We start from the raw sequence: 115,343 nt of genomic DNA, 5'->3' as shown, positions 1-115,343 counted from the left end.
TACAACTCTGGCTTTGGGGATCGCTAACATGAGGAAACACAACGTCCTCATTCGGCGTTTGGATGCGGTAGAAACCCTGGGTTCCGTCCAGACAATCTGCATGGATAAAACTGGAACAATCACCGCTAACCGGATGACAGTTGTAGAACTGTGTACAGATAACAAGTGTATCCAAGCATCTGCTGACGAATTGCTTTTCGGTAACGAAGCGGTTAATCCCTATGAAAACGAACAGCTTCTCAAGCTGATTCATGTCTTAACGCTGTGCAATGAAAGCGAAGTTGAAAAAGAGGGTGATGAGTACACCGTCAGGGGTTCCGCAACAGAAAATGCTCTAATTGATGTTGCGATTAAAGGAGGAGTGAATATCCCCAGTCTGCGAGCAAATTATCCGCGACTGAAAATTAATCACCGTTCCCAAGAACGCAATTACATGGCGACACTACACGCCACCCCAGACGAACAGCAAAAACTGATCGCAGTTAAAGGTAGTCCGTCAGAAGTTCTGAGTCTGTGCAATTGGCAAATTCAGAACGGAGAAAAAGTTCCCCTCACCGAAGCAGACAGACAAGTCATTGAAAACGACAACGATGATATGGCTGGTAAGGCGCTACGGGTATTGGGAGTTGCTTATCAACTTGATGAAACCGAAAAAATCCATACTCACGATTTAATCTGGCTAGGATTGATCGGTATGATCGATCCAATTAGAAATGGCGTCCAAGGATTGATGGGAGGTTTCCATCAAGCGGGGATCGATACAGTAATGATTACTGGCGATCAAAGCCCAACAGCTTACGCCATTGGCAAAGAACTGAATCTCAGCAAAGGCGAACAACTGCAAATTCTCGACTCTACTCACCTGAACAACCTCGAACCAGAGGTAATGAAAGGATTATGCGATCGCGTCCATGTTTTCGCCAGAATTAGCCCTGCCAACAAATTGCAAGTTGTGCAAGCATTGCAGAGTAGCGGCAAAGTAGTGGCAATGACAGGCGATGGTATTAACGACGCCCCGGCGTTGAAAGCGGCTGACGTTGGGATCGCCATGGGACATACTGGTACAGATGTTGCTCGTGAAGTTGCAGACGTCATCCTGGAAGACGATAATCTGGAAACCATGATTATTGCTGTCAGTCACGGACGGACAATCTACAACAACATCCGCAAATCTGTCCACTACCTGCTGTCCACTAACGCCAGCGAAATCATGGTGATGTTAGCAGCAACCACAGCTGGTATTGGTCATCCTCTGACGGCTATACAACTCTTGTGGGTGAACTTGGTATCAGACATCTTCCCAGCTTTAGCCTTGGCAATGGAAGCACCAGAACCGGATGTGTTGCTCACACCACCCCGTGATCCCAAGGAATCAATAATTAGAACTTCAGACTTTGGTAGAATCCTGCTGGAATCAGCAGCATTGTCTGCTAGCACCTTAGCAGCCTACTGGTATGGGATCAGCCGTTATGGTTTCGGCCCGCAAGCCAGCACCATCGGGTTCATGAGTTTGACAATGGCTCAACTGTTACATACATTTACCTGCCGTTCCCAAACTCACACCATCTTCAGCAAGCAAAAACTACCACCTAACAAATACTTAAATATGGCGATCGGTGGCTCCTTAGCCCTCCAGATTGTAGCTGCGATCGTACCTGGACTCAAAGGTCTGCTGCAAATCTCGCCGATCAACCTTGTTGATACTGCGGTGATCGGTAGTAGTGCTGTATTGCCATTCCTATTCAATGAGGGTAGAAAGGAAATAGCGACTAGATATTTGCGAGGAGATCACAACTACCCACGTCTGCTTTCTGGTAGTAAAGATGACTCTGCTACTAGTCATGTCTTAGAAGCAGCAGAACAACAAGAAGTTGAGTTACAAACTGTTGCTGTTGTTGTCTCTTAATTAGGATAATCAATAGCGCATTTAGTAGAGGTACGGTAATGCCGTACCTTTCCGTTTAAGATTAATTCTTTGAGTCTGGTTTTATGTAAGAATTTAGGGTTGATTTGAAACGCACAGGGACGCAAAGGGAAGCGCAGAGGAACGCAGAGTTTTGGTTATGAAAAAAGACTTCATGTTTAGTTCTGAATCTGTTACGGAGGGACACCCGGATAAACTTTGTGATCAAATTAGCGATGCAATTGTTGATAAGTTCCTGCAAAAAGATCCTTATTCTCATGTAATTGCAGAATGTGCAGTCGCAACGGCGCTGGTGTTTATTGCTGCGAGATTTGAATCGGATGCAGTTGTAGATTTTACGAAAATAGCTAGAAAGGTAATTGAGCAAGTTGGTTATGATGAGCCTGACTTTAATGCGAAAACTTGCAGTATTGTCACTAGTGTGAAGGAATTGCAGTCTAACAACTACCGTTATTGGGATGCGAAGAAATTATCAGATGATGAAATGGAGTTGATTCCTGCTACGGATCAGGTGACAGTATTTGGTTTTGCTTGTACTCAAACTCCTGCTTTGATCCCACTTCCGATATGGTTGGCGCACCAATTAGCTAGGCGACTAACGACTGTACGACACGAGAAAATACTTCCTTATATTGCACCGGATGGTAAAACTCAAGTCGGGATTGAATATCGCGATCGCAAACCCTATAGAATCCACAGTATCTCAATTCTGGCCAGTAAAAAGCCTAGTTCTACATCAGATATTGCTGATGAGAAGATACTCCAGCAAGAAGTAAAAGAGATGATCATTGATCATGTGTTTGCACAAGCCGAATATCAGCCTGATGAAAAGACGAGAATATTTATTGACTTTGACCAACCTTTTGCCATTGGCGGCCCATCTGTACATTCGGGGTTAACTGGTAGAAAGAATGCAATTGATACCTACGGAGAATATTCTCGCCACAGTGGTGCTGCTTTAAGTGGTAAAGATCCCACCCGAATAGATAGGGTTGGTGCTTATGCTGCACGTTATGCGGCGAAGAATGTTGTCGCAGCAGGTTTGGCTGAAGAATGTGAAGTGCAGCTAACTTATTCTATAGGACTGGCTAGACCTGTTAGTATTCAGGTAGAAACCTTTGGTACAGGTAAAATTTCTGATGAAGAAATTACGGTACTTTTGGAAAGGAATTTTGATTTTCGGTTGGCGGGAATTATCAAGAAATTTAATTTACGGTTGTTGAGTGCGATCGCCAAAGAGGGATTTTATCGCAAACTAGCTGTCTATGGTCATGTTGGTAGGATGGATCTGGGAAATGTGCCGTGGGAAGAGACAGATATGATTACGGCTTTACTAGGATGAAATCGTTAATTTGTAGCAGATTTCAGTTGACACTCCCGTGCCTGAAGGCGACGGGATTCTTGCTTCATCCAGCCAACTTGTCTAGAGGAGTTTCCCCACCTAGATAGAGGTCGTTCTGTCCACAAGCTTTAGATTCCGTATGCCCTACGGTACTTTTTAATCCTCTGTTCAAAATCATAATCGCTGCATTATGGTCACGGTGCATGACTGTTCCGCACTCATTGCATTTGTGGGTACGAGTAGACAACGATTTTTTAACTCGTGTTCCACAAACTGAACAATCTTGACTGGTGTAGTGTGGCGCTATTGCTATTGCCCAAGTATCAAAAACTTTGGCGTAGTAGTCCACCCAGTCAGTGAACAATGACCATGATGCATCACTGATAGATTTAGCTAAGTGGTGGTTCTTCACCATATTCTTTACCTGCAAGTCCTCATAGACTACCAAGTCGTTTGACTGGACTAGAGTTCTTGCTGTCTTAACAGCAAAATCTTTCCTCTGTCTACTTACCTTGAGGTGTTTTTTAGCTAACTTCTTAACAGCTTTACGACGATTAGATGAGCCTTTTTTACTCTTTGAAACTTGACGTTGTTTACGTTTTAAAGATTTCTCGGACTTTCGCAGAAGTCTAGGATTCTCTACTGTCCTACCTTCAGAATCAGTGTAGAAAAATTCTAAACCTACATCAATTCCTACTTGATTCCCATTGTGTTGATGAAGTTCAGTGCGTTCAACGTCAACACAAAATTGGCAATAATAACCATCAGCACGTTTGACTATTCTGATACGTTTGATTTGTTTGATAGAGTAGAAACTCAAGTCACGAGTACCAACAAGTTTTAACTTCCCAATATTAAAACCATCACTAAATATGATGTATCTTCTATCATTAGAAAGTTTCCATCCTGACGTTTTGTACTCTACAGAATGCCCACGCTTTTTGAATCGTGGAAATCCTTTTTTACCGGATTTTTTAGCCTTGCAATTATCATAAAAACGAGCTATTGCAAACCATGCTCTATCGGCAGAAGCTTGACGCGCCATTGAGTTAAGATTGTTGGCAAAATCAAATTCTTTAGCTAAAACAGCACAAAGTTTTTGTAGGTCATTCTTACCAACATCTTTGTTATCCATCCAATGTCTTAGAGCCTTGTTACGGATAAACAAAGCCGTTCTAATAGCTTCATCTATTGAATTGTACTGACTTTGTTTACCTTTTAACTTAGCTTCTAAAACTAACATCGTTTCGACCTGTTGACGATGAATACATGTTAGCATAATTGTGTTCATATATGCAACCCAATTATGAAAGAGATAAGATTAAGTGTCAGAGTTCCCTACCATGAAATGATGATTTTAGAAAAATATGCAGAAAAAACAAAACGAACCAAGACTGATTTGGTTCGTGAGTGGATACGTTCATTAGAAAAGAAAGACTGCACCTAAAGGTGCAAACGCATTCATCCCATGCCTAAAGGACGGGATGCGTCGCTGTGCGACTGTCCCTCATGGGCTTTCTGCTCTGATCACTGTAAATAAGGCACAAATTTTAAGAACAAAGCCATATACCAAGAGACTTTCAACCCTGTTAAGAGTTCCCTGTTCCCTGTTCCCTGCTATATGTTGTGAACTTGGTGGTTAACTGCATACAGTGTAGGTAGTTCACGCCACCAAATCTACCCCGCTCTCTGTGTCTACCTCACTCTGCATAAGAATTGTAGAGGGTGAAGTACCAGAGATTTATACACATGTTATTTTTGCATAATGTTATGATGAGATTATCGAGAATTATTTTCGGCTATGTGAATGAAATTTATATCTAAACAAACGCCTCTCCGAATCTAAATCTCTACATGTTTTGATTCAGGAGATTTTTTATGTCAATTTATGTTAGTAATCTATCTGATGAAGTTGAAGAAAATGACCTCAAAGTGATTTTTTCTAAATATGGATATGTTAAGAAAATTCAAGTATCTTTGAATCAAAAAACTGGTGAGAAGAGGGGTTTTGCGGTTATCGAAATGGCTACAAGCGCTGAGGAAGCATCAGCAATTCGAGCTTTGAGAGGTATTGAGTTGATGGGATATAGCCTCAAAGTTAATAGAGCCATGACTGAGTACAGCATTTGAGAAATGTGTGTGGAGTGACTAAACAATATTCGTGTGTTAGTGAAATAGGTAAAAGGCTTAATGTAGAATCTCATAAGCGTAAATCAATATTCTATGTTAGGGTTAAAGCATCGAGAATTATTTTCGGCTATGTGATTGACCACAATTAGCACCTCTCCGAATCTAAATCTCTACACCCTATTAGATGTTGGAGATTCTTATGTCAATCTATGTCGGTAATCTCTCTGAAGAGGTTCAGGAAGATGACCTCAAACAAATATTTTCAGAATATGGATCTGTAATTAAAGTTCGCTTGCCTACATGTCGGCAAAGTGGTGAGAGGAGAGGATTTGCTTTTGTAGAAATGAAAACAGATGCTGAAGAAGCAGCAGCAATTTACTCACTCTTAGGCACTGAATACATGGGTCGTAATCTCAGAGTTAATAAAGCTATTACGAAGGTAGACAAAAGATCATCGTCTCATTTGTAAGCTATTTATTGCATGAGAAGAATTTGATATTTAGTTCAGATGAGCATGTTTACCTGTTGCTGGTAAATCTGACTCTTGCGATCGCATGGTTTAATTTCTAAACCCCATTAATGATAAATTGTACTTAATTTAACTACTTCTATACTCTCATGAGGTTTAAATGAATTTTGAAATGCCTCTAGTTGTTTCACCTAGCTTTGCTCGTTTTGTAGCTTTAGAAATGGAGCCAAATTCATTAAGGAAAAAAGACATAATTAAATGTCTAAAAGCTTTGGGAATCAAAAATCCAGAGCTTTTAAACCTTAAATGGAAAGAAGAATTGTGGAGTTTGCTACAAACAAGCGCAAAATTGCTGCCTATGTCTCTAGTTAAGCCTGCGATCTTGAAATATCAATTGCAAGCCCATGATAGTAACTGAATCTTCTCAGGAATTTCTTAAGGGTTATCCATGAAGGAATTGCGCTTGCGGAGCAGTTTTAGTTTATCGCTCAACTATCTAATCCGTATATTTCTATTGGGCATATTCACATGATTTAATGTAGCTTACTTGTCCAGATAAATAGCCTAATAGAAGATTTACACTCCGCGTTTGCTTTAGAAAAAATGGTGAGCTTGTGGCAACAGTAAATTATAAACTAACAGGAAAATATCTCCCACCTCAGATATTTATTTTAGGAATATGTTTTGTTCCTGGAGTAACTGAAGTTAGCAGCGAACAGTTAACTGAAATACGGCAATTTATCAAGAGTGATCGTTTGCTTCAGCATTATTTGGAGCAAAAAATTTTGATTATCCAAGAGTGAATTTCTCACCCATTAAACTTGCTTCGCTTGAGCCTAACCTGTTGCTGGCCATACCACAAAAGGTTTACCCCCATACTAGATATGATGCAAGGGAAAACCCAGTACTAGGAACGGTGGTCTTAGTAATCGATGAAATTAAACCTAAATAAAAGTTGAGGCATTGCTTGATCATGGGTTTTAAGTACAAATGGAAAAATGGCTCTGCACCTTCCCGTGACAAGGCAGCACGCAGCAAGTATCTACTGGAAGAAGGGCAGTTTAACAACCAACAAGACCGAAATATAGCAGAACAAGAAGCTCGCAAACACTTGGGTGTACCAACGCGAATTCCAGACGATGATCGCTCTATACTGGGGTATTCGCAAGACTGGTAAGAATCACATAGCTAAATCGCCCCTCCAGAATGAGAGGACTTATATTAGTCACACCACTAACCCTTTTATATAGATAAGGCGAGTGATGTGACTAAATTTTTGTGTTGCGATCGCCTACTCATAAATAATCTTCGCAAATATAAGTTAGAAGCATAGATAAATTATGTTAGATATGGCAGAAAGGCACTTACTAAAAGTGTTACCTCCGCAGCCACCTTTCATGCACAAAAACCAACATAACTATGAACCTACTAATAATGACATATGATGGAGATCAATTGAACTATCTTAATTGCACTTCTCGAATTCATGTAATGTAGCGATCGCATTCGATGAATCAAGCTATTATCAAGCAAAATTTCACCTCTCGTATGGAGGCGGTGCAGTCGGCTATTATTCCTGTAGTTGGCGAATTGATTAACAACAATCCAGGAACAATTTCTTTAGGACAAGGTGTAGTTGCTTACACGCCACCACCAGAAGCCATTGAATTTTTAGCAAATTTTTTAGCGGAACCAACGAATCATCTCTACAAAGCTGTAGAAGGAATTCCCCCGTTACTAACAGTAATTGCAGCCAAATTACAAACTTTTAATAGTATCAAAATCAATACAGACAATTGTATTGTTGTGACTGCTGGTAGCAACATGGCATTTATGAACGCCATTATTGCTATTACTAATCTAGGGGATGAAATTATTCTGAATACTCCCTACTATTTCAATCATGAAATGGCAATTACAATGGCGGGTTGTCATCCAGTATTAGTAGAAACCGATGAAAATTATCAACTGCGTCCCGATGCGATCGCCCAAGCTATCACCTCAAAAACAAAAGCTGTAGTGACAATTTCCCCAAATAATCCAACTGGGGTTGTATATAGCCAAGCAGCCTTGCAAGAAGTAAATCAAATTTGTCGCGATTCCGGTATCTACCACATCAGCGATGAAGCGTATGAATACTTTACTTATAACGGAGTAAAACACACTTCTCCGGCTGCATTTCCTGATAGTAGTGAATATACTATTTCTCTATATAGCCTTTCCAAAGCTTATGGTTTTGCTAGCTGGCGTATCGGTTATATGGTGATCCCCAAACACCTACTTGTCGCTGTTAAAAAAGTCCAGGATACAAACTTGATTTGTCCACCTGTGGTTTCCCAGTATGCAGCCTTGGGTGCTTTGCAGACAAAACCAGATTATTTGAGAAATAATATTCAAGCGATCGCTCAAGTGCGAGAATTAGTAATTGATTCTCTCCAAACTTTAGAAGGGCTATGCAAAATTGCTCCTGCTGAGGGTGCTTTCTATTTCTTTCTCAAAGTTAATACCGAAATAGATACCTTTGAATTAGTTAAAAGATTAATTCAGGAACATCAAATTGCAGTCATCCCTGGAACTACTTTTGGTATGAATCAAGGATGTTACCTGCGTGTTGCTTACGGTGCATTGCAAAAAGAGACAGCCAAAGAGGGGATAGAAAGATTAGTTAGAGGTTTAAAAAAGATTGTAAAGACTTAAAGTTTGGGTAATTAACCACTAAGACACATAGAGGTGTAGACGCAGAGCGCCTACCCGTAAGGGTAGACACAAAGAATTAGTTTCTTGGAGTCTTGGAGTCTTGGTGGTTAGTTATTCTAATGTTAATATGAGTCTTGCGAATATTTTTCAACAGTAGTTAATACCAATTTGAAAAAAGAATGCGACAAATAGACCATCTGTAGAGACGCGTAGACGCTCGTAAGAGCGGCTTCTCGTAAGAGTATTATCGCGTCTTTACCAAGGATATGTTGCAATCATTAATTGAATTGGTATAATTTTAAATTAAAAATCTACAAAGATGCCAATTATTAGTAAATTCATTGAAGTAGAAACTCATCAAGGAATTAATATTCATAATATCACTCCTCAAATTGAGGCATTGATTTCCTCAACTCCAATTAACAATGGTCAAGTCTTAGTATTTTCCCGACATACGACAACGGCTTTGGCTATCAATGAATATGAAGAAAGATTATTAACAGATATCAAAGTATTTCTAGAAAAAATAGCACCAGAATCAGATCGCTATTTACATAATGACTTGCATTTGAGAAAAAATATTCCACCAGATGAACCAATGAATGCTCATTCTCATCTGATGGCAATGATGTTGAATAATAGTGAGATAATTCCTATTGTTGATGGCAAGTTAGCTTTAGGAACGTATCAATCTGTTTTATTTTTTGAATTGGATGGTCCACGTAAAAGAACTGTATTTTGTCAAATTTCAGGAGAGTAAAAATTACTTACTTTGCCATGATTGAATCAAAGTATTAAAATCATTCAATAATCGATTCAATTCATCAAACGCTTCTGTTTGATGGCGAACATGGGCATCAATAAATAAACCAATTATATCCGCCATTAATAACCGCAATGCTTCTGGACTTTGAGTAGTTGGAAAGTCAAGAAATGCTCTACCTGTGGTGAAGTCGAAAGGATCAGCAATGATAAAATGATTTGCTCCCTCTAGAAACACCAAATAGCTATCATTTCGTCCCCCACTAATTGCTTCTTGGAATGTACGCATCACAGCAGTGGTTGCATCACCTGAAGTGATCCCATAGCGATCGCTACTATTTGCAATCACTCCATCACGAGTTCCCCCAATCAATAACATCGGTAGAGAATCCGGTAAAGGCAAAATCGTACCCGGTTTGTATCCCATGATTGTCCCTCCCATAGAATGGGCAGCATAAGCAAAAGATGCTGCGACCTGTGGGAAAAAACTAGGATTAGCATTTTCGATCGCTACCGTGCCACCTGCGGAGTGTCCACCCAAAATCACCCGTTCTAAGTCAAGCATTCCAGCTAGGATTCCCTCTGCTTGTAACTGTTCGAGTTTCGCCAGCAATGTCGGTAAAGCAGAAGCAGTGGGAACAGTACCATAAATTCCAGGTTTCCACGCAGTCATATCCACTCCTGGAGTCATGCTTACTACTCCTGGAAAATCTTCTGCAACCCAGTTAAATGTAACCACCACCAGTCCACGTTCAACCAGTTTCACTGCTAACCATTGATATATATAGGCTTCACAGTTAAACCCGTTAAAAAAAATTACCACTGGAAAGGGGGCTTTTTGGCGATCGACAGGCACAATTCCCAGGTTATTTTCTGTATGGCTACCTGACATCTGTGCTGGATACAAGATTTTGAGATAAATCGTATCGTAAGGAGGCTTAACACTTTCGACTTTTGCTGTTTGAAAGAAAGCACGCACAGTCATGTCACAGAGTATCTTACGCTACTAATATCAAATCATAACTGCCAAGTAGAATTTTCTCAAATCAATCCAGATGAAATTTTTCAAACTCTGGTTGTCCAAACAACATATTTGCATCTATTGCTGACAAAACTTTATTGTTAGTAGCATCAGAATTTAAACAACGGCAAACTAAGAGTGCCACATCTGCACGATTAATCATACCAGCAATACCTGGATTTTCGGTGAAAACTCCATTCCCAGTTGCAGGTTCAGACAAGAACAGGCGATCGCCTACAGTAAAAGTATTACAGTAAGTAGCTTTTGTATCGTAGAAAAGTGCTGAAAATGCAGCAACACGATATCTTAAGAAGTGGAAAATAGTATAATAGATACCTATGTCTGCTAAAGATGTCTTTCATGAGGTTGTGAAAATAGCTTTACAAAAGGATGGTTGGCAGATAACTCATGACCCGCTTTTATTTAACGTGGGTGGTGTAAAAATGTCGATTGATTTAGCAGCATAAAAACTGATAGCCGCAGAAAGAGAAAATGAAAAAATTGCTGTTGAAGTCAAGAGTTTTCTAGAAAAATCTTCTGCGATTTCAGAATTTCACACCGCATTGGGACAATTTATCAATTACAGAGGTGCATTAAGGCGAAGAGAACCAGAGCGCATTTTATATTTAGCAGTACCTTTGACTACTTATAGAACATTTTTTCAACTTGATTTCCCCCAGGAAATGGTGGAAGAAAATCGAGTGAAAATGATTGTTTATGATGTTGAGAGTGAGGTGATTTTTGAATGGAAAAAATAGTAAGGTATCGTCAGATCGTACAACAGATGCTTTCAGAATATGGTCAGCAAAAACCTGCTTATGGCAATATTGAAGTTGAAACCATTTTTGACACCGAACGTGACCATTATCAAATAGTTTATTTAGGCTGGGAAGGACAGGATTGGGTACACAGTTGTATATTACACATTGATATTAAAGGTGGTAAAATTTGGCTGCAATGGAATGGTACGGAAGATGATATTGCAGCTGATTTGGTGAATGCTGGAGTTCCAAAGGAAGATATTGTTTTAGGATTTCAGTCACCATTTATGCGGCAGTTTACGGAATATGCTGTGGGTTAATGTAGAAGTGTAAATATAATTAGTTGTAATCAAGTGCGATCGCATTACCAAAAGCTCTCCTTAATTTAGCAGCTAGAGTGCTAGCACAATACGCAATAACACTAATCAAATTTGTGATCATAGTGGCATCTTAAAAGTACGGGATTATGTCGCCAACCATAACGATTAAATCTTTAAAGTCAGAAGATTTCACAGACCACCGATCGCCTTCTGTTACCCAACGTCAAGCCGATTGTTTACAACATTCCCGATTCTTTTACTAAAAATTGAGTAAATAAAGGAAATATAAATAAATTTAACATTAGTTAAAATTAACCCCATTGATACTTTACACATAGTTTATTGGTCTGAGTAAATATATATATCCAAAGATTGATTAAATTTGGAAATTACTTTCTCTGAAGACAGTATGAATTGTTAAGTCATATTACAATAGTTTCAAAAATATTTAGAAATTGTCAAAAAGTCAAACCTGGTTCTAACGTAGAACCTAAAGGAGATACTAGAGGCAAATAAAATGATAAATAACATTCAAAAGTATAGATTTGTCTGTACTCTTACCTTCGGTGATATTTACGGTCAAATCATTGTTTGGTTGATTACGATCACCATTAGTTTGGCATCAGCCTTAGCACTAATGGGTGCAAGACGACCAGTTTATGCTTTAGCTGCGGTTGGGCTTGTTGTTTTGTTGTCTTTGCCTTTCTTGCTTTTTGCTTTTGTCACTACTTTGTTAAATCATATAGAATTGTCTCCTGTAGAAGCAGGAACAAAAATGCAACCAATCTCTGGTAATGTTTCGCAGCAAAAACCTGTAGAAGCAACCAGTTAATAAATTTTAGATTTTAGTTTTTAGATTTAAGTCTGGATATTGGGCATAAATTCCCTGTCGATTGGCGGGGAATTTTTTTTGCAGATGCAATTCATCGCGTTCTTAAAATGGAAAAGTGGCTTTTTTTACAGTTTTTTTTACAGTTGGGAACTAAATATGCTGGAACATGATGTAATTATTATCGGTGGTGGCTTGGCGGGATGTCGCGCCGCAGTGGAAATAGCTAGAAAAAATCCCAGTTTGAATGTTGCTATAGTTGCTAAAACCCACCCTATTCGTTCTCACTCGGTTGCTGCTCAAGGTGGGATTGCGGCGACGCTCAAAAATGTTGACTCATCTGATACTTGGGAAGCACACGCTTTTGATACAGTTAAGGGTTCTGACTACTTGGCAGATCAAGATGCTGTCGAAATTCTGACTCGTGAAGCACCGGATGTAGTAATTGATTTAGAACACATGGGTGTGTTGTTTTCCCGCTTGAGTGATGGACGCATTGCTCAACGTGCTTTTGGTGGACATTCCCACAATCGTACTTGCTACGCTGCTGATAAGACTGGTCATGCGATTTTGCATGAATTGGTAAATAATTTGCGGCGCTATGGTGTGCAAGTTTATGAAGAGTGGTATGTGATGCGCTTGATTTTGGAAGAAAATCAGGCCAAGGGAGTGGTGATGTATCACATATTAGATGGACATATCGAGGTGATCCGCGCCAAAGCAATCATGTTTGCCACGGGTGGTTATGGACGGGTATATAATACTACTTCTAATGATTACGCTTCCACGGGCGATGGTTTAGCAATGACCGCACTTGCTGGTTTACCTTTGGAAGATATGGAATTTGTACAGTTTCATCCTACAGGATTGTATCCAGTCGGGGTGTTGATTTCGGAGGCGGTACGTGGTGAGGGAGCGTATTTGATCAACAGCGAGGGAGAAAGGTTTATGGCTAGATATGCTCCTAGTCGCATGGAACTTGCTCCCCGTGATATTACCTCACGCGCGATCGCTTACGAAATTCGGGCTGGTCGTGGTATTCATCCTGATGGAAGTGCTGGTGGTTCCTTTGTTTATCTTGACTTGCGCCACATGGGTAGGGAAAAAATCATGAGCCGTATTCCTTTCTGTTGGGAAGAAGCTCATCGTTTAGTGGGTGTGGATGCGGTAACTCAACCTATGCCCGTACGTCCGACCATCCATTATTGTATGGGTGGTATCCCTGTTAACACCGATGGTCGAGTCCGCAGTAGCGGGGATCATTTCGTCGAAGGTTTCTTTGCTGCTGGTGAAACTGCTTGTGTTTCTGTGCATGGTGCTAATCGTCTTGGTAGCAATTCTTTACTAGAATGCGTAGTTTATGGACGCAGAACTGGGGCTGCGATCGCAGAATACATACAAAATCGCAAGTTACCGGAGATCAATGAACAACGCTACCTCCGCGAAGCCAAACAACAAATTCAGGCTTTACTAGATCAGTCAGGAAAGTACCGGATTAACCAAATTCGTCAGACATTTCAGGACACAATGACTCAATTTTGCGGTGTCTTTCGCACCGCAGATTTAATGAGTGAAGGTCTACAAAAATTACAACAATTGCAACAACAATATTCGCAGATATACTTAGATGATCAAGGTAGCTGTTGGAATACAGAAATTATTGAAGCTTTAGAACTACAAAGTTTGATGGTTGTCGGACAAATGATTTTGGCCTCAGCGCTCAATCGCCAAGAAAGCCGTGGCGCTCACTTCCGTGAAGATTATTCCCAACGAGATGACCAGAATTTCCTCAAACACACAATGGCTTATTATTCACCAGCAGGAATTGATATTCAGTATCGTCCAGTGACAATTACCATGTTTGAGCCACAGGAGCGGAAGTATTAAAAGGGATTGGGGATTGGGGATTGGGGATCGGGGATCGGGGATCGGGGATCGGGGATTGGGGATCGGGGATTGGGGATCGGGGATTGGGGATTGGGGATTGGGAAGAGACTTGTTAAATAATTCTCCCCACACTCCTGTGTCTCCCGTGTCTCCCGTGTCTCCCGTGTCTCCCGTGTCTCCCGTGTCTCCCTTGTCTCCCTTGTCTCCCTTGTCTCCCTTGTCCCCGATCCCCGATCCCAACATAAAAAGTATCATTTATGACAATTTAATAATGCTTTAATCTTAAATAATGCCGAAATGGCAACATCACCTGGTAACGTTTAGTTATTGTCAGGAAATAAGTCAAACGAATTGAGTTTTATTTGAGATTGTGAATCAGTAAAGTCAGAGTACAAGCAAAAGTTTGTCAAAAGCATTACCCGTAAATTAGCAATCTCAAATCATCACGGTCATCTACTAAATTCTATGTATTCAGGAGTAAGTGAGTAGATAAATCAATAGTTGGGTAATGCCAGATTACGCTGTTGGATAGCACAAAAGCTCATTGCGTACAAAAATCAACATAAATAAAAGCTAAATGGCGTAATAGCCATTGATAAATCCAATATTTCACTGCAAATCGTCGATTAAGGTGCGATATGTGGTTTTTTAGTGGTTGACTTGTGCTAAATATGAGTTAATCTTATAGCGGATTGTTTTAACTGATCATCTACCCTGACAGAAACGTATAAAGATAATATTTAATTTGACAATTCTGTCTGAAATTTGATGTTTGCAAATTGAATATTTTGATACGGCGACACAAGCCGTAATGTACTACCTTAAGCTAGGTAGGTTTGTAACGACTTAAAAGTTTTTGTCTGGGAATTGTAATGAATAGTTTACAATACCAGTGGATGGGAAAATCTAAAGAAAATATAAAAGGGATCACATGACTGTGGTGTTAGGAGGAAATTAGTGTTTCTAAGACTAGCGCAACAACATCGGCAATTCGTTCAAGACCTAGTAATGAATCTGCAAGCTTTGGCAATTGTTCTAGAGCGACGTGGATATCCAGCGTCTTGTTACACATGCGGCGACCAGATGAACAGTGCTTCATTTATGGTTAGCTTGGGAGAAAACCACCTGATTCGGTTTTTGGTATCTGATTACGGGATTACTTGGACAGAAATGCGCGATGATCGCGAACTCATGAAGCTAGAGGGTGCTGAGGCAGTTAACCAATTACAGGAACTAGCCAACATCGTCAAAGTCCCTACCCAGGCTTCTGTAACCAATAAAACCCTGGCTAAACGTTACTAATTAAAACTGTCACTGCTCAGGTAGTACGGACAAAGTCGTAATCGAAAAAAATGACATATAGGGAACCAGGAGCTACTTTAAAGTCAATAGCCCAGGTCAATAGTCTACAAACTATTAACAATTGGCTATTGGCTAAGACAACAGTATCCCATTAGTCAAGTTAGCATCTAAAAATAGACAGAAAACTTGCAACTAAATGTTTTGAAAATTTACTGTTGCCTGCTTGTACGAGTTCCAACGTTATTATTTATTACAATCCGTTTCCGATCAAAATAAAGGGCGCCCAATAGTAGGGATGACTAAGGCTACCCGAAACAGATGCTGATAGATTCTCACTTCTGCTTTGCTCCTGACCCAAATTAGACGAATTTCCTGTGATTAGCGCTATTTGTGCTTGTCGTAAAGCTTGAGCTTTTGTTAATTTTCCTGAAGATAGTAGAGCATAAAAAGCACTCATCAACGCCTGCGTACCGCCATCATCTACAGCCCAGAGTGAAGCAATGGCTGATCTCGCACCAGTTTTTTGCATCTGATAACCAAAACCTAAAATTTCCTCACCGTTACCTAATTTGCCCCCTAGACCTGTCTCGCAGGCACTCAGCACTACTAAATCTACTCGCGGTAGTGACCAAGTGCCAACATCTTTGAGGGTAGCCCGTTCACCGTTCCCAAATAAAATAAAAGAATCTTCTGGTTTGCCTACAACAAATGCCGCATGGGTTGCCATATGGACAATTGTAAAATCATCCATTTGTGGCACAGTCATTTTTGGGTTAAAGGCATCATTTAAAACTTTCTTGGTTCCTGGGATTATGGTCGCCAGATTTTCTATTTCTTTGGCTGCAAAAGGCAATCCAGAAAAAGTTTCTTGTCGATTAGCAACTTTGACTTCATAACTGCCTTTAGTAAATGCTGCTGCCAAAATACGTATATTTGATGAGGGCTGTGTGTTAAAGTTTGTCAAACTGGCAGCAGTGATGTGATTGATACTATAGCGCTCCACTAACCATTGTTTGCCATCAAATAAAGCCGCTAAAGGAATGTAACGTAACTGCCCATCTGGTGCGTAAACTATAGTTTTGGTAGCTGCTTGGGTAAGTTCTTTTTCTATGGGTTTGATCAGCCAATCATACAATTGACGTGCAGGTTTTTTGACATCTAAACTAGGGTTTTCTAAGGCTTTGCGAAAGCTGAGAATTGTTTGCTGGAGGTCTGCTTTTTTCACAGCAACCGTACGATGAATTGGTGGTGAATCAGGAGTTACTAATACCAATTCCAAACTATTTTCTAATACTAGAGGATATAAGATTACAGATTTATCTGGTAGTCGTGCTAAATTATCACGAATTTCATTGAGACTTTCCAAATCTAGATTTTGCCGCCTAGCTGTGCGGCTAATTTGTTCTACCTGTGTTTTGACATCTGAACTATTGATAAAATTGTTGAACTCATCCAAAATTTGCTGTTGATTTTCTACTATTTGTTGGATGCGTTGTTTTTGTTGTGGCGATCGCAACTCTTGCGGAATCTGACGTAATTTCGTCAGTTCTTTACCTAGTACAACTGCACTATCAAGGGTTTGATCTAGTTTTTGCTTAATTGGTTTTTCGGCTGGTGTGATCTCAATCCCTTTAGCAGTTCTTTGATTACCTTCGACATTGTGGAGATATTCTTCCAATTCTTCGATTTTTATTAAGTCCAGAATACGTTGTCCTTCTTCAGTGCGATCGCTTTGCAGTAATCCTTCACCTAAAGCTTGGTATGTCTGGCGAACAGTGAGATTATAAGCATCTAACTGTTCGCCAGAAAAAGCTGCTGGATTCAAGCGGACTTTTTCGCGATTGTTGACACAATGCTTGTAAAAGAACATCGCTAACTCAGGTTGATTCTGGATAGCTAGTAAGTATCCTAAATTACTGTAGGTTTTCCCAAAAGCAATATGAGCCTGTCCAGGATTTTTCTCATTAATACTAAGTTCTTTATTGATAGCTAAAGCTTGCAAATAAGCATTAAATGCTTGGGAAAATTTATTTTGTTGTTGGTAAACTCTGCCAATATTATTGAAAGTAATTGCTTCCAGCGACTTTTGCTGAATATTTCTGCTAATCTCTAAAGCTGTTTGTAATTTCCGCAACGCATCTTGAAAACGCTTTTGTTGAGATAGTTTGATTGCCTCTTGATTAAGTTGCTTAATCTGAGCAGAACGACTAGTATTCTGGAGTGAAAATTTAGTTATTTCAGCATATTTATTTTGTATACTTGTATTTGCTGTTACCGGGATATTTTCTGAAAGTAACATTCCTGAACCTAGAGAAAACACCAAGCCAGCAGAAAAAATATTTGAATATGTTTTCCGAGGGTGCATAAAAACCCTCCCAGTATTGGTTTGCTTTTGACTCAAGGAAAATAGTTGCATAAAGCTACTATTGTTTATGCTATTTCAAAAAGTGGACAAACTCTGAGAAATCCTAAGAAAATTTAAGATGTCTGAAGAAAAAACAAACTTACCCCAACTACCTACAACTGCGATAGACAGTCCTACAAGTCAGACACTTGAGTATTGGTTTGAATATCCCGTAAGAGTACAGCCTCATCACACCGACTATTTAGGCGTGGTGTGGCACGGTACTTATATAGCGTGGATGGAAGAAGCACGGGTAGAATGCTTACGTTCCATCGGTGTACAATACGCGGACTTGGTGGCTTTAGGTTGCGATTTGCCAGTAGTAGAACTTTCGCTACGCTACCACCGTTCGATTCAGCTGGGTATGGTAGCAGTAGTCAAAACACGCATGACAGAAGTCACCAGTGTCCGCATCAATTGGGATTACGTGATTGAATCTCCAGATAGACAAGAATTGTATGTTACAGGTCAAGTCACATTAGTAGCCCTAGACCGAGAAAGAGGTAAAATCATGCGTCAACTACCTGCCAACGTTCAAGATGCGTTGGCAAAAATCTCAGCTTCATTGAAAAAATGATTGCTGGTCAATGGGCATTGGGGGCATTGGGCATGAATCAGTTAACAGTTAACAGTTACCAGTTTAATTTGATAACTGATAACTGATAACTGAGAAGTTGTCCCCCTTGTCCCCGATCCCCGATCCCTCACTACTTACCTATCTGTGGTAACTTCTGGGGAATTTGCACTATATAATTCCATATCTCTTGAGGCCCAATACCATAGCCAACCTGTAGCAAAACGACGATCGCAGCAATGATAAAAGCGGTTTTCACGGTCGTTTTGACTACTTTAATTAAGATTGTGAATATTAACCAAGCGACAATTAGGGCTATAAGCATAATCATCAATCCCAAAATCTCGCCTTGACTGTCAACAAGATGATGTTAGAAAAGGCGATTTAATTTAAAATTAAATTGTGGTGGTAAACTCTGTTTGAAGAATGCTAATAAATCTCAATTATGTGGTTATAAAGATATTTTTTGATAACCACAAAGGACAGCAATTATTTAAAATCAATATTAGGTTTTATGTTTATTTTTCCTGAATATTAGTACACAAAATAGTAACACAAATCATCTGATTTTTTATAATAATTTTTATAAAAAAATATAAAATATTTTTGCTTCCATTTAAAATAATTAATTTATGAAAACTTCAGCGTTCAGCCTTATACTGAACGCTAATTAATTGAAGTATTTTATTTTTTATCTAAGGGAAATTATTTTGGGGTGAGATTCCAAATTTTTAGTGGCAGTCAAAACTTCTTGTCTAGCCCATTGGTCGGCAGCCAAAATGTCATCTAAAGTGGGATTTGAACGGTTTTCAGATGAGAAGCGATCGCATACCCATTCGATGTACCGAGCGATATCTAAATAACTAATTTTTTCTGACAAAAATAAAGCTACGGCTTGTTCATTTGCTGCATTCAAAACAGCCGGCATCGAACCACCAGCCTTACCAGCAGCATAAGCCAACTGCATACAAGGATACTTCTTGTGGTCTGGTTCCCGGAAGGTTAAATTACCAGCTTTTACCATATCTAATCTTTCCCAGTCGGTGTAAATGCGTTCGGGCCAAGATAAAGCATATAGCAAAGGTAAACGCATATCAGGCCAGCCCAATTGAGCTAACACAGAAGTATCCTGAAGTTCTATTAAAGAGTGAATAATACTTTGGGGATGGATGACAATTTCAATGTCTTGATAATCTAAACCAAACAAAAAATGAGCTTCAATTACTTCTAATCCCTTATTCATCAAAGTGGCAGAATCCACAGTGATTTTCCGGCCCATCGACCAATTAGGATGTTTAAGGGCATCAGCAACAGTCACTTCTGCTAATTTTTCTGTAGGCCAATCCCGGAAAGCACCACCGGAAGCTGTAAGTATAATCTTACGCAATCCATCTTGCGGTACACCCTGCAAGCATTGAAATATCGCCGAATGTTCCGAATCTGCTGGTAATAATTTTATCCCATGTTTCTCAATTAAAGGTAGAACAACAGGGCCACCAGCAATCAAAGTTTCTTTATTAGCTAAAGCGATATCTTTACCAGCTTCAATTGCTGCAATCGTCGGTAATAATCCTGCACAGCCAACAATACCCGTAACCACAGTTTGAGCATCACCATAGCGTGCAACTTCTACGATCCCTGCATCACCAGCCAAGAGAATTGGTTGGGGATCAAGATCAGCGATCGCTTCCTTGAGTGCTGATAATTTTTCCTCTGCATAAATCGCTGCTATACTCGGTCGAAATTGTCGAATTTGAGCAGCTAACAATTCCACATTATTCCCAGCCGCTAAACCAACAATCCGAAACTTATCCGGATTATTAGCGACAATATCTAAAGTCTGAGTACCGATAGAGCCAGTAGAACCAAGAAGAGTTATTGTTTTCACAATTATTTAGGGATCAACAGACAACTCCAATCTTAAATTGCTTCGTACTCTTGGGGATAGGGGACAAAACAAGTCAAAAGTCAAAAGTCAAAAGTCAAAAGTCAAAAGTCAAAAGTCAAAATTAAGAACTTGTTGCTTAATCCCCGATCCCCGTACTCTGCGAGAAGCCGCTTACGCGTCTACGTGTAGTGTCTCCTTTGGAGAATCCCTTATTCCCGATTCTTTTATGTCTTATATCAGAAAATACCTGTTAAAAAATGATGTACTCTTTCCCATAACAATCTGGGTTTCCAGCAGGCTGGTGATTTGGAGTGCTATGTTATTGCTTGCTCCTTTGTTGGATGCACCATCAGGAGGAAAAGCAGCTGTTTTTGGCTGGGGGGTTTTTGATGCTTGGGATAGCATCCATTACCGCAATATCACTACCTCTGGTTATGAATACCTGGATGATGGCAAAGGACACAATATAGCTTTTTTTCCCTTATTTCCTCTGATTGTGCGGGGAATGATGAATTTTGGCTTGTCGTTTGAAGTTGCAGGGGTGATAGTCAACAATATTGCTTTTTTAGCTACACTTTACTGTGTATATTTTTGGGTAAAGGAATTTCACAGTACACAGGGCGCACGTTGGGCAATTGCTGTACTAGCATGGTGTCCACCATCGTTATTTACAGCAGTAATTTATACTGAGGGATTGTATTTATTTTTGAGTACAGCAGCTTTACGGGCTTTTGACAAGAATCAGTATGGTTGGAGTGGCTTTTGGGGAGCAATGGCAACAGCGACACGTCCCACAGGATTAGCACTGATCCCGGCTTTTTTAATTACTGCTTGGAAACAAAAGCGATCGCCTGTTGCTTATCTTGCTGGTTTAGCTACTGCTGCGGGAATATTGCTATTTAGCCTGTATTGTGATATCGAATTTGACGATCCTTTGGCATTTATTCACGCCCAAAAAGGCTGGCGTTCTTCTTTGGGATTTGATTGGCAGGGTTGGTGGAAAATGCTGATGCAAATTACAATCGGCACAGCTAATTGGAAATACGGCTGGATTAAAGATCCCCTGCATCCGCTATTATTTACTGCAATCGTTTTGATTGGTTTTTTGATTTGGCGCGATCGCAAACGCTTGGGTGCAGCAAAAGTAGATTATGGTTTTGCAGTTTTATTTTTACTTTTATGGATACTCGTAGGCGATCCTCTGCTTAACACTTTGGCGGTTTTAGGTGGTGCTTACTTGTTATGGCATTTACGCAGACAATTAACTTTGATCACAGTAATTTATGGTTTCTGTGGTTTGGGACTAATTTTTGCCTCTGGCGGAACTTGGTCATTGAATCGCATTGTCTACGGAATAGTTTCATTCAGCATCGCCCTTGGTGTGTTGTTATCTCGCTATCCTCGCTACGGATACTTAACCTTATGCTTTTTCACGATTTTACTTGCCAGTTTCTCCGTCCGATTTGCCCAGGAACTTTGGGTTGGGTGAAGGGGATTGGGGACAAAACAAGTCAAAAGTCAAAAGTCAAAAGTCAAAATTAAGAACTTGTTGCCCAATGCCCAATGCCCAATAAATATTGTACAGACGCGATGAATCGCGTCTCCTTTATAACTTGCGCTAGTGTCTTATTATTATTTGGGTGTAGCAGTTTACGACACGAACTGTTTCATTCTGCGGCTTGGGATTTAGGAATTTTCGATCAAGCCGTCTACTTAATTAGCCAAGGACAGTCCCCTATTTCCTCATTCTTGGGGTTTCACATTCTTGGGGATCATGCGGCGACAATTTTATATCCATTGGCTTTACTTTATAAAATCTATCCTAGTGTTTACTGGTTGTTGTTTGTACAGGCAACTGCCTTAGCATCAGGTGCGCTGCTAACTAATTCTATGGCGCGTCAAGCTGGACTAACGGCGCGACAAGTAATCGCAGTGACAATAGTTTATCTATTGTATCCATTGGTATTTAATATTAATCTGTATGATTTTCACCCCGAAGTCATAGCCTTACCTGCACTCTTAGGAGCAATTTTAGCTGCCCGTTTGGCAAAATTTGGCTGGTTTTGTTTCAGTATCTTCCTTGCATTGGGATGTAAAGCAGTATTGTCTCTCACAGTTGCAGCCATGGGAGTCTGGCTACTGGTATTTGAAAAAAGGCGGTTGTATGGTGCGATCGCCATACTTAGTGGAATTATTTGGTTTGCGATCGCCACCAAAGCCATCATCCCTTTTTTTGGTGGTGAAGCAGCCTCAGTCACTCGCCACATCTCACGCTATAGCTACCTGGGAAATTCTTTTGTTGAAATCGCTCAAAATTTACTCTTCAATCCCAACTTAGTACTAGCAAAAATTTTCTCTCTCAATACTTTAGAGTATTTAGCTTTACTTTTTGCACCAGTGATCTGGGGAATTTCGCCTCGACATTTGCTACCTTTAATTGCTGCTATTCCCACACTGATGTTGAATATTCTCGCGAATGCTAGTCAACAAAGAAACTTAGTACATCAGTATTCTTTACCAATCCTACCTTTTTTGTTAGTGGTCGTAATTCAAACCCTGGCTACTGGAAAAGGATGGATACAAAGACCAAGAACAATTATCCTTTGGTCTTTAGTAGCTTTTTTTGCATTAGCTAAATACGGATATTTTTGGACAATTTATCTGGACTCATTCGATACTTGGCAAGCTACACGACAAGCGATCGCCCAAGTTAAAACCCAAGGAGGTGTTTATACCACTGCCGAAATTGCCTCTCATTTAAGCGATCGTCCACTCATTGAGTTTACAGATGCAAATTCCCCACCAGCAGAGATAACGAAATTTGAATATATACTCTTAAATACCCGTCATCCCGGTTGGCTCAGTAATCGCGATTTTGCCATGAAGTTAGTCAATCAGCTCAAAAATACTCAACAGTTTCAACTCAACTACCAGCAAGACGACGTTTATTTATTTGTGAAAAACTCTTCTGCTAGAGATAAAAAGCTTAATTGAAACTTAAATGTCTCTATTTCTGTCTTTTTTCCAGAAAATCGTAAAATAATTAGATTAAGAAAAGATTAACAATATTTTTTACTTGTAACGAGGAGTGAAAAAACAACTTTTTCAGTTTGGTATTATCGGTTGGATGACTGGGATCAGCGCCTTAGTGTTGTTTGCGTGCAGCAGCATCAGACATACACTGTTTCAGTCAGGAGTTCTGGATTTAGGAATTTACGACCAGGTTGTTTACTTAATCAGCCAAGGACAACCGCCTATTTCCTCTTTTCTAGGCTTTCATCACATGGGGAACCATGCAGCTTTTTCAGTCTATCCATTGGCTTTACTTTACAAGATTTATCCCAGCGCCTACTGGTTGTTAGCTGTACAAGCTGTATCCCTCGCTTTAGGTGCTGTACCGACTTATTATCTTGCCTTACAAGCAGGACTGAAGCAAAGCCAAGCAGTAGCAATGACAGCAGTTTATCTACTGTATCCATTGATTTTTAATGTCAATATCTTTGAATTTCACCCAGAAGTAATGTCTATTCCCGTATTTCTGGGTGTTGTTTTGGCAGCACGGTTAGGTAAGGTATTGTGGTTTTGTCTTGGTACTATTTTTATTTTGGGTTGTAAAGCCGTCTTATCGCTGACGGTAGCGGCGATGGGTTTCTGGCTGCTGGTGTTTGAACGGCGGCGTTTTTGCGGTACATTTGCTCTGATTGCTGGTATCAGTTGGTTTTTAATTTCTAGCCAAGTAATTATTCCCCTATTTAGTAATAATGAAGCAGCAGCAGTAGAACGTTACAGCTATTTAGGTGATTCTGTTTTCGCAATTGCTAGTAATATTTTCCTCAAACCAAATATCATTTTTGGTAAAGTATTTTCACTAGATACACTGGAATATTTAGGATTGTTAGTTGCACCTGTAATTTGGGGACTTACACCGCGATATTTAACTCCTTTGGTAAGTGCGATTCCAGCATTAGCTTTAAATATTCTTTCTGAAAAATCAGCCCAACGTGACTTAATTCATCAATATTCTTTACCGATACTGCCATTTTTAATTTTGGCTGTAATTGCTAGTCTTGCTGCTGATCAAGGATGGCTGCGTTCCAAAAAGAAAATAATTTTGTGGGCAATATTAGGTTTCATGGTATTAGGAAAATACGGCTATTTTTGGTCACGATATCTGAGAACAGTTGATAATTGGCAAGCAACAAATCAAGCGATCGCTCAAGTTCAGACAAAAGGCCCTGTTTTAACTACCCACAGCATCGCCCCACATTTAAGTCACCGTCCGATGATTCAATTTGTAGATGATATTAGCGGCCCACCCGCAGACTTAAATCCATTTGAGTATATATTGCTGAACGTGCGCCACCCAGATGGTACGCGCAATCCAGAATTTGCCGCAAATCTAGTAAATCAACTGAAAAATTATCAATTATTTCAACTAGTCTACCAGCGCGATGACGTGTATTTATTTGTCAAGAGAACTCAATAAATAATTTAGTGATTATTTATTACTTAATACTTAATACTTAACTTTTATTTAGTAATCATAAATCCTGATTGAAAATTTCCTTACCTCCTTCTTTGCGTACTTTGCGTACTTTGTGCTAGCCTGCCGCAAGTCGCTAAAGCGTCTACGTTCTTAAAAAGTATTTTTCACAAATCAAACAGGATATCTATAGGAGGGGTTTAGTAATACCAATTTGAAAAAAGAATGCGACAAATAGACCATCTGTAAAGACGCGTAGACGCTCGTAAGAGCGGCTTCTCGTAAGAGTATTATCGCGTCTTTACCAAGGATATGTTGCAATCATTAATTGAATTGGTATAACAATCTGTGTTAAGTTTTATCAATAATAAAATTATTCATGCCCGCCCTTAATAACTATGCCAAACTTGCGATTTATATGAACATTACCAAAATAAAAAACATTTTATTTCAATTTTCAATAATATCACTAGTAATTATTTTAGTAATTGCAATTAGGTTTGAACCAATCACACAAACATTTCAATTTGACTATGATGAAGGCTTTAATTTAATGAAAGCATTTTTGTACTCAAAGGGTTTTTCTCTCTATAGTCAAATTTGGAATGATCAACCACCCCTCTTTACTATTATTTTATCAAATTGGCTGAAACTATTTGGTAATTCTATCTTTGCTGCACGCTTACTGACACTTATATTTTCAGCGATATTAATCTGGTGTTTTTATCAAATAATATTCCTGGAATTAGGTAAGTTTGCAGCTTTAATAGGGACAATATTATTATTTACCTCTTGGTTATATATTCGCTTAAGTATTTCGGTAATGATTGGCATTCCATCCTTATCTTTAGCGATGCTATCTGTTTATTTGTTAAAAATATATAAATATAAAAAAAATAACTTATATTTGATATTATCTGCTGGATGCTTTGCGTTATCTTTGCAAGCTAAATTCTTTACTGTATTTTTAATTCCTTTAATATTATTCGATTTGTTAGCCTCTGATAGCAAAATTCAGGAAATTCAAAAAAATAGAATAGTCTTGTTTAAGAATATAAGTTTATGGTTGATTGTTCTAGGATCAGTTTATATCTTATTCGGAGTCTTTTATCAACAATTTGATAACCAAGAACAATTAATTTTTACCCATCTCAAACAACCAGAGAATTTAGACATTGAAAATTTTAATAATCTGAAATATCTCAGCTACATGATTCATCAAGATTATGATTATATTTTTCTTGCTTTTATCGGGATCTGGTCAATTATATCTCAAAAAAATAAAAATGGATTACTGCCATTTTCCTGGTTAGTTACTGCCATATTGATTTTGCTCAATCATCAACCACTTTGGTATCACTATTATCCCTTACTTGCTATCCCGATTTGTTGGCTAGCTGCTTATGGGGTGGCTTTATTATATGATTTATTTTTGCAGAGTTTACATAAAGATTTCCAAGCGATTAATATTAATTTCCAAAAAATACTTCTACCTTTTTCTTTAGTCGTAATCTTCATTAGTTTAGTAATTACAACTCCTCCAAATCCTCATGGGAGTGTACCCAGGAATTTAGAATTAATGCGAATGGTTGAAAAATACAAAGATTTTACAAACTGGGTATTTACAGATAATCCTATGTATGCTTTTTACAATGATTTAATCGTCCCGCCGGAAATTGCTGTTATGTCTTATAAAAGAATAAATTCTGGAGATTTGACGTTTGCCAAAATGCTTGGCATATTAAAAAAATATCGCCCAGAGCAAATTATATTAACCCGATGGACTATTCAAATTAAGAATGATAAAAACATTATGGATTATATCAATGCTCATTATTCCAAAACTTATGCAAATACAGCTAAAACCGAAGAACAGTATATTTTGAAATAACTTAATGTCTTTGTTTAATTTTATTTTTTGGAAAAATTGTTAACAACAATACTATATATGCAACAACAAATGCTTAGGCTAATAAAAATAGTACTTCGATCTTGACTACTGAATAGTAACTGCAAATATTTTAATCATTTCAGTTTGCTTTCAGTAAGTTATTGATTTTGGTGGAGGAGTGAAATGCATAAAATATTACCAACAGACATTTGGTTTACAGCCATAAGCATAAACATTTACCGAGGAGTTTAAACAACCAATGCTTATGGCTCAAGTTCAGATATTTATCAAAAAAAGTATATGGGAAAGTGATTTCCTTTTTCCCGCAACAATTTGGTTACTCAGTCGATTATTTATTTGGGCTGCGATGTTGCTAATCGCACCAAATCTACCCAAACCTGTAGAAGGAATTTTACCCAGCTTTGGTTTGGGAGTATTTGACGGTTGGGATAGCCTACATTACCGTGCCATTGCTACTTCTGGATATGAATTTATTAATGATGGGCGTCAACACAACGTTGCTTTTTTTCCATTGTTTCCCCTAATGGTTCGCGGTGTTATGGATCTGGGTTTACCTTTTCAAGTGGCTGGGTTATTAGTAAATAACATCGCATTTTTAGCAGCACTTTACTGTGTATACTTTTGGGTTTGCGAACATCATGGAACAAGTAAAGCTAGATGGACAACTACTGTGTTAGCCTGGTGTCCTCTCTCATTATTTGGAACAGTAATTTATACCGAAGGACTATATCTGTTTTTAAGTGCAGCTGCTTTGCGTGCTTTTGATCGTCATCAATATCGTTGGACTGCTTTGTGGGGTGCAATGGCGACTGCGACACGTCCTACAGGTATAGCATTAATCCCAGCCTTCTTAATCGCAGCTTGGAAAGAGCGTCGTCCAAGAGCCGCCTACTTAGCAGCTGCTGCTACAGCTATAGGGCTGCTTGTATTTAGTCTATATTGTGCAATTGATTTTGGTGATGCGATCGCCTTTATTAATGCTCAAAAAGGATGGCGTCCCTCTTTTGGATTTGATGGCCAAGGTTGGTGGAAGATGCTGTCAGAAATCGCACTAGGTAGACTAGATACACAGCAAAGCTGGATTCACAGATTATTACATCCACTCTTGTTTAGTATCATAGTTAGCAGTGGTTGTCTGTTGTGGCGGCATCAACAAAAGTTGAGTTCAGTTACGAAGATTTACGGCTTTTATGCTGTGGTTACATTTTCTCTCATACTAGTTAATGATCGATATATCACTAACTTACTCAACGCGGTCATGGTTTTGGGAGGTGCTTATATTTTATGGCACTTACGTAAAGAATTGACCTCGGTTACTGTTTTTTACGGCTTTTGTGGTATCGCTTTACTACTAGCTTCTGGTGGTACGATATCATTGAGCCGTCTAGCTTATGGCATTGTACCCTTGAGCGTTGCTTTCGGTGTTTTTTTGGAGCGTTATCCCCGTCAAGCATACCTGATTCTAGGCTGGTTTTCTGTTTTGCTAGCCAGAGTTGCTATTGGCTTTGCTCAGGATCGTTGGGTAGGTTAATGCCATTTTGGATTTTGGATTACTCTGTCGAGTAGACACTCCCTGTCTACTTGCAGAAGTCGCTAACGCGCCTACCAAAGGTAGCCGCACTTCATGCGTCTATAGATTTTGCAAAAAGTTTGTAGACGCTTTGCGGCTACCTTTGGAAGCCACTCCGTGTCTACCCGAAGGGTGCGCCAGAAGCCGGCGCTCAAAGCTTTTCAAGACGGATTGGGAAACTCTTTCGTGCATAAGAGTTCTGTAACTCCATCTGTTGCATTCTTTTTTAAATTGGTATAAAGGAAACAACACAGTCAGAGACGGTTATCAGGCGTGACGCTTTGCACCCAACTCTGACTAGCTCCAAAATCAAATGTTATGAAGAGACAAAGAGGAATAAATTTTATTGGTTGCAGAAATTAGATAAATGATTTTCTAGAGTTTCCTAACACAGTAGATTTAAGTAATAAGGTAAAACTTTATTTGTTCCTGTATAAAATAGTTAAATAAATGATTATAGAAATTAAGTTTTAAAGGTGTCAAAAAAAGAAACTATTTTGACTGATGTACGTCTTAGCTAGTTTATGTAAATTTGACTGCTAGATTTGACCAAAAAATTAATATTTTTTTTCAATGTAAAAATATTACCTATAAGTAGAATATACTTTAGATAAAAAATAAAATCTATACTTTAAATATTAAAAACAACGAAATATTAACAACAGTAAATATATTCAATTACAAGCATTGGCCTTCCAAAGCTAAATCATATAGGATTCAGTTAGACCTCTACAATATCTCTGTTTGATATTTGATTTCCTGTTGATCTGGATGATTTTCTAGGACTAGCAGAAAATAGCAGAGTATCTAAAAATAATTTGAAAAATTGTGTTATAAATTACCGTCAGAAAGGTGGCTGATGGTTAAATTATTGAAGGAGCTATGACGTGGAAAATAATAAGTCTGTTGTCTGGCCGCAAGGAATATTGATTTCACTAATTGCCTTGTGCGGCAGCTTGAGCCTTGGTTTGATTATGCCTATTAACCAGAGTACTTCTGAAATTCAGACGCAATCTACTATAAATACTATAAATGATACAGGGGTCAAAACAGGGACTCAAAAACGCCTAAAACAATTCAAGACTGTCATGCTAGCAAGTTGGCAACAACAGGCAACATTAAAAGGCATTTCCTACACTATACCATCGCGCTTTCAAGGGGTAATAATTAATCAGGCAAAACTTCCCCCAAATGATAAAGTTATAGCTCTGACCTTTGATGATGGACCTTGGCCTAGTTACACTGCACAAGTATTAAATGTTCTGAGAGAAAATAATATTAAGGCCACATTCTTTGTAGTTGGACAAAATCTGAAAAATTATCCTAATTTAGCTAAACAAGTTGTAGCAGAAGGTCATGTCATTGGCAATCACACTTGGCATCACTGGTATCACTTTTTTAATCAGCAAGCAGCAGCCTTTGAAATTGACCATACATCAGAATTAATATCTCAAGTTACAGGTGCGAAAACTACTTTATTTCGTCCTCCTGGTGGAATACTGCACAATGGTTTAGCGAGTTATGCAAAAAACAATAAGTATACAGTAGTAATGTGGTCGGCTGATTCTGTAGATTACAATCGCCCCAATGCTTCGACATTAACGAGTAGAGTTCTAAAACAGGCCAAGCCGGGTGGTATTGTATTAATGCACGACGGGGGTGGCAATCGTTCTCATACTGTAGCAGCTTTACCACAAATTATTAGTAAATTAAAACAACAAGGTTATCGCTTTGTTACTATCCCAGAATTATTACAATTACAAGATAAAAACTATAAGTTAATTGCAAATACAAAAAAACAAATGCCTCAATAATAAGTAAGTAGAAGTTTGCGTAAAATAATAGCGTATTTAAATACAGAGGTTTGCGGAGTAACCAACAGACACGCAGAGTCCTTCCATAATTGTAGAGGAAAAACTCTGCGTGACTCTGCGTTTAAAAATATATTATTGTTCACCAAAAAATAAGAAAGGCGCAATATTTTGCGCCTTTCCTGTTAAACTAAACTGGACTCAACTGCTTTTGTTGTTGAGGATTAGCTTCTGGTCCTTCGGCTTCAGAAGGTGGAACTAATTGCCAGAATTTCGGTAAGAATTCTTCCCAGTTTTCGAGAATCATTTTTGCTTTTGGTGATTTGGTGCGATGCAGATGAGCTGTGATTAATTCTTTGAGTTGCTTTTCACCTGCTCCTGTCATCACTCGCTGAATTTTCACAATTTCCCGGTTAACTAATTCTGAGAACCTACCATCTTCATCCAAGAAGTAACCTAGTCCACCAGTCATACCAGCGCCAACGTTACGTCCGACTTTACCAAGCACAACAACCACCCCACCAGTCATGTATTCGCAGCAGTGATCACCTGCTCCCTCTATAACTGCTGTTCCCTTGGAATTACGGACAGCAAAACGTTCTCCAGCCAAACCGTTAGCAAACAACATCCCCCCAGTAGCACCGTAGAGACAGGTATTGCCAATAATCACGTTTTGTGATAATTCGTAGTTAGCTGTTGTCGGTGGTTTGATGATAATTTCACCACCATTCATTCCTTTACCTACGTAGTCGTTGGCTTCTCCTTCCAGAGTCAAAGTCATTCCAGGTAAGTTGAAAGCACCAAAGCTTTGTCCGACGCTACCTTGGAAGTTGAGGTGAATCTGGCCCCTAAAGCCATCGTCGCCGTATTGGGAGGCGATCGCTCCCGCTAGACGTGTACCAACGGTTCTGTCAGTATTCACAACAGCTAATGTCTTCGTAACTACACCATGATTACTAATTGCAGCTTGAATGTCGGGATCAGCAAGTAATTGATCATCCAAAACATCGCCGTTGCAGTGAACTTTCTCATGCACTAACCAGCTACGGTCGGTTTTGGTATCTGGTAGCCGTAATAAGCAGTCAAGGTTGAGTGTTTGTGTCTTGTTAATATGCACATCTTGGCGCGCTTTCAACAAATCAGCACGTCCAACTATATCTAATAGTGAACGATAACCAAGTCGTGCTAGTAAGCTGCGGACTTCTTCGGCGATAAAGTAGAAGAAGTTAACGACGTGTTCTGGGATACCTGTAAACCGCTTCCGTAGTTCTTCTCTTTGAGAAGCAACACCCACAGGACAGTTATTTGTGTGACAGATACGAGCCATGATACAACCTTCGGCAATCATGGCGATCGAACCGAAGCCAAATTCTTCTGCTCCCATCAACGCACCCATGATTACGTCCCAACCACTCTTGATCCCACCGTCTACACGCAGAATCACGCGATCGCGCAAACTATTTTCCATTAGCACACGATGCACTTCTGTCAATCCGAGTTCCCACGGAGAGCCTGCGTGTTTAATAGAACTTAGTGGTGAAGCGCCTGTACCACCATCATGACCGGAAACCTGGATAATATCAGCGTTAGCTTTCGCGACACCCGCCGCGATTGTGCCAATCCCAATTTCTGCAACTAGCTTCACCGACACTTGGGCTTGCGGGTTGATTTGGTGCAGGTCAAAAATTAACTGCGCTAGGTCTTCAATCGAATAAATATCGTGGTGTGGTGGTGGTGAAATCAAGGTAACACCAGGCTTCGAGCGCCGCAGCATCGCAATGTAGGGGCTGACTTTCTTTCCTGGTAATTGTCCACCTTCCCCTGGTTTAGCACCTTGAGCAATTTTGATTTCAATTTGTTTGGCGCTCATCAGGTACTGTGGTGTGACACCAAAACGTCCTGATGCTACTTGCTTGATGGCGCTGGAAGCGGTATCACCGTTGCGTAATCCTTTCAGGTGAGCCAAAGTCGGCGAATGACCAGCAGCATCGACATCATCTAAGACTGTGAACCGGACTGGATCTTCTCCACCTTCTCCAGAATTAGATTTACCACCGATGCGATTCATGGCGATCGCTAAAGTTTCATGAGCTTCTCGCGACAAAGCTCCCAAGGACATACCACCGGTACAAAAGCGCTGGACAATTTCGCTAACTGGCTCTACTTCTTCTATAGAAATCGGAGTGCGATCGCTCTGCATGTCGAGCAAGTCCCGCAGTGCAGTTAACGGTCTTTGTTGCAGATACTTCTTATAAACTTCGTAGTGGTCGTAGTTCTTGCCATCAACAGCCTTGTGTAACGCTTTCGCCAATTCGGGGCTATTCATGTGGTATTCACCACCGGGACGATAATTGACAAAACCAAGGTTTTGTAATTTCTTAGTCTGAAGTTCCGGGAAAGCTTTGATGTGGAAAGATAGCACTTCTTGAGCCAGATCGCTGACACTCAAACCACCGATGCGGGAAGTTGTACCTTTAAATGCTAGCTGTAGTAAATCGCCACCAATACCAATCGCTTCAAATATTTGGGCTGCTTGGTAACTAGATAGTAAGGAAATCCCCATCTTCGAGAGAATTTTCAGCAAACCATTTTCTACTGCTTGGCGATAGTTACCGATAGCTTGGTCGAGAGTGAGGTTAGCAATTTTACCTCGCTCCATAAATTGTTTTGTTTTCGGATCTGCCCACCAATCAGTTACTGTCTCTAGGGCCATGTACGGACAAATCGCACCAGCACCGTAGCCAATTAAACAAGCAAAGTGGTGAGTACTCCAGCACTGAGCTGTGTCAACCACCAAGGATGCTTTCATCCGCAGTCCTGACTCAATCAGGTGATGGTGTACCGCACCCACCGCCAATAAGGGAGGAATGTAAGAATATTCTGAGCTGATTCCTTCACGGGCGCGATCGCTCAGTACTAAAATCTTTGCACCAGCACGCACTGCTTCTACTGCTTGGGTTTGCAAAGATTTGACTGCGGCTTTTAATTCTTCTGGACCTTTGGTAATGCTAAACAGTGTTGATAACTCAGTTGTCGTAAACTCGGAATTTTTAATTGCTTCGAGTTCGGTTTGTGTCAGCACTGGCGACTCTAGTTTTAATCTGCGAGCATACTCTGGTTTGGGGTCTAACAAATTACCCCGTTCACCCAGTTCGACTTTTAACGACATCACCAATTTTTCCCGCAGAGGATCAATGGCGGGATTTGTCACTTGAGCAAAGCGCTGTTTGAAGTAGTCGTACAGCAAGTGGGGTTTTTCCGAGAGGATGGCTAAGGGAATATCATCACCCATGCAGAAAGTTGCTTCTTTGCCATCCATGGCCATTGGCTGAATCACCATTTCCACATCTTCTGTGGTGTAGCCAAAAGCAACTTGATGTCGTAGTAGGCTTTGTCTATCTATATTAATTGTTGGTTGTTGATTAATGATTTTTCGGTGTCCGTTACCATTTTCATTGGCGTGGACTCCGTTACCATTAACTGATGACAAATGACCATTGACCAAAGTTTTGAGTTCTTGGCGGTGCTGTTGCAACCATTTTCCATAGGGTTGTTTTTTGGCAATGCGCTGTTTGATTTCCCAGTTTTTCAGGACTTCATGGCTGTCTAAATCTACGGCGATCATTTGTCCTGGACCGAGTCTGCCTTTTTCGATGATACTAGCTTCATCAACTGACACCACACCAGCTTCGGAAGCCACAATAATATAGTCGTCTTTGGTGATGCAATAGCGAGCAGGTCTTAAACCATTGCGGTCTAAGGTTGCGCCGACTTTGCGACCATCGCTAAATACCAAAAGTGCTGGACCGTCCCATGCTTCCTGGAGACCGCTATAGTATTCGTAGAAATCAACAATCTCCGGGAAATCACGTAGGGAAGGTTGATTTTGATAAGCTTCTGGAACCATAATCATCAAGGCTTCCAGGGGACTACGACCAGAGCGTACGAGTAACTCAAATACATTATCTAAGGTCGCAGAGTCGCTGTTATTAACATTGACAAAAGGCTTGAGTTCTTCGATGCGATCGCCCCAAACTGGATGCTCTAAACTTGCCTGTCTAGCCGTCATCCAGTTAATATTACCCAATAGGGTATTAATTTCGCCATTGTGACCCAAAAGCCGCATCGGTTGTGCTAAGGGCCATTTCGGCATCGTGTTGGTGCTAAAGCGACGGTGGTATACAGCAAAGGCACTTTTATAAGCTGGGTTTTTTAAATCGAGATAAAAATCTCCCAAAACCGCTGAACGCACCATGCCTTTGTAAACGATTGTGCGGCTTGACAGGGAACAAATGTAAAATTCTTCTGACCAGTCATGATTATGATTGCGGATGGCTTTAGCGATCAGGCGACGGGTAATATATAATTGCCGTTCGAGTTCGTCACCACTTTGATCAGCAGAGACTAAAAAAACTTGTTCGATTTGGGGTTGATTTTCTCTAGCCTGTACACCCAATATCTCTGGTGCTACTGGTACTACTCGCCAGCCCAGTACAGTCAAATTTTCCTCAGCTGCTACTTGCTCAACTACAGCTTTAGCCTTTTGTGCTACTTGTGGGTTTTGCGGTAAAAATATCATCCCCACGGCTACATTGTTGTTAGTAGGAATTTGCATTCCCCGTGTGGCAAAATCCTCTTGGAACAACTCCCACGGAATCGCGGTCAAAATTCCTGCACCATCACCAGAGTCTTGGTCTGCACTGCAACCACCCCGGTGTTCTAGACAAGTCAAAGCACCTAAAGCTTTTGAGACAATTTCATAACTAGAGTATTTTAAACGATGGGCTATAAAACCCACACCGCAGGCATCTCTTTCTTCAACCAGCCACCTTTGTCCTTGGTAGGTACACTCCTGAGAATTGTCTGCAAAACTAATTTGATGCTCTTGATTCACCGATTTTTTATTCATAGACTAACCCTGCTATCGTAATGCCGACAATGAATTAACAATTAGGTCTTTGCAACTGGGAAATATTTTCTAAATACACGAATGAAAAAATTCACAATAACCGAAATTTAAGGAAAAAAAATTTTAACTTCGAGCTGATATTTACCATGCCCGTGTTAAAATCTATGCGTCGTTTCTTATGGGTTTTTCCTGAGTTAAGCAAACGACGTTTGCCTACGCAGTGTTTGATTTATATCGTGAAGCTATGTACTCCTCAATGCCCTTTATTTTCCAATACAATTTACTAATTGGCTGTAGCCTTTTGCGGCTTAACTAAAAAAATCAAATTCTTCACATCTCTAATTTTTGAGACAAAAATTATCCTGATTCAGCGACAAAATCAGCGTATTACACTATATACCCATTTGGCAATTCCTAAATCTATTTGGATTAGCTCTCTAGATTTTTACTGACCACCCTTTGTTACCTGTGTTGCTACCAGCTAAACCTCACCTAAATAGCAAGTAACTAGTGAGGATGGTCCACCTAGATTCAGCTTAAAAGCTTTTAACTGCTGTTATATATTTTTTAGCACTAGTTGTAATTTAGCGCACTCAAAATCGCAGTTTTCATAGTGGCAGAATTGCTTGTCGCTTGAACAAGAAACAAAAAGCCCATATATACATTATCACGTTCGTGTTCCAAACTTACGTCATTATTTTTTGATATTTTAGAAAGTTCAGTTAGTGTGTGTGTGAGATTTTTCCCAAAATACTGAATCATTCATGGTAAAAACATTAAATTCTTGCCAACGCCAACCCAGTGATGTTGCAGTTGGTATTATCAATAGGTTCGTCAAGTTTTTGACATCACCGATAGTTTTATCTGTACTGTGCTTCACAGTAATTGGAGATTGTGCGATCGCTTATACTGCTATTCCTCACGAGTCAATCGCCTCCGAAAAACAAACCAAGACAAAACTTACCCAATCTACAACTACAGTTCAACCAAAACCACTTGCACCTCCTTTACAAGGGGTAATATACTATGGTAATCAAATTTCTCTCAATGGTCGAATTTTACCAGGGGCATGGTTACAAAGACGCCTGAGTGCAGCTCAATTGACAACTCAGATCAGCGATGCAGCAATTCGACAATTTTTCGGCGTAGATTTATTAAATAGCAACAGTCCTACCAAACAGCCAATACAGTGGTATTCATCCGCGACTAAACCACCGATTTTAGTTAGCACCTTGGCGGGGGGTTATCGCTACTTGGATATTACCAATTTTGCCAAAACATCTGAATGGCAAATGCAAGTACAGGGTAATACGTTAGTGATATCTACACCGAACGCCAAAATCACAGAGATTAATCAAACCAAAGAATCTTTAATAGAACGCGTCACCGTCAATTTAGATCGCCCTACTCCTTGGCAAATCAATCAAGAAGCCCTTGTTAAACAAAATCAACCTTTAAGCGACGATCCAAATAACCCAATCCTCAAACCCTCTGCTCCAACCACCAGAGATTGGACAATCACCTTAAATGGTATCGCCGATCCAGCTTTAATTCAACGTTACACCCCCCCGCCACCACCGCCAATCGAAAAGATTCCTACCCCCGCACCATTTCCCGAAAATCTCTTAAAACAGATATTGCCATCAAACGAAAATCAACAAAACATTACTCCCACTCCTCCACCATTAATTAAGCAAGTACAGGTAGTTAACAACCAGACAATTATCCGTCTAGAGATTCCCATTGGGTTAGCCCCCCTAGTTAGCACTGCACCGAATCGCCTGATTATCGATGTTCGTCCAGATACACTACTACCACGAGCAATTACGTGGGCGCCGGGATTAAACTGGCGTCAGCAGTATGTAAATTTAGGTCAAGAACGCTTTCCAGTTGTTTGGTTAGAAATCAATCCGCGTACTGTCGGGTTAAAAATTAGACCAATTATTACAAACTCTAATACCCTAGAGGGGACTGCTCCTTTAATCCAAACAGCCCAACAACAGTTAGCAGTCGCAGCGATTAATGGTGGCTATTTTAACCGCAATAATCGCCTACCTTTGGGTGCAATTCGTCGAGATGGTCAATGGTTATCAAGTCCCATTTTGAACCGGGGTGCGATCGCGTGGAATGATTCTGGTCAATTTTATCTGGGTCGTCTAACCCTGTTAGAAAATCTAATTACTGCTAATAACCAAAAATTGCCGATTTTAACTCTCAATAGTGGTTATGTGCAAAGTGGTATAGCTCGTTATACTCCTGCTTGGGGAGTGAACTATTCGCCCTTAACCGACAACGAAATTATCCTTACTATCCAGAAAGATCAAATTACTAATCAGTTACCAGCAGGTAAAGTCGGTCAAACTAATTTTCCTATCCCTACGGATGGATATTTGCTTGTACTACGTGCTAATGCTGTCACCAACGCCTCCATTTTGCCTATTGGTTCTTCAGTAAAAATTGACAGTTCTACCAGTCCTGGAGAGTTTAGTAATTACCCCTATATTCTCGGAGCAGGCCCCCTACTTATACAAAATCGTCAAATTGTCCTGAATGGCAAAGGCGAACAATTCAGTAATGCTTTTGTTGCCCAAAAAGCGATCCGTAGTGGTATTTGTAGAACAACAACAGGCAACCTCATCATCGCCGCCGTCCATAACCGTGCTGGTGGTGCTGGCCCTACCTTAGCAGAACACGCTCAATTAATGCAGCAAATCGGTTGTGTTGATGCTTTAAATCTGGATGGTGGTAGTTCTACCAGTCTTTATTTAGGGGGACAACTTCTGGATCGTTTCCCCAATACCGCAGCTCGTGTTCACAACGGTATAGGTATTTTCTTGCAACCACGTTGAAGGGATAGGGGATAGGGGATCAGGGATCGGGGATCAGGGATCGGGAATCGGGAATTGGGCATGAATCAGTTAACAATTAACAGTGACCAGTTTAATTTGATAACTGATAAGTTTTCCCTGTCCCCCTTCCCATTTCCCTGTTCTCAGATTCCCGATCCCCGATCTCCGATCCCCTATCCCCAAATTTAAAGCTAACTAAAAGTTGCCACTTCAATTCGTGAAGACTTGATATAGATATGTTAGTGGTAGCAGTCATTGATTACACCTTAGACTGTGATTTTGCTATGTTTGGCAGGTGTGGGCTAGATTGCTGATTTATACGGTTGCAACATAGCGCCATATTTTTCCATCAATAGTTAAGAGTACTAACGGTTTTGTTATGTCTCCGAATGAGGTAACTATGGCTCAATACCAAGAAACAACACAGACGAATGCGCTTCCTTTGCCTTCCGCTATTACTGCAAGAGGTGTTGCAGCAACAGAACTGCGTCCTTGGGGTTCTTTTACGGTTTTGGAAGAAGGGCGCGGTTATAAAATTAAGCGTATCGAAGTTAAACCCGGACACCGACTAAGTTTACAAATGCACCATCATCGCAGCGAACACTGGATAGTTGTTTCTGGTACAGCGAGAGTAGTTTGTGGTGATCAGGAAGTATTGCTGGGCAATAATCAGTCTACATATGTACCCCAATGTACAGCCCATCGTTTAGAGAATCCTGGCGTGATTCCTTTGGTATTAATTGAAGTACAAAACGGAGAATACTTAGGCGAAGATGATATTATCCGTTTCCAAGACGATTACGCTCGCGCAGAAGATTAAATTCAAAATAGCCAAGTGGATATAGGGGATAGGGGACAACTAATCAGTTATCAGTTATCAGTTATCAGTTATCAAAATTAAACTGGTAACTGTTAACTGATTGATGCCCGATGCCCCTTGAACAAGCACCAACCATAACCTGTAATATTTTTAAGGTAAAGCTTTCAATCCCCAGTTCATTCCATGATTCATCTGAGTCCAGCAGCAGTAAGCGAGATTAGAAGATTAAAATCTAAGCAGCAACAACAACAACCAAATCTGTTGTTTCGATTGGCAGTTAAAGTCGGTGGTTGTTCTGGCTGGTATTACGACATGTATTTTGATGAAACTGTCAAGACGGGCGATCGCACTTTAGAATGTGAAGGTATTCAAGTAGTTATAGACTCTGAAAGCTTTAATTACGTTGATGGTCTAACCATAGATTATTCTGAGGATCTAATGGGTGGTGCTTTTCGCTTCCAAAATCCCCAAGCAAACGCTACTTGTGGCTGTGGTAATTCGTTTGCTATTGGTTAATTGTTAGTGATTGATGGTTATTCCAAACAGCAAAAATAATATTATATTGACTTTTGACACCTAAAAAAGATATAATCAGAATTTGTTGTCAAAAGTTAAACTATAAGCAGCTTCACGCGCTGTAACTCATGCCCACTATACAGCAGCTAATACGTAACGAACGCGAAAAAGCGCGTCAAAAAACCAAGTCCCCAGCTCTAAAACAATGCCCACAACGTCGGGGTGTTTGTACTAGGGTATACACGACCACACCGAAAAAACCGAATTCGGCTCTGCGTAAAGTAGCAAGGGTCAGACTAACTTCTGGATTTGAAGTCACAGCCTACATTCCAGGAATTGGTCATAACTTGCAAGAACACTCTGTTGTAATGATTCGTGGCGGTCGGGTTAAGGACTTACCAGGCGTGAGATACCACATCATTCGTGGCACTTTAGATACAGCCGGAGTCAAAGACCGCAAGCAAGGTCGTTCCAAGTATGGAACCAAACGTCCAAAAAAATAGAGAACGGCGCGATTAATCGCGGTTAGACTCGATTAATCGCGTTTGGAAACTAATTCGCCTTTACATTTCTTTGTAGAGCAGTTGGCATAGCTCATACAAACTAACCTTTAATGACTAAGGTGTGTGTCTGCATCAGCAAAAAAAGTTTACTTTTTTTGTTTTTGCTATGATTTGTAGTGCCACTGTTCAACAAAAATCAATGGTAGAATTTGAATTGGTTCCGTGCAAATGTACGGGAATAAATGCCATCAGAAGCGAGCAGGTGTTCCTATAGTTTTCTAATGGACAAAGCTAAGTACATCAGAATGTAAGACCTGTATGAAAATAATTACTCGCAGGCCGTCTGAAGTGCGATCGCCTTGATTCTGTCAAAAAATATGAGTGTCTAAGAAACTTATAAGTTAGATTAGTAAAGCCTCTAACGCCCTATTTGCTGTGAATCTGGGAATTTTTAGAATGCTATCAGCGACAGCAGCATTTTAAATTGAGTTAGATTAGCTATTAAATTAGCTATTAAGGTATATAATTATTGTCGCCTTGTATGTCTAGTTGAGGGCAGCAAGTTAAACAGGTCAGTTCCATTGCGATTTCAGCAATGAAAAACTGTCTAAACATAAATCATCTAGTTGCTAAATTCAGAAATTTAAGGTTGAAGTATGTCTCGTCGTGGTGTTACTCAAAAGCGCCCAGTTCCACCTGACTCTGTTTATAACAGTCGCCTAGTAAGCATGATGATCCGTCGGGTGATGCGTAGTGGCAAAAAATCACTTGCCGCAAGGATTGTTTATGCTGCGATGAAAAATATCGAGGAAAGAACCGGAAGCGATCCATTGGAAACGTTTGAAAGAGCAGTGCGGAATGCAACGCCATTGGTAGAAGTAAAAGCTCGACGAGTAGGCGGTGCGACCTATCAAGTACCCATGGAAGTGCGAGCGGAGCGTGGTACAAGTTTGGCATTGCGTTGGTTAGTACAGTTTTCTCGCTCTAGACCTGGTCGGACAATGGCTGGCAGACTAGCTCAAGAATTGATGGATGCTGCTAACGAAACTGGTAGTTCAATTCGTAAGCGCGAAGAAACGCACCGGATGGCAGAAGCAAACAAAGCCTTTGCACATTACCGCTACTAAACATTGTAGAAACGCGCTCAGGTGCGTTTCTACGAAGAACAAAGATATATCGTGGTAGTTACTAAATAAAAAGACGGTTTACCAGAAAAGATAGAATCTTAACAAAGTGTAATATACAAGATATCATGAGGCGAAAAGTATAGGAGGCAGCTGTGGCACGTACGAACCCGCTAGAGAGAGTACGCAATATCGGTATTGCGGCGCATATAGATGCGGGCAAGACAACAACAACAGAGAGAATTTTATTTTACTCTGGCATAATTCATAAAATTGGTGAAGTCCATGAAGGAACCGCTGTCACCGACTGGATGGATCAGGAACGGGAGCGGGGAATTACTATTACAGCTGCTGCGATTAGCACCAGTTGGAGAGATCATCAAATTAACATTATCGACACTCCAGGACACGTGGACTTCACGATTGAAGTGGAACGTTCCATGCGGGTTTTGGATGGTGTAATTACAGTTTTATGTTCTGTGGGTGGTGTGCAACCACAAACAGAAACAGTATGGCGACAAGCGGATCGTTATAAAGTTCCACGGATCATCTTTATTAACAAGATGGATCGCACGGGCGCGAACTTCTACAAAGTTTACGAACAAGTGCGCGATCGCTTGCGGACTAATGCTATTCCTATTCAATTGCCTATTGGTAGCGAAAGTGATTTCCTGGGTCTGGTTGATCTGGTAAAAATGCGGGCGTATGTCTACGGCAATGACCAAGGAACAGATATCAAGGATGAGGATATTCCCGCAGATATGCAGGATTTGGTTCAGGAGTACCGTAACAAGCTGATTGAAGCGGTAGCTGAGACCGATGACGATCTGATGAACAAGTACTTTGAGGGTGAAGAACTCACAGAAGCAGAAATCCGCACTGCTCTGCGTAAAGGCACTGTTGCAGGTACGATTGTGCCAATGCTTTGTGGTTCAGCCTTCAAAAACAAAGGTGTACAACTCCTGCTTGATGCTGTAGTCGATTACCTGCCAGCACCCCCTGACGTACCCGCAATCCAGGGTACACTACCCAATGGCGAAACGGTAGAACGCCATGCTGACGATAATGAACCTCTGTCGGCACTTGCGTTCAAGATTATGGCTGACCCTTATGGTCGTCTGACGTTTGTTCGTGTTTATTCTGGTGTTCTGAAGAAAGGTAGCTACGTCTTAAACGCCACCAAAAACAAAAAAGAAAGAATTTCTCGTCTGGTAGTTTTGAAGGCAGATAATCGCATTGACGTAGATGAATTGAGAGCCGGCGACCTGGGAGCCGCAGTCGGGTTAAAAGACACCTTGACCGGTGACACTCTAACCGATGAAGGTTCACCAGTAATTCTGGAATCCTTGTTTATTCCAGAGCCTGTAATCTCGGTGGCGGTAGAACCCAAAACCAAGAACGACATGGACAAACTGTCCAAAGCTCTACAATCTCTCTCCGAAGAAGATCCAACCTTCCGCGTAAACGTCGATCCAGAAACCAACCAAACGGTAATTGCTGGGATGGGAGAGTTGCACCTCGAAATTCTTGTAGACCGGATGTTACGCGAATTTAAGGTGGAAGCTAATGTTGGTGCGCCACAAGTAGCTTACCGCGAAACAATTCGCAAACAAGTCAACAGAATAGAAGGTAAATTCATTCGCCAAAGCGGTGGTAAAGGTCAGTACGGTCATGTAGTGATTGACTTAGCACCAGGAGAACCAGGAAGCGGCTTTGAATTCGTCTCCAAAATTGTTGGTGGTACTGTACCGAAAGAGTACATCTCGCCAGTAGAAGCAGGTATGAAAGAAACCTGCGAATCGGGTATTCTAGCTGGATATCCACTCATTGACGTCAAAGCGACGCTGGTTGATGGGTCTTACCATGAAGTGGACTCCTCGGAAATGGCCTTCAAAATCGCTGGCTCAATGGCAATGAAAGAAGCTGTAATGAAAGCTTCACCCGTCCTTTTAGAGCCTATGATGAAAGTTGAGGTTGAAGTTCCCGAAAACTTCCTTGGGGATGTAATGGGCGACCTCAATTCCCGTCGTGGACAAATTGAGGGGATGGGTTCTGAACAAGGTCTCGCCAAAGTGACTGCTAAAGTCCCATTGGCAGAAATGTTTGGCTACGCCACTGACATCCGGTCGAAGACCCAAGGTCGAGGTATATTCTCAATGGAATTTAGCCACTACGATGAAGTACCTCGCAACGTGGCTGAAGCAATCATAGCTAAAAGCAAAGGGAACGCTTAATTAAAAAAGGAAACGAGCATTCATGGCACGCGCAAAGTTTGAAAGGACTAAACCCCACGTTAATATCGGCACTATTGGCCACGTTGACCACGGTAAAACCACATTAACAGCAGCTATTACCATGACTTTGGCTGCGATCGGTAAGGCTACCGGTAAAGGTTACGATCAAATCGATAACGCACCTGAAGAAAAAGCACGGGGTATTACTATTAATACCGCTCACGTTGAGTATGAGACAGAAAACCGTCACTATGCTCACGTAGACTGTCCTGGACACGCTGACTATGTGAAGAACATGATCACTGGTGCAGCGCAAATGGATGGTGCGATCCTGGTGGTTTCGGCTGCGGATGGTCCGATGCCCCAAACCCGTGAACACATTCTACTAGCACGCCAGGTGGGTGTACCCAACCTAGTTGTCTTCTTAAATAAAGAAGACATGGTGGATGATGAAGAATTGTTGGAACTAGTAGAGTTGGAAGTTCGTGAACTACTTTCCAGCTATGATTTCCCTGGTGACGACATCCCAGTAATCAAAGGTTCTGGTCTGCAAGCGCTGGAAAAAATGACCGCTAACCCCAAGACACAAAAGGGTGAAGATAAGTGGGTAGACAAAATCTACGACTTGATGGATGCTGTAGATGCTTACATTCCCACACCAGAGCGGGATATTGATAAGCCCTTCCTGATGGCTGTAGAAGACGTGTTCTCGATCACAGGTCGTGGTACAGTAGCTACCGGACGTATTGAACGGGGTAAAGTCAAGATCGGCGATAACGTAGAGCTAGTTGGTATCAAAGATACTCGTGCCACCACTGTTACCGGGATCGAGATGTTCAAGAAGAGTCTCGAAGAAGGTATGGCTGGGGATAACGCCGGTATACTGTTGCGCGGTGTCCAAAAAGCTGATATTGAACGGGGTATGGTAATTGCCAAACCTGGTTCTATCACTCCTCATACTCAATTTGAAGGAGAAGTGTACGTTCTGACTGAGAAAGAAGGCGGTCGTAAAACTCCTTTCTTCGCAGGATATCGCCCTCAATTCTACGTACGGACAACCGACGTAACCGGTACTATCAAAACCTTTACCTCCGATGACGGTAGCGCCGCAGAAATGGTTATGCCCGGAGACCGGATCAAGATGACAGTAGAACTGATCAACGCGATCGCTATTGAACAAGGAATGCGCTTCGCTATCCGTGAAGGTGGTCGTACAATCGGTGCTGGTGTCGTTTCCAAAATCGTCAAATAGCATCTGTTTATCTTGATTAAACAAGGAGCAGAGGTGGTATAATTCCTCTCTGCTCTTTTATATTCCCCAATACTTAAGGGTGTAAGGGAGTAAGGGTTTAGGGGAAAATAATTGCCCTACTCACCTACACCCCACACCCTCATACCCCTATACCCCTAATTACAACTCATCAGAACCAGGACAACCGAAAATGGCTACTTTGCAGCAGCAAAAGATTAGAATTCGCTTACAGGCATTTGACCGTCGCTTACTAGATACATCTTGCGAGAAGATTGTAGATACTGCAAATCGTACTAACGCTACAGCGATTGGCCCAATTCCCCTACCGACAAAACGCCGGATCTACTGTGTGCTGCGATCGCCACACGTGGATAAAGATTCACGAGAACACTTTGAAACCCGTACCCATCGCCGCATTATTGATATTTACCAGCCTTCTTCTAAAACTATTGATGCTTTGATGAAACTGGATCTGCCTTCAGGCGTGGATATTGAAGTAAAACTATAAATTAGTCATTAGACGCGATTATACTCTTACCTTGAAGCCGCTCTTACGAGCGTCTACGCGTCTGTACAATAGTCAATAGTCCAGAGTTGAGTTTTTCACTATTAATAATTGACCATTGACAATTGACTCTTGTGCAAATATTTACCTTGCCCTGAAAGATATATCTTCAGGGCTTTTTATTTGCTGGGAAACAGATGCTAGAATGTAGACATAGTACGGCAAAAGCAAAAAATAAAAAAATTTTAAAGAGAATTATCAGATAAAACTTATACCAAAGTTCTAACAAGGTAAAAATGACATCCTCTTCTAAAATTGCCGTTCGTGAACTACCTCTGTTCCCGTTGTCAGAAGTAGTTTTGTTCCCTACAAAGCAATTGCCCTTGCACATCTTTGAATTTCGCTACAGAATCATGATGAACACGATTCTGGAAAGCGATCGCAGGTTTGGTGTATTAATGGTTGATCCGGCAAAAGGTGCGATCGCTAATGTAGGTTGCTGTGCCGAAATTGTTCATTATCAACGTTTACCGGATGATCGGATGAAAATGTTGACTTTGGGACAGCAAAGATTTCGTGTTTTAGAGTATGTACGTGAGAAACCCTATCCTGTTGGTTTAGTTGAATGGATTGAAGATCATCCACCCACCAAAGATTTACGTCCTTTGGCTAACGAGTTATCTCAGCTACTAAAAGATGTTGTTCGCCTCTCAGCCAAGTTAACTGAACAACAAATTGAACTCCCAGAAGATTTACCTGATTTGCCTTTAGAACTTTCTTATTGGGTAGCCAGCAATCTTTATGGTGTTGCTTTAGAACAGCAAGCGTTGCTAGAAATGCAAGACACTGTTGCTCGTTTAGAACGGGAAACAGAAATTTTGACTTCTACTCGCAATCATTTAGCGGCTCGTACTGTTCTCAAAGATACTTTTAATCAGAAGTTGTAAATTCATTAAGTTAGTACAAATTTAGAGACGCGATATTCCTCGCCTCTCTACACGTTGAGGTCGTCATTTGTCATTGGTCATTGGTCATTGGTCATTTGTAATTGGTAAGTGAAACATATTTTTTTGTAGAGACGTGCCATGGCACGTCTCTACATTATTTATGTGTATCGCAATTAACGTGAAATGGTATCAGTTATGTTTATTCCCGGCAACCTACTTAATTGGTAATTGGTAATTGGTAATTGGTAATTGGTAATTGGTATATTACTATGCCCAATGTCCAATCCCCAATCCCCAATCCCCTATCCCCTATCCCATAGGCAAAACACCATAACTACCAAAAATTTTTAGTATTTCTGTGTATGCAGTTAATTCTTGTAAGGCAGATTGCATTTGGATTTGAGACGTGTCTGCTTCCGCATCGATAAAAAATAAGTATTCCCCTAGCGATCGCTTCGTAGGACGAGACTCAATCCGGCTAAGGTTAATATTTAATTGAGCAAATATTTGTAGTGGCTTAACCAACGCTCCTGGTAAATTAGCACCAACGCTAAAAGCTAGGGAGGTGTGACTGACTTTAAGAGAAGATTTTTGATAGTTATTAGGCATATCAGCCTGACTGATCACCCAAAAACGAGTACAGTTTTCTGGGTGATCATTGATACCATTAACTAATACAGGTAAATTATAAAGTTGTGCTGCTCGCTCAGATGAGATAGTCGCTACTGTTAAATCTCGCTTGAGTATCTGCAATGCCTCGGTTGTAGAATTAGCAGGAATTAATTGTACATTGGGTAGAAATTGCTCTAACCATTTTTGGCATTGCGCTAAAGCTTGGGGATGAGAATAAACTGTTTTAATGCTCTCTATGCTATCAGCGCAGGAAATTAACGTATGAACAATTGGCATTACCAAAGCCATCTGAATTTGTAAATTATCCAGTTGCCATAGGGTATCCATAGTCATTGTCACACTACCCTCAATCGAATTTTCCACAGGTACGACAGCTAGGTTTACCTGAGATTGGGCAACAGCTCGGAGTGTTTGGGCAATGCTAGGATAAGGACATAAGGTAGCTTGAAGTCCTTGATTTTGGCTCAACCAATTTACGTATAAAATAGCTGCTTGTTCTGCATAAGTACCAGGTGGGCCTAAATGTGCGATCGATAAAGTCATGGGATTTTGTTCAAAGTGTAAGTTTGTTTAAAAAAAGAAAATTTTTAGTCAATATTTTTAGTAAATATAGTATCCAAAAAAATTTTAGCCTTCTGACTATCATTTTTTCTCAAAAACTCCAAAAATTAAAAAATAATAGAATTATAAAACAATTATTTTGACGAACGCATGTCTACCAAGTTTACCGCCTTCCAGTCGGTAGAAATTGCTGTTCCACAACAGCCTATTCCCATTCAGCACTATTTGCGTCAGCCTCAACGTCTGGTTTATGCATTAGTAGATCCGAATCGAATTCAGCCGTTAGCTGATGATATTTTTCGTTTAAAAATGCGTCCCCTTAGTTTTATGTCACTAAGCATTCAGCCTACCGTAGACATGAAAGTTTGGGCAGAATCTAATGGCAAAATTCACTTGCGATCGCAAGGTTGTGAAATCCTTGGCATTGAGTACATTAACCAGCGCTTCAATCTAAATTTAAAAGGGCATTTATCACCATCGCAATTCAAGACTGGCACTCGTTTACAAGGTAGAGCGGATTTAGAAGTAGAGGTAGAGTTACCACCGCCATTTTCCTTTACGCCCAAACCAATCTTAGAAACCACTGGCAATGGTTTATTGAAAAGCGTACTTTTAACAATTAAGCAAAGATTGTTACATCAATTAATAGTAGATTATCGTCGCTGGGTAATATTGCAAACTCAAGAAGGAAAGCTTAGTAGCGATGAGCAAAATCCAGACTTACCAATCTTGAATATTGAGTAATCATCGTTGAGATTGACGGGGAAGGGGACGCGGTGACGGGTGACACGGGGGACAAGGAGGACAAGGAGGACAAGGGGGACACGGGGGACACGGGTGACACGGGGGACACGGGTGACAAGGGAGACATGAGGGAATTGAGAGCAAATATTCTCCGCGTCACCGCGTCTCTCCTTCTCCGCATCTTCAGAGGCGTCAATCAAATTTGGCAAGGACGAAAAGACTTGCGATGTAAAGGTGAAGCCCCGTATTTTTGCAGTGCTATTAAATGCTTTGGACTTCCATAACCCTTATTATGCTCCAAGTCGTACATGGGATATTTAGAGGCAAGCCTGACAATTAAGTCATCTCGCCACACTTTGGCAATAATGCTAGCAGCAGCAATCGCGAGCGAGCGCTCGTCTCCCTTGACTATTGTTTGTTGCAAGAGTAGCAAATCTTGAATTGATTGCTTACCATCAATCAAGCAGAGTGTAGGCTGCACCTTTAGCTTTAATACTGCTCGCTTCATCGCTAAAAGTGTAGCCTGCAAAATATTTATTTGATCAATTTCTCCAACTGAAGCAAAGCCTATTTTGTAGTCGATTGCAACACTCTGGATATGTTGGGCTAGCTGGCTCCTACGAGAGCTAGACAACTTTTTACTATCTTTGATTTTTGCTGCCATCAATGCAGGCAGAGCATCATTTGGTAGTATCACAGCAGCAGCTACTACCGGCCCAAACAAACAGCCCCGCCCGACTTCATCGACGCCTGCAACTAGTCCACAGATGTCTGAAAAAGCGGAAAATTCCAGCCAACTCGCTTGCTGTTGAAGTGTTGACGAATCAACAGAAGCGGTATCTGGCTTGCTCATGACCATATTTTAAAGTCTTTAACTTTTAGCTTTAGCTGTCAGCTGTTGATGGATCTGTCTCCAAAGCGGAAGAACGACGGCGACGACGACGAATAGCAGTACTAGTAGTGGCTTCTGTTTCATCTGCCATCATGGACGAATCCGCAGTTTCAGTTACAACTGATGACAATGGTTCTGTTTGTATCGGACTTTCTATGGTACTAGTTGCTGTTTGAGTAATTTCCGGGGCTGTTTCTGTTTGTGTAGCAATTTGACCGGGGAGAGTAACGTTAATGATTACAGACTTGGGATTTCTGACTTCTCGGTTCAATTTCACCAATGGTGAAACTCCCATCAAAGCGTACACATCTTGTTCCGGTGGTGTCATTTCCACAGTCACAATCTCTGGTGGTTCTACCACTGGTTTGACTATCTCTGGTCTTGAGATTTTAGCCCGTTCTCCTCTTTCTACCCAACCTGGTTTACTAATATTGGGTATGGGTAGCTCAGAAGTCTCTACTAATTCTCCCTCTCCATCAATGTCCATATCTGGGTCATTCACCAGTGATAAGGGATTAACATTGATGCGTGGCTCTTCTTTACCGTTACCGCCATTTAGTCCGATGCGACGACGGCGACGTCTTTTGTTGTCACTAATTTCTTGATAGCTGGGATGATTGGATAGATTCAATCCACTTAGATCGCTCTCGTGTTCGTATCCTTCCCCAAATCCATCGTAGCTTTCCCGTGGTTCACTCAAGCGAGGAGATGGCAGACGGGGTTCTCTGTGAGGTAAAGATACAAAGCGTTCTGGTAATTCGGGTGGTGGTGCGATGGAACGGCTTTCAGTTTCTCCAGGTAAATGCACAACATGCCCTAAACCACCACAGGTTTGACAAGATTCACTAAACAATTCGTAAATGTTTTGACCTTGGCGCTTACGGGTGAGTTCTACTAGACCCAGTTCCGTTAATTGAGCAATCTGAGGACGGGCTTTGTCTGATTTTAGGGCTTTGTTAAAGTGTTCAAGGACATGCTGTTGATCACGCCGTGTTTCCATATCAATGAAATCAACAACAATCACACCAGCTATATTCCGTAAACGCAGCTGACGAGCAATTTCTGTAGCTGCTTCACAGTTTGTCCATAAAACTGTTTCTCTGGCTGTTGCCGATCGCGTAAATGAACCAGAGTTGACATCGATCACCGTTAATGCTTCAGTGGGCTGGATAATAATGTAGCCACCAGAAGGTAAATCTACTCTGGGTTTCAGAGCTTCTTTAATCGCAGCATTGATCCGGAAGTATTCTAAAATCGCTGCGCGATCGCGGTGGTGGTCGATCAATAATCCTTGTGGTACTTGTCCACCACTCCAGTTTTGCAAATACTGTTTTACCCGTTTTAAGCCAGTACTGGAGTCTACAACGATTCGGTTGACATCCGCACCGTACATGTCTCGTAGTACACGCTGGATAAAGTCATCGTCCCGGTTGAGTAGTGCAGGTGCGCGGGTAGAAACTGCTTCTTGCTGAATCGCTTCCCATTGTTTTTGCAGGTTTTCTAAATCCTCAATGATTGCTTCTTCGGGTTTACCTTCTGCTTCTGTGCGAACCAACAAACCCATCCCCGCAGGTTTAATCAAAATTGCTAATGCTCGTAAGCGGTTACGCTCATTTTCATTTTTTATTCGCCGGGATAAATTTACACCCCGTCCGTAGGGCATGAGTACAACATAACGTCCCGGTAAAGTAATGTTACCTGTAAGCCTTGGTCCTTTTGTTCCTGTTGGCTCTTTCATTACTTGCACCAATACTTTTTGTTGTGGTGCAAGCAATTCCGTGATCGCTGCTGCTGTACGCTTGAGTCGTAATGGGCCTAAGTCTGTAACATGAATAAATCCGTTACGTTCTGGATCACCGATATTGACGAAAGCAGCATCTATCCCAGGTAATACATTTTCTACTACTCCTAAGTAGATATCACCAATTTGGTGATGACCTGTAGCAACAACTAATTCTTGTATTTGATCTTCAGAAAATACGGCAGCTATTTGATGCTGCTCCGCGATAATAATTTGTTTCGGCATTCAATTTCCTCAAAATTTGGCAGCAAAAATAGACTTGGGGGTATGTTGTCCCTATTGCCCCTGCAAGCCCAAACAGGCGCTGCTGTTAGTAAAAACTGCGAACTCAAGCCCACACTTAAAGAGCTATTGACTGGAGAAATGCGTTTACACGCTCGATTATTCCAGAACGGCTGCATATTATTTAAGCAATTTAATCACCCGTCCATGGTTAATTTTTGATGCAACGCCCTCATTCTCTAAGAATTAGGCATTCAGCATGTGTGTTAAAAATCATAAAGTTTAGAGAAGCCGACGAAGCCTTTTATTTAGTCACTGATTCACAAGATAACCATCAAGAGAGAGTGTTCTTGAATCTGCCTGGTGGAAGTCTGGGATAAAATCCTAGATGTCGCTCTCTAAATCTCTGCTTTTAAACCCTCAGTACCAGGATTGTGAACCAAATAACTCAATGCAGCGCCAGAAAAATTCTCTTCATATCATTCTAACGCAACCTTGTTAAAAATCAATTCCCCATAGCCAAAATTGAGAAGCAGCTCAATCGCAAGTTGCCCTCAAGCAATTAACTAATCCTGCAAAACCAAACGATGGCGGTGGATTTGCAGTAGCTGGAATTCTATGCCTGCCACTTGTTCTAGCATAAACAGAACTTGTTCTGGACGCAACAGTGTACCATCTGGACGACAACTACCTAGATAATGCAAACTAAATGCGGATGTCACCGGATTAGTAGTTTCCACTAATTCAATTTCAAACAAGCGATCGCGCAGATTTACGAAATTAGTTTTACCTGACTTTGTTGTTTGCTCGTACCAAATCTCACTTTTTTGTTTAATTGTATCCAACCACTCTTGCCATTGTGTAAATGTTGATGAATCTGGTACAGCAATAGTGAGTATATACTCGGCAGCCTCTAAGCCTTGGGTAGCAGCAGGAGCTTTTAAATCTAGCTCTACCACATCATATATAGGTATGTCACTGGGCAGTACCTGCGCCAATTTTTCTCGAAAAACATTCAGATCCAGTAGCTGAGTAAACTCAAAATCGACTATTTCACCGCTACTGGTAGCTCCTAGAGGCAAAGCCGAAGCCACGGAGATTCGTGGTGACGGATGATACCCACCAGTAAAAGCAATTGGCAATGCGGCTCGTCGCATGGCTCGGTCAAACAAGCGCATCATATCTAGATGGCTGACCAAAGCCATATCACCCTGTTTCCCAAACCATACCCGTAATCTCTGAATTTTAGTAGTATTTGGTACAAACTGTCCTGCAAATTCTGGGATTGATGGTGGGAGAATGACAATGTTATGACCAAAGTCTGTGCCGCAGACACCACAGTGAGAGCAACCATCAAAAGAGCAGTCAGGAACGATCGCAGCTTCTAAGGCACGTTTTAAGTCTTCTTGCAGCCACTTTTTATCGATACCCGTGTCGATGTGATCCCACGGAAGGGGTTTGTCGAGGGAAGGGGGGAGTGGGGAAGTGTGGGGAGTGGGGGAAGTGGGGGAAGTGTGGGAAGTGTGGGAAGTGTGGGAAGTGTGAGAAGACAAGGAAACAATTTCTTCTCCTCCCTCCTGTCCTCCTTGTCCCCCTTGTCCTCCTTGTCCCCCTTGTCCCCTTTGTCCTCCTTGTCCCCCTTGTCCTCCCTGTCCCCTTATCTCCTCTGTGCCAAACAAATTCCACTCGCCATTCTCAACTTGGCGATATTTCCAACTCAGGCCAGCTTCAGCGATCGCCACTCCCCAAGCATTGTATGCACGCTCAATGCTGTCATACCAAGAATCCATTCCTGCGCCTAATTCCCAGGCTCGACGCAAAACTTGACCGAGAGAGCGATCGCCCCTACCGATAAAATCTTCCATCGCCGATAGCCGCACATCAGTAAAGTTTACCTTCACTCCTTTGATGCGGCGAAATTCTTGTTGCAGCAACTTTTGCTTGCGTCCAAACTCAGCTGTTGCAACGGAGTGCCATTGAAATGGGGTATGGGGCTTGGGGGTAAAGTTAGAAATCGTCAAATTGAACGCCAGTGGTTTTCTACCTTTGGCTCGACATTCCCGTTGTAACCAACGCACTGTTTCTGCAATACCCAAAACATCTGAATCGGTTTCACCAGGCAAACCAATCATGAAATATAACTTAATCTTATCCCAGCCTTGTTCCCAAGCTGTTTTTACACCCCGTAATAACTCTTCATTGGTTAAACCCTTATTAACAATATCTCGCATTCGCTGGGTTCCCGCCTCTGGAGCAAAGGTTAAACCACTTTGCCGCATTCCACCCAGGATGTTAGCAATATTTTCATCAAATCTGTCTACCCTTTGGCTCGGTAGGGAAAGAGAAATATTATCATTTTTGAGACGGTTTTTGATTTCCATCCCTACTGCTGGGAGGGACAAATAATCAGAACAGCTCAGAGAAAGCAAAGAAAACTCATTGTAGCCAGTTTCCCGCATTCCTTTCTCAATTGCCGTCACCACCTTTTCTGGTTCCACATCTCGCGCTGGTCGAGTTAGCATTCCTGGTTGACAAAAGCGACAACCGCGAGTGCAACCACGTCGAATTTCAATCGTCAAACGATCATGGACTGTCTCAACGTAAGGAACCAACCCAATCGAATAGGCAGGAATGGGCGTAGCCACTCGCCGTAAAATTCGCTTGGGTACATCTGGATGATTGGGATGGACAGATCCATCCGTAGCCAGATCATAAAACTGAGGAACGTATACACCCGGTATTTGTGCCAAGTCTAGCAAAAGTTCTTGACGACTTAAACCTGCTTGTTTACCTTCTTCTAAAACTAAACCAATTTCTGGCAGAAGTTCTTCACCATCGCCCAAGGCAAAAAAGTCAAAGAAATCAGCGTAGGGTTCTGGGTTAGATGTCGCCGTTTGCCCACCAGCAAAAATTAAAGGATAGGAAGAAATGCTCCCTTGTCCTCCTTGTCCTCCTTGTCCCCTTGTCCCTTCATTTCTTTCTTTCCAAGTCAAGGGAATACCAGCCAAGTCCAACATTTCTAAAATGTTGGTGGCGCCAAGTTCATAACTGAGGCTAAAGCCCAAAATATCAAATTCTGTAAGCGATCGCTTTGATTCAACAGCAAATAACGGTGTCTTGGTTGCCCGTAGTTTAGCTGATAGGTCTGGATTTGGTAAGTAAGCGCGATCGCACAACTGGCGTGGTTGGGCATTCAAGATGTTATAGAGAATGACATGCCCCAGGTTAGAGGCTCCGACTTCGTATACTTCGGGATAAGTTAACACCCAGCGAATCACTGCCGTTTCCCACGGCTTGTGTATGGCTAGACGTTCATTACCCAGGTAACGAGCTGGTTTGACGATATCCGAGGTGATTAATTTTTCTACTGCAATAGCCACTGTGCTATTTTTCTAGCGATTTCAAATAAATGACTCTTACTCACCTCCAACATTAGCATTGATTAGGCAGTTTCAGAGTGTTAATTAGTGTTTCAAAATTTTTTGATGTTAATCAACTCCAAGCTGGCATAATTCGGCGGGAATAAATCTAACTATGTTACGAAAAGTAAACATGCACTAAATCCTTGCCAATGACAAATGACGACCCCAACTAGTAGAGACGCGCTGTTTGAAGCATCTCTACATTTGTGCTGACTTAACTTAAGTCCTAAGATATTTCAAAAACTTGATCAAGTTGGGTCAGTTCAAAAACAATTCTGATAGATGGGGAAACCGAGCAAAGGCTAAATTGCCTTCCTAAGTCTTGAGCAAATTTGAGTGCAGACACTAGCGCCATTAAACCAGCACTATCTAATGCTTCTACTTGCTCCAAATCTACTAGTAATTGATTATTCGTGTTTTGTGCCAGTGCTTTTGTTAAATCTTGTTGAAATTTTAGAGCATTAGCAGCATTTAAACTACCTTGAGGACGAATCACCGTAATTGTGGGATTTTTAAGCAGCGCTTGCATAGTAGCATCCTACTAAATGTAAAGTTTTTCAATAATGAAAGATAGATGTATTTGACCATATACTCTTTCTGCTTACATCGACCATGCGTATTACTTCTCTTAGCCGAATCTTTATTGCTTTGCTATATCTATTTAAAGATTGTCAGAAACACAGAAAAATGTATTTAAGTATACTTTTGTTACAATAAAGATTAAATATATTGCTTGCCATACCAACTAGTTTTTAGTTAGTTATGACTAAAGTTGGTGAATGCAAACACTAAGGCAATGATCTATATCCTGACTTCACTTCAACCATGTCATAGATAGAGGAGGCGATCGCAAATCAAATCACTCATAACTTGTGATTCAGATCACTATTAGCACAAGTACCAGATCACATTTTATACAAAATTGTGACTGGGATAATAACTATATAAAGAAAATTAGTTGGTTAATTAGGTATGAAAACTAGATATATCATTCGTCAACTAGTAGAAAAAGCCCTTTTGATTAAAAAATTAACTCCTGAAATAGAAAATGAAATTAACTCAGAATTAACACAAATGGGTTATATCTCTGACATTGATTATGAAGCCTTGGAATTATTAATGGCAGAAATGGATGCTGGTCGAATTCAATTAGTTCCCAATATCTAAATTAATACTTACCTCTTAGGTTATTTATGATACGAAATAAAATATAAATAGCACAGTTAATCAAGCTGAACAATTTTGTAACACAATTTTTTTAGTATAATTTATAACTTGGTATTAGTAATACTGGTAGTCCGTAATACAAATTATGCGGAGTTTGTAGTAAGCGGTTCCAGCACTTAAATTAGCGATAAAAGAGGACTAAAGTCCTGACTACGAACCTCGTATTACCTAGCAAGTTTGGTGCGGTGGACTACTAGCCTGTAGATTCTTTCTTATAGCCTTACCAAACTTCATCAATAAACTGATGAAGTAGCTGCTTTTTAGATTTTGGATTTTAGATTGAAATCCACGCATCGCAAATCCAAAATCCAAAATTCTTTCCAATGCCCAATGCCCATTGACTCTTGACAATTGTCAAGAGTCAATTGATCAATGACAAATGACCAACAACCTTTTTGGTGCTATACAATAATTCATAAGTAACTGTAAAGCTAACTCTAGTAAGCAACCTCTAGAAAAAACTTGTTGTAGTAAATTACCAGCAGAGCAAGCAGCCGTGTCAGTCGAAACCAAACAGAAGCCTTCAACTTCCAGAAAACTAGCGCCTCAATATCGCGTTTTGCTCCATAACGACGACTACAACACTATGGAGTATGTGGTGCAGGTTCTATTAACTACGGTACCCAGCCTTACTCAACCACAGGCTGTTAGCATCATGATGGAAGCCCATAGCAATGGTATTGCTTTAGTCATTACTTGTGCTCAGGAGCCTGCTGAGTTTTATTGTGAGACTTTAAAAAATCATGGTTTGATTAGTACAATTGAACCAGAAGAATAAATCAGTAAACAGTTATCAGTGATCAATGAGCAGTTCACTCACTCACAAATTTTCAAACCAAGTTGGTCTATAAGTGAGAACATTTTTGATAAACTAGCTGAAATTCTTAAAAGTCTAGCCAATTTGGTATGAAAATAAACCTTGCTCTTTTAGCCCAGCGTTCTGTGTTTATCAGGCTGGGTTGTTTTATTCTAATTTTATTAGTGCTGTGGTTGCCTTTTGCCATACCAGTATATTTATTAGTACCTGATAGTAATTTAGTAACTATTTTAACAATATCACTACTGTATATAGAATTGATTTTTCTACTCAGAATATGGGGTAAGCAAGTTTATAAACAACCTCAAATTTTCCAGCACTACGGTTTACAGTTTACGCGATTAAACGGCGTAGATTTACTACAGGGTTTAGCGATAGGATTAATTAGCGTTTTGATTTTATTTGGTATAGAAGGGTTGTTTGGGTTTTTGGTGTGGCAACAACCCAAAGTTTTTTTATTAAAAATAGTATTAGAAGGTTCTCTTACAGGTTTGGGTATTGGGTTTGCCGAAGAATTGTTATTTCGAGGCTGGTTGTTAGATGAATTGCAGCGAGATTATTCTCCTTGTGTGGCACTTTGGGCAAGTGCAATAATTTATGGGGTATCGCATTTTATTAAGCCTTTGGAAGCAATTATTCACACATTGCCACAACTTCCGGCTTTAGTGCTGCTGGGATTGACGCAGGTATGGGGAAAGCGCTGGCGACGGGGGCGTTTGGGATTACCTATTGGTTTACATATGGGTATAGTTTGGTGTTATTACATCGTTAATATTGGCGGATTAATTGAATATACGAATCGGGTTCCTGATTGGGTGACAGGGGTAAATAAAAATCCTTTGATGGGATTAATGGGATTAATATTGATGGGCGTGTTGGCATTGTGGATAAGGGGAAGACAATTAAAAATAAGTTATTCTTAACTTGGATTAACACTTTAAGATGGATGAAGTTTGTTCGCTATATTGCTCATGGTTTTCAAAAGCATAATGAGTGGGTAGAGGAGAACATGTTGGAGATTGAAAGAGAAGATTGGAAGAATTCAAAGAAAGTTTAAAAACATACCTTACAAACTTATATTCAGAAATTGTTCTCACCAAAAACTTCTGATTTCAATTCACCGCCAGCAATCTGCTTTTTCACCAAATAGTTTTTACACTAGATAGTTTAATTTTGCTATCTCTACTAATTACTGGTGTTCCTAAGTATAAGCCTGTAGCAGCGATAATACGGTCAGGTAAATCTGGTACTTGTGTACGATCAACTAAGCGCAAAGCTTGAGCTATGTTTTTATCAAAAGGGATTTCAGTAAAAACAGCGTCGCTTGCGTCAATAGCTGCTAGCAGGCGTTCAAGCGTCAAGGATGGAATACGTCCTTTCTCGCTCAAGTAAACAATCTCAGCTAGGGTAATCGAGGACAAGGCTACTTGATCACCATCAGTTGCTATTTGGGCGATCGCATCTTTTGCTGTTGTGGAAAGTCGCGGATCAGCAAAAATATACCAGATAACTGTGTGAGTATCAGCTACAGCACGCAGCATTAAATGTCCTCCCGTGGGAAGTTCACCCATTCTTCACTGCGGATTGTTTCAATTTCCTCTGCGGAAGGTGCTTTCCCCAAATCAGCACATAAACCCCATAATGACTTACGAGGGATAGGCGGTTTGTCCATTAACTCGCGTTCTATATCAGAAGTAATTTGCTGAATTAAACGCACCTTATCGACGCTTGAAAGCTGCTTTGCTAACTTAACAACTTCTTGTAAACTCACAAATTTTCACCTGCTTTACCTGCCAAAATTCTAACAATCGCAAAAATCCTTACGAAATCATTTCAGCCATTGTCCCTACCAAACAAGCCCGATCTAAATTTACTCCATTTAAATTCGCTCCTTCTAACTCTGCACACAGTAAATTTGCACTTGTCAAATTTGCCCCTGACAGATTAGCCTCTCTCATATCTGCTTCTTCTAAGTTTGCTTCACTCAACAACGCTCCTTGCAAATCTGCACGGCTTAAGTCTGCGCCTTTGAGATTCGCCCCTGTCAGGTTGGCTCCTCGCAAGTCAGCACCCCGCAAGTCAACCCCTTGTAAATTGACATTCATCAAATTTGCACCACTCAAGAAAGCACCAGCAAAAGACACTTCACTCAGTCTCGCCCCCATTAAATTAGCACCACGTAAATTGCTACCCCTTAAGTCAGCACCTGTCAAATCTGCTTGCATCAAGTTCGCGCCCATCAAATTCGCCCGCAAATCAGCTGCTTGTAGATTTGCTCCCATCAAATTAGCACCTTCCAAATGCCCACCTTCAAGTTTAGAAGCAGTGAAATTTGTACCCACAAGAGTAGCACCAGCAAAATTAATGCGGTTTAAATCCAAATTTGATAAATCTTCATCTTCTAAATTAGCTCCTGCTAAGTGCTTAACTTTTCCTGATTTAATAGCTTCTATATTCATAAAACCTACAAAAAATCTCTTTGTGATCTTTGTGTCCTTTGTGATTAGTTAACAAAATATTTAACAACTAAGCGACAAAAAATACCAGCAGAACTTACGCAAAATTATGAAAAAACTAACCACAAAGGGCGCATTAGACGCACAAGCGGCTTCTCGCAGAGTAGCACGCAAAGAAATAAGAGTTTCAAAAAATTTTTGCGTAAGTGCTAGTTAAGAAAAAAAAACTTATTGTATACGTAAATTTTGATTTCTTTCCACACTAGTCTTGGTTCCACTATCGAGTCGATAATCCAATAACCACATACCAACGCTGAGTTTGGGTGTAATTATGGGTAACTCTAGTCCTTGTTGCAAACCCATGACTAATAGTGTCAAGGTATCTATCAGTTTTGGATCAAAGCGTCGTGATTGTTGTCTGCATTCTTCTAAAGCTTGATTAATGATTTCTTCACGACTCAATTGAGATGATTGTTTTTGATGCACTCGCCACTGAAATTCAACCATCAGTGCCAAAATTCTTGATTCTAGAGGAATTTCATCACCAGCTAATCCCGCAGGTTCACCAGTTCCATCCCAATACTCGGTTTGGTGAGTAATAATTTGTGCTACCGCTCGTAGTCGTGGCATAGTTCGCAGTACCTGCGCTCCTGGTACAAGAGGACAAGTTAAAGGACAACTGGGTGCATCTTCTTGGTAATAAGTAGTTGTACCAGGAGTCAGTACGCTTTCGACTCTTTGCAATGGATCTAAACGGTGTAGCAATCCAGCCAGGCGCAATCTTTTGATTTGCCATGCAGGCAAATCTAAAAGTTGTCCCATTGTTTCTACCAGTGTTACAACTTCTGCTGCTACCATGGGATTGGTAATATCAGCAGCATCTATAATTTGCGCCATCCGTAAAAATGCCTGGATTTCATTGGAAACTAAGTTAGTATCTAGGGCTTGGTGGCTGATGTTGCTGGGAACAGATATGTTTTCTTGTCCGGTTTGGAGGTAATCAACGACGCGGGAAACTACCGCACTCAATTCTTCAGGTGTAGCCAAGCTAGGCTGAATTGCATCTTGATAGGCAGTGAGTTTTGCTGCTAATTCTGGGTTGTAGCGTTGAATGTGAGCGATCGCCAATGTGGCTGTTTCTTTGACTAATTCTGGTTCAAATGTCCACAAGCCGTAAAATTTACGTTCTAAGTCTGACGCAGGCAATCCAGAAGCACCATAGTCAGTCTCTGATAATTCTTGACAAATTACCATTGCTGTGTATTTGGGTGATAGGATAATCAAGTGCCATTCCTGAGCCACTGGATCAGCTGGATCTAAAGCAACTAAGTTGACATTAGGTAATTGACTAGTAGGATGTTCTGTCCAGCCAGTATCCGGGGCTGCCATGATCGCTATGTGACCGGATTTTTTGGCGATGTCTGCATATCGTTCGGCTTCTTGAAGATACCATTTCCCCTGTTCAAAGGCAGTAATTACCAAGGGTGAGGTGACATCATTCAATATATGGTCTTCTAGGGCATGACACAGAGCGACTAAGGTATTTTTATAGTACACTCCGAATCTAATTGGTCTTTTGCTATGGCGATGAGCAATTTCTAGCTGTTGGAGTATTGAACCTTCTAACATGGGGGTTTTTAAATAAACCGCAAAGGACTCATTAGACACCCTACGAGGGGCTTCCCGCAGGGTAGGACGCGAAGGAAGGAGAGAATTTTAAGTTTTGAATTATATTTGAAATTCGCACTTATGATTTTCTTAGTTTACTGTCTTGGGCATGACTTATGCTACATACCTAATCGATGCCAGCAAGCCATTCTTACCCTATTTTTTTGAGATGTTCTCTACTCCCTCAAATGGCTAAAGTCTAGCTCAGAAATCCTCTAAACGAAAAGCACGATATGTTGGGCAAATCTCTGCCATCTTTGATGAAAAAAGTCTTCGGTAAGTTGCCATTGGGAGTCATCCTAACCGTACCCTTTGTCTTGCAGGTTGTTGCCGCAACTAGTTTGGTGGGGTATCTCTCGTTTCGCAATGGACAGAAGGCAGTCAATGATCTTGCACTTCAACTCAGTAATGAAGTCAGCAATCGGGTGGATCAGCACCTGGATACCTACTTATCAACCCCCCATCAAATCCTTCAGTTCGATCTTGATGCGATCGCGCAAGGGAGACTGAATTTGCAGGATCTGGAAAACTCTGGACGCTTTTTCTGGAAACAAGTGAAAATCTATAAGGGTGTAAGTTATGCCGGTTACGGACTATCAACAGGTCAAGAAGCTGGGGCAGGACGTTGGCTCTCTGGATATGATGTGCTTATTACTGAAACCATCGACGGCATAACTCGTAGCTACTCAACCGACAATCAGGGGAATCGCCTGAAGGTTCTCGATACCAACAAATATGATCCGCGAACGGATGAATGGTATGCCGATACAGTCAAAGCGGGTAAACCGATTTGGAGCCGGATATATACTGCCGATGGGTACGCATCTGAAGGATATGTTGCCGCTTCAGCCAACTATCCCATTTATGTTCCCCTAATCATCTGTGACCAGACAATGCCGAAAATGGACGGTGTGGAACTTCTAATTCATCTGCATCGCCAGTATCCCAAAACGCTGAAAATTCTGTTAACGGGACTGGCTAGCCTGGATGATGTGATCAATGCGGTGAACCATGCCAATCTTTATCGCTACATGACAAAACCTTGGGATGAAACTGATCTGGGCTTAACCGTACGGGAGGCGTTGCGGAGATACGAACAGGATAAACAACTGGCGGAACAAAATCGGGTGTTGCAGCAAATGAATCTGGAACTCCAGCGCGAGATTGTCGATCGCCGCCGTGCTGAAGAACGATTAGCTCATGATGCTCTACACGATGCGTTGACTGGGTTGCCGAATCGCACCATGTTAAAGGAACGGCTTGAGTACGTCATTCAAATTGCACAAGAGAAAACAGCTTATCAATTTGCCGTGCTGTTTATCGATCTAGATCGGTTCAAAATTGTCAACGATAGCCTGGGACACATGGCAGGTGACAGGTTTTTAGTGACGATCTCCCGCCGTCTGCGCCATTGTCTCCGCAGCACCGATATGGTTGCACGACTGGGCGGTGACGAATTCACTGTTCTGCTTGAAGATATCCACGATACAGCAGATGCAACTCAAATTGCAGAACGTATCCTCGCTACCCTACGTATACCTTTTCGTTTGCAGGGGCATACAATCTTTCCTAGCGCCAGTATTGGCATCGTGATTGGTTCCCATATCTACCAGAACGCCACTGATTTGCTGCGAGATGCCGATCTGGCAATGTACCAAGCCAAGGGAACTGGCAGAGCTTGTTATGCTCTATTCAATCAAGATTTGCACATCCGCACCCTCAAGTTTCTCCAAATAGAGAGCGACTTACGCCAAGCTCTGACGCGGCAAGAATTTGTTCTACACTATCAACCGATTGTGTCCCTAACTACGGGAAAGCTAGTTGGATTTGAAGCTCTGGCACGCTGGCTCCATCCCAAACAGGGGTTGATCTCGCCTAATGAATTCATTCCCGTTGCTGAAGAAACAGGATTTATTGTCAGCTTGGGAAAATGGGTGTTACGAGAAGCCTGCCGCCAACTACACGCATGGCACCAAGTATTTCCCGAACAAGCAACTCTGATCATCGCTGTGAACCTGACAGCAAAGGAACTGCGGGAACCGAATTTGATTGAGCGAATCGATCGCATACTAGCAGAAACTGGACTGGATGGCAGGTACTTAAAACTAGAGCTAACGGAAAGTATGCTCGTTGATGATGTAGAAATGGTGCTTCAGACGTTGAATTGTATCCGCGCCAGAAATATTCAACTCAGCATTGACGATTTTGGGACGGGTTATTCATCACTCAGCTATTTACCACGGTTTCCCATCAACACTTTGAAAATCGATCGCTCTTTTGTCAGCCGCATGACGATTGATGCGGAAAATTTGGAGATTGTGCGGGCGATCGCCACGCTTGCTCATAGTATTGGCATCGACGCGATCGCAGAAGGCGTTGAAACCCCGCAACAGTTTGCCCAACTCAAAACTCTCGATTGCGAATTTGCACAGGGCTACTTGTTCTCTGCTCCCCTAGATTGTGCCTCAGCAGAACGGATGATCGCCACCAATCAAGAATGGCACTTTGGATAAAAGCAGACAGAGGTTAGGAGATACCGACAAGTTGTTTTTCTTTGGCCTCAATCGGTGCAGAAAGTGCTTCTTCTAGTTCAGCACAACCCAATTTTTCCTCTAATATTTTCATAACTTCGCGCCCAAAGTCATTGGGGTTTTGTCGCCAAGCTTGTAAGCAAACTTCGCCAAAGAAAGAACCAAGGGGTTCAGGATTCCATAGCAACTTCTGGACAGTCCAAGGTGTGACGTTCATCGGATCGTACCCTGGTTTGAGGATATTTTCTTTGAAGGCGTATTCTTCTAAGTGGGTATGGGGTTGTAGCCCAATAAAGAAGATGGCAGGTTCAACTTTATCTACTCCAAAAATCCGTTCCAGTTCGCGGTGATAGGCGATGGTTTGGCGAATGGTTTCCGGGCGTTCGTCAATCACATTAAAAGAATAATTGACGGAAACTAAATCGTTAAACCCAGCCGCTTTTAAATCCCGACAGTTTTGCAAAACAGTACGGAGATTGTAACCCATCCGCATTTTCCGCACTAATTCTTGAGAACCGCTAGTGATACCGATCTCAAAGTAGTTCATCCCAGTTTTTACCATCAAATCACACAATTGGGGAGTGAGATTATCAGCCCGGATGTATGCTGCCCAGTGAATGTCTTCCATTCCCGAATCGACGATTTTTTGTAAAAGTTCAACAGCATCAGCAATAAATTTACGGGCTGGGATAAATTGGGCGTCAGTAAACCAGAAATTGCGAACGCCGCGATCATATAGTTGTCGCATTTCAGCAACGACTTCATCGGCGGGATTTATGCGTACCTGTTTACCTTCCACGACAGTGTAAACGCAGTAGCAGCAATTATGGGGACAACCGCGTTTAGTTTGCACGCCGATGTAAAAATCTCCATCTTGGAGGTAATATTTAAACTCCGGCCAGATAGTTTCGATGTAATCGTAATTACAAGCAGTTTTCTCTAGTGGTGTGGGTTGTTCATGGATGAGGCGATCGCGTGGTTTCTCTTCTCCAACGACATAACATCTTTCATCCCGAAATTCTTGTCCGCTAAGTAATTTTGTCAGCAAAGTTTCCCCTTCACCCACAGAGACAATAGTCTGGTTTGGTAAGCTTTTCGCTAGCTGTTCGTAAAAGACGCTGACAGCACCACCACCAACAATTACACGAGCATTCGGATGATAACGTTGAGCGCGTTTGATACCCCGCTTCAGTAATCCTAAATTCCGCCACAACTCACCGTAGTATCCCGATGCTATCCGCAGCAAACCAAAAGCTCCCTGTAGCTTGAGAAATGGATTGCGGGAGTAGAAAAACTCAAAGGTATACTGCAATGGATTACCACCACGTCCACCGACTGGAGCATAAATTTGGATATCTCGCCACGAGAAGACTAGCAGTGTCGGCTGAAATTCATCGATACAGCGATCCAGGGCTTTAGCATAATCTAGAGGTGGCACTGTTCCTAAATCAAAGATACGCTGTTCAATGTTAGGAAACTGCTTGTGGACATGATCGCTAAGATATACAACCCCAATCGGAAAGATGGGGTTACACGGAAGGCGAACATAGAGAATTTTGTTGAATGTTTGAGCTTCCATCTTGCCGTTTATCTGGGGTAAAAGAGCAAACTTTGATTCTGTAGTCGTTGTGTTTTGGTTTTAGTGTTCGTATCAAAATCGTCCTTGATATGAATGACGATTACTGATGTTCATGGCTTGGTTTAAGTGATGAAAATAGCTAAATATTGCCCTGTATCACAAATGCATAGCATAAATAGGATTTTATGAAATTAGTCTATCTATAGCTTTACAATAACATCGACTTCACTCTATAAGCGATCATCGGTACAAGCCCTTTCCCTAACTATTGCCTATTGCAAGAGTGCCTATTGCCCTAATTGACTTCCCTAAAAATAAAAAGTATTGATGAATTGTTCATGCTTAATATATGATTGCAAAAAAAGCATAAATTTTTACGAAAAATTCATAACTAAGAAATTTGTATTTCTTTAGGTAGAAAATAATTCAGAAAACTTCAGTTGGTAGTCGCAGTTACAGCAACTGGGGATCAGTCAGTGTTAGTTTTTATATGTAAGATAAAATTGTGGCGAAAAGCTCCTCAGCAGTTATGGCTCAAATATTAGATCCTCTACCACCGGAGCAATCAGGAAAGATTCTCTGCTGTTACGTAAATGCCACGAGCAAAATACAGGTGGCTCGCATCTCGAATATTCCTAACTGGTACTTTGAAAGGGTTGTTTTTCCTGGACAGAGGCTAGCGTTTGAAGCCCCCATTGAAGCTCAACTTGAAATTCATACGGGCATGATGGCAAGTGCTATTTTATCGGATAAAATTCCGTGCGATCGCCTTGCACTTAACGAACCTAGTAGTTATGAATTAGAAAACTCAGAACAAACAAACGACTCTATCAATAAAAAACCGATAGTACAGTCTATTAAGACAAAAACTGAAGATACAACAAAACCTTTAACAATGTCTGGTTTCGCATCCGTTGATTAAAAAAAAAATTGTTTAATTTCTTTCAGGGTTGCACAATTTAGCAGCCCTTTTTGATTTTTGATTTTTGATCATTTGTCATTAGAGACGCGATGATACTCTTACCTTGAAGCCGCTCTTACGAGCGTCTACGCGTCTGTACAATGGTCATTAGTCAATAGTCAATTTAAATGGTTGGCTTTGTGTTTTCTCCCTTGTCCACGCCAGGTGCTACAACGGAGGAGCCACTGCGGTGGACGGGTTCCCCGGCATAAAACAGGTGGCGTGGAACCTCTGCAACGCAGTGGCTCCCCTTGTCCACGCCACGTGCTACAACGCGGGGGACCCGCGCAACGCAGTGGCTCCCCTTGTCCCCAATCCCCGCTCCCCAACGCCCAATCTCATCTACAATCATTAATTATGGATCTACCTTCATTTTTGTGGTTGTGGAAAATAGCGGCGTGGGCAATGGGTTTGTCGTTAGTAGCCTATGTGCTATTGGCGATTATGGGTATGCGAATGTTTCGCGCGAGAACTTTACAGCAAAGAGAACCAGGCTGGTTACGCTTTCTCCACTATAAAATTGGTATTTGTCTGGTGAGTTTGGTATTATTACTGCTACTAATTGGCATTGTTGGTACTTACGGTCACTTTGGTTCTTTAGGACACTCACAGCATCTCTGGGCTGGATTAACGACTGTCATGTTAGTTTTACTATCAGCTGGAAGTGCTACACAAATTCGTGTTGGACATCCTTGGGCTAGACGGATTCACATTGGTGCTAATGTTGCTATATTCTTTGCTTTTGCTTGGGTATCGTTCACTGGTTGGAATGTGGTGCAAAAGTATTTGCCGTAATGATTAATGCTAATTGGAATTTGAGTTTCTTAGAGTGCGATCGCTTAATTTAATGTTTAAAAGCATCACGATTTGACACAAAAGCGCACTTAGCCTTCAAGGTTTTTTTAAAAGCGGGCGGCGGGAATCGAACCCGCATCAATAGCTTGGAAGGCTATGGTTTTACCACTAAACTACGCCCGCAAATTTCCAACTTCAATAACATAACACAGTCTTAGCTAAAAATCAAGACTAACGACGCTCTATTTTTACACGTACAACTAAGTTACTTTGTAGGGGCTTGCTGCCATCTTGGTTTATAGCAGGGCTAAATGAAACATTTTGGAAAAGCTCAATCAAGAGTTGCTGGTATTTACTTTTCTTCGCTGCTGGTTCTTCGGGAGTCATATCTATAATATCGACTGCTGGGTTGCCATTGATATCACGAGCAATTAACTTGCCATTTTGATCAATTGCCAAGGAAACGAGCAAATCTACATTATCCAAATCTGGTTCACTGCTGATAAAACTTACTGGTAATTCTTTTGTATTCTCTCCCAGAGGTTGAGCTAAAACATCTGGTGGTACATCTTGTCTCACCACACCTTTTTGCCACAAATCAATCATTTCATCTCTAGAAAAAGCATTCCAAGTTGCGACTAGTCCTCCATCACTGCGAGTCTCATCGGCTGATAATGAGGGTGGTGGTTGCACGGATGGATCTAATGTTGGTAGTGAAGTTGATTTTCCTAGCGAGATATTAGCATCTGGTTGTTTTGGAAGTTGAGAGTTGATTGGCGAATTCGTAGAAGGTGAAGTGTTTGTGGGAGGTGTTGTAACGTTTATATCTGGTGATAGAGCTTGATTTTGCTCATCTGGGATGGGATTTTCTGATTCTGAGGTAGGAATGTCTGTCTGATCAGGAGGCGGTGTTACAGGTGTAGTATCAGGCTGTGGAACTGCTGATGACTCTGGTTCAGGTGTAGGGGGAATGCTAGGTGTAGATTTAGGTATAGATTTCGGTTGTGTCGTTAGTTGAGGTTTTGCTGTTGCAGTTTGTTGCTGATTAACAATTGGTTTGTTAGAGGGTTGCTGAGGTGGAGTAGAGGAATTAGGGTTAGAGGCGATCGCTGTTTTTTTGTCTAGCAAAGCGATCGCATCTTCATCAGTTACAGCAACGGATTTTTGAGTATTTGATGATGACTGGGGTGAACCAGGTTTTGCTTTAGCTTGTGGCTGAACTTTTGAACGTCCTGTTGGAGAAACTTCTATGAGTTCAACTGGTATAGCGCTATTCGAGTTTTGCTGTCGTCTAAGGCTCAACTGATATGAATATGAGCGCAAGAGCCAAAATGCAAGCAAATGTAGGGTTACTGAACCCGTAACCACAGCGATCCACAAACCAGGGGGATCACTATGTCGGCGATTTATCTGTGATGGAATTGGTTTTTGGTCAGTAACCGATTTTGTCATAATTTTGCTGCAAGTTGTCAAGAGTCAATTGTCAAGAGTCAACAGTCCCAAGTTTTTGACCATTGACCATTGACTAATGACCAATGACCAATGACCATTGACAATTTTAGCGACTAGCTGCCAACTCTAATGTAAGATTAAGGCAAAAGTCAGAACCGTTTCGTCTATTCCTTTTAGTTCTAGCGGACTACCTTTAATAATTTCTTCTTCTTGTAAATAATCTGCAACCGCCGCAGAAACTAAGACACTACCGGGATTCGCTGCTTGCTGTAATCTTGCAGCGATATTGACACTGGGGCCAATGGCTGTATAGTCGGCGCGTTCAGAGCTACCAAACATACCTACAACGGCTGTACCTTGGTGGATACCACAGCGAAACTGTACGCTTTGACTTTCAGTCGAATCAAAAATACCCTGTTCTCGCCAGCGTTCGTTTAACTTTTCGAGCGATCGCAGCATCGCCCTGGCTGTTTTTACCGCACGTCGCACTTGTTCGTTAGGTGTTAGCTCTTCTGGCGCTCCAAATAAAGCTAAAATAGCATCTCCCATAAACTTATCTACTGTCCCACCGTTATCAAATACCGCTTTTGTCATCACTTCTAAATATTCATTGAGCAACTCAGCCACCCGGCGTGATCTGAGGGTATTTGCTAGCTGGGTAAAACCGACGATATCACTAAATAAAATTGTGATTAAGCGCGGTTCCGGTCGCAAATCCAGAACCAAGTCTCCTGCTGCGGCTCTTTCGACCAAAGCAGCTGGCAAAAAGCGTTTTAATACGGATTCTGTCAGATAGGTATTTAATTCTACCACTTTGCGTTCATTTGCTTTCAACGCTAAAAGATTACGCACCTCTGCTAAAAGTTCGCGATCGCTAAATGGTTTAGCTAAATAAGCATCTGCACCTCGTTCTGTACCTGTAATGCGAGTTTCTTCATCAGCTTTTGCTGTCAGTAAAATGATTGGTGTTCCTTTTAACTTCTCGTCGTTGCGGATCATCCGAATCATCTCCAGCCCTGATACTATGGGCATCATTAAGTCACTCACAATCAAGCTGGGTGAAATTTCCTGAGCAAGTCGAAACCCTTGTGAACCGTTCCGAGCTGTCCGTACTTGGTAGCCATCAGCGCGGAGTATACCAGATACATAAGCTCGTAAATCTGGGTTGTCGTCTACAACTAGGATAGAAGAACTGGAGCTAGTAAAAGATTCTTCCTCAACTTCTGCTGTTTCTGTCGAGTCTAATTCCCAGTCCGTGCTACCTTCTGCGAGCAATTCCAAATCAGCCAGTTCCACAGCAGCACGGTTGGTATTGACTTCCACAGCTGCTTCTAATACTTGCTCGGCGCTGAAGTGACTACTACCAGGAATCAGCCAGACGCTAAAAGCAGTACCTTGACCATAAACTGATTTTACAGTTACTTTACCACCATGAAGTTCTACTAATTCTTTAACTAAAGCTAAACCTAAGCCTGTCCCTTCATAGGAACGGTTTTCTGAACCTTCAGCTTGGCGAAAACGTTCAAATAGGAAGGGAATTTGTTCTGGTAAAATACCAATACCAGTATCCTCTACTGTCAAAATGCAATGCCCATCTTGAGATTGCATAGCAACAGTAATTATGCCACCTTCAGGAGTAAACTTCATGGCATTAGACAAGAGGTTATAAACCACCTTGTCAAATTTTTCCATGTCTAAGTATACTTTTGGACATTCAGCTATTTTGGTGATGAGACGCAGTCCTTTTTTTTCGCAATAGGGACGAAACGAATCGATAATTTGGCTGACAAATTCGACTAAATCACAGGGACGAAAACTCGGTTGCATCCGACCTGCATCTAAGCGTTGCAGATCTAGTAGTTGGTTAACAAGTCTTAACAAACGACGAGAGTTACGTAGGGCGATCGCACTTTGTTCGTAAGACAAACCCTCTTGAGAAGAAACTGCTGTTTCCAGTGGCCCTTGAATTAAGGTAATGGGGGTACGAAACTCGTGGGAAATATTTTGGAAAAATTCGGTTTTTTGTTTATCTAATTCCAGTAAGCGTTCGGCTTGTTCGCGGGTTTTTTGGTACAAATGAGACTGTTGGACTGCGATCGCTGCTTGTGCTGCTACTGCTTTTGCTAACTCAATTTCTGAAGGTAGCCACTGGCGAGATTTTACACTTTGCCTAAGAGTAATACTACCGATACTTTTTCCATCAGCTAACAGGGGAACTACCATCAGCGATTGGGCTGTTAATCTCAAGGGTAAGTCAAAGCCCTTGGTTTCTGGCGGACACTGGCTCATATCGGAAATGATCACCGGTTCTTGTGTCCGTAACATTTGTTGCAGAATTGGATTGCCTTGAATTGGCGCTTGAGACTGAGGTAAGTTGTGAGTGTTGACATTCTCAAAAGATTGAGAATCATCAGTCCCTAAATCTTCCGAACGATCATACAAACCGACGCAGCGAACAAATTCATCATCTTCTGTCCACAAAGACAGTATACAGCCATCCACGTGTAAAGCTTGTCCTAATTTTTGGGTAATAGCAGCAAAAATATCTTGTGGATCTAAACTAGAGCGAATGGCACTGGTAATTGTATTAATCAGGGCTTCCCTTTGAGCAAGCGCGCGTACTTGCTCGTAAGCATGGGCTTGAGACAAAGCCAGAGCAGCTTGATCTGCTACCATCATCACCAACTTCACTTCGTCATCACTCCAGACACGAGGTGCATGACACTGGTGCAGTGCTAACACAGCCATTAGTTCTTGTTGACAAATCAGTGGTACAACCAAGCTAGAGCAAATATTGGCTTCAATAAAAGCAGCAGCACGCGATCGCAACTCAAAAATATCCCCTTGAATACGTTCATCGCTAGCTACATCATGAATTATTTGTACTTCACGAGTTTCCCAAATTGTCTGAGATAGGAGAGGTGATGGAGTTTCTGAAGACGCAGTGACACTAAGACGCAGTGACTCTTCAGAAGACGCGGTGAGCGAAAGACAAGGGAGAGCAAAGAGTATTTCATCTGTATTCTCCGTGTCTCCCTTGTCCCCCTGTCCCCCTGTCCCCGCGTCTTTCTCTACTGGCTTCTGATAAATAAACCCTTCATCAACTAATTGATTTTCTTGGAAAGGACGCAAGAGGCAAACATCTACCTCTAACATGTGTCCTACAGTATCAACAATTGTTTGCAAAATTTGCCGATAATCTAAAGCGCTACGAATCGTATTGGTGACAGTGTTCAGCAGCGATTCTTGGCGAAGTGTACGGGTTAGTTCGCGAGTACGGGCCTTGAGGACATTGTGAGTATCCAAGGCTTGGCGTACTACTGCTTTGAGTTCCTCTGCTTCCCAAGGTTTGGTGACATATTTAAATACCTTACCAGAGTTAATCGCGTCTACCAGGTCTTCAACATCGGTGTAGCCCGTCAAAATTATCCGGATGATGTCTGGATACTGAGTTGCTGTCAGGCTTAAAAATTCAGTACCACTCATCATCGGCATTCGCTGATCAGAGATAATTACTGAAACATCACCTTCCTGCGCCAACAGCTCCAATGCAGCTGGTCCAGAACCTGCTCTCAACACCTTGTAATCGCGATAGAAGGTGCGATAAAGCAAATCTAAATTGTCGGGTTCGTCATCGACAACCAAAATTTTAGGCTTACTGTTTGCTTGGGATTTCATGCACCGCTTTCCTGCTGCAAAGGCAGTCGGATAAACAATAATCTGATCAGATAAGGATGAAACTGACTCAGGTAAGAGCAGAGCATTTCGACTCCATAAGCCGTTTGCCCATATGACTGCTGACTGGAAGAGGATTTATTTACAGCCATCTGTCTCTATAAAATTATGCCGATTACTGTTTGCTTTGGTACACCCCAATTAATTTGATTCTGAGTGTTAGTCTGACAGAATTTGTGTTTGCTAGCCAAATCTCTGCTCACCTCCGACGAGAACTGTTCTATACCATGTACAGCAATCCAGGCTGATTGAACAATCCAACTGAAGCTGCATATTAATTTTTCCCGCCTTAGCATTGACACTAACACTTTTGGGTAAATTTTATTTATAACAGTCATTTTCTAGCCAACAATCTCACAATAACTAAGATTCAAGAGCAAAGTATACTATTAGACAAATAGTTATTTACATTTAGCCATTAGAATTATGTGCTAGACAAGTGGTAAAAGAATAGAGAAGAGAGATCAGGGATAGGAAAATGGGAACAGGGAACAGGGAACAGGGAACAGGGAACAGGGAACAGGGAACAGGGAACAGGGGAAAGATAATTAGGATATTGTATTGATTATTGTTCCAATCCCCTATCCCCTATCCCCTATCCCCTATCTCCTATCCCCTATCCCCTATCCCCTATCTCCTATCCCCTATCCCAAACACCAGTTATTTTAAGTTTTCACATGGTTTAAATGGTGTTTTAGGATATTTGAAAAGATTTTTATTCAATCAATTCACCACATAATTAGCCTTGACACCCTGGTTTTTCCAACAATCCCATCAACCACCTGTCACAGCAGCATCTGCTGAACAAGCTTCCTGTCGATTTCAAGTTCGTGCAGCTACACCTGCTGATTTGACAAGCGTTGCTCAAATTATTGCTGAAAGCTTTCACTCCCAAAATGGTTTTTGGGCATGGGCATTTCCTTTGCTACGCTTAGGTATATATGAAGATTTAAGACATCGACTTGTATCATCTACATCCCACCATGTCTGTTTAGTTGCTGTTGACACGGCAGCCAATACAGCTAATAACTTAGTCGGTACTTTGGAGGTAGGTGTGCGCTACAGTGATTCTTGGACAGAGGTTGGCAGAAGTTTGCCTTACCTGTCTAATTTAGCAGTTTCCTCAAAGTATCGTAGACTGGGCGCAGCTTCTCAATTACTTCAAGCTAGTGAAAAATTTGTTCGAGAATGGGGATTTGAAGATTTATATCTCCATGTTCTGGAAAATAATCACCAGGCACGACAACTCTATCTCAAGTTCGGATATCGAGTGCATAAAGTGGAGTCTAATTGGAATATATTATTTTTGAAAAACTCGCGGCAGATACTATTGCATAAACATCTTGTACTCAACTCCACTAGCTAATTTTTAATTGATGAGCGCCCCACAAGAGGGAAGTCACGCATTCAAAAGATTTAAATTTCTTCGTTATGAATTGAAGAAACACTCTAAATTAAAAATCTCGATTTGATAAGGGTTATAACAAGTGTTGGTTCCAAGGAGTGATCATTTTCAACTTAACTTTATCATTCCTAAAAAAGGGTGTAAAAAAGCTTTGTGCTTGTTATAGTGTTTCACAAAAATTTTAATATAATTTGAATTTTTGTAGGGGCTTATAGTTCTACAGTCCTACCGATGTATTTGTATAATCAAAAAAGTTAAATGATATTAATTATATGTTTTCGTTTAGACTCAAATCCTTAGTTGAATAATTAAAATTAATTCATTACTAAGCTTAGGAAAACTTCCCTAGCTAACTATTCCATTACTCACAGTAATAAAAATTAATTAAAATTAATTTTTGTTTTGATCATAATAATTAAGTTTTATTAAAATAATTAAACATTCTTTTGAAGTTCGATTTCAGTTATAGTTTTAGCGGTTTATTTCTGCTAAAATTTGCTTTGAAAAATATAAATTTTATATTAGTTGTTAGATTATTTACAGAAACTTGTTAATATAGAATTACGAATATGTAAATCCAAATATTTTGGTTTTTTAGCATTTAAAGTTATTTAAATTCTGTCATCAGACAAAATGATATGTCTAAAAGGATAGAATTTTATGAGTGCTATACAAAACAGATTATTGTTTAAATATATTCAGTAAAAATACGAGCAGTAACCTGTCAATTCCTCATAATAACTTTGTATTAAAAATCTTCATCTTTATAGAAACTTTAAAAAAAGATACCAGTAATAGCAGACAAATCAATGTTAAATCTCATAAAATATGAATAACCAGTTACACAACAACCTCTATTAATGTTCATCGTTTAAGTTAGATTGAGCAAAAGCATCTTGTTAACATCAAAATAAAAACTTTGATTTAATAGCAATCTATCTATATTTAGGTACAAACTAGTCCCCAATTCATCCTCGTTTTGAAAGAAGATGGATAGCGCAAGAAACCAACGCTATCAGACTGCTATGGTATCCACTTATTACCCGGACACAAGTTTTCTTGACTATATTGTCATGCGAGATGGAACTGAGCAATCCTGTGGCTCGGATATCCTTACACAATTGTTGAGTAGAAAAGTTTTCATTGTTAATAGCCGAAGACGAAATGGTTTGATACTGTTTAAACGCTACCATACAGAGTTTGCTGGTCCAGGAGCAGCTGTAGGTGGCGATTATGATTGTGATTGTCAAAAAGTATTACCAATAGGAAATTTATCTTTATTAACTCCTGAAACAAATGAAGAGCGACAGAAGGCTTATTTAATTAGGCGACAGTGGATTCGGCTCATTAAACAGATTACAGAAAACCCTGTTCCTAGTCAGCGAGTTCAAAAGATTCTTGATCAATTTGAACAATATTTTCCACTTGAGATGGTGGAAAATTTGCCAGATGAAGCATTTGCATTATTAGTGGGTGTTTTACCACAAACGGTTTCCATAGTACGCCGCTTAGGCAGTGATGTAGATACTAGACTGATTTATTGAGCTTGTTGAGATTTGAAGTCTGGAAAGCAGTTTGGAATCGATTCAACACATGGGTATTTTCTTAAGAAATTCCTACTGTTATTCTTAACTATCACCAAATTTTCCTGACAAGATTGCTGTTAGCCTTGAATTGTCGATTGAGTTTTTGAGCTGCGTTTTGTGGGTGAGAGTGAGTTGGTTCAGATGCAAGTAAATTACGAAGACTGATCGAATGCGGGATTTTGAGTTTGTTTTATAACTAATTGTGCAGCTTCATAACTATAATTTAAAAATTTTATTTATTTCTACTTAACCTCTACTACAGGTAAACTCGAAATACTTGCCAATATGGCATACATAAGCAAACTCACTTCAGGGTAAGTTGCAAAATCGCCGGATTGACTGCCAAATTTCGGCTAGGACATTAGCTAAGGCGTGATCACTGTCTAATTCCACTAACTCTACCCAAGGACGTAATTTGGCAAAATCACGACTGGCTTGAATTGGGATAACCTCATCATTTTTTCCATGCAGGATGAGAGTCGGGATAGGGTGCTGTAATACTTCTTCTTGATATTGAGTCGCATCTGTGATGAAATCATAACTTAAAGGTAGCGATCGCTCTTCGCCATAGTGATAAACCATTAAATACTTTTGTTGTTGCCAAAGCTGAACTTGTGTATCTCCTAACTGGGGTAGCCAGTGAGATAAAAAACCAAAGGCGGGTGCTAGTAAAACGAGTCGCTGCACCTGGGGGTATTGCTGTGCTATGTAGGCAGCTGTTAAACCACCTAAACTCGAACCAATGAGAATTACTGGTGCAGCTTGAGACGAAGATGGTTCTATATCCTGTTTACCATCTGCTAATATTATTGACCCGACTTGATGAATTTGGCGACTAATTGTCAAGTGAGAAAAATCGTCACAATTAAAATCAGGAATTTTCACCTTGATTTTGCATTCGGCAAAGCGATCGCGTATGTAGCGAGCTTTGGCAGAATGAGGACTAGAAGCAAAACCATGAAGATAGATAAACTGGTTCACCATCAAGCTTTTGTGGGAATTGGAAGGGGGACAACTTCTCAGTTATCAGTTAACAGTTAACAGTTACCAGTTTAATTTGATCACTGATAACTGATAACTGATTCATGCCCAATAAACTAACAATTACCGCATTGTGACAAATTCTTCAGCTGCTGTGGGATGAATACCAACGGTGGCGTCAAAATCTTTTTTGGTTGCGCCCATGTTAACAGCGATCGCCACACCTTGAATTATCTCACCTGCATTTTCTCCTACCATGTGGGCGCCTAAAACTTTGTCAGTTTTAGCATCTACTACCAATTTCATCATGGTTCTTTCTTGAGCGCCCGTTAAACTGTGAAATAAAGGACGGAAACGAGTACGGTATATTTTGACTCCATCGTCTCCTAGCTTTTCGCAGGCTTGGGTTTCTGTGATCCCAACTGTTGCTGCTTCAGGTGTAGAAAACACAGCAGTCGGGACATTTTCGTGACTAAATACCCGGCGATGACCACCAAATTCACTATCTGCAAATGCTCGCCCTTCACCAATGGCGACAGGAGTTAAATTCATCCGATCAGTAACATCACCGACGGCAAAAATATTTTCTTGCGAAGTTTGACTGTATTCGTTCACAGTGATCGCATCTGTTGTGCTATATCCGGGACCTTCGATCGCACCACAACATGTTTCTACTCCAGCCTGTTCCAAACCTAACCCTTCGATATTGGGGGCGCGACCAGTTGCTACCAAAAACACATCAGCAATTACAGATTCTGCTTGATTTCCAGACAAATTAATTTTGTAACCTTCCGGGACTTTTTCCACTGCTTCCGCTACATGATTTTGGATGATTTTAATCCCGTGGTTGGTCATCCCTTCTTGAATATTGGTACGAATGTCTTCATCAAAACCGTTGAGGATGAGGTCTTTACGGACAATTTGGGTGACTTCGCATCCCAAACCACGCATAATGCAAGCAAACTCTGTGCCAATATAACCAGCACCAATAATCACTATGTGCTTAGGTTTTTCTTGGAGATGAAATATTTCGTTGGAAGTGATACCATATTCCATCCCCGGTAAATCAGGTTTGATGGGACGACCACCAACAGCAATTAAAATTTTATCGGCGGTGACTTTACGCCCATCAACTTCGATAGTGTGCGGGTCTAAAAGATTAGCATGACTGGGAATCAGTTCTACCCCAGCTTTTTCCAAGAAACCAATATGTAGTTGGGAAAGTCGTTTGACTTCCTTATCAATAGTTGTAATAAAATATTGCCAGTTTAATTCTGCTTCGCCTACCTTCCAGCCGTAGCCTGCTGCATCATGGAATAATGCCGGAAAATGGGAACTATAGACCATTAATTTTTTGGGAATGCAGCCACGAATCACACAAGTACCGCCGACTAAACTTTCTTCGGCGATCGCCACTTTTGCTCCGTAGCTAGCAGCACGCTTAGAAGCTGCTAATCCTCCAGAACCAGCACCAATGACAAACAGATCGTAATCGTAGGTCATAAATTTAGATGTTTTTTGCAAAAAATAAAAATTGATACCAATTTACCAACGAAAATAGAGAAATTTCACCAAGGTAAAATGGTATCTAGGACAAGAACGCTTGACAAAACACGTTCCAAATTACCCTCAACCATTATCTCGATCCTAGCTTTCTCATTCAAATCATAAAAGCTGACCAAATTTTAGATTTTAGATTTTGGATTGAAGATTCAAAATCTAGAATCTAAAAGGGTCAATGACTTTGACAGAAGTAAGTAAGTCGGTGGGATGATGAGGTAAATATATAAATTAATTGTCATTGATGATCTTGTGGTTGTAGTCTGTACCAGCTAAACCAGTGACGAACCGCTAACCAAACTGCGGAAAGAAAACCAGCTAAACTGAGGGTTAGTCCACTGTACGATACTAACAATCCAAATACGGGTAGCACAGCGCCAGCAATAGTACAAATCACCGCAGCCAAGGAAGTCCGAACATTTGTACCCAGTCCCCAAGTTAATACTAGTAAAACTAGAGAAATCAAAGTCCAAGCAAATTGGGGACTCATGACACGACTAGTGTAAGTCAAAGCCAGTAGACAGGCAAAGAATATACCACCAGCAACAGCGATGTTTTTTAAATTTATAGGAATAGATAAATATAGCAATAACATCCACCATAAGAATATTGCTGGCGCTAGCAATAATAGGCGGGGAAGCACACCTGTATTACGAACAGGGTTAGTATTTGTAAACACGCCAAATGGGTTTCTCACAGAAACATTATCGTCAAATACCCAAGTAAAGCGGGTACTTTGTCCTTCGCCTGCAATTTCCGTTGGTACAATACCACTAGCAAAATCAGCCCCTGGAAAGTTAGCAGTGGCTACCAAGCGAAAATTTTGGAGTAACTGTCCATTAGCACTATAAACCCAGCGTGACCCCCCTTGAGTTTTATAGGTAACTCGAAAGCTGGTTTCTTCCCCTGCTTGAAGACGGAAGGGAAAACCATAGTCACCTGGATTAGTTTGTTGCAGTCTATTACCGTCACGCTCTACTTTATAGCTGGAAAGCAGCGAATAACCGTTAGGTGGTGGTGTTTCAAAGAAAAAACTATCAATATCTTTGAGTTGATTAACTACTTTATAGTCTGCTGTATAGTCTACGCGATATGTAGCACGGCGATTTTGCACATCAGGAGTTTGATCAATTTTGACTTGAATTTGCGAACCAGCTAGCGTCAGGTAGCGATTTTCTTCTCGCGTCTCATTGACTTTAACAATTTTGCCGTTAACTTGCGTGGTGTAACTGTAGGGTACTTGCACTACATAACGTATTTGTGGTGCGATTTGTTCTAGCCTGTCACCAGCAACACTTTCTGCTACTTGTGCTACTTTTGCTTGTTCCCAATGGTGATATCTGTTACTCAAAGTTGAGCAAAGAAAAAATCCTCCGATTAATAAAATTAAAATTAGAGTTAAGTGTGGTAATCCTGATAAAATTTGTGAATAGCGAATTGCCCATTCATCAATAAAATTTGCCTGTTCTGATTGATTACGACGCAGGGAGAAGTTGAGCAGAGCGATCGCAATTCCCAAAGCAATAACTAAAAGTACTAATAATAGCGAACCTTTGAGGATATGATTTCCAAACTGGATCAGTTCGGTAGGATGCGTAAGATCAGGTATTCCCGGAATACCTTGAGCTTGTTCTGACATAAGAGAATTTTCGGAGAATGTGAATCATCAGACTGATAACATATCTCAGAAGTTTCTTACTTTTGATAAATCTATTTCTATAGATAGATGTTTGAAATCTTACTTCTCTCACTCTTCTAACAATTTCTGTATGAGTGTGTAAATATCGCCTTTATCACCCTCTTTTGGTAGTCCTAGGCCAACTACCAAAACCACCACTTTTTCAAATTCAACTTTATGATTCTGTAACGTTGACCTACAGCCCTAATACTACGATATCCCTTGAGCTTGTCAACTAAAGGTTTCCTCTGTTTTTTTGGATCTGTTTTGAGCTTATCTATGCGATCGCTTAAAGCTTGCTGTTGACGTTTATACTTAATACTGGTATACAATCATTGGTCAAAAGTTAAGTTATCGGTTGATGTGGTGCGTTATACTCACTTCGTTAACGCACCCTACAAGAGCAGGCGATCACACCCTTATCAACCATCATACTTGAGCGATCGCTTGACGTCGCACGTACTTAGTAGCAGCTTCAGTAACACTACCTCAGTATTGGAATGCGAAGTCGTTGCCCAGAAACAAGCACGGTTGGGTCGGGTCCAATCACATCTCGATTAGCCTCGTAGATGACATCGAACCTATTGCCATCTCCGTAAGCTCTCTCGGCTATCAAAAATAGATAGTCACCTGGTAGCACAATATATTCTTCACCTGGTATGGGTCTAGTGTTTGTTGGGAGTATTGGAATGTAAAGTATCTGCCCAGGAAAGAGCGAGCCAGGGTCAGATCCAATCACATTTCTGTTAGCGTCATAGATTAATGTGGAGAATCTTTCCTCACCGTAAGCTCTCTGAGATATCTTTGATAAATCGTCACCTTGTCGCACAACGTATGTTTTGCTAGGTACGGGTTCTTCAACTGGCGGTGTGGGGAAATTTTGAGGTAGGTTGGGCAAATTCTTCAGAAAACTGATACTCGGCGAGAAAAAGTACTCTCCCCCCTTGAGCTTGACAAAGTTTGCAAATTTGACATCGGCTTTCGTGGTAGGTTGATCCCGCTGTTTTAACCAGTTTTTCGGCGGCTGCGCCTCTTCTTGAACCACCGGATCTCGTTGACCAGGTAGGCTTTGACCGCTGACTGCATCCAATCCGGTTCTGTCGTAATTATTATTTTGTACGTTGCGGGATTGGGACATAGCGGGTTCAAGGAATACGGGATTGTTGGACCAGAACCGTTGAATAAACTCAAATTGTTCCCAAATATCAGACTGGTAACACATGAATAGCAACCCAACCCCAGCTGTAGGTAGTTTATCGAGGTTGCTAAAGTCGCTGAGTGGTCCACCATAAGTGACTCCGCGCCGTGTAATGCGATGTCCAAGCTCCTGTTCTTCGCTCTGAGCAAAAGGTCCACCTGCTCTGACCGATTCCAATCGGGGATTGGTCGTGCGAAGATGCGCCTGGAATGGGCATTTTAGCCCCACAGGGTCGCCAGAATAATCAAAGTCATTTAAGTTTGTACTCCCGTCATTCCCCTGAAGAACAAGTGGAGTGCCATCTTCAAAACGTCCCACTGCCATTGCTCCAGCCAGTTCGCGGGAAACTCTCAATTCTTTGCTCAACTCTAGTTCCGCCTTCTTAAATCCTTGAACATTTTGCTCAAGTTTGCGAAAGATTAGAAAACTGCCAAAGCTCACATTGGGAGTACCTAAGGGATCTGGAACCAGGACAAGATTGAGGGGAGCGCTGAAAAGTCTTTTTGCGGTTTCGCTTTTTTCCCGCTCTAAATCTTGCTTGAGAAAAAGTGGGTTGCCAACACCATCTGTAAAGCCAAAATGCTCAACAACAGGATCTTCGTTCTGATTGTTAAATTTGCGACGTATTATAGTACCTCGCTCGACAGTGGCAACCGTAGCAATACCCCTCAGCTTGTCAGTAATTTCTGATTCTTTGTTCTTAACATCTGTCAGCTTATCTGCTGCGATGATTATTAATGCATCAATATCCCTTTGATATGCAGTCTCCCAAGCGCTAAATGGGGGATCGATAAGTGCGTACTGCCGCCGCTTCATACCCAGTTGAAAGACTTGAGCGTAGTCATCATTAAGTTGTTCAGGGTTAGCTTCTCGTCGTTTTTGAAGATTGCTACCCTTCGGTTGATTAGAATCAAGAAAACCCAGCTTTTCGTACCCCGAAGAAGATAAACAGAAGTGTACAAATATACCACCATCAATTTTATTATTTCTCCAGGCATCGGCATCATCTAACTGCTTCTTGGCTGATTTAATATCCTGAGTGGCGAGTTGAGCAATCAATTGCCTGAGTGCAACAGTTTTTTGCGGCTCTCTCCTGGGGTCGGGGAAAGTTAAGAAAATGTGTAGAGATTCTTCTCTGCCATGTGACTTGAGAATATTACCTTGCAAGTCTTCAAGAACATCTTGATACTGGCTGTCGTTCTTGTCGATTGGTCTTTTATTTGAGTTGAGGTCTAGTGGCATTGTTTACCTCTTAAAAAACTAAGATTCCGATTCCGTGCTTACTGGGCGATGGCGTTTCAGAGGTCTTGTACCGAATCACAACTCCTGTGCGGTTGTAAACTCCCTGATTCGATATCGGAAATGGGTATGCCAACTACCACACACCGTTTGTTCGTTGGATTTATTCCAGTGGCATCCAAAGTCGCCAAATAAACTTTATAAACAACTGTGTAGTTCCTGCCGAAATCCGGCTGCGCTCGACGGATTTCCAAGATGACTTCGTTCTCACCGAGAGACGTTAACGCAATTTCAATACATTTCTCGATTAGTTGATCTTGCTGCACTGCGATGTCGTTACTCATGGTTATTTATCTCCTAGTTTTGGTTTTGACTACGTTTGGGGTTACAGTTCCTTAATCCGAATATTCCGGAACTGAACGACCTCGGTATGGCACTGCAAACCAATGAAACCTTCTGAACGCTTTTTCTTACCGTTACTGGGGTCAGCAAAGTTCAGAAGTTCGGAGAAAGTTCCTGCACTGACCAATTGGTTATTGAGTTTGACCTCAATCTCATTACCCTCCACTCTGATTTCATAGCTGTTCCAGTAGCCAGGATTACCAGAGTTGCGGGGGCTTAATACCTTGGCAGCCCATCTTTGAGCGGCGAAAACTTCGTAAACTGCACCTGTTTTGTGTAAGGGGCTACCGTAGATGTTATTGGCAAAGTCGTAACCGCGCTCGTCAATTTGGATTTCGGTGCTGGAGTGATAAAAGCTATCATCAAGAACCTTGGGTTCTGGCATTCGCAAGAAAATACCAGAGTTGGCTTCGATGTCGAAGGCTTTCCACTCCAACTTCAGGATGAAATTTTTGAATTTTTTCTGAGTAAACCAGAGAACGCCAAGCCCGACGTTCTTATTACCAACACCTGTACCCAGCACTGGGACACTCTGATTTTGGACATCGAAGAAGTTTTGGCTACCTGAACCGACAATTTCCCAGCCATCTGCTTTGAAGTTGCCGCGATAAAGGGTTTCAAAGCCTCCTTCGCTGCTAACATCCTGTGAGGTATAGCGTTCAATAATTGAGCGTGCAATCTTACGGGATAGGGTTAGTCCTGTGGGTACGGGATTTGCAGAACCAACAGTGGGGAAAATGGACTGATCTACGCAGTAGGCATTAGAGACGTGGTGGAAACGCCCATTAGCATCTGTGACGGATTTAGTGTAGTCAGTGCCCATCCAGAGGGTGCCAGATTCATGATAGGTAGTTCCAGATGGATCTTCGCCCCCACTAAAGAAATGAATCGGAGCGTTAGGATCGCCACTGCTTGCACTGCCTGGGGGCTGGTTAGCTAACGCCTCAATAAAGGCAAAAGCTGCTTGAGCTTGAGCCACTCGAACAGCTTTATCATCAGGTGTTTCAACTAAATTTACAAAGGCTTTAGGTATCCGCAGGGGCTGACCGTTCTCAAAGTACACATCATCGCCATTGCCGCCGAAAGGATTAACACTCATCCAACTGACGTTATTGTTGCTACCAATGGGGCTGGTTCTGTCGCCAAAAGTTTCTCCACAGGTGCGAATGCCGATAACAACTCTATCTCCTAGCCCTTCCTGAGCTTCGAGAATCGATTGCACATCATCTAAATTGGGTACCATCCGGTACAGAAACTCTTCTGGATTGTTAGCGGCACCACGGAAGGCTCCTGTATTCACATTGGGAGCAGCATAAAATTGAAAATGGAATTGCCCTGGTCCCTGTGATGTCTGGGTTGAACCTTGAACATGTAACGCGGCAGTTCTCAAAGTGGTATCAGTTGCTGAGAGTCCTAGAGAATTTCGGGAGACTCTCCAGACAAAGTTACCGCGAACGTGGGACATGAGATTTCGTCCCATCAACTCTCCACCAGGTGCTAACTGAGGGGGACGAGGGAAGGAATTTAAAGCTAGGCGTGTGGAGTTGATAGTATTGCCAGCGATGATCACTATAGCGCTGGGCTTGAGATTCAACCTCACGACACGAGCTTTGCTCTTATCCTTTGGTGCGGACGGATCGAGCAGAGCAATCACAACCTGGGTGACAATGCCATTGACTGTTTCTAGTTTGATAACTTCAGCGTAAGGAACCAGGAATAGCTTACTTGATTGATCTGGTTTCTCTTTGGCTTCGCGGATGGAGTCGAGTAATAAGGGCAGGCTGCTGAACTTATCAATACTGAACAAGCCTGAAACCGGTGACTCACCCTGCACGGCGATTGGCGGTGGCACTACTGCTTTGAGAGATGGGACACGCCGCTTTTCAATAATGTCCTTGCCACTTTTGAACAAGGCATCATACAAAGAGCCATTGATGAAGTCTTGGACAGGATAAGCACCGATTTCTCGCTCAATGAACTCATACCCATCAAACACAGACCCATCTGGTTGAGCTTTGCGGAATAGATACTCTCGAACATCGTCGGGCCAGAGATTAGCTCCATCTGCATCGACTTTCTCAACATCTGTATCGAGTAGACGTGGTGTCCATCCTCCCCAGAAGAGTGATTTGCCACCTATACAGCGATGGTGTTGGACAAAAGAAGAACCCTGCACTTGACCTGGATCAACTAAGTTTTCTTGCACAAGCGAACCGATATCGCCTACACGAGTTAGATTTTGAACATGTTCGCTAATCAGAAATGGACCAGACTCTAAAACCAAAACTCGTGGGGCTTGGTCTGGATTTGCCGTCCGGCGACCAAACTCGAATAGCTTGGTAGCGGTGTATGCACCATACATACCTGAGCCAATGACGATCGCGTCGAACTGACTCTCTGACTGAGCAGCCAGGATTTCTTCCCACGTATTGCAAACGAATCGAGCAACTGCATCCAATGAGAAAGTTGTTCTCTGCACGTCGGGTGTTGGCAGAGGTTGTCCTGAATCAACCAGTCTGTTCAAGGTCATAACAATTTTCCTTCTATACTCTCATCTGTTAACAAAGTGCAGTATGACATTCTGCTGTTAGAAATCATGTTTGACTAAGCGTTTGATTTGTGTATAGATTGCATCGGTTGTACTATTAACATTTAAATATTCACACAAAAATAAAACTGAAATTGCATCACTTAAAAATATGTGTCTTTAGGAAGAGAAGTATATTTTATTTACTCATTTATAAGTACTTTATAAGGTCATCAAAGTAATGGTTAATTTAGATCCGTTAACTCATACATAGAAGCCCAAAACTCAATCTTTATAGGGTATTTACAGAATTGATTCCACACATATACCTGGAATTTACGTATGGAGAAATTTTGGATTGGTTTCATTTCGATGAAACTAAAGTCGATTTCTGACTTTTGTATGATTTCAATGGGGCATATTTTAATAGCATAAGAAAAGTCATAAAATCTATAGTGTTAATAAAAGTTTAATTTATAAGTTTTAATGTTGATACGCCTTGGTTAAGAGACAATCTTAACTTATGTATTTGTTAGCATTAGTTAGCAAAAAAGTATCGGAACAAGTCATGAAAGCAGTATTAATGACAGCACCCGGAAATCCTGAAGTTCTGCAACTACAAGATGTGACAAATCCTGGTGTTCCTGTTGGTGAAACTGAACTTTTGATACACTTAAGAGCCGCTGGTGTTAACCCTATTGATACTAAACTTCGCAAACGTGGTACTTTCTACCCCGATCAAATGCCTGCTGTTTTAGGGTGTGATGGTGCGGGTGTAGTTGAAGCAGTCGGTGCTGGTGTCAAAAATTTCAGCGTTGGTGATGAAGTATATTTTTGCAATGGTGGTTTAGGAGGACACCAAGGTAATTATGCTGAATATACTACGATAGATGAGCGTTTTGCTGCCCACAAACCTAAATCTGTCTCGTTTGCAGTCGCCGCCGCCGCACCTTTAGTATTAATTACTGCTTGGGAAGCTTTATATGAACGGGGAAGGTTAGAACCAGGCGATCGCGTCTTAATTCATGCTGGTGCTGGTGGTGTTGGCCATGTAGCTATTCAGCTAGCTAAACTTAAAGGTGCAGATGTCTGCACAACAGTCAGTTCTCAAGAAAAAGCAGATTTTGTCAAACAAATCGGTGCAGATTATCCGATTTTCTATAAAAAAACAGATTTTGTCCAAGCAGCTTTAGATTGGACTGGTGGCGAAGGTGTAGACTTGGCTTTTGATACTGTGGGTGGAGAAACTTTTCACCAAACCTTCCCAGCTGTGCGGATGTATGGTGATATCGTGACGATTTTAGAACCAAATGCCAATACAGTTTGGAGAACTGCGAGAAACCGGAATCTCCGCATTGGTTTAGAATTAATGCTCACACCAATGTTGCAAGGGATGGTGGAAGCACAGCATCACCAAGCAGAAATCTTAGCAGAGTGTGCTAAATATATTGATGCGGGTAAGTTGAAGATTCATGTCAGTCATGAGTTACCGTTAGCGTCAGCAGCAAAAGCGCACCAGTTAATTGAATCTGGTTCGACGACGGGTAAGATTGTTTTGGTGTTTTGACAAAATGTAGAGTAGAGACGCAAAATTTTGCGTCTCTACAAATGATTGTGGGCTTAACTCAATACATCCATCAATCAAGGCGTATTATCTTGTTCGTGCTGGGCGATTGATCAAATGCGTGAAGGAGTGGGATTGCGATCGCCTGGTAATCATGCTGTACTTTATTTAGAGTTCTAAGCCATTAACTCAGACTGGAACAATGCTGACCCAAATACTTAGTGATTTACTTTAATATTTATAATCTAGTAATGTGCCATATCTTATCGAATTAGCTCCATTTGGCATCTATACTTGCGCCTAAATTGCTGTAGCTACAATAAGCAGCACAGGAAGCATGGAAAAATCAGGGCTGTAGGTACACAGATACAATCAAGGTGTGTAGGGGTGACGTGTTGTAGCTGCAATAGTAACAGCATTAAAGCTACTGGCAAGTAGACAGACAAACAAAGATATTGGTGCAACGACTGCGGCAAAAATTTTAGTGCGAAGGAAGAAGCAAAATGTTTGACTTAGCAGTTTTTATTTACGATCAAACAGATGAAACAAACGCTAATCCCATTGGTCAGTATAGAGCTAGATTTGGGGTTGTGCCGAGAGTAGGAGATTATATTTATAGACATATAGGTATAGAAGGAGCAATAGACTGTCAAGTAATAAAGGTAGCTGTGGTTCCTAAATTAGATCAGAGTGCTACGGATGCGGATGCAATCATAAAAGCTATCCGCGTAGAACCTTTGTATTGATATTATGCTTTGCTGTTGATCATTGGTTTTCCTATTACCAATTACCGATTACCGACAAGGGCGAATAATATAAGTGTTCAAGCGGACACAATATAAAATAGTGCGATTGGCTTCCACTTGAAATAAGTTCCGCAATTGACAGGTTATGTTACGCTATCTGCATTTGAAGTGTAGAGGTATCTTCAAATGACAAAATTACGCTTAGGGTTGCTGTTTGGTGGATGTTCCGGAGAACATGAGGTGTCGATCACCTCAGCACGGGCGATCGCTAAAGCTTTGAGTACAGGAGAAAATACTAGTAAATACGAAATCTTGCCTTTTTACATTCAAAAAGATGGACGTTGGCTAGCAGGAGATGCACCACAACAAGTCTTAGCATCAGGAAAGCCACTGTCATTACCAAACTCTGAAACTGGTAATCAATTAGTGAGCGCTAGTTCCCATTCTCTCAGTCGTTGGCAATCTCCCTCGCAAGTTGGGGAAGTAGATGTCTGGTTTCCCATTCTCCATGGCCCCAACGGCGAAGATGGTACATTACAAGGATTGCTAACTTTGATGCAAGTGCCTTTTGTGGGTTCTGGGGTGTTAGGTTCAGCGCTGGGAATGGATAAAATAGCCATGAAAATGGTTTTTGCCCAAGCTGGATTACCGCAAGTTAAATACAAAGCAGTCAACCGTTCCCAAATTTGGTCAAATCCTTGTGTTTTCCCAAAAATATGTGATGAAATTGAGTTGAGTTTGGGTTATCCCTGTTTTATTAAACCTGCGAATTTAGGTTCATCGGTGGGAATTGCCAAAGTGCGATCGCGTCAAGAATTAGAAACTGCCTTGGATAATGCTGCTAGTTATGATCGTCGAATTATTGTAGAAGCAGGAGTCGTTGCCAGAGAATTAGAATGTGCTGTCTTAGGAAACGATCAACCAAAAGCTTCAGTAGTAGGTGAAATTACTTATAAGAGCGATTTTTATGACTATGAAACTAAATATACAGAAGGGAAAGCAGATTTAGTTATTCCCGCAGCAGTACCAAATGCTGTCACTCAGCAAATTCAAGAAATGGCTTTACAAGCTTTTGCTGCTGTTGATGCTGCGGGGTTGGCAAGAGTAGACTTTTTCTACGTAGAAGCAACAGGCGAAGTATTAATTAACGAAATTAATACCCTACCTGGCTTTACGGCTACAAGTATGTATCCTCTACTTTGGCAACACAGTGGTGTTTCTTTTCCTGAACTGGTTGATCAACTAATTCAACTAGCTGTTGAAAGATACTCTCCTGTAGAAGTAGCAGAATCTAAGTAGTGATTTTACCATTATGGTATACAGTAGTAAAAAATACTGAAACTTTGTCAAAAATTCGGTTTAAGTAGTCTTATTCTTTATAAAAAGGCTACTAAAATCCGAACTTTTGCCACGGATACGTAATGGCTGACTCCTCCAGTACAATTATTGACAAGAGGGGTACACATTTGAAAGTAGTCATGGAAAATACTCAAAATGTACAGCAGCCATTGGAGGCAAAAGCACCCATAAATGAAGCTGTAAAAACTGGATCTGCACTACAAACAAGCAAAAACTCTCTGATAAATTTGTTAGTTCAACACCCTTGGTTAGTAATTGCAGGAGTGTTGCTAGCTTTGATCAGTGCTGCTGCTGTAGCTGTGTATAGTCTCGGTTACGTGGGACGTGTAGAACGTGAAGAAGCAGAATTTCTACAGATTGAAACAGAATTACCTATAACTACAACCCCTCAAATCACAAAAGTATCCTATAGTCCTGTTTCTTTGCAGATGATAGCAGCGATCGCCATAAGTTGCGCTGGTGGATGCTTGATCGTTTTTCTTTTGCTTAACCGTCTGACACAGCAGAAAATTCAAGAAAATTCTCATCGGGTTCAATCACGCTTGAAACAACGTCATCAAAAGCGGCTAGAACCATCCCCTAGTAAGAATTTACCAGTGTTTTTACCACCAGCACCCCAATCTTCTCATACATCTTCAGAAGCAGCAAAAGCTGTAGTTACTGTTTTACCACCAGAAGCAGACTTTAACAAAGATGACAAAGACTCTTTGGCTAGCATGATGGATCTTCGTAAACAGACTTCTTTGTCTTCACTTCTGCGCGAGTAAATTTTTGGGCTGTGAACTGTCAGTTAATTTATGGATAAAGCTACCCATTAGATTTATCCGAAATTTAGATTTTGACCTTTGTTGTCCAAGGCTTTGATGCTCACGGATAGGGAGCATCCCAAATGTTTAAAATCCCCGCAGACGCAGACTCATAGTAGCCTGCGTAGGGTGGCTATGTTTGTGTAGCCGCGACTTCTAGTCGCCACCAGGTATTTTTCAAAAATTGGGATGCTCCCCAATCCTTAGTAGAGACGTGCTGTTTGAAGCGTCTCTACATTTGTGCCGACTTACTTAAGTTTATAAATCAAACTGGATTCCTATAGTTATATAAAAAATATAAATTATGATTTTCTTTGTACATTAAATCATAATTTATATTGCAAATTATATGTCTTTTACATAAGATACTATCGAATTTAATTACATAATTGCCATTCTGCCAAAATACAATATTGAGGCAAAGATGTTCATAATTACATAGTTGAAATAGTAAAAAAATAGATGAGGGCTATAGGTCATGAAGGGTCATACCACTCACCCTAATATTAGCTAAATCTTTCAAAACTCAGATAATTATCTAAAAAATATAAAATTCATAAATATCTGTTGGAATGTTTATATATATAACTATAAATAATGTTTAAAAGGCTACATATTTCTGGTTAATTTGGCAATTAACTGCTATTTTCTAACGTTTAATCAGATTTTTTATAAGTAGAAAAACTTGCCAATCTGGCAACCAAGCTCTGATTTATTCAGTTAAATTGAATTCAAGATAAACGACTTCAAGGGTGTTGTTATCAGGGTGTACCACAATAAAATATTTTTTATGTGGTATACCTCTACCGAATGATTTACAGGCAAAAAAACAATATATCTACATATGATATATAAAAATCTTGCCTGATCAAATTCCAATTAGTTAGTTATTTACAAATGTGATGATAGAGTTGATTTTCTGGATTCATTAGTTAGTTATAAATAACTTGTCAATAACTAACAATTCATAGCCAACAACTAAGAATATTTATCAGATTTGGCATTTACTGCACCAGGAAATTAAATATGTATTGGCGTTGTTGTTCCACACTTAGCCCCCTAAACAAATAACAACGCTTATGCATATTCCTGTTCTCTTCAGTGGTAAATGTCTGGGTGGGAGTCAAAAGCGACTGGTATGCTGACTCCCACTCTTTTTTTATGGGTTTTATCTGTTCCCCGTTCCCTTTTATTCTTCCGAAGTCCAAAATTGTGTATCCTGCAAAAATTCTAGGATTGCTGCATTTAATACTTTAGAAGCACCCGTGGAAGCATCATGACAGCAGTTAGCCAGAATTTGTAATCTAGAATTAGGAAGGCGTTGATGCAATTTTTCTCCGTGAGTAGCGGGAAACCAACTATCTTGTTTTCCCCACAAAACTAATGTCGGACAGTGGATAGAACCAAGATTATTTTGTACTTTACTCAACAAATTGGGTTTGTTTGCTTTCAGGTTTTCAATTTCCTTGATCGCGATCTTTACCTCTTCAGCTACTTTGGTGAGAGTACCCCTGAGTTCAGTGTATGGATAAGTTATCCAGTAAACATCTTCATCTGTTAAAACAGATGGATCAAACAACACCCGACGCCGTTCTATGGCCATTACTTCTCTTACCAGTGGAGCTAGTAAATTTGCCAAACCTAATGTATCTATGGTTTGTATGACTTCTAATGGAGTTTGGGCGAGCAATGACATCCCCCAATGGGGAAGACTTTCGGCAAAAATTGGTACATTTACTACTACTAAGCGTGCTACTAACTGCGGATTTTCTTGAGCCAGAGCCAGAGCAACTAATCCACCTAAAGATTCTGCCACAATTGCCACAGGTTCATCACTTAGTGATTGAATTATTCGCTCTAACTCAATGACTTGATGACCATTATGTTCTCTTCGCAACAATGGTTTTTCGGAAAATCCATAACCTTTAGCATCAAAACAAATTACCCGAAAGTATTTCGATAAAGGCTGAATACTGTGACGCCAATTATAACTCCAGCTACCCAGACCGTGTAAAAAAACTATCGGTCTACCAGTGCCTATTTCCCCATAAGCAATTTGTACAGGGTAGCCGTTAGCATCAGAAATTGTGATACTTTGCTGCCCTTTGGGAAAAGTAACTTGCCACCAATCTTTCATTCTTTTTGTGAAAACTCATTTAACTACCGGTTAAGGCTCCCCACAGCAGTCTCATTAGTATCACAGGCAAGGCTACTAATACAATGGCAACTAATAGTAATCCAATCAAAACCGCGAATACAAACCACTTATCGGCACTTTGATTTTGACTAGGAAACCTTAAATGTTCTTCTAGAAGCTTGACATTATGCTCATTTGCTGTCCAAGTAAAATCAAACAAATCTCCCAGTACCGGGACAGCACCGACCAAGCCATCAATAATGATATTAAACACCATTTTGCCTAAAGTCCTTGTTGGCACACCTAAGCGTGCTGATTCTAGGACAATGTAAGCAGAAAGCATGACACCCAGAAAATCACCACCAACGGGTATTAGTCCCAAAATCGGATCTAAACCAATACCAACACGTGTTCCGGGAATAACAATGGCTTTATCTAGCAGGCGACTAAGCTGGCGTAGACGCTTAAGGGTAGGTGCTTTAGCTTCAGGTTCAATAGTAGAAAAACGACGACGAGGTGGCTGAGACATGGAAGCGATCGCGTGTCTGTGATCAAATCCTAAATATTCTACTCCTATACCGGGAATTTGCAAGATTTTTTTTGATATTAGTAGGACTTACGCACACTCTACGAATCCTTGGCCTCTTGGCGGTAGCCTATGGCAAGCCGCTGCGCGTCTACAATAGCTTAAAATAGTGGACATTGCTGAGACACCTTGCTTATTTTTGCATTGATTACAGTCTCAGCCTTTTTCTGTATCTTTTTCAACTCGCCGAACTCACATGAGTCAAGAATTAACACAGCAGTGGTTAACTGAAGTCCAAGCACTGAAACAGCAGGTAGCACATTTGCAACAAGAACGGGATGCTGCTTGGGAAAGTTCTGAAAAATGGCGAAAACTCTATAACACTGAAGCAGAACAACGCCGTACAGATGCTCAACTCTCAAAACAGACGATCGCATCATTGCAAACACAAATTCAACGCTTACAAGGTATTGAAGCAACACTACTCAATGATGGTGCAGCTACAGCAGCTATTCAGCAAGAAATAGCCCCAATTAAATCAATGGAGGAATTGAAAGCTAAATTAGTGGCTGCGATCAAAGAACGCGATCGCCTACAACAGGCGTTGAAAAACGAACAAGACGAACACGCCCAAACTCGTAAAAGCCTGACTACCGCTTTGGGTGATGCTATTGATAGCCTAACGCGTCAGCGTGAACAAATAGGGGAACAAGTAGAGAAGATTTAAAGTAGGTGGAACAATTCAATGAGGAATTTTGACAGTAAATGTTGTGCCAACTCCTACCTTACTTTCCACAAAAATTTCTCCTTGGTGCAGTTCCACACATTTTTTGACAACTGCTAATCCTAACCCAGTACCAACTATGTCTTCAACATTTTGACTTCGATAAAATGGCTCATAAATTTTTTGCTGTTCGGGTTGTGGAATACCTATTCCTTCATCTTTAACTTGGAAAATGGTAGATTCTAACTCACATTTTAATAATAAATACATATTGCCTCCTTGAGGTGAATATTTAATTGCATTTAAAAGCAAATTACTGAGAATAGAATATAGTAGCTTTTCATCCATGTTGACGCTAGAACAACGACCTTGTTTAATAAAATTTATTATGGGCTGCTTTGTATCAAAAAGCTGAAAATCTTCGAGTAAGTTTAAACAAAAACTTTCTAAATTAATCAATTGAGGATTAAAATCTAATTTGCCTGCTTCTGCTCTTGTTAAAGTCAATAAGTCAGTGATCAGCCGATTCATTAATTTCGCTGAAGCTTGAATTCGGTATAGATTTTTTAATTTATTTTCGTCAACAAATTCCTGAAGAATTTCCTTTAATAATTGAGAGGAAAGCAAAATCACACTTAAAGGTGTACGAAATTCATGAGAAATCATCGAAAAGAGGCGCAGTTTCAATTCGTTTAATTCTTTTTCTTGAGCTAATGATCTTTCAAGTGCTTCAACCTCATCATGCTTGACCCATTGACGATAAAGTATAAAACACAAACTAGAAACTATAAAAAAGCTTAAAATTGTACCAATTATTTCAATTGTTGTTCTATATTTAATACTGAATTGCGATTCCTTGAGTGATTTGCTTAAATAACCTTGTTCTTTAATTTTTATTTCTTGTAATACTTGAAGAATCTTTTCTCGAATATTAATACTCTTTTTTGTAATCAAAGATTGAGTTTGAAATGCTGATTTGTTTTTTGTATATAGTTCTATTGATTGCTGTAATAAAGCTAATCTCTGATTTACTAGAGAGTGAAGAAGGGTTAACCTCTGTTGCTGACTAAAACCAGGATGAATTTGATGCTGGAGTGCATAAATTTCAGCCTGCATATTTTTAACAGCAGTTTGGTAGCGTTCTAACTCTTGTGTACTTCCCAAAAAGATGTATCCTCGCCTTCCTGACTCAGCAACTGACATCGCTGCATAAAAATTTGTCAGCGTATTGAGAGTTTCATAGGTATGCTGCACTCTATCAGCACTTTCTCTAATTTCGATAGTGTTTTTATATGAAGCGAAGCTAACTAATCCCATCAGCAAGAGGGTTATGCAAAATCCTCCTGCTATCCATTTACCTTGAGAAGACCACTTCGTAAATTTTTGAGTCATGATAGAGTCAAATTACCTCCTTTCTACTTCTCTGTGCTGAACAAGAGTATAATGGTAAGCCTATGCGTATTCTGGTAGTTGAAGATGATACCCAATTAGCGGAGGTACTGTCAGAGGTATTAACTAGGCGTCAATATGTAGTAGACGTTGCCAAAGATGGAGAAGCAGCGTGGAACTCGGTTGAGTCAATCAAGTATGATCTGCTGGTATTGGACGTGACGTTGCCCAAGTTAGATGGTATTCGTTTTTGCCAACGCTTACGCACTGTCCAACCCAGCAATCCAGCACACCGTAACTCTGCCGCACCCGTGTTGATGCTAACGGCTCGTGACACTGTAGCAGACAAAATTACCGGATTGGATGCGGGAGCAGATGATTATGTGGCTAAACCATTTGACCTAGAAGAGTTAATGGCTCGTATCCGTGCTTTGATCAGAAGGGGTAGTTCTGCGACTACGTTAAGCTTATCTTGGGGAGGCCTGCTTCTCAATCCCAGTACCTACGAGACTACTTATGATGATCAACCTCTGGCGTTGACTCCTAAAGAATATGCAATTTTGGAGTTATTGGTTGCTAATGGCAGACGAGTCTTAAGTTGTTCCAGCATTATAGAACAAGTTTGGTCTACGGAAGACTCACCGGTTGAGGAAACCGTTAGGTCTCACATCAAATCTCTCAGACAAAAACTTAGAGTTTCAGGTGCTCCTGAAGATTTTATCGAAACGATGCATGGGCTGGGCTATCGCCTCAAGTAGGGACACACGTCTGTTATTTGCCCTGACGACTCCACAATTTCTGCATAAATTCTACACGAAAATTGCATATCTAGGTTTTATATTCTTCAAGTATGGGGGGAGAATATTAAGCAGTAAATCTATATGCTCCAATCAGTCTGCTGTCAGAAAAGCTCAAAAGGAAATTGTGGATGAAATGGAAGCAGTTTTATCATGGCTGGTTGATTGAAATAATACCAATGCCCAAAGGGTATTTATTTCAGTGTTGGATGCCAGATGAAAAGACTGGGTTTAGTGATCGCCAGATTTATCCCACTTTTGTTCAAGCTTTTACAGCAGCTAAGAAACGAGCTGATTTAGAAGCTGTAAGTCTGATAATAATTCGTTTTCTCAACCAATATCACCAGTGGTGCAATCTTAGCTTTGATGAATATAAGGCTTTGGAAAAGTCTATTTTCAACTTTGTTCAACAAGCTAGTAGAACTCAAATGCAAAACTCTTCGGCATTGCTTATAGAAAACCAAATTCTGTGTTTCTACAAAAACACAACTAGTCAGATTCAAATTATTCGCATCTCAAATATTGCTCACTCTTACTTCGAGCAAGTTGTTTTTCCTGGGGAACAAATGCTATTTGAAGCTTTTCCCCAAGCAGAGTTAGAAATTCATATGGATAGCACAACGGGTGCAACTTTAACCAATAAAATTCTTTGTTCCAATCTACAAGTTTATGGCTGATTTTACATGCCTTTGTCAGGAGTTATACAAACGGCGCGATCGCATAGCGTGTCCAAACATACGGAATACCTGCCAGCAAAAGATTTTATCTGGCGATCGCGGTTCTGGCAGGACTATAGATGCATTGTCATCATAAGCACTAATATTCTTGCTCAAATTAATCAAATCTGCGTAAATCCTGGGCGCGACAAGAACCAATTTACGGCATTTTGGAGAGCTACCCTCAGAGGAGACTGAGGTAAACCCAATTCTCGCACAGCCTTAGAAGCGTCATAGAACATAGTTTGCGTAGCCATACGCACACCATCTAGGGGAACAGATGGTGTTTTTCCTAAAGAAGCCAGAATTTTTTCATCAAACCAGGCTACACCCAAGGGTATGCAAGCAGGTATAGCCCTTTGCGGGGATTGCAAACCTGTAATCTCAGCAAGTTGATCGAGTAGTTGTTTGAGCGTCAGGTTTTGGTGTCCTAAAATATAGCGATCGCCAGATTTACCTTTTTGTAAAGCGAGCAAATGTCCTTTCGCCACATCTTGCACATCAATAAAATTCAGTCCTGTGTGCATATAAAAAGGCATTTGCCGTCGCAAAAACCGTACAATAATATCTCCTGTGGGCGTTGGCTTGATATCCCAAGCCCCAATAGGGCTACTAGGATTGACTATAACTACATCCTGACCGTTTTGAGCTGCTTGCATCGCTTCTTGTTCAGCCCAAAACTTAGACTTTTTATAGTCACCAACCAGTTTTTCTACAGGACTTTGGTAAGTTTCATCTACAACTTTACCACCAAGTCCCACTCCAATAGCCGCTACGGAACTAGTGTAAACCGTTCTAGCAATATCGGCTTTCTTGGCAGCCGCTAGAACATTGCGCGTACCCAGAACATTGTGATCATAAAGTGCTTCTCGGTCTTTTTGCCAAAGAGAATAGTGAGCAGCGACGTGAAAAAGGTACTGACAACCCCGCATTTGCTGCCATAATTCCGGGTGATTTAAATCACCCTTAACAAGTTCCACATCGAGATTTTGCAGATTATCGAGTTGGCTACTAGGACGCACTAACGCCCTGACTGAGTATCCTTCTGCTAAAAGTAACCGTACCAAGTTCGCACCGACAAAACCAGTACCACCTGTAACAAATACACGCATTAGTTTTTATCAAGAAAATTTCTTAAATCTCGTGTATAATTTTAGCCAAACTTTTAAGAAAGTATCATTTTAACTATAGTACTTTATGAGCCTCTGCATTAACCCTCAATGCCCTAATCCACATAATTCTGACAATATCCTATTTTGTCAAGCTTGTGGTTCAGAGTTGATGCTGCAAGGACGTTATCGGGTGGTTAGTCAGTTGGGTGGGGGTGGTTTTGGGCTAACGTTTGAGGTTAAAGAGGTAAGAAATAATACGCCCAAAGTTCTCAAAGTTTTAATTAATAATCAACAAAAGGCTGTAGAGTTATTTCAGCAGGAAGCAGAGGTTTTAAGTTATCTTAATCATCCTGGTATTCCCCTAATTGACCGAGATGGTTACTTTATTTATCATCCCAGAAATAGCCAAAACCCAATTCATTGTTTAGTTATGGAAAAGGTTGAAGGGATGGACTTACAACAATGGATGTTTAGTAGGGGAATGCACCCTATTGACCAGACTTTAGCCCTTGAGTGGTTGCGGCAATTAGTCACCATTTTAGAGCAGGTACACCAACAGAAATTTTTCCACCGAGATATAAAGCCGTCAAATATGATGCTTCGGGTAAGCGGGGAACTAGCTTTGATTGATTTTGGCACAGCGCGGCAAGTGACGAAAACGGTTATTAGTCAGCAAGGAGGTGTTACGGGAGTTGTTTCCGCAGGTTATACACCTCCGGAACAGATAAATAATAATGCAGTACCGCAATCAGATTTTTTTGCTCTAGGGCGCACGTTTGTGTTCTTGCTAACAGGGAAAGAACCAACTAGCCCAGAAATTTATGACTCTTATAGCGACGAATTGCACTGGCGAAATTATGTTGACAAAAAAATTAGTTCACAATTTGCTGATTTAATTGACCAAATGATGGCACGCTCGCTTAACTTGCGTCCAGAAAATACACAAATAATCATACAAAGGTTGGAGGAGATTGACCAAGCTTTAAATCCACAAAAACAAGTTTATCTGCCTTCTGCTCCGACACAAAATAGCCCAATTTCAGTTAATTCTCACGTCCCAGCAACAAGCTCTTTGCCAGTAACGTTCTCCCACCAAATTCAACTTCGAGATATACCTCTTTTTGTCTCTGCCTCCGCAATCTTTTTAATTATTTGGCAGTTTTTTTCTTGGCTACCAGGTGCTACTTTACCTGGGCCAATTCAAACCATTGCAGATACTCGTGAACTAATTTTTTACCCTTTATATGATAGAGGTGGCATCGATAAAGGTTTGTTTTGGCAAATCTTTGCTAGCTTACAAAGAGTATTGATTAGTTTTTCTTTAGCTGCAATTTTTGGTATACTATTGGGCTATTTGATAGGTATTAATAATATTTTCTATCGTGCAGTAATACCACTTCTATTATTACTGGATGCTGTGCCACCTTTGGCTTGGGTTCCTATCGCATTAGCCGCGGTTAGACAAAACGAACCTGCTGCAAGTTTAGTCATTTTTATCGCAGCCATATTGCCAATAATCTTAAATACAGCTTTTGGTGTAGTCAATACCTATCAAAATAACAAGGAATTTCGAGTACTTATTCCTTACATATTTACAGGTTGTAGGCTTAGTATTCGTTATTCTTGGCAAGCTATTATTGCGGCTGAAATAGTTATGAGCGGTATTGTCGGTATTGGCTTTTTTATCTGGGACGCTTATCAAAATAATAGTGTTAGCGAAGTTATTTTATCATTAGCTTGCATAGGTGGTGTTGGTTTCGCCTTGGAACAATTAATAGTATACATTTGGTCAAAAATTAAATAGAAGTCGAAACTTGACCCATGTTTGTGACAATTTGATGTCCCAAAAGTATCAAATGATAGATAATTTCGCCAAACAATTCCTACTCCAATGTCAAAGGGAACTTCTCTGACACAGAAGAGCGATCGCGTCCCCGCCTCCTCTTTACCCCATCTCCCTCTTACGAAAGCGGGGAAACCAATCATCGAGCAAGGCATATACCACTGGTACAACAATTAAACTCAGAATGGTAGAACTCACCAACCCACCAGCGATCGCAACAGCCATAGGCGATCGCAACTCTGAACCTGCTCCCAAACCCAAAGCGATGGGTAGCATACCTAAAATTGTCGATGCAGTGGTCATCATAATTGGGCGCAGGCGCACTGGTCCAGCTTGGAGAATCGCCTCTGTACGGTTTAAGCCGGAGTCTCGTAACTGGTTAATGTAGTCTACAATCAGGATGGCATTTTTGTTAGCTAGACCAAGCAAAAAGACAAAGCCAATCAGCGAGATCATCCCAAAGTCACTTTTAGTTACTACTAGCGCCAGCATCGCCCCTACTAAGGCTAAAGGCAGAGAAATACCAATGACTACCGGATCAACCCAACTCCGGAATAGAGCAATCAGTACAACGATAATACACAATGCTGACAACGCCAAAGTAGTGCCGAAACTGCCGAAAACTTCGCCACTGCGCTCAGAGTCGCCTCCTAAATCCAAAGTCACACCAGCAGGAATCACAGCCTGAGCTTCAGCTACCAACTGATCAGTAGCATCACCTAGAGGTAAATCCTTGCCAAGATTAGCGCTAATATAAGCAACCCGTTGACTATTCAAACGTTCGATGTGGGAAACTTTTTCCGGTGTATTTGTTGTACCTGTAACTGTAACATCCGCAAATCCTGGTAATTTTTGCATCCGTTCTTGGATGGTTTCAGCAGTTTTACTTAAGCTGTTGAGGTCGTTACCTTTTAATGCTACTTCTAAAGGTTTTTGAGTACCAGAATCCACAAATTGGATATCTTCAACGCTAATATTCACACCCTCTAGTTTGGGCAAATCGGAACGAAATTGATCTTGTAATTCTGAAGTTTTGACCGTGTGGTTATTTTTGAGTTTGACGTACAGCCTACCTTTATTCGGTTCTCCCTCGCGCGTACCCGCAACAGTAAATACTTTTTCTACTTCTGGTGATTTTCTCACAACCTCTTCTAGTTTCTTGCCTACCTCAAGAGAGTTATTCAAAATAGTTGTGATCGGAGATTCAGAGGGGAGAAGAGATGAGACTGACTCGGAGACACTCAGACGGGGTGAGGTAGAAAATTCAGAAACAAAATCCCCCCCGTCTGGACTTCCCAGTGTCCCAGTGTCTTGTGCTTCTTGTCCCAGTTCTGAAAAATTCGGTAAGGCTGTGGTATAAACTATATTAAATTCACCCCGATCTAGTTTAGGAATAAATCCTTTGGGAACTAGGGGAATCAAGGCTATACCTGCAACAAAACTCAAAACGGCTAAACCTATGACTATGGCACGATGATTGAGTGACCAATTCAGCAAATTTCGGTAAGCTTGGGCAAAACTCGACCCTTTTCTGACTTCGCGACGTCTAGAATCTGAAGGCTTGGGTTTGAGCCAGTAAATAGCTAAAACAGGTGATAAAGTCCGAGCAATTAACAAAGAAGCTAGCATGGCTGCGGAAACAGTGATCCCAAAGGGCTTGAAAAACTGACCAATTACTCCACCCATTAAACCTATAGGTAGAAACACTGCAACTGCTGTAAAAGTTGCTGCTGTCACTGTCAAGCCAATCTCATTCGTAGCTAAAAAAGCAGCTTGTCGGGGATGTTCGCCGTCCTCAATGTGCCGCATAATGTTTTCGACATCAACGATCGCATCATCAACAATACTCCCAATCACCAAAGCTAGAGCCAATAGTGTAATCGTCTCTAGGTTGAAGCCAAATATGGCCATGACAATAAAAGTTGCTAACAAAGATATGGGAATCGCCAATGCAGAAATTAGAGTCGCTCGCCAATTCCACAAAAACGGAAAAATTACGATTACTGCCAAGACTATAGCTTCAATTAAAGCATCAATGGTGGCGTCGGTGGCTTTGCGGATATACTCTGCTTGGGTAGCAGCCAGGGTAAGTTTAACATCGCTAAACTTGGAGCGTAGCTTTTGTATCTGGTTTTCCACCAGAGAAACTACTTCCAAAGTATTAGCATCACCACGTTTGATCACCTGTATCGCCAGAGCATCTTTTCCGTTGAATCTAACTAATGTTGCTCCTTGTTGGGTAATAGCAGTGATGTTTGGATCAGCTGTTGCTGGGGAAGATGTCGTAGAAGCGCCCAAAAGCTCTACTTTTAATACTCCTGGTTGTTTGGCGATCGCCGGGATAATTTGCTCGTTAGTTAACTCAGTCAGTTCTGTTAAACTTCGCGATGGACTTTCAATGGCGTAACTAACAGCAGCAGACTCATTCAATCTAATCGGAATAATCTTAAAAGATGAACCCTGTGGTAGAGATACTTGTTTAAGTTCTGTTTCTACTCTTTCGCTAGACTTTTCCAGATCAGTACCAACAGCAAAAGACAAACTGACAACTGTTTGACCAGGATATGTAGAGGAACGAATTTCATCAAGTCCTTCTAAAGAATTGAGGCGCTGTTCTATGGGTTGGGTGAGCTTTGCTTCTGTATCCAAAGCAGTCGAAAGTGGAGTTGTAGCATTTACCACGACTACGGGAAAAGTAATATCTGGAAACAAAGCATACTTGAGGGAACTAAAAGCGAGTATTCCCGCAATCATCACAGCTAACCAAAAACTCACCGTCAGTCGGGGATGTTGAATCGCTAATTTGGAGATATTGAAGCGCTCACGGAGAGAATTAGAGCGATTAGGCTTTACCATCATGACTGAGATTATTGAGACTATTGCTTGTTTTTGATTTTAGTGTTGATGACACATATTTAGCCTAGCACCGCACGAACGAAGCAACTTACGCAGGATAACTTCGCTACGGTGTAGGAGTAAAAAAACTACGCCCCTCCTAGATTTTCAGGAAGGGCTGTTTTGATGAGGATATTATAATTTCAGTCGTTTTCAGAATCGTTAGAAGAACTTCCGACAGTAGTAAAATAGTACCCTGTTACAGCAGTGGCTAGTGGTCCCAAAAATGTGTAAAGGGTTTTAGCTGCTTCGTTAACACTTGATATTGCACCTTTAATTCTTTCGCTATATTGTTCTTTATCATCAGCTGAAGGTTTTTTGGTTAACTGCCAAGAAAAAACGATAGTCGATACCATGTGGCAAGTTACTACCCCTCCCAACAGATACCACAAAAATTTTGCTAATTGTCCTGAAACACGAGTTCTGTATGTTTTGCGTGCTTCTGCTAAAGATTGGACGCTTCCAGGAGAAGGTGCAATGCTATGGAGTTCTTCGGATGCTTGTTCAATGGTTATTTCTTCTTTCTTCTCTTGTTTTTGACTAGCAAAGCCATCACTAATAGTCTGTGATGGCTCTACCTCAATTTCGAGATGATTTTCTTCTTTATCTGACATGGAGATTCACTAGGCAAGAATTAATTCCCTAGTTGTGTCTCCTTCCTTAAGTAAAAGAGCTGTGGATTCACCACTCTTTTTTTCCTTTTCTTTGAGTTTTGCGTACAATCCCATCACAGCTAAACCTTTTCGCAAAACTTCTGATTCTGATATTCCTAACTCTGTTGCAATTTCTCTCAAGTCTTCTGATGCTTTTTCGTTGAGACTGACTTTTACTGAGCGTTTTAAACCGGGCATTTTGCCTCCTGTCTTTACTTTTGTGTCTGATCAAGGATAGTTTTAGGGTAAAAAATACCCCTAATCTACCCTTAAATTACACCTTTTACACCAAAATGTAATCCGTGTGATTTCCATAATGCCTGTTACTAATTTCAATCACCGTGGGAGTTTGAGGATGAAGTCAAAAGTATCAATGTTCAATCAAACATCCATCCAAGCAATCTTAGTTTGTCAAGGCGCAGAGTACCAAGCTGTGTGTAGAGGCTTAAGCCGTGTCAATGGCTATAAACCGCTGGTGATTCCTATACCTGTAGGGATAAAACCTAGTTACACATATTTACAAAAAAGTCAAGAACTAAAAGAGATTCTGAATGATCCACAATCCAAAGTCTTAGTGATGGGTTTGTGTGGCAGTCTCCAACCCCGCTATCAAGTAGGGGATATTGTACTCTACGCAGATTGTATTTATCAGCAAAATACTGGTGAGATTTTGGTGTATGCGTGTGATTCAACTTTGACAGCATCTTTACAACATGATTTGCAAGAGAAAGCTGCTGTTGTCAAAGCATTAACGAGCGATCGCATAATTTGGTTGAGTAGTGAAAAATGCCATCTCGGTCAAATGTTAGCAGCCGATGTTGTGGACATGGAAGGATATGCTGTGTTGGAATTTTTCAAATCAACTAGGCTAGGGGTGGGAATGGTGCGAGTAGTAAGTGACGGATGCGATCGCAATTTACCTAACCTCAACTCAACGCTGAATTCTGAAGGTTCACTTCAGCCTTTGTCTTTGGCTATAGCTATGCTGAAGCAACCCATTGCTGCAACTAGATTGGTTCGAGGTGCTTTCCAGGGACTACAAGTATTAGAGAAAGTGACAACTTGTTTGTTTAACTAAATGCTCGGATAATCACAAAAATCGTTGTGTAGAGACGCAAAATTTTGCGTCTCTACATGCCAAAACAATGTCGAAAAATTCTATCCCTGGCAGTATGGGAATAAAGATGTCATCCTTCAACCTTTATTTGACTCTTCTGGGACAATATCTACTAATAGCTTGCGATTGTTACGCAAAATAGTCAGTTGCGATCGCACTCCGACACGTTCTGGTGTTAAAAACTTCTGCAAGTCTTCGATTCCGCGCAGTGGGGAATTATTCAGACCAACTATGACATCTCCTTGCAGCAAACCAGCTTTTTTCGCCGGACTGTTTGGTTCAACGTGCATCACGAAAATACCAGTGTCTACAGCTAATTCGTTAAATAGCATGATGCGGCGGGAAATTTGGACATTTTGTCCACCGATACCAATGTAACCACGCTGGACTTGACCATACCTCATTAAAGTCGGGATGACCATTTTGGCTGTGTTAATCGGTACTGCAAAACAAATTCCTTGCGCCGCCATAACAATAGCAGTATTTACACCAATAACTTCACCGTGGGAAGTAACTAAAGGGCCACCAGAATTACCCGGATTTAAAGCAGCATCAGTTTGGATAATATTTTCAATCACCTTACCAGAACGGGATTGAAAAGAACGTCCTAGTGCGCTGATCACTCCAGTCGTCACTGTTGTTTGAAAACCGTAGGGATGACCGATCGCGATCGCTAACTGACCAACTCGTAAAGCTTGGGAATCACCAAAACGTGCAGCGATTAAATTTGGTGCATGAATTCTAATGACTGCCAAATCTGTATCAGGATCATCACCAATCATTTCGGCGTCGTAACTGCGACCATCAGAGAGTGTAACCTGAATTTTTGATGCACCGTGTATAACATGACTATTGGTAAGAATATAACCATCCTGAGTGAAGATTAATCCAGAACCATTGCCACGTACTTCTTGAGTTAAAGGTTGATAATTGCGCCCACGTCCTGTCATCCATTTTTGCACATCAATATTAACAACCGTAGGACTAACTTTTTCCACTACATTGATAACAGCTTGCGAATAAGCATCAAGAAGTTGTTCATCAGTTTTTGGGTTGTTTTGTGGCGATCGCGAATCATCAGGGGCAAAATTATCGTTTGATACCCATCCCAAATTTCTGAACATAATTTGTCAATCCTATCATTTTACAGGCAGAGATCAAGTGAGGAGGTGGGAGTGTGGAGAGTTAAGAGGACAAGAGAGAAAACAGAAAACCAACCACTAACCACCAACAACCAACCATCAACTATGTCCTTATTTCCTGATTCTGACAAAAATTTTGTGGTTTTGACAAAGGGATCATTTTGTGAATTGGTTTTGCGATCGCAATAAACCTTAGTGTCTTCGTGTCTTGGTGAGTCCACTTGCCGTCTTGGCGGTTCCCGTCACGATGGCAAGGTGGCGAACCCGAAGGGTGTTTCAAAAATCATTTATTCACCACCAAGTCACATAGACGCGGTAGCGGCTTCCCGCAGGGTAGACACTAAGAAAATCTGTTTTTCAGGCAAATTAAAATCTCAAACCGACACCACCTTGCAAAGAGAAAGTTGTACCACCACCCCGCAAAGCATCAAAGCCAATAATGGCATTACCAAAAAGGACAGTATTGCTATTAGGTACAACATAATCAATACCCGGCTGCAAGGCAAAGCTAATTTTATTACCAACCGGTGAAGGCGTATCACCACCAGCAAAAATTAGCCCAGCCCCTAAATAAACATCAGTTTGCCAATTTAGGGGAAAATCATAGGAAACTGTTGGTACGATCGCTATGTTATTAGCCAAAAAAGCTTGACCGCGAAAGGAAACTGGTGTTTCCAAAAGTTTGTAACGGAAGGCTACAACCCCACCAATTTGAGTACCATCTGCAAAACCAACCGCAGGCCCAACACCCACGTAACTACCATAGGCTGCTTGAGCATGTGCTGGTTGGCTAAATTGGCTCAAACTTACAATTGAACTAGCCACAGCCACAAACACAGATATTAAATACTTAAGACGCTTCATTTGCCGACTCTCCTCACACTGATTTTTGTTGGTAGTTGGTGGTTATTAACCATGCCCCATACCCCATGCCCCATGCCCAATCCTACGGACACCGGGGATGAATACCACCTTGAGTACAAATGTAAGCTAATTGCTTGGGATCTAAATTTCTTACTTGGCTAAAATCCACTCCTTTAACTACGGCAGATTGTGAACCTGTGGATGGAGTTTGGACAAATTGATCGGCTGGATCTTGTTTTGCAGGTAAGAAAATAGCGCCTTGAAGATCAGCTTCTGTGAGATTTGCTCCTCGTAAATCAGCAAGACTTAAATCGGCATTCCGGAAGTTGACACCCGTCAAATTAGCAGAACGCAAATTAGCATTGGTTAAGCGAGTTGCACTGAGATTGGCATTGCTGAGGTCTGCACGTTGCAAATTTGCGCCTGATAAGTCTGCTGCTTGCCAATCAGTTTTGCTCAAGTTGGCAAAGGGTAATTGTGTACCAATAGCAATGACACGACCCAAGCGAGCAGCATATAAATCAGCATCGTTAAATATAGCTTCGCTCAAATCTGCCCCGGTAAGGCTGGCATTTTCTAAAACTGCACCACTGACATCGGCTCCCATTAACTGAGCGCTGCTCAAGTTGGCATTAACCAGACGTGCATTAGATAATTTCGCTCCCTTGAAGTTAGCGCGGCTAAAATCTGTACCTACCATCAAGACACGGCTGAGATTAGCTTCGCTGAGATTGGCTTGTTTAAGTTGAGCGCCATTTAAATTTGCAATCCAATCATCGAAGGTATCCCAGCGTCCATCGTCACCTACTCCCCGGAAGCTACTGCCTTTGAGACTAGCAAAGGAAAGATTTGCTCCTTTGAAATTGACTCCTGATAGATCAGCTTTATCTAGTGCCAAGTTAAATATAGGACGATCTGCGGCACCGTATTGAAACAATTGAATACGACTGAGGTCGAGGTCGTTAACTTTAGCACTATTAACTGCAATAATTTTGTTAATTACCTGCTGATTATTCTGCAAGTGCTTCTGTCGCAATTCCCGTTCGGGAGATGGATTGCTGGTTGATTCTAAATCTTCAGCCAAAGACTGATTCATGCGTTTTAAATCAGGGATGGCTGGGAGGCCGATATTTGTCAAAGCCCGCTCTATAGTCTCGATTTGGCTAGGGTCAGTTTCTTTAGCCAACAGTTCTACAAGGTATTTGTTGGCTTGGGGGTCATTGAGAGTACCCATTGCCAAAATAGCATTACGGCGATCTGCATTGCTGACGCCAGAGTTAGGACTCAATTGCTTAATCAGGGCAAGGAACTGTTGGCTATTACGCTGCTCGGACAGTCGTTGATTTTGCTGCGTTTGTATGTATACTTGAGTACCGACTAAAGTTGTCAATACACCAGCCATACTCAACAGTGCGATCGCCAGTAGGGTCATACTAGGATTACGTTGCAACCATTCCCAAGGATTAGCAGGCGGTTGCGTCCTGTCTGTGATCACAACTGAGGCGATCGCAGCGTCTTCATCTCCTGTTTCTGTCCACTGAGTTTGCTTTTGTTCCTCTAACTGCGCCGTGAGCGGTTGATTCGCGTCTATGGCGTAAGTACCTGCAATCACGTCATGGAGTGCGCGTCTTTTTCGCAATGGTAAGCCTCTGGCTTCTAAAAGCATCATTAAAGCAGACACAACAGTGAAAACACCTAAGTTAGGGAAAATTGGGCTGTTGCGCCAGATCATATAAGCGACAGATAAACTCAGAGTCCACCGCCCAATAACTTCTCGAAGTAAAACAGCCCCCACACCAGGAGGCTTACCCTGAGAATTGACAATCCGCACACCAAACCAGCGTTTGGGAAGGGTGCTACCTGTTTTTGCTAGTAGAAGCAATTGCCAAGCAGAAAGTGTTAGGGGCGCTAGTATTGCTACTGTCCACAAAAAATTTGTCGGCCATGCAACATTACGAGTGCCGTAGCTTAGAGGCAGAGCTAGGGGACGAGCGATTTCTCTTTCTGTTACAATCAATACAGGATTCAGTGGCACTCGGTTAAGATCAGTTCTAGTGTTCAGATATGCACCAAGGCTGAAAGGAACTAACCCACTGATCACTACTAGCGTCATTTCCGTTGCCCAGGCGGCTACACGTCTAGTAGCCAGAGGTAGTAATTTGGGTTTACCTGGTTCATTTGACTGACTAGAACTAGATTGATCATTACTTCTCCTCACAATTGGGGTTGCCATTGCAATATTTCCCTTGAACTTTTATATATATGCCGCTCTAGGCGTGTCAAAATATACTATTTTTTGCGTTGCGAACTACTAGACACAATAAATTTGTATCCGAAATAAACTAGTCCTGCCAAGAGTGCCAAACTAATTGCAGAAGCAACAAATTTAAACACTGCTTGCACCACCGCCAAGCCTAATAAAACACCGACACTCCCAACGACTATTTTTCCCGTTCCAGATAGGGTATTAAACCAATTCGACAATTGTCGTAATTGCGAATTTACACTGGAAAAATTAGGCACAGACGACTGCTCAACTTGTTGTGACTTGGTTTTTTTCTTAGAAGACGAATCAATTTCTGCCTCCAGTTTGCGGAGACGTTGTTGTAAGTCTTCTTCAGGTTGAGGATTCATATTGTTTTACCTCAGCTAGTAAACTTATTCAACTAAACCCCAAATATATCTGATCGTTAACTGTTGTCTTAGTGATTTTAGCGAATGTTATTGGCTTGCTCAGAACGCGATCGCCAGTGGCAGTAGCCAGAAGTTAAAAAGATTATATTATTTAACCTTTGTACTTAATTGTTGCTCATTTCATTATTTTGGCTGTAACGTCATAGGATGTCTTTTTCAGGTACTTATATTTAAGTAATTAATTAAAATTTATACCAATTCTTTTGTGGAACAAAAGTGAATTTGCGGTCGTCTATAAATTCAGAATATTATGTATGAATATCGCTCTTGATTAAGAGAGAGCAAATCACATCATAAATTATGAAGACGTATAAATTATTTAATATTTTTTCATTGGTTCTAGCATTAACAGCAAGTTTGCTACTCAGTAATGCTAAATCTGTGATAGCAGATATGGTGACTATCAATCCTGATTTCCAACCAGATCCAATGGTTCTAAATGGTAAATCTGGCGGTTCAAAACCTAGTGATTGCGGTAACATCGCTGCTACACCCAATCAAGTTATTGAAGTTACAAAGCCAATACCTTACTTAAAGCTTGCAGTCACAAGCGATGGTAAACCAACTTTGTTAGTCGAAGGGCCTGGTGGACGTTTTTGTGTTTTACCAGATAATTATTCTGGAGACAAACCAGAAATTTCCGGTTTTTGGCAAGCTGGTAAATATCTTTTGTACGTTGGGGAACTAGTCGATGGAGAACATACATATACCCTTTCAATTTCCCAACAGAAAAATTAGTAATAGTCATTGGTCATTGGTGAATGGTCATTAGTCAATAGTCATTAGTTATTCTCCCTATCTCCCTTGTCCCCCTTGTCTCCCCTCACCTCTTGGGCGTCATATCACCCAATTTAATTAGCAGTGCGATCGCCATACTTACAACCAAAATTAATATCATACTCAACGCTGAACCAAATCCCCAATTTTGGGTAGCGCCAAGGAACTGGTTATAAACTAGGCGTGCTGCTGTACTACTTGAAGCACCACCTAGTAATTCTGGGTTGATAAAATCTCCTAAAGCAGTTATGAATACTAAGAAAGAAGCTGCTGCTATACCAGTGAGAGTTTGAGGTGCGGTAACTTTCCAAAAAGTTTGTACAGGATTTGCACCCAAGTCAGCTGCTGCTTCTAAAAAACGTTTGTCTAATTTTTCTAGAGATGCATATAAAATCAATACCATGTAGGGTAACAAACTATAACTCATACCAATTAAGACAGCAGGACTACGATTAAGCAAATCTAAAGTCGGTAAGCCTAAACTATTTAAAACTGTGTTCAGTAAACCTGTGGGACGTAAAATCGCAATCCAAGCGTAGGTACGAAGTAACGAGGAAGTCCACAACGGTAAAACAAAACAAATTAAAAGTAAATTTCGCCAGCGCTTCGGTACGATCTGCGCGATCCAATAAGCGACAGGAAAACCCAAGATTAAACATATAACTGTAGTTCCAACTGCAAAAGATAGCGATCGCCTAATCACTCGCAGATACAAAGGATCGAACAGTCGAATATAGTTATCAAAACCACTAGGAATGACTAAATCACCTGGTCGAATTCCAGGTACTAAACTTAATTCTAAAATCAACAGCGTTGGCAATACTAGTAAAAGCAACAACCAGATTCCAGAGGGTGCAAGTAATGCGAAAGGTTGTAACCAGTTTAAATTTGGACGCCATTTAGGAACTGGGTTAAATTCACCTGTGGAATCAATTTGAGAAGAAGGAATTTGAGTAGACACGGTTGTGAAGGATGAAGGATGAGAGTATTAATTTTAATTCTTCAGTCTTCTGTTTTTATGCACTAGTTAATGCAGTCCAATAGCGATCATATACTTCTTCAATATTTCCCAAAGGGGTGATGCGTTCACACTTTTCTAGTATCGACTCTGGGGGAAATATATTAGGATCATTTTTTATTCTTTTTGGTAATAACTCGAAAGCAGCATGACTCGATGTTGTCACCCAAAGACGTTGGCTAATTTGTGCTGCTATTTCGGGTTGAAAAATAAAATTAATCCAAGCATAAGCTGCATCAATATTGGGAGCTGTGGTTGGAATTGCAATTGTATCTGTCCAGAGTGAAGAACCACTTTTAGGAATAATATATTTAAATTTAGGATTTTCTTGAGTAATTTTCACCGCGTCTGATGAATAACACATTGATAATAATAAATCTCCCGCCAAAATTTGATTGCGCCAAGCATCTGTATCAAAGGCTGCGATCGCAGGTTTGAGAACTTGCAATTTTTCATAAGCTTGTTTAATTTCACTTTCATTTTTAGAATTGTAGGAATACCCCAGCATCTTCAACACAGCCCCCATCACTTCTCGGACATCGTTCAACAAAGTGATTTTTTTGTTGAGTTGCTGTTTGTTTTGCCAAAGATATTCCCAATCTTCAGGTGGATTTTTGATAATTTCAGAATTATAAATTAAACCTGTTGTTCCCCAGTTGAAGGGAATACTGTAGCGGTTATTGGAATCATAACTAGGATTTTTAAAGCGAGGAAATAAATTATCTAACCCAATTAACCGTTGATGATTTAGTTCTATTAATAAACCCTTATTCGCCATTTTTTGCACCATATAATCAGAAGGGTAAATCAGACTATAAGTTCCGCCACCACCAGCTTGTAATTTATTGAGCATGACTTCGTTAGAATCATACACATCTGTAAATACTTTGATACCAGTTTCAGCATTAAAAGTTTTAAATAATTCTTGTTCTACATATTGTGTCCAAGTATAAATATCTAATTGATCCCGTGAACCTTTACTATTAGAATTAGCCCGCACTTCAGCTAGTCTCCAACCACAACTATTTAAAGATAAGCTAGAAAGTAATGCTAAGTGTTTTAAAAATAGTCGTCTTGTAGTCATTGGTCATTGGTCATTGGTCATTGGTCATTGGTCATTGGTCATTTATTTTCTGGTCTATTGCCAATAGAATTGAGATATGAGTTTAATTTGGGTGCTAATTCTTCGATGATGGGTTTGAGCGTCTCTACTTGTTCAGTCGTTAAAAGTTTTCGACTATAGGCTCGTCTTAACCAATGTTGAGTATCGTATAAAGAACCTCTCGCCATTCTAATAAATCGTCGATTATCTTGATAACTTCCTCTACCTACACCTTCTGCTATATTCGCACCAATACTATCTGTTGACCGTATAATCTGTTTACCTATAGTATCTTGTGGTAACAGTTTCCAATTATTAATGATTTTCCAAATTTCATCAGATAAATTTTCTGATAATTGATAAACCTGTAAATCTTGAAAACGCTTTGTTACCATTTTCGTATTACAAAAATCTTTGATTAATCCTCATTTTCATTGATATTTTCTTATTTGTCATCACCTCATAAAGAATAACCAATCACCAATCACCAATCACCAATCACCAATGACAAATGACAATTGACTATTGACTATTGACCAATTACTAAACAATCATTTTCTGTCCACCAAGCATAGATGGGGATATCAGGATTTGGTAAGCTACCAAAAGTATTAGGTTGCACGACGGTGATACATACGCCTTTTTTTAATTCAACAACATAATTAACGTGAGTTCCTAAATACATAACGTTCACTAATCGCCCTTCAAAGCAGTTAGCTTGGACGCTTGGTTGATAAAGTGAAAGCTGAATTTTTTCTGGACGCACGCTTACTACTACTGTTTGTAATAATTCAGCAGGTGTATCAACAAAACGAGAGACTGTTATTTTTAATCCTGTTTTTGTTACCACTTCTACAGTGGATGTATTGACTTCTGTAATTTCGCCTGGAAATAAATTTGTATCACCAATAAAATCTGCAACAAATGCTGTTCGGGGATTTTCGTAAATTTCGTTGGGTGTACCAATCTGCTCTATTTTGCCATGATTCATTACGGCAATGCGATCGCTCAAAGATAGGGCTTCTTCTTGATCATGCGTAACCATAATAAAAGTCAAGCCCAATTCTTTGTGTAAATTCGACAGTTCCACCTGCATTTGTTTACGCAGTTTTAAATCTAACGCCCCTAATGGTTCATCCAATAACAACACAGCTGGACGGTTGACTAATGCTCGTGCTAATGCTACACGTTGTTGTTGACCACCAGAAAGTTGACTAGGAAAGCGCGATCGCAAGCCTTCCATTTTTACTAGTATTAAGGCTTCTTTAACTCTTGTTTCGATTTCAGCTTTACGTAATTTTTTTAACCGCAATCCAAAGGCGATGTTATCCCAGACATTCAAGTGGTTAAACAAAGCGTAACTTTGAAATACAGTATTAACTGGTCGGCGATAGGGAGGAACATTAGTCATAGACTGACCCTGGATCAATACTTTACCAGCATCAGCTCTTTCAAATCCTGCTATTAAACGTAGCATGGTTGTCTTACCACAACCAGATGGACCGAGAATACTAAAGAATTCCCCTTGTCTAACATCCAAGTCTATTCCATGCACTGCTGGCTCTTGGTTAAAAAATTTAAAAACATTACGTAGTTCAACATCAAGGGACTCAAAAGCCATTATTTCCTCTTGGTTTTGCGTCACACTATGGGCCATTGTTATTATTTGGAAATTTTACAAGCATTGGGCATTGGGCATGAATCAGTTAACAGTTAACAGTTACCAGTTTAATTTGATCACTGATCACTGATAAGTTGTCCTCCTTGTCCACCCCACGTGCTACAACGTGGGGGACCCGCAAGGGCGCAGTGGCTCCCCGTGTCCCCAAAGAATAAACTAGTTGACGGTCGGAACTAAATATTACATTTGGGTTTATTGTACCTGGCAAAAAAAGTTTATATAGAGATATACTTTTTAGGTTATTTGTCACTAAATCCCTGAGCATATAAAAGTATTATTATATACAAATAATCATAATCTTGGAATTGATTTTTGTTTTATGTCTTTATTACAATCATCTGGCATTGGTATTAAAAAAGATACGCGCACTGTTGGACGCGGCTATCAGTCTATATTTTTAATCATATTTACTCTGTTAACTGCGGCTGGAATTGAGGCTCGTTTGGCGTATCTCCAAATTAAGGAAGGAGCAAAATTTCGCGCCAAAGCTGAAGCTAACCGAATTCGCATGATTGACAAACAGCCAGAAAGAGGTAATATTTTTGACCGCAATGGTAAGTTACTAGCTACAACTCGCTATCCTCATTCTGTCTATTTATGGCCAATGGCTCATACTAAACCTTCTTGGTCTGTTGTTGGTCCACGTCTATCGCAAATTCTCAAAATTCCTCTAGAAGATATTGAAGAAAAACTAGAAGAAGCGGGTCCCGGTTCTTCTACTCTCGTACGAATTAGCCGCGATCTCAATGATGCGGAAATTACAGCTCTAAAAGAGTATGAAAACGAACTGTCAGAAGTACAAATTCATACGGAAGCAGTACGCTATTATCCACACGGGAAAGAGCTAGCTCATGTACTAGGATATACTCGCGAATTAACCTCTGAACAATTGAAGAAAAAGAAGAAGGACGGTTACAGACTCGGAGATGTCATCGGTCAGATGGGGATAGAAAAAGCTTACGAAAAAACGCTGCGGGGTGAATGGGGTGGTCAGCAAGTAGAAGTAGACAGAGCTGGACATCCGCAGAAGGTTTTAGGAGAAAAACAAGCCAAACCTGGTAATGATTTGCACTTGACTATTGATTTAAATGTGCAATTAGCAGCTGATAAAGCTTTAGGCGATCGCCAAGGAGCAATTGTCGCACTCGACCCCAACAATGGCGCCATTTTAGCTATGGTGTCTCACCCCGGTTTCGACCCGAATATATTCTCTAAGCAAAAACTCAGCCAAAAGGATTGGGAAAGCCTACAAGGTCAAGCCCATCCTCTAGTTAACCGCGCCCTCAGCGCCTTTCCACCTGCCAGTACCTTCAAAATTATCACTACAACGGCGGGACTGGAATCAGAGAAATTCTCTCCTGATACAATTTTACCAACCTACGGTTCTCTGACTGTCGGTGGTGTAACTTTTGGCGAGTGGAACCACGCTGGCTTTGGAGCGTTGGGATTTCCAGGGGCAATGGCTATGAGTAGTGATACCTTTTTCTATCAAGTCGGCAGAAAAGTCGGTGGTCCCACGCTTATAGAATGGACTCGCAAATACGGATTGGGTCAAAAAACTGGCTTTGAGTTCACCTCAGAAGAATCTAGAGGTTTAGTTCCTGATGAAACCTGGAAACAAAAAGTTTGGAAAACTCCTTGGACTGTAGGCGACACCATAAATATGTCAATTGGTCAAGGTGCTTTGCAAGTCACACCCTTACAATCGGCTATTATGTTCTCTGTAGCTGCCAATGGTGGTTTCCGCGTTAAGCCGCATTTACTAAAAGACCATGAAGAGGCAAAAAGCTGGCGTTCATCCTTAAACATGAAACCTTCCACTATTGCTGTGCTGCGTGATGGGTTACGGAAGGTAGTTACCGAAGGTACAGGTAAGCTTTTGAATGTACCATCAATAGCCCCTGCATCTGGAAAAAGTGGTACAGCAGAAGCAGGTGTCGGTCGTCCCAACCATACTTGGTTTGGTGCTTATGCGCCTTACAACAAACCAGAAATTGTAGTGGTAGCCTTTGGTGAAAACTCAGGCGACCATGGTGGTACTATTTGTGGCCCAATGGTCTTGCAAGTGCTGGAAGCATACTTCCAGAAAAAGTACCCAGGCAAGTATGTTAAATCAGAATCAATTCCTCAAACTCAAAGTTCGGGAGATTGAGTTAAGTAGGGATTATAAAGCGTAGATCATGAAAAAGCTCCTGTTTTTACACAGGAGCTTTTTAAGTATTGATTGTCAGTGATGAAAGACTATAACCTAGTCGAGGTCGTTCATAAACAATACTGGTTCAGTTTCGCGGTCAATACCTTTCTCGAAACCACCAGCAGCAGCACGAGCGCGACCAGCGTGCCACAAGTGACCAACTAGGAAGAAGAAAGCCAATACGAAGTGAGAAGTAGACAACCAAGCGCGGGGGTTGACGTAGTTGAAGGAGTTAGGTTCGGTAATAACCCCACCCACGGAGTTGATAGAACCGTTGGGAGCATGGGTCATGTACTCAGACGCACGACGAATTTGCCAAGGCTGTACGTCGTTCTTGATCTTGTCGAGATCTAGACCGTTAGGACCACGCAGAGGCTCTAACCAAGGACCACGGAAATCCCAGAAGCGCATGGTTTCACCACCAAAGATGATTTCACCAGAAGGAGAGCGCATCAAGTATTTACCTAAGCCGGTAGGGCCTTGAGCGGATGCAACGTTAGCACCGAGTTTTTGGTCACGAACCAAAAAGATGAAAGATTGAGCTTGAGATGCTTCAGCGTTGGTTGGGCCGTAGAACTCGCTAGGATAAGCGGTGTTGTTGAACCAAACGTAGCAAGAAGCGATGAAGCCCATGAGGGATAAAGCGCCCAAGCTGTAGGAAAGATAAGCCTCACCAGACCAGATGAAAGCACGACGCGCCCACCCAAAAGGTTTGGTGAAGATGTGCCAGATACCACCAGCGATACAAATCAAACCAATCCAGATGTGACCGCCAATGATGTCTTCCATGTTGTCAACGCCGACAATCCAGCCCTCGCCACCGAAGGGAGAACGAGCCAGATAACCGAAGATCACAGCTGGGTTAAGTGTCGGGTTAGTAATAACACGCACATCACCACCACCGGGCGCCCAGGTATCATAGACACCACCAAAGAACATAGCCTTCAGTACCAGCAACAAGGCACCACATCCCAAAAGGATCAAATGGAAGCCGATGATGTTGGTCATCTTGTTCTTGTCTTTCCAGTCGTAGCCAAAGAAAGAGGAGTAGTCTTCTAAGACTTCTGGACCACGGATTGCATGATAGATTCCACCAAAACCCAGAACGGCAGAGGAGATTAAGTGTAGTACACCGACCACAAAATAAGGATAGGTGTCTATAACTTCACCACCAGCGCCAACTCCCCATCCCAGAGTTGCCAAGTGGGGTAGTAGGATAAAACCTTGTTCGTACAAAGGCTTTTCGGGAACAAAGTGAGCGACCTCAAATAAGGTCATTGCACCAGCCCAGAAGACGATCAAACCGGCGTGGGCAACGTGTGCGCCCAGTAGTTTACCGGAGAGGTTAATGAGACGGGCGTTCCCAGCCCACCAGGCAAATCCGGTGGTGTCTTGGTCACGTCCGGCTCCCAAAACGCCAGGTCTAGAGAGCGTTACCACGAGGTAATACCTCCTCAGGGAATACAAATTTCTCGTGTGGCTGATCTTGAGGAGCCATCCAAGCGCGGATACCCTCGTTCAGCAAAATATTTTTGGTATAGAAAGTTTCAAATTCGGGGTCTTCAGCAGCCCGCAATTCTTGAGATACGAAGTCGTAAGCCCGCAGGTTTAATGCCAAGCCCACAATTCCAATCGCACTCATCCACAGACCAGTGACTGGTACAAACAAC

General features: G+C 41.1%; 92 protein-coding genes, 1 tRNA gene and 4 pseudogenes (1 of these 97 running past the window's edge). 51 read left to right on the top strand and 46 right to left on the bottom strand.

Features of this window, described 5'->3' with window-relative positions:
- On the top strand, positions 1-1,906 hold the 3' portion of the coding sequence (locus ACE1AT_RS26850) for an HAD-IC family P-type ATPase (RefSeq protein WP_374873952.1). 1,274 nt of this gene lie to the left of the window's left edge; only the last 1,906 of its 3,180 coding nucleotides appear in the window; the start codon falls outside the window, past its left edge; it ends in the stop codon at positions 1,904-1,906.
- A gap of 157 nt (positions 1,907-2,063) precedes the next feature.
- Complete coding sequence (gene metK / locus ACE1AT_RS26845) at positions 2,064-3,266, top strand: methionine adenosyltransferase (protein WP_374873950.1); 1,203 nt, start codon at positions 2,064-2,066, stop codon at positions 3,264-3,266.
- A 64-nt stretch (positions 3,267-3,330) separates the two neighbouring features.
- Here the strand turns inward: metK and ACE1AT_RS26840 are convergent, their stop codons facing one another.
- Positions 3,331-4,509 carry an RNA-guided endonuclease InsQ/TnpB family protein gene (locus tag ACE1AT_RS26840; protein ID WP_374873948.1) on the bottom strand — a complete coding sequence of 393 codons (1,179 nt, stop codon included), beginning with the start codon at positions 4,507-4,509 and terminating at the stop codon, positions 3,331-3,333.
- Positions 4,510-5,144: 635 nt separating this feature from the next.
- On the opposite strand from ACE1AT_RS26840, the gene ACE1AT_RS26835 reads away from it, so the two are divergent.
- From ACE1AT_RS26835 to ACE1AT_RS26805, 7 genes are all read left to right on the top strand, one after another.
- Positions 5,145-5,396: an RNA recognition motif domain-containing protein gene (locus ACE1AT_RS26835; RefSeq protein ID WP_374873946.1), complete on the top strand. Its 252-nt coding sequence runs from the start codon at positions 5,145-5,147 to the stop codon at positions 5,394-5,396.
- A gap of 199 nt (positions 5,397-5,595) precedes the next feature.
- Positions 5,596-5,865 (top strand): RNA recognition motif domain-containing protein, encoded by a 270-nt coding sequence (locus ACE1AT_RS26830; protein ID WP_374873944.1) that lies wholly within the window; start codon positions 5,596-5,598, stop codon positions 5,863-5,865.
- A 160-nt stretch (positions 5,866-6,025) separates the two neighbouring features.
- Positions 6,026-6,283, top strand: a complete 258-nt coding sequence (locus tag ACE1AT_RS26825; RefSeq protein ID WP_374873942.1) for a hypothetical protein — start codon at positions 6,026-6,028, stop codon at positions 6,281-6,283.
- A gap of 196 nt (positions 6,284-6,479) precedes the next feature.
- Complete coding sequence (locus tag ACE1AT_RS26820; protein WP_374873940.1) at positions 6,480-6,668, top strand: hypothetical protein; 189 nt, start codon at positions 6,480-6,482, stop codon at positions 6,666-6,668.
- Positions 6,669-6,838: 170 nt separating this feature from the next.
- The gene (locus tag ACE1AT_RS26815; RefSeq protein ID WP_374873938.1) at positions 6,839-7,042 is read left to right on the top strand and encodes a bromodomain-containing protein; all 204 of its coding nucleotides are present in this window, start codon (positions 6,839-6,841) and stop codon (positions 7,040-7,042) included.
- Between the two features lie 332 nt (positions 7,043-7,374).
- Positions 7,375-8,562, top strand: coding sequence for a pyridoxal phosphate-dependent aminotransferase (locus ACE1AT_RS26810; protein WP_374873936.1), 1,188 nt, complete (start codon positions 7,375-7,377; stop codon positions 8,560-8,562).
- A 319-nt stretch (positions 8,563-8,881) separates the two neighbouring features.
- Positions 8,882-9,322: a secondary thiamine-phosphate synthase enzyme YjbQ gene (locus ACE1AT_RS26805; protein ID WP_374873934.1), complete on the top strand. Its 441-nt coding sequence runs from the start codon at positions 8,882-8,884 to the stop codon at positions 9,320-9,322.
- A 3-nt stretch (positions 9,323-9,325) separates the two neighbouring features.
- On the opposite strand, the gene ACE1AT_RS26800 is transcribed toward ACE1AT_RS26805, so the two are convergent.
- On the bottom strand, positions 9,326-10,309 hold the full coding sequence (locus ACE1AT_RS26800; protein WP_374873932.1) for an alpha/beta hydrolase family protein: 984 nt from the start codon (positions 10,307-10,309) through the stop codon (positions 9,326-9,328).
- 61 nt (positions 10,310-10,370) lie between these two features.
- Positions 10,371-10,562, bottom strand: a pseudogene (locus tag ACE1AT_RS26795) (SDR family NAD(P)-dependent oxidoreductase); the annotation flags it as partial.
- 121 nt (positions 10,563-10,683) lie between these two features.
- Between ACE1AT_RS26795 and ACE1AT_RS26790 the strand changes: the two are divergent.
- The 5 genes and pseudogenes from ACE1AT_RS26790 (at position 10,684) to ACE1AT_RS26770 (ending at position 15,444) form a co-directional block, all read left to right on the top strand.
- Positions 10,684-11,103: pseudogene (locus ACE1AT_RS26790) on the top strand (XisH family protein).
- Positions 11,091-11,426, top strand: a complete 336-nt coding sequence (locus ACE1AT_RS26785; protein WP_374873930.1) for a XisI protein — start codon at positions 11,091-11,093, stop codon at positions 11,424-11,426. The pseudogene ACE1AT_RS26790 and the gene ACE1AT_RS26785 overlap by 13 nt, the downstream one beginning before the upstream one ends.
- Before the next feature lie 517 nt (positions 11,427-11,943).
- On the top strand, positions 11,944-12,258 hold the full coding sequence (locus ACE1AT_RS26780; RefSeq protein ID WP_374873928.1) for a hypothetical protein: 315 nt from the start codon (positions 11,944-11,946) through the stop codon (positions 12,256-12,258).
- A gap of 156 nt (positions 12,259-12,414) precedes the next feature.
- On the top strand, positions 12,415-14,142 hold the full coding sequence (locus ACE1AT_RS26775; protein ID WP_374873926.1) for a succinate dehydrogenase/fumarate reductase flavoprotein subunit: 1,728 nt from the start codon (positions 12,415-12,417) through the stop codon (positions 14,140-14,142).
- 957 nt (positions 14,143-15,099) lie between these two features.
- Positions 15,100-15,444, top strand: coding sequence for a DUF1815 family protein (locus tag ACE1AT_RS26770; protein ID WP_026086878.1), 345 nt, complete (start codon positions 15,100-15,102; stop codon positions 15,442-15,444).
- Between the two features lie 250 nt (positions 15,445-15,694).
- Here ACE1AT_RS26770 and ACE1AT_RS26765 read toward each other — a convergent pair whose 3' ends face one another.
- Positions 15,695-17,809: a CHAT domain-containing protein gene (locus ACE1AT_RS26765; RefSeq protein ID WP_374873924.1), complete on the bottom strand. Its 2,115-nt coding sequence runs from the start codon at positions 17,807-17,809 to the stop codon at positions 15,695-15,697.
- A 118-nt stretch (positions 17,810-17,927) separates the two neighbouring features.
- On the opposite strand from ACE1AT_RS26765, the gene ACE1AT_RS26760 reads away from it, so the two are divergent.
- On the top strand, positions 17,928-18,425 hold the full coding sequence (locus tag ACE1AT_RS26760) for an acyl-CoA thioesterase (RefSeq protein WP_374873922.1): 498 nt from the start codon (positions 17,928-17,930) through the stop codon (positions 18,423-18,425).
- 130 nt (positions 18,426-18,555) lie between these two features.
- Here ACE1AT_RS26760 and ACE1AT_RS26755 read toward each other — a convergent pair whose 3' ends face one another.
- Positions 18,556-18,747: a hypothetical protein gene (locus ACE1AT_RS26755; RefSeq protein ID WP_374873920.1), complete on the bottom strand. Its 192-nt coding sequence runs from the start codon at positions 18,745-18,747 to the stop codon at positions 18,556-18,558.
- A 366-nt stretch (positions 18,748-19,113) separates the two neighbouring features.
- Entirely contained in the window at positions 19,114-20,310 is a 1,197-nt protein-coding gene (gene dxr / locus ACE1AT_RS26750; RefSeq protein ID WP_374873918.1) for a 1-deoxy-D-xylulose-5-phosphate reductoisomerase, read from the bottom strand.
- Between the two features lie 226 nt (positions 20,311-20,536).
- On the opposite strand from dxr, the gene ACE1AT_RS26745 reads away from it, so the two are divergent.
- The 6 genes from ACE1AT_RS26745 (at position 20,537) to ACE1AT_RS26720 (ending at position 30,089) form a co-directional block, all read left to right on the top strand.
- Entirely contained in the window at positions 20,537-21,799 is a 1,263-nt protein-coding gene (locus ACE1AT_RS26745; protein WP_374873916.1) for a mannosyltransferase family protein, read from the top strand.
- 74 nt (positions 21,800-21,873) lie between these two features.
- Positions 21,874-23,304, top strand: a complete 1,431-nt coding sequence (locus ACE1AT_RS26740; RefSeq protein WP_374873914.1) for a DUF2079 domain-containing protein — start codon at positions 21,874-21,876, stop codon at positions 23,302-23,304.
- A 94-nt stretch (positions 23,305-23,398) separates the two neighbouring features.
- Positions 23,399-24,796: a DUF2079 domain-containing protein gene (locus tag ACE1AT_RS26735; RefSeq protein ID WP_374873912.1), complete on the top strand. Its 1,398-nt coding sequence runs from the start codon at positions 23,399-23,401 to the stop codon at positions 24,794-24,796.
- Positions 24,797-25,172: 376 nt separating this feature from the next.
- On the top strand, positions 25,173-26,684 hold the full coding sequence (locus ACE1AT_RS26730; RefSeq protein WP_374873910.1) for an ArnT family glycosyltransferase: 1,512 nt from the start codon (positions 25,173-25,175) through the stop codon (positions 26,682-26,684).
- Between the two features lie 265 nt (positions 26,685-26,949).
- Entirely contained in the window at positions 26,950-28,236 is a 1,287-nt protein-coding gene (locus ACE1AT_RS26725; protein WP_374873908.1) for a mannosyltransferase family protein, read from the top strand.
- Between the two features lie 926 nt (positions 28,237-29,162).
- Positions 29,163-30,089 carry a polysaccharide deacetylase family protein gene (locus ACE1AT_RS26720; RefSeq protein ID WP_374873906.1) on the top strand — a complete coding sequence of 309 codons (927 nt, stop codon included), beginning with the start codon at positions 29,163-29,165 and terminating at the stop codon, positions 30,087-30,089.
- 187 nt (positions 30,090-30,276) lie between these two features.
- On the opposite strand, the gene ACE1AT_RS26715 is transcribed toward ACE1AT_RS26720, so the two are convergent.
- Positions 30,277-34,995 carry a glutamate synthase-related protein gene (locus tag ACE1AT_RS26715; protein ID WP_374873904.1) on the bottom strand — a complete coding sequence of 1,573 codons (4,719 nt, stop codon included), beginning with the start codon at positions 34,993-34,995 and terminating at the stop codon, positions 30,277-30,279.
- 764 nt (positions 34,996-35,759) lie between these two features.
- Between ACE1AT_RS26715 and ACE1AT_RS26710 the strand changes: the two genes are divergently transcribed.
- From ACE1AT_RS26710 to ACE1AT_RS26670, 9 genes are all read left to right on the top strand, one after another.
- The gene (locus ACE1AT_RS26710) at positions 35,760-37,844 is read left to right on the top strand and encodes a phosphodiester glycosidase family protein (protein ID WP_374873902.1); all 2,085 of its coding nucleotides are present in this window, start codon (positions 35,760-35,762) and stop codon (positions 37,842-37,844) included.
- Between the two features lie 400 nt (positions 37,845-38,244).
- Positions 38,245-38,664: a phosphomannose isomerase type II C-terminal cupin domain gene (locus ACE1AT_RS26705; protein ID WP_374873900.1), complete on the top strand. Its 420-nt coding sequence runs from the start codon at positions 38,245-38,247 to the stop codon at positions 38,662-38,664.
- A gap of 183 nt (positions 38,665-38,847) precedes the next feature.
- The gene (locus ACE1AT_RS26700; protein WP_374873898.1) at positions 38,848-39,180 is read left to right on the top strand and encodes a HesB/IscA family protein; all 333 of its coding nucleotides are present in this window, start codon (positions 38,848-38,850) and stop codon (positions 39,178-39,180) included.
- Between the two features lie 128 nt (positions 39,181-39,308).
- The gene (gene rpsL, locus ACE1AT_RS26695) at positions 39,309-39,683 is read left to right on the top strand and encodes a 30S ribosomal protein S12 (protein WP_016860906.1); all 375 of its coding nucleotides are present in this window, start codon (positions 39,309-39,311) and stop codon (positions 39,681-39,683) included.
- Between the two features lie 656 nt (positions 39,684-40,339).
- Entirely contained in the window at positions 40,340-40,810 is a 471-nt protein-coding gene (gene rpsG, locus ACE1AT_RS26690) for a 30S ribosomal protein S7 (protein ID WP_016860905.1), read from the top strand.
- Between the two features lie 152 nt (positions 40,811-40,962).
- The gene (fusA, locus tag ACE1AT_RS26685; protein WP_374873896.1) at positions 40,963-43,041 is read left to right on the top strand and encodes an elongation factor G; all 2,079 of its coding nucleotides are present in this window, start codon (positions 40,963-40,965) and stop codon (positions 43,039-43,041) included.
- A 22-nt stretch (positions 43,042-43,063) separates the two neighbouring features.
- Positions 43,064-44,293 carry an elongation factor Tu gene (tuf, locus tag ACE1AT_RS26680; RefSeq protein WP_374873894.1) on the top strand — a complete coding sequence of 410 codons (1,230 nt, stop codon included), beginning with the start codon at positions 43,064-43,066 and terminating at the stop codon, positions 44,291-44,293.
- 199 nt (positions 44,294-44,492) lie between these two features.
- On the top strand, positions 44,493-44,801 hold the full coding sequence (rpsJ, locus tag ACE1AT_RS26675; protein ID WP_196794878.1) for a 30S ribosomal protein S10: 309 nt from the start codon (positions 44,493-44,495) through the stop codon (positions 44,799-44,801).
- Positions 44,802-45,094: 293 nt separating this feature from the next.
- Entirely contained in the window at positions 45,095-45,745 is a 651-nt protein-coding gene (locus ACE1AT_RS26670) for an LON peptidase substrate-binding domain-containing protein (protein WP_016860902.1), read from the top strand.
- A 309-nt stretch (positions 45,746-46,054) separates the two neighbouring features.
- Here the strand turns inward: ACE1AT_RS26670 and pheA are convergent, their stop codons facing one another.
- Entirely contained in the window at positions 46,055-46,921 is an 867-nt protein-coding gene (gene pheA, locus ACE1AT_RS26665; protein ID WP_374873892.1) for a prephenate dehydratase, read from the bottom strand.
- 168 nt (positions 46,922-47,089) lie between these two features.
- Here pheA and ACE1AT_RS26660 point away from each other — a divergent pair, with 168 nt between their 5' ends.
- A complete protein-coding gene (locus ACE1AT_RS26660; RefSeq protein ID WP_374873890.1) occupies positions 47,090-47,683 on the top strand; it encodes a DUF1997 domain-containing protein in 594 nt (197 codons plus the stop codon).
- A gap of 196 nt (positions 47,684-47,879) precedes the next feature.
- Here ACE1AT_RS26660 and ACE1AT_RS26655 read toward each other — a convergent pair whose 3' ends face one another.
- The 4 genes from ACE1AT_RS26655 to ACE1AT_RS26640 all read right to left on the bottom strand — a co-directional run bounded on the left by ACE1AT_RS26655 (position 47,880) and on the right by ACE1AT_RS26640 (position 54,549).
- Positions 47,880-48,542: a ribonuclease HII gene (locus tag ACE1AT_RS26655; RefSeq protein WP_374873888.1), complete on the bottom strand. Its 663-nt coding sequence runs from the start codon at positions 48,540-48,542 to the stop codon at positions 47,880-47,882.
- Positions 48,543-48,567: 25 nt separating this feature from the next.
- Positions 48,568-50,601: an Rne/Rng family ribonuclease gene (locus ACE1AT_RS26650; protein ID WP_374873886.1), complete on the bottom strand. Its 2,034-nt coding sequence runs from the start codon at positions 50,599-50,601 to the stop codon at positions 48,568-48,570.
- Positions 50,602-51,164: 563 nt separating this feature from the next.
- Entirely contained in the window at positions 51,165-53,978 is a 2,814-nt protein-coding gene (locus ACE1AT_RS26645; protein WP_374873884.1) for a TIGR03960 family B12-binding radical SAM protein, read from the bottom strand.
- A 268-nt stretch (positions 53,979-54,246) separates the two neighbouring features.
- The gene (locus ACE1AT_RS26640) at positions 54,247-54,549 is read right to left on the bottom strand and encodes an STAS domain-containing protein (protein ID WP_374873882.1); all 303 of its coding nucleotides are present in this window, start codon (positions 54,547-54,549) and stop codon (positions 54,247-54,249) included.
- Between the two features lie 443 nt (positions 54,550-54,992).
- On the opposite strand from ACE1AT_RS26640, the gene ACE1AT_RS26635 reads away from it, so the two are divergent.
- The 3 genes from ACE1AT_RS26635 (at position 54,993) to ACE1AT_RS26625 (ending at position 56,987) form a co-directional block, all read left to right on the top strand.
- The gene (locus tag ACE1AT_RS26635; RefSeq protein ID WP_016860895.1) at positions 54,993-55,187 is read left to right on the top strand and encodes a hypothetical protein; all 195 of its coding nucleotides are present in this window, start codon (positions 54,993-54,995) and stop codon (positions 55,185-55,187) included.
- Between the two features lie 556 nt (positions 55,188-55,743).
- The gene (clpS, locus tag ACE1AT_RS26630) at positions 55,744-56,025 is read left to right on the top strand and encodes an ATP-dependent Clp protease adapter ClpS (protein ID WP_016860893.1); all 282 of its coding nucleotides are present in this window, start codon (positions 55,744-55,746) and stop codon (positions 56,023-56,025) included.
- Between the two features lie 128 nt (positions 56,026-56,153).
- The gene (locus ACE1AT_RS26625; protein WP_374873879.1) at positions 56,154-56,987 is read left to right on the top strand and encodes a lysostaphin resistance A-like protein; all 834 of its coding nucleotides are present in this window, start codon (positions 56,154-56,156) and stop codon (positions 56,985-56,987) included.
- 216 nt (positions 56,988-57,203) lie between these two features.
- Here the strand turns inward: ACE1AT_RS26625 and ACE1AT_RS26620 are convergent, their stop codons facing one another.
- From ACE1AT_RS26620 to ACE1AT_RS26605, 4 genes are all read right to left on the bottom strand, one after another.
- Positions 57,204-57,635, bottom strand: coding sequence for a type II toxin-antitoxin system VapC family toxin (locus tag ACE1AT_RS26620; RefSeq protein WP_374873877.1), 432 nt, complete (start codon positions 57,633-57,635; stop codon positions 57,204-57,206).
- A complete protein-coding gene (locus ACE1AT_RS26615) occupies positions 57,605-57,835 on the bottom strand; it encodes a hypothetical protein (RefSeq protein ID WP_374873875.1) in 231 nt (76 codons plus the stop codon). The genes ACE1AT_RS26620 and ACE1AT_RS26615 overlap by 31 nt, the downstream gene beginning before the upstream one ends.
- 49 nt (positions 57,836-57,884) lie before the next feature.
- Positions 57,885-58,523, bottom strand: a complete 639-nt coding sequence (locus ACE1AT_RS26610; protein ID WP_374873873.1) for a pentapeptide repeat-containing protein — start codon at positions 58,521-58,523, stop codon at positions 57,885-57,887.
- Between the two features lie 225 nt (positions 58,524-58,748).
- A complete protein-coding gene (locus ACE1AT_RS26605) occupies positions 58,749-60,149 on the bottom strand; it encodes a DICT sensory domain-containing protein (RefSeq protein WP_374873982.1) in 1,401 nt (466 codons plus the stop codon).
- A 272-nt stretch (positions 60,150-60,421) separates the two neighbouring features.
- Here ACE1AT_RS26605 and ACE1AT_RS26600 point away from each other — a divergent pair, with 272 nt between their 5' ends.
- On the top strand, positions 60,422-62,701 hold the full coding sequence (locus tag ACE1AT_RS26600) for an EAL domain-containing protein (protein WP_374873871.1): 2,280 nt from the start codon (positions 60,422-60,424) through the stop codon (positions 62,699-62,701).
- A 13-nt stretch (positions 62,702-62,714) separates the two neighbouring features.
- On the opposite strand, the gene ACE1AT_RS26595 is transcribed toward ACE1AT_RS26600, so the two are convergent.
- The gene (locus tag ACE1AT_RS26595) at positions 62,715-64,298 is read right to left on the bottom strand and encodes a photosystem II high light acclimation radical SAM protein (protein ID WP_374873869.1); all 1,584 of its coding nucleotides are present in this window, start codon (positions 64,296-64,298) and stop codon (positions 62,715-62,717) included.
- 529 nt (positions 64,299-64,827) lie between these two features.
- On the opposite strand from ACE1AT_RS26595, the gene ACE1AT_RS26590 reads away from it, so the two are divergent.
- Positions 64,828-65,220 carry a DUF1830 domain-containing protein gene (locus ACE1AT_RS26590; RefSeq protein WP_374873867.1) on the top strand — a complete coding sequence of 131 codons (393 nt, stop codon included), beginning with the start codon at positions 64,828-64,830 and terminating at the stop codon, positions 65,218-65,220.
- 396 nt (positions 65,221-65,616) lie between these two features.
- Positions 65,617-66,054 (top strand): DUF4079 domain-containing protein, encoded by a 438-nt coding sequence (locus ACE1AT_RS26585; RefSeq protein WP_374873980.1) that lies wholly within the window; start codon positions 65,617-65,619, stop codon positions 66,052-66,054.
- Positions 66,055-66,166: 112 nt separating this feature from the next.
- On the opposite strand, the gene ACE1AT_RS26580 is transcribed toward ACE1AT_RS26585, so the two are convergent.
- The 4 genes from ACE1AT_RS26580 to ACE1AT_RS26565 form a co-directional block, all read right to left on the bottom strand.
- Positions 66,167-66,237, bottom strand: a tRNA-Gly gene (locus tag ACE1AT_RS26580).
- A gap of 48 nt (positions 66,238-66,285) precedes the next feature.
- Positions 66,286-67,506 carry a hypothetical protein gene (locus ACE1AT_RS26575; RefSeq protein ID WP_374873865.1) on the bottom strand — a complete coding sequence of 407 codons (1,221 nt, stop codon included), beginning with the start codon at positions 67,504-67,506 and terminating at the stop codon, positions 66,286-66,288.
- A 126-nt stretch (positions 67,507-67,632) separates the two neighbouring features.
- Complete coding sequence (locus ACE1AT_RS26570) at positions 67,633-71,184, bottom strand: response regulator (protein ID WP_374873863.1); 3,552 nt, start codon at positions 71,182-71,184, stop codon at positions 67,633-67,635.
- Positions 71,181-71,333, bottom strand: a complete 153-nt coding sequence (locus ACE1AT_RS26565) for a hypothetical protein (RefSeq protein WP_374873861.1) — start codon at positions 71,331-71,333, stop codon at positions 71,181-71,183. The genes ACE1AT_RS26570 and ACE1AT_RS26565 overlap by 4 nt, the downstream gene beginning before the upstream one ends.
- A gap of 653 nt (positions 71,334-71,986) precedes the next feature.
- Between ACE1AT_RS26565 and ACE1AT_RS26560 the strand changes: the two genes are divergently transcribed.
- Positions 71,987-72,607, top strand: a complete 621-nt coding sequence (locus ACE1AT_RS26560; protein WP_374873859.1) for a GNAT family N-acetyltransferase — start codon at positions 71,987-71,989, stop codon at positions 72,605-72,607.
- A gap of 1,028 nt (positions 72,608-73,635) precedes the next feature.
- Positions 73,636-74,190: a hypothetical protein gene (locus tag ACE1AT_RS26555; protein ID WP_374873857.1), complete on the top strand. Its 555-nt coding sequence runs from the start codon at positions 73,636-73,638 to the stop codon at positions 74,188-74,190.
- 351 nt (positions 74,191-74,541) lie between these two features.
- Here the strand turns inward: ACE1AT_RS26555 and ACE1AT_RS26550 are convergent, their stop codons facing one another.
- The 6 genes from ACE1AT_RS26550 to ACE1AT_RS26525 all read right to left on the bottom strand — a co-directional run bounded on the left by ACE1AT_RS26550 (position 74,542) and on the right by ACE1AT_RS26525 (position 83,820).
- Positions 74,542-75,216 (bottom strand): YqiA/YcfP family alpha/beta fold hydrolase, encoded by a 675-nt coding sequence (locus ACE1AT_RS26550; RefSeq protein WP_374873855.1) that lies wholly within the window; start codon positions 75,214-75,216, stop codon positions 74,542-74,544.
- A gap of 120 nt (positions 75,217-75,336) precedes the next feature.
- Positions 75,337-76,716, bottom strand: a complete 1,380-nt coding sequence (gor, locus tag ACE1AT_RS26545; protein WP_374873853.1) for a glutathione-disulfide reductase — start codon at positions 76,714-76,716, stop codon at positions 75,337-75,339.
- 295 nt (positions 76,717-77,011) lie between these two features.
- The gene (locus tag ACE1AT_RS26540) at positions 77,012-78,412 is read right to left on the bottom strand and encodes a hypothetical protein (protein ID WP_374873851.1); all 1,401 of its coding nucleotides are present in this window, start codon (positions 78,410-78,412) and stop codon (positions 77,012-77,014) included.
- 523 nt (positions 78,413-78,935) lie between these two features.
- Positions 78,936-80,891: a Dyp-type peroxidase gene (locus tag ACE1AT_RS26535; protein WP_374873849.1), complete on the bottom strand. Its 1,956-nt coding sequence runs from the start codon at positions 80,889-80,891 to the stop codon at positions 78,936-78,938.
- Between the two features lie 56 nt (positions 80,892-80,947).
- Positions 80,948-81,232, bottom strand: a complete 285-nt coding sequence (locus ACE1AT_RS26530; protein WP_374873847.1) for a hypothetical protein — start codon at positions 81,230-81,232, stop codon at positions 80,948-80,950.
- Positions 81,233-81,273: 41 nt separating this feature from the next.
- Positions 81,274-83,820 (bottom strand): family 16 glycoside hydrolase, encoded by a 2,547-nt coding sequence (locus ACE1AT_RS26525; protein WP_374873845.1) that lies wholly within the window; start codon positions 83,818-83,820, stop codon positions 81,274-81,276.
- A gap of 565 nt (positions 83,821-84,385) precedes the next feature.
- Between ACE1AT_RS26525 and ACE1AT_RS26520 the strand changes: the two genes are divergently transcribed.
- From ACE1AT_RS26520 to ACE1AT_RS26505, 4 genes are all read left to right on the top strand, one after another.
- Positions 84,386-85,384, top strand: a complete 999-nt coding sequence (locus tag ACE1AT_RS26520; protein ID WP_374873843.1) for a zinc-dependent alcohol dehydrogenase family protein — start codon at positions 84,386-84,388, stop codon at positions 85,382-85,384.
- 500 nt (positions 85,385-85,884) lie between these two features.
- Positions 85,885-86,127 carry a hypothetical protein gene (locus tag ACE1AT_RS26515; RefSeq protein ID WP_374873841.1) on the top strand — a complete coding sequence of 81 codons (243 nt, stop codon included), beginning with the start codon at positions 85,885-85,887 and terminating at the stop codon, positions 86,125-86,127.
- Between the two features lie 186 nt (positions 86,128-86,313).
- Positions 86,314-87,426, top strand: coding sequence for a D-alanine--D-alanine ligase family protein (locus ACE1AT_RS26510; protein WP_374873839.1), 1,113 nt, complete (start codon positions 86,314-86,316; stop codon positions 87,424-87,426).
- Positions 87,427-87,548: 122 nt separating this feature from the next.
- Positions 87,549-88,253 carry a hypothetical protein gene (locus ACE1AT_RS26505; RefSeq protein ID WP_374873837.1) on the top strand — a complete coding sequence of 235 codons (705 nt, stop codon included), beginning with the start codon at positions 87,549-87,551 and terminating at the stop codon, positions 88,251-88,253.
- A 1,228-nt stretch (positions 88,254-89,481) separates the two neighbouring features.
- Here the strand turns inward: ACE1AT_RS26505 and ACE1AT_RS26500 are convergent.
- Positions 89,482-90,429 (bottom strand): alpha/beta fold hydrolase, encoded by a 948-nt coding sequence (locus ACE1AT_RS26500; protein ID WP_374873835.1) that lies wholly within the window; start codon positions 90,427-90,429, stop codon positions 89,482-89,484.
- Between the two features lie 19 nt (positions 90,430-90,448).
- Positions 90,449-90,958, bottom strand: a complete 510-nt coding sequence (locus ACE1AT_RS26495; protein ID WP_374873978.1) for a DUF4112 domain-containing protein — start codon at positions 90,956-90,958, stop codon at positions 90,449-90,451.
- Positions 90,959-91,211: 253 nt separating this feature from the next.
- On the opposite strand from ACE1AT_RS26495, the gene ACE1AT_RS26490 reads away from it, so the two are divergent.
- Positions 91,212-91,682: a hypothetical protein gene (locus ACE1AT_RS26490; RefSeq protein ID WP_374873833.1), complete on the top strand. Its 471-nt coding sequence runs from the start codon at positions 91,212-91,214 to the stop codon at positions 91,680-91,682.
- A gap of 15 nt (positions 91,683-91,697) precedes the next feature.
- On the opposite strand, the gene ACE1AT_RS26485 is transcribed toward ACE1AT_RS26490, so the two are convergent.
- On the bottom strand, positions 91,698-93,071 hold the full coding sequence (locus ACE1AT_RS26485) for an ATP-binding protein (protein ID WP_374873831.1): 1,374 nt from the start codon (positions 93,069-93,071) through the stop codon (positions 91,698-91,700).
- Between the two features lie 62 nt (positions 93,072-93,133).
- On the opposite strand from ACE1AT_RS26485, the gene ACE1AT_RS26480 reads away from it, so the two are divergent.
- Together ACE1AT_RS26480 and ACE1AT_RS26475 are read left to right on the top strand one after the other, a co-directional pair.
- On the top strand, positions 93,134-93,826 hold the full coding sequence (locus ACE1AT_RS26480; protein ID WP_374873829.1) for a response regulator transcription factor: 693 nt from the start codon (positions 93,134-93,136) through the stop codon (positions 93,824-93,826).
- A 170-nt stretch (positions 93,827-93,996) separates the two neighbouring features.
- Positions 93,997-94,542 (top strand): DUF1830 domain-containing protein, encoded by a 546-nt coding sequence (locus ACE1AT_RS26475; protein ID WP_374873827.1) that lies wholly within the window; start codon positions 93,997-93,999, stop codon positions 94,540-94,542.
- 15 nt (positions 94,543-94,557) lie between these two features.
- On the opposite strand, the gene ACE1AT_RS26470 is transcribed toward ACE1AT_RS26475, so the two are convergent.
- Together ACE1AT_RS26470 and hpnA are read right to left on the bottom strand one after the other, a co-directional pair.
- The gene (locus tag ACE1AT_RS26470) at positions 94,558-94,698 is read right to left on the bottom strand and encodes a hypothetical protein (protein ID WP_374873825.1); all 141 of its coding nucleotides are present in this window, start codon (positions 94,696-94,698) and stop codon (positions 94,558-94,560) included.
- A 5-nt stretch (positions 94,699-94,703) separates the two neighbouring features.
- Positions 94,704-95,693 carry a hopanoid-associated sugar epimerase gene (hpnA, locus tag ACE1AT_RS26465; protein WP_374873823.1) on the bottom strand — a complete coding sequence of 330 codons (990 nt, stop codon included), beginning with the start codon at positions 95,691-95,693 and terminating at the stop codon, positions 94,704-94,706.
- Between the two features lie 85 nt (positions 95,694-95,778).
- On the opposite strand from hpnA, the pseudogene ACE1AT_RS26460 reads away from it, so the two are divergent.
- Both ACE1AT_RS26460 and ACE1AT_RS26455 read left to right on the top strand, forming a co-directional pair.
- Positions 95,779-96,585: pseudogene (locus tag ACE1AT_RS26460) on the top strand (protein kinase); the annotation flags it as partial.
- A gap of 180 nt (positions 96,586-96,765) precedes the next feature.
- Positions 96,766-97,497, top strand: a complete 732-nt coding sequence (locus ACE1AT_RS26455; protein ID WP_374873976.1) for a nitrate ABC transporter, permease protein — start codon at positions 96,766-96,768, stop codon at positions 97,495-97,497.
- A gap of 141 nt (positions 97,498-97,638) precedes the next feature.
- On the opposite strand, the gene ACE1AT_RS26450 is transcribed toward ACE1AT_RS26455, so the two are convergent.
- The 3 genes from ACE1AT_RS26450 to ACE1AT_RS26440 all read right to left on the bottom strand — a co-directional run bounded on the left by ACE1AT_RS26450 (position 97,639) and on the right by ACE1AT_RS26440 (position 101,282).
- Positions 97,639-100,392: an efflux RND transporter permease subunit gene (locus ACE1AT_RS26450; RefSeq protein WP_374873974.1), complete on the bottom strand. Its 2,754-nt coding sequence runs from the start codon at positions 100,390-100,392 to the stop codon at positions 97,639-97,641.
- Positions 100,393-100,574: 182 nt separating this feature from the next.
- On the bottom strand, positions 100,575-101,045 hold the full coding sequence (locus ACE1AT_RS26445) for a hypothetical protein (RefSeq protein ID WP_374873821.1): 471 nt from the start codon (positions 101,043-101,045) through the stop codon (positions 100,575-100,577).
- A 9-nt stretch (positions 101,046-101,054) separates the two neighbouring features.
- A complete protein-coding gene (locus tag ACE1AT_RS26440; protein WP_374873819.1) occupies positions 101,055-101,282 on the bottom strand; it encodes a hypothetical protein in 228 nt (75 codons plus the stop codon).
- 175 nt (positions 101,283-101,457) lie between these two features.
- Between ACE1AT_RS26440 and ACE1AT_RS26435 the strand changes: the two genes are divergently transcribed.
- Entirely contained in the window at positions 101,458-102,162 is a 705-nt protein-coding gene (locus ACE1AT_RS26435) for a nucleoside phosphorylase (RefSeq protein ID WP_374873972.1), read from the top strand.
- 116 nt (positions 102,163-102,278) lie between these two features.
- Here the strand turns inward: ACE1AT_RS26435 and ACE1AT_RS26430 are convergent, their stop codons facing one another.
- The 5 genes from ACE1AT_RS26430 to ACE1AT_RS26410 all read right to left on the bottom strand — a co-directional run bounded on the left by ACE1AT_RS26430 (position 102,279) and on the right by ACE1AT_RS26410 (position 106,841).
- The gene (locus tag ACE1AT_RS26430; protein ID WP_374873817.1) at positions 102,279-103,325 is read right to left on the bottom strand and encodes a S1C family serine protease; all 1,047 of its coding nucleotides are present in this window, start codon (positions 103,323-103,325) and stop codon (positions 102,279-102,281) included.
- A 20-nt stretch (positions 103,326-103,345) separates the two neighbouring features.
- Positions 103,346-103,564 carry a hypothetical protein gene (locus tag ACE1AT_RS26425; RefSeq protein ID WP_374873815.1) on the bottom strand — a complete coding sequence of 73 codons (219 nt, stop codon included), beginning with the start codon at positions 103,562-103,564 and terminating at the stop codon, positions 103,346-103,348.
- Positions 103,565-103,709: 145 nt separating this feature from the next.
- Positions 103,710-104,207, bottom strand: a complete 498-nt coding sequence (locus ACE1AT_RS26420) for a hypothetical protein (RefSeq protein WP_374873813.1) — start codon at positions 104,205-104,207, stop codon at positions 103,710-103,712.
- Positions 104,208-104,289: 82 nt separating this feature from the next.
- On the bottom strand, positions 104,290-106,440 hold the full coding sequence (locus tag ACE1AT_RS26415; protein ID WP_374873811.1) for a pentapeptide repeat-containing protein: 2,151 nt from the start codon (positions 106,438-106,440) through the stop codon (positions 104,290-104,292).
- Positions 106,441-106,496: 56 nt separating this feature from the next.
- A complete protein-coding gene (locus ACE1AT_RS26410; protein ID WP_374873809.1) occupies positions 106,497-106,841 on the bottom strand; it encodes a hypothetical protein in 345 nt (114 codons plus the stop codon).
- 360 nt (positions 106,842-107,201) lie between these two features.
- Here ACE1AT_RS26410 and ACE1AT_RS26405 point away from each other — a divergent pair, with 360 nt between their 5' ends.
- Positions 107,202-107,639: a hypothetical protein gene (locus ACE1AT_RS26405; RefSeq protein ID WP_374873807.1), complete on the top strand. Its 438-nt coding sequence runs from the start codon at positions 107,202-107,204 to the stop codon at positions 107,637-107,639.
- Between the two features lie 85 nt (positions 107,640-107,724).
- Here the strand turns inward: ACE1AT_RS26405 and ACE1AT_RS26400 are convergent, their stop codons facing one another.
- From ACE1AT_RS26400 to ACE1AT_RS26385, 4 genes are all read right to left on the bottom strand, one after another.
- Positions 107,725-108,639 (bottom strand): ABC transporter permease, encoded by a 915-nt coding sequence (locus ACE1AT_RS26400; RefSeq protein ID WP_374873805.1) that lies wholly within the window; start codon positions 108,637-108,639, stop codon positions 107,725-107,727.
- A gap of 55 nt (positions 108,640-108,694) precedes the next feature.
- On the bottom strand, positions 108,695-109,780 hold the full coding sequence (locus ACE1AT_RS26395) for a spermidine/putrescine ABC transporter substrate-binding protein (protein WP_374873803.1): 1,086 nt from the start codon (positions 109,778-109,780) through the stop codon (positions 108,695-108,697).
- A 38-nt stretch (positions 109,781-109,818) separates the two neighbouring features.
- The gene (locus tag ACE1AT_RS26390; protein WP_374873801.1) at positions 109,819-110,193 is read right to left on the bottom strand and encodes a four helix bundle protein; all 375 of its coding nucleotides are present in this window, start codon (positions 110,191-110,193) and stop codon (positions 109,819-109,821) included.
- A 134-nt stretch (positions 110,194-110,327) separates the two neighbouring features.
- Positions 110,328-111,461: an ABC transporter ATP-binding protein gene (locus tag ACE1AT_RS26385; protein ID WP_374873970.1), complete on the bottom strand. Its 1,134-nt coding sequence runs from the start codon at positions 111,459-111,461 to the stop codon at positions 110,328-110,330.
- A gap of 337 nt (positions 111,462-111,798) precedes the next feature.
- On the opposite strand from ACE1AT_RS26385, the gene mrdA reads away from it, so the two are divergent.
- A complete protein-coding gene (gene mrdA, locus ACE1AT_RS26380; RefSeq protein WP_374873799.1) occupies positions 111,799-113,631 on the top strand; it encodes a penicillin-binding protein 2 in 1,833 nt (610 codons plus the stop codon).
- Between the two features lie 96 nt (positions 113,632-113,727).
- Here mrdA and psbC read toward each other — a convergent pair whose 3' ends face one another.
- Together psbC and ACE1AT_RS26370 are read right to left on the bottom strand one after the other, a co-directional pair.
- Positions 113,728-115,113 carry a photosystem II reaction center protein CP43 gene (gene psbC / locus ACE1AT_RS26375; protein WP_374873797.1) on the bottom strand — a complete coding sequence of 462 codons (1,386 nt, stop codon included), beginning with the start codon at positions 115,111-115,113 and terminating at the stop codon, positions 113,728-113,730.
- Positions 115,097-115,343, bottom strand: a pseudogene (locus tag ACE1AT_RS26370) (photosystem II D2 protein (photosystem q(a) protein)); the annotation flags it as partial. The pseudogene ACE1AT_RS26370 and the gene psbC, both read right to left, overlap by 17 nt.

The organism is Pelatocladus sp. BLCC-F211 (genome assembly GCF_041928655.1).
In the GTDB taxonomy this organism is placed as follows: Bacteria; Cyanobacteriota; Cyanobacteriia; order Cyanobacteriales; family Nostocaceae; genus Pelatocladus.
The sequence above is the reverse complement of the archived record's forward strand: the minus strand, read 5'-3'. Positions and strand labels throughout refer to the sequence as shown.

Excerpts from the sequence above, each read along its gene's own strand:
- metK (WP_374873950.1), top strand. The coding sequence starts at position 2,064 with ATGAAAAAAGACTTCATGTTTAGTTCTGAATCTGTTACGGAGGGACAC.
- ACE1AT_RS26840 (WP_374873948.1), bottom strand. The coding sequence starts at position 4,509 with ATGTTAGTTTTAGAAGCTAAGTTAAAAGGTAAACAAAGTCAGTACAAT.
- ACE1AT_RS26835 (WP_374873946.1), top strand. The coding sequence starts at position 5,145 with ATGTCAATTTATGTTAGTAATCTATCTGATGAAGTTGAAGAAAATGAC.
- ACE1AT_RS26830 (WP_374873944.1), top strand. The coding sequence starts at position 5,596 with ATGTCAATCTATGTCGGTAATCTCTCTGAAGAGGTTCAGGAAGATGAC.
- ACE1AT_RS26825 (WP_374873942.1), top strand. The coding sequence starts at position 6,026 with ATGAATTTTGAAATGCCTCTAGTTGTTTCACCTAGCTTTGCTCGTTTT.
- ACE1AT_RS26815 (WP_374873938.1), top strand. The coding sequence starts at position 6,839 with ATGGGTTTTAAGTACAAATGGAAAAATGGCTCTGCACCTTCCCGTGAC.
- ACE1AT_RS26810 (WP_374873936.1), top strand. The coding sequence starts at position 7,375 with ATGAATCAAGCTATTATCAAGCAAAATTTCACCTCTCGTATGGAGGCG.
- ACE1AT_RS26805 (WP_374873934.1), top strand. The coding sequence starts at position 8,882 with ATGCCAATTATTAGTAAATTCATTGAAGTAGAAACTCATCAAGGAATT.
- ACE1AT_RS26800 (WP_374873932.1), bottom strand. The coding sequence starts at position 10,309 with ATGACTGTGCGTGCTTTCTTTCAAACAGCAAAAGTCGAAAGTGTTAAG.
- ACE1AT_RS26785 (WP_374873930.1), top strand. The coding sequence starts at position 11,091 with ATGGAAAAAATAGTAAGGTATCGTCAGATCGTACAACAGATGCTTTCA.
- ACE1AT_RS26780 (WP_374873928.1), top strand. The coding sequence starts at position 11,944 with ATGATAAATAACATTCAAAAGTATAGATTTGTCTGTACTCTTACCTTC.
- ACE1AT_RS26775 (WP_374873926.1), top strand. The coding sequence starts at position 12,415 with ATGCTGGAACATGATGTAATTATTATCGGTGGTGGCTTGGCGGGATGT.
- ACE1AT_RS26765 (WP_374873924.1), bottom strand. The coding sequence starts at position 17,809 with ATGCACCCTCGGAAAACATATTCAAATATTTTTTCTGCTGGCTTGGTG.
- ACE1AT_RS26760 (WP_374873922.1), top strand. The coding sequence starts at position 17,928 with ATGTCTGAAGAAAAAACAAACTTACCCCAACTACCTACAACTGCGATA.
- ACE1AT_RS26755 (WP_374873920.1), bottom strand. The coding sequence starts at position 18,747 with ATGCTTATAGCCCTAATTGTCGCTTGGTTAATATTCACAATCTTAATT.
- ACE1AT_RS26745 (WP_374873916.1), top strand. The coding sequence starts at position 20,537 with ATGTCTTATATCAGAAAATACCTGTTAAAAAATGATGTACTCTTTCCC.
- ACE1AT_RS26740 (WP_374873914.1), top strand. The coding sequence starts at position 21,874 with ATGCCCAATAAATATTGTACAGACGCGATGAATCGCGTCTCCTTTATA.
- ACE1AT_RS26730 (WP_374873910.1), top strand. The coding sequence starts at position 25,173 with ATGCCCGCCCTTAATAACTATGCCAAACTTGCGATTTATATGAACATT.
- ACE1AT_RS26725 (WP_374873908.1), top strand. The coding sequence starts at position 26,950 with ATGGCTCAAGTTCAGATATTTATCAAAAAAAGTATATGGGAAAGTGAT.
- ACE1AT_RS26715 (WP_374873904.1), bottom strand. The coding sequence starts at position 34,995 with ATGAATAAAAAATCGGTGAATCAAGAGCATCAAATTAGTTTTGCAGAC.
- ACE1AT_RS26710 (WP_374873902.1), top strand. The coding sequence starts at position 35,760 with ATGGTAAAAACATTAAATTCTTGCCAACGCCAACCCAGTGATGTTGCA.
- ACE1AT_RS26705 (WP_374873900.1), top strand. The coding sequence starts at position 38,245 with ATGGCTCAATACCAAGAAACAACACAGACGAATGCGCTTCCTTTGCCT.
- ACE1AT_RS26700 (WP_374873898.1), top strand. The coding sequence starts at position 38,848 with ATGATTCATCTGAGTCCAGCAGCAGTAAGCGAGATTAGAAGATTAAAA.
- rpsL (WP_016860906.1), top strand. The coding sequence starts at position 39,309 with ATGCCCACTATACAGCAGCTAATACGTAACGAACGCGAAAAAGCGCGT.
- rpsG (WP_016860905.1), top strand. The coding sequence starts at position 40,340 with ATGTCTCGTCGTGGTGTTACTCAAAAGCGCCCAGTTCCACCTGACTCT.
- tuf (WP_374873894.1), top strand. The coding sequence starts at position 43,064 with ATGGCACGCGCAAAGTTTGAAAGGACTAAACCCCACGTTAATATCGGC.
- ACE1AT_RS26670 (WP_016860902.1), top strand. The coding sequence starts at position 45,095 with ATGACATCCTCTTCTAAAATTGCCGTTCGTGAACTACCTCTGTTCCCG.
- pheA (WP_374873892.1), bottom strand. The coding sequence starts at position 46,921 with ATGACTTTATCGATCGCACATTTAGGCCCACCTGGTACTTATGCAGAA.
- ACE1AT_RS26660 (WP_374873890.1), top strand. The coding sequence starts at position 47,090 with ATGTCTACCAAGTTTACCGCCTTCCAGTCGGTAGAAATTGCTGTTCCA.
- ACE1AT_RS26655 (WP_374873888.1), bottom strand. The coding sequence starts at position 48,542 with ATGGTCATGAGCAAGCCAGATACCGCTTCTGTTGATTCGTCAACACTT.
- ACE1AT_RS26650 (WP_374873886.1), bottom strand. The coding sequence starts at position 50,601 with ATGCCGAAACAAATTATTATCGCGGAGCAGCATCAAATAGCTGCCGTA.
- ACE1AT_RS26640 (WP_374873882.1), bottom strand. The coding sequence starts at position 54,549 with ATGCAAGCGCTGCTTAAAAATCCCACAATTACGGTGATTCGTCCTCAA.
- ACE1AT_RS26635 (WP_016860895.1), top strand. The coding sequence starts at position 54,993 with ATGAAAACTAGATATATCATTCGTCAACTAGTAGAAAAAGCCCTTTTG.
- ACE1AT_RS26625 (WP_374873879.1), top strand. The coding sequence starts at position 56,154 with ATGAAAATAAACCTTGCTCTTTTAGCCCAGCGTTCTGTGTTTATCAGG.
- ACE1AT_RS26620 (WP_374873877.1), bottom strand. The coding sequence starts at position 57,635 with ATGGGTGAACTTCCCACGGGAGGACATTTAATGCTGCGTGCTGTAGCT.
- ACE1AT_RS26610 (WP_374873873.1), bottom strand. The coding sequence starts at position 58,523 with ATGAATATAGAAGCTATTAAATCAGGAAAAGTTAAGCACTTAGCAGGA.
- ACE1AT_RS26605 (WP_374873982.1), bottom strand. The coding sequence starts at position 60,149 with ATGTTAGAAGGTTCAATACTCCAACAGCTAGAAATTGCTCATCGCCAT.
- ACE1AT_RS26600 (WP_374873871.1), top strand. The coding sequence starts at position 60,422 with ATGTTGGGCAAATCTCTGCCATCTTTGATGAAAAAAGTCTTCGGTAAG.
- ACE1AT_RS26595 (WP_374873869.1), bottom strand. The coding sequence starts at position 64,298 with ATGGAAGCTCAAACATTCAACAAAATTCTCTATGTTCGCCTTCCGTGT.
- ACE1AT_RS26590 (WP_374873867.1), top strand. The coding sequence starts at position 64,828 with ATGGCTCAAATATTAGATCCTCTACCACCGGAGCAATCAGGAAAGATT.
- ACE1AT_RS26585 (WP_374873980.1), top strand. The coding sequence starts at position 65,617 with ATGGATCTACCTTCATTTTTGTGGTTGTGGAAAATAGCGGCGTGGGCA.
- ACE1AT_RS26575 (WP_374873865.1), bottom strand. The coding sequence starts at position 67,506 with ATGACAAAATCGGTTACTGACCAAAAACCAATTCCATCACAGATAAAT.
- ACE1AT_RS26570 (WP_374873863.1), bottom strand. The coding sequence starts at position 71,184 with ATGAAATCCCAAGCAAACAGTAAGCCTAAAATTTTGGTTGTCGATGAC.
- ACE1AT_RS26565 (WP_374873861.1), bottom strand. The coding sequence starts at position 71,333 with ATGGCTGTAAATAAATCCTCTTCCAGTCAGCAGTCATATGGGCAAACG.
- ACE1AT_RS26555 (WP_374873857.1), top strand. The coding sequence starts at position 73,636 with ATGGATAGCGCAAGAAACCAACGCTATCAGACTGCTATGGTATCCACT.
- ACE1AT_RS26550 (WP_374873855.1), bottom strand. The coding sequence starts at position 75,216 with ATGGTGAACCAGTTTATCTATCTTCATGGTTTTGCTTCTAGTCCTCAT.
- gor (WP_374873853.1), bottom strand. The coding sequence starts at position 76,716 with ATGACCTACGATTACGATCTGTTTGTCATTGGTGCTGGTTCTGGAGGA.
- ACE1AT_RS26540 (WP_374873851.1), bottom strand. The coding sequence starts at position 78,412 with ATGTCAGAACAAGCTCAAGGTATTCCGGGAATACCTGATCTTACGCAT.
- ACE1AT_RS26535 (WP_374873849.1), bottom strand. The coding sequence starts at position 80,891 with ATGCCACTAGACCTCAACTCAAATAAAAGACCAATCGACAAGAACGAC.
- ACE1AT_RS26530 (WP_374873847.1), bottom strand. The coding sequence starts at position 81,232 with ATGAGTAACGACATCGCAGTGCAGCAAGATCAACTAATCGAGAAATGT.
- ACE1AT_RS26525 (WP_374873845.1), bottom strand. The coding sequence starts at position 83,820 with ATGACCTTGAACAGACTGGTTGATTCAGGACAACCTCTGCCAACACCC.
- ACE1AT_RS26520 (WP_374873843.1), top strand. The coding sequence starts at position 84,386 with ATGAAAGCAGTATTAATGACAGCACCCGGAAATCCTGAAGTTCTGCAA.
- ACE1AT_RS26515 (WP_374873841.1), top strand. The coding sequence starts at position 85,885 with ATGTTTGACTTAGCAGTTTTTATTTACGATCAAACAGATGAAACAAAC.
- ACE1AT_RS26510 (WP_374873839.1), top strand. The coding sequence starts at position 86,314 with ATGACAAAATTACGCTTAGGGTTGCTGTTTGGTGGATGTTCCGGAGAA.
- ACE1AT_RS26505 (WP_374873837.1), top strand. The coding sequence starts at position 87,549 with ATGGCTGACTCCTCCAGTACAATTATTGACAAGAGGGGTACACATTTG.
- ACE1AT_RS26500 (WP_374873835.1), bottom strand. The coding sequence starts at position 90,429 with ATGAAAGATTGGTGGCAAGTTACTTTTCCCAAAGGGCAGCAAAGTATC.
- ACE1AT_RS26495 (WP_374873978.1), bottom strand. The coding sequence starts at position 90,958 with ATGTCTCAGCCACCTCGTCGTCGTTTTTCTACTATTGAACCTGAAGCT.
- ACE1AT_RS26490 (WP_374873833.1), top strand. The coding sequence starts at position 91,212 with ATGAGTCAAGAATTAACACAGCAGTGGTTAACTGAAGTCCAAGCACTG.
- ACE1AT_RS26485 (WP_374873831.1), bottom strand. The coding sequence starts at position 93,071 with ATGACTCAAAAATTTACGAAGTGGTCTTCTCAAGGTAAATGGATAGCA.
- ACE1AT_RS26480 (WP_374873829.1), top strand. The coding sequence starts at position 93,134 with ATGCGTATTCTGGTAGTTGAAGATGATACCCAATTAGCGGAGGTACTG.
- ACE1AT_RS26475 (WP_374873827.1), top strand. The coding sequence starts at position 93,997 with ATGAAATGGAAGCAGTTTTATCATGGCTGGTTGATTGAAATAATACCA.
- hpnA (WP_374873823.1), bottom strand. The coding sequence starts at position 95,693 with ATGCGTGTATTTGTTACAGGTGGTACTGGTTTTGTCGGTGCGAACTTG.
- ACE1AT_RS26450 (WP_374873974.1), bottom strand. The coding sequence starts at position 100,392 with ATGGTAAAGCCTAATCGCTCTAATTCTCTCCGTGAGCGCTTCAATATC.
- ACE1AT_RS26445 (WP_374873821.1), bottom strand. The coding sequence starts at position 101,045 with ATGTCAGATAAAGAAGAAAATCATCTCGAAATTGAGGTAGAGCCATCA.
- ACE1AT_RS26440 (WP_374873819.1), bottom strand. The coding sequence starts at position 101,282 with ATGCCCGGTTTAAAACGCTCAGTAAAAGTCAGTCTCAACGAAAAAGCA.
- ACE1AT_RS26435 (WP_374873972.1), top strand. The coding sequence starts at position 101,458 with ATGTTCAATCAAACATCCATCCAAGCAATCTTAGTTTGTCAAGGCGCA.
- ACE1AT_RS26430 (WP_374873817.1), bottom strand. The coding sequence starts at position 103,325 with ATGTTCAGAAATTTGGGATGGGTATCAAACGATAATTTTGCCCCTGAT.
- ACE1AT_RS26420 (WP_374873813.1), bottom strand. The coding sequence starts at position 104,207 with ATGAAGCGTCTTAAGTATTTAATATCTGTGTTTGTGGCTGTGGCTAGT.
- ACE1AT_RS26415 (WP_374873811.1), bottom strand. The coding sequence starts at position 106,440 with ATGGCAACCCCAATTGTGAGGAGAAGTAATGATCAATCTAGTTCTAGT.
- ACE1AT_RS26410 (WP_374873809.1), bottom strand. The coding sequence starts at position 106,841 with ATGAATCCTCAACCTGAAGAAGACTTACAACAACGTCTCCGCAAACTG.
- ACE1AT_RS26405 (WP_374873807.1), top strand. The coding sequence starts at position 107,202 with ATGAAGACGTATAAATTATTTAATATTTTTTCATTGGTTCTAGCATTA.
- ACE1AT_RS26395 (WP_374873803.1), bottom strand. The coding sequence starts at position 109,780 with ATGACTACAAGACGACTATTTTTAAAACACTTAGCATTACTTTCTAGC.
- ACE1AT_RS26390 (WP_374873801.1), bottom strand. The coding sequence starts at position 110,193 with ATGGTAACAAAGCGTTTTCAAGATTTACAGGTTTATCAATTATCAGAA.
- mrdA (WP_374873799.1), top strand. The coding sequence starts at position 111,799 with ATGTCTTTATTACAATCATCTGGCATTGGTATTAAAAAAGATACGCGC.